We start from the raw sequence: 115,343 nt of genomic DNA on the forward strand, positions 1-115,343 counted from the left end.
CAATACCGTTTACTTACGGTGGTGGTAGGGACTGCGCAGCGAGGACACGGGGTCGGCGGTCGATGCGTGGTGCGCCTCGGTGGTGTGGGTGTTTGACGTGAAATACGGACATCTTCCGTTTGACGACGCGGGGGTTTGCTCGGTGGGTTCGGATGGGCAGTAGTTCGCGGACGACTTCTGCTGTGACGCGGCGGTGGGCGTCGGTGTGGGTGTCAGGGGGAAAAACCCGGGTGGCTCGTCGTGCTGCGGCGAGCGGCCCGTAGGGTCCGGGTGAACGAAATCCTGTCTGGATCTCGTCCGGAATGGTCTGCTATGGAATGCATTACAGATCTGATGGCGTAGTGCACGCAGAGATGTCCGTAAACTTCTTGGAGGACGCCGTCGGAGGTTTTCGATCGTAGGACCACCCTTGGTCCGCGCTGGTGGGTTTTCAGCTCGTCGAATGCGGTCTCGATTTCCCATCGTTGGGCATACAGTTCGGCGACCTCGTCGGCGGGTGCGTCCTGCGGGTCGGTGATCGTAGTCAGCAGGCGGTAGGTGCGTTGCTCGACGTCGTCGATCGCAGTGTCGGTGCTCGTATCGGGATCGGTGGTGCCGAGGGTGTATTCGATGACGCGGACCGCGACACCGTCGCGGTCGTTGCGGCGTGCGGTCGTGCCAGGATAGATGTGTGAGGCGAAAGATCCATCGGCGTAGCGTGTCTCGACGGGCAGTATCGCGTTCGACTTCATTCGCCACACCAGATCGGCTCCGGTCCCGGCGCATCGATTCCACAGGGAGTAGCTGAAGAAGCCGCGGTCGGCCAGTACCAGCATTCCCGCTGTCATCGATGTGGTCACCGATTGGGCGAGGGTCTGCTCGCCCTGTTTGTACGGCCCCAGTGCCACGTCGATGATCGCGTGCGAGCCACACTCGGCCAGTCCCAGGACGCGAACCTGTGGGAATGCCCCACCACGTCCACCGCCACGCGAGGACGGTGGTCGACCGAAATACTCCACATTCACTGCGGTGTCGGGTACATCCAAAGTCAACCCGTCGATACTGGTCAACTGCCATCGACGATAGAAATCGCCTGCGACATTGCGATCAGCCAACGGTTGAGCAACTCTGGCGTACAACATCTTCAGTGCCTCGGACCCCAACCGTCTGCGAGCCTGAAACAGTGCCGCTTTCGTCGGAACCGTCCACTGGTGCGACCAACCAGAGGCCCACTCGAGACCTGCAACCAACTTGCGGATGACCTCCTCGTACGAATCGGAGGAGAACAATCCCAGTGCCAGAACGTAATACACCACCACTCGCGCCGGCAACAATCGCGACCGCTGCTCCACTCGGCCACACTCGACCAACACCTCGTCGACCACATCCGGTGGAAACACCCGCGTCAACACACCCAACGAAATATGGTCCGTCAACCGCTGAGAATCATCTGGTTTCACCCATCCCACACGTGGCATGACTCAAAGAATAACACCCCTGTCATTCTAAGTAAACGGTATTGAGGCTAGCGGCGATCGCTCAGTTGCGTCCTCTCACGTACGGAGTGCTTCCAAGGTCGCTCGGGCGCCGTGCTCGTGGAGCGAGGCGAGTGTCTTGGTGTACTCCGCTACGAATCGCTCGTTGTCGATGAGATCACCGAACACTGCTCGGTTGGAGATGAATGCGGTCGGATCGTCCTTCTGTTTGCGCGCGAGCGGTACGAGCGAATCCTTCAGCTGGTCGACGATCTCGATCGGCTGACCCTGTTCGTCGACGCCCTCGGCGTACCGAGCCCAGCTCGCGACCACTGCGGTAGCCAACGTGATCGGTCCGCCGTTGTCGAGGTTGGTGCGGATGACGGGCAACAGCCACTTGGGGATTCGGTCCGAGGATTCGGCGCACAGGCGTGCAACAGTGTCCCGAATTTCCGGGTTCGAGAAGCGCTCGATCAACGTCTTCTTGTACTCACCCAGATCGATACCGGGAACTGCCTGGAGTGTGGGGGTGGCCTCGTCGTCCATGTACGCCAACAGGAACTCGGCGAACAACGAGTCCTGTGCAACCTCGTGCACCAGTCGGTATCCGCTGAGGTAGCCGAAATAGCACAGCGCCTGATGGCTCGCGTTGAGTAGGCGGAGCTTCATCGACTCGTACGGAGTGACGTCGTCCACGACCTGAACTCCGACGTGTTCGAACGCCGGACGCCCGAGCGTGAACTTGTCTTCGAGTACCCACTGTGTGAACGGCTCACCTGCGACGGGCCACTGGTCGTCGAGTGCGTAACGGTCCGAAAGTTCCTGCACCACTTCGGGAGTGGTGACCGGGGTGATTCGATCGACCATCGAGTTGGGGAAGGCGCCCTCGGCGGTGATCCACTCCGCGAGAGCGGGGTCCTTCAGGCGAGCAAACGTGGTGAACGTCGATTCCGCGATGTGGCCGTTGCCCTCGATGTTGTCGCAGGACATTATAGTGAACGGCTTCAGTCCCCGATCTTTACGGCGCGCAAGGGCTGCCACGACGAGACCGAACGTGGTCGACGGCGTCGCACCCGGCTCGAGATCCGCCGCGATCGCTGGACTGGCGGTGTCGAACTCACCCGTCGTGGCCGAGAAATTGTATCCCCCTTCGGTGATGGTGAGCGAGACGATTCTGGTGCTTTCGGCCGCCATCTTCTCGATGACGGCATCTGCGTCTTCGGGTGCGAAGAGGTATTCGACTATCGAGCCGATCACCCGGGTGTCCCACGCTCCGTCGGAATGCTTGAGCGCAAGCGTGTAGAGGCAGTTCTGAGCCTCCATGACGTCCCGCATCTTTTGGTCCCCGGGCAGTACTCCGACGCCACAGATTCCCCACTCGGACGCTTCCCCCTGCTGGAGGAGCCGGTCCACATACATTGCTTGATGTGCACGGTGAAATCCGCCGACACCGAAGTGCACTATCCCGGCTGTGACTTCGGATCTGTCGTAAGTGGGTACCTCGACGTCCTCGATGAAGTCGGCGAGGGTGTGCGAATTGAGCTTCATGCGTCGGTCTCCTTGTGCGAGGACGGTATTACCACTGCCTTGATGCTTCCCGGCAGTGCGTCGGCGTTGAGCGCATCCTCGACGTGTGCGAGGTCGTAGCGCCCGGTGACCATGGCGTCGAGATCGACGCGGCCGGAGAGTACGAGTTCGCGAGCGATCGGCCAGGTGTTCGCGTAACGAAAGACCCCGGTGAGGACCAGTTCACGATTCTGAATCAACGACATCGGCAACGCGTAATCCGACGCGCCCATCCCTACCAGGACGACCGTGCCTGCGGGACGGACGGCGTGGATGCCGTCGACGACTGCCCGGGGCGCGCCCGACGCATCGATGAACGCGTCGACGTCGAGAGCCCGGACGTCTTCGGTCATCGGGTCGATCACCTGCGTTGCGCCGAATCTCTCCGCATTCTCGCGGCGGTCGGGTGCGATGTCGCTGACGATGATCGTGGTGGCGCCGAACGCGCGAGCCACCTGGGCAGTGACGAGGCCTACTGGACCGGCGCCTGCGATCAGCACACTCGACCCGGCTGTGATGCCTGCCTTCTGCGCCGACGCAATCCCCACCGACAACGGCTCGAACAATGCCGCGGCCTCGTCGGAAATCTCGTCGGGAACCGAGTGCGCGAACGCCGATTGGATGAGAACGTACTCTGCCAGCGCGCCGTCGATGGGTGGCGTGGCGAAGAACTCCATCGACGGGCACAGGTTGTACCGGCCCGCCCGCGACTGTGCGCTCGTCGGGTCGGGGCGCTGCGGTTCGATCGAGACCCGTTGCCCGATGCGCGTATCGGCGACGGCGCATCCGACGGCGACGATTACCCCGGCAGCTTCGTGACCTAGCACCAAAGGCCCGTTGACGACGTGATCGCCGATGCGGCCTTCGCGGTAGTAGTGAGCATCGGAACCGCAGACGCCGACCGCGGTGACCTGCACGAGAACCTCGTCCGCCGCGGGGGAGGGCACTGGGCGGCTTTCCAGACGGATCTCCTGCGGACCGCTGAGGACGCTGACCTGCATGGACTGTGTCACAAAGATCTCCCTGCTTCCGCTTCTTCGATCACGCCGACTCCAATACTGGTAGGTGTTGTGTAGATCACACCTTAATGTTAGCTTAATGAGCAGAAGAACACATTGTGAGCATCTGCTCATTGAGTCTAGGGAGTGTTCGTGACCGCATCGGTCCCCGAGGTAACGGCAGTGCAGCGCTCGTCGAAGTCGAGCGACGACCTCCGCCTCGCCCTCCGTGCGGCATCGATGTACCACCTGGAAGGTGCGACTCAGGCCGAGATCGCGAAGAAACTCGGAATCTCGCGTCCCACCGCCGGCCGACTCGTTGCCAAGGCGCGAGCGCTGGGGTTGGTGACCATCGAGATCAATGTGCCCGACGAACTCCAGGGCACCGTGCACGCGGACATCGAAGCTGATTTGGAGCGAGAATTCGGCCTCACCGAAGTGCTTGTCGTTCCCGATGTCATCGACGGCACCGACACCGGGTACGGATCGTTGGGGCGGGCCGCCGCGGCGATGCTCTCGCGGCGACTGGAGGGTGCCGACGTCCTCGGGTTCACCTGGGGGCCGGAAACTGTCGCCGTCGCCCAGTCGCTCAAGACGCGTGGAGCGCGATGCGACCGCGTGGTTCAACTCGACGGTTCGATGAGTTCGGCCGACTATCAAACCGGCGTCGAATACACCCTGGGGCGGTGTGCGCAGTACCTGCAGGCGAGGCCGGTGCGCCTCAACGCGCCGCTGTACGCCGACCCGGCCACGGTGACTGCACTGCAGCAGGATTCGGTGATATCGCGCGCCCTCCAAGCCGGGACCGAGGCCGATGTGATGATGTACGGCCTCGGTCCCGTTTCCACGTCCACGACCCTGTTCGAGGGCAGCTTCATCGACCTGGACATTCTCGACGAACTGCGCCAGCTCGGCGCCGTCGGCGAGATTGGCGGCAGGTTCTTCGACCTCGACGGCACACCAACCGGTGGATCCTTGCCGGGGCGGACCGTATCGGTTGGACTCGACGCAATCCGTGACTGTGATCGGGCGATCCTGATCTCCGGTGGCAGCAAGAAGCATCAGGCGATTCTCGGAGCGCTTCGCGGAGGCTTCGCAACCGTGCTGGTGACCGATATCGAAAGTGCGCGTTGGCTGATGGCGCACACGAAGGCTGACAGTGGAGCCTGCAGGAACGACCCAGAGGGAAAGGTATCCAAGTGAGAGTTCTACCGAAAGTGGCCGTCGCGGCATCGTGCGCGATGACCTTGGTGCTGTCCGGCTGTGCCGGCGCGGGATCGTTCGGCGGTGATGGTGACGGTACGACGATCACCGTGGCCATCGTCTCGAACTCGCAGATGTCCGACGCTATTTCGCTGGCACCGGAGTTCGAGGCAGAGAACCCAGGGATCAACCTGAAGTTCGTGTCATTGTCGGAGAACGAGGCGCGCGCGAAGATCACTGCTTCCGTCGCGACCGGCGGCGGAGAGTTCGACGTCGTGATGATCAGTAATTTCGAGACCCCGCAGTGGGCCGCGAACGGTTGGCTCACCAATCTTTCGGAGTACGCGAACGAAACTCCCGGTTACGACGAGGCCGACTTCATTCCGACACTGAAGGACTCGCTCTCCTACGAGGGCAGCATGTACTCGGTGCCGTTCTACGGTGAGTCCTCGTTCCTGATGTACCGCAAGGACCTCATGCAGGAGGCGGGTATCACGATGCCCGAGGAGCCCACCTGGCAAGAAGTCGCCGATGCCGCCGCGAAGCTCGACAATGACGATGTCTCCGGAATCTGTCTTCGCGGAAAGCCGGGCTGGGGCGAAGTTCTCGCACCTTTGAATACGGTCATCAACGCATTCGGTGGACGTTGGTACGACGAGAACTGGAACGCACAGCTCGACAGTCCGCAGGTGGAAGAGGCCGTCCAGTTCTACGTCGACCTCGTTCGCACACACGGTCAAGCAGGCGCAGCGACCAGCGGATTCAGTGAGTGCGGTACTCAGCTCTCGCAGGGAAACACCGCTATGTGGTACGACGCCACCTCGGCAGTGTCGGTGCTCGAGGATCCCACGTCGAGCAACGTCGTCGGCAAGATCGGGTATGCGAAGGCACCGAGCGCGGTCAAGGGCGACAACGGCTGGCTGTACTCGTGGGCTCTCGGCATCCCGAAGACGTCGGAGAATCCGGACGAAGCGTGGAAGTTCGTGTCGTGGATGACCAGCAAGGAATACCTGAACAAGGTCGGTAACGAATTGGGTTGGGAGCGTGTGCCCCCGGGTAGCCGCTTGTCGACCTACGAGATTCCCGAGTACAAGGAAGCATCGGCTGCGTACGGCCAGGTGACCCTCGACTCCATCAACGGTGCGGATCCGAACAAGCCGACCGTGGATCCGGTTCCATACACCGGAGTGCAGTTTCTGACCATCCCGGAATTTCAGGATCTCGGAACCCGCGTCAGTCAACAGATCAGCGCTGCAGTGGCAGGACAGATCAGCGTCCAGGACGCGCTCGCTCAGGCGCAGCAATACGCCGAAGTGGTCGGTAAGACGTATCAGGAGGGCCAGGGATGACCACAACCGAAGTGCACTCGCCACAAGCGGATTCGGAAAAGTTCGTACCGAGACCGAGGGTGATCTCGAAAGCGGAGGGTTGGCGCCGTCGCGGGCCGTTGCTTCCGGCCATGGTCTTCGCGATCATCGTCACCCAGGTGCCGTTCCTGTTCACGCTGTATTACTCGACGCAATCATGGAACCTCGTTCGGCCTGGGTCGCAGGAATTCAACGGGCTCAACAACTATGTCGACGTGTTCCGTGACAGTCAGTTCCGTCAGGTCGCTCTCAACACCGTGATCATGATCGTCGGAACCGTCCTCATCTCGGTCATTCTGGGGCTCTTCCTCGCGTTGCTGCTCGATCGGAAGTTCATCGGCCGCAGCTTGATTCGCACACTGCTGATCACACCGTTCCTGATCACCCCGGTTGCCGGTGCGCTGATCTGGAAGACCACGATGTTCGACCCGGTCTTCGGGTTGATCAACTTCGCTCTCAGCCCGTTCGGCGTCGGCCAGATCGACTGGGTCTCGCGCTTTCCGTTGGCCGCGGTGATGACGAACCTGGTGTGGCAGTGGACGCCCTTCATGATGCTGTTGATCCTCGCCGGGCTGCAGTCGATGCCGAAGGACATCGCCGAGGCTGCCCGCGTCGACGGCGCGGGGCCGTTCAAGCTCTTCCGTGAACTCACGCTCCCGCATCTACGACGCTTCATCGAACTCGGTGCCGTTCTCGGGGCGATCTACCTGGTCAACACCTTCGACGCCGTGTACATGATGACTTCCGGCGGACCTGGCGTCGCCAGCGCCAACCTGCCCTTCTACATCTACCAGCGTGCGTTCCTCGGGTTCGACATCGGCCAGGCCGCGGCTATGGGCGTGGTCACCGTGGTCGCCACCATCATCGTCAGCACTCTGGCGCTGAGACTGATCTTCAAGAGCTTCAGTGGAAACGAGGAGGCTGCGTGATGAGTACCGCAACCACGAACAACAAGCGCAAGAAAGCAGTGCCACAGACCTCGGACGGCGTGGCGATCAAGCGTAAGAGCAACTGGGGGCCGGGCACCATCTGGTCTGTCGTTGCGTGGGTCGCCGGGATCGTCTTCTTCTTCCCGGTGCTCTGGATGGTCCTCACCGGCTTCAAGCAAGAGGCCGACGCGTACTCCGACCCACCGAAACTGTTCTTCACCCCGACGCTCGATCAGTACCGCGGGGTACTCGACAGCGGTATCGGCACTGCGCTGCTCAATTCTGCTTTCGCGACGATCGTATCGACGCTTCTCGTTCTGCTGCTGGGGGTTCCGGCTGCGTTTGCGTTGTCGCTTCGGCCGGTGAAGAAGACGAAGGACGTGTTGTTCTTCTTCATCTCTACCAAGATGCTCCCGGTCGTCGCGGCCATCGTGCCGCTGTACGTCATCGTCGGTGATATCGGCATGTTGGACAACATCTGGACGCTGGTGATCCTCTACACCGCGATGAACCTCCCTATCGCGGTGTGGATGATGCGTTCGTTCTTCCTCGAGGTCCCGAGCGAACTGCTCGAGGCCGCGAGCATGGACGGTGCGTCGCTGTGGACCTCGGTCCGTGAGGTGATTCTGCCTCTCGTCTCTCCTGGAATCGCCGCGACGTCGCTGATCTGCGTGATCTTCTCGTGGAACGAGTTCTTCTTCGCAGTCAACCTCACCGCTGTTCAGGCACAGACCATTCCGGTCTATCTCGTCGGATTCATCACCGGCCAGGGTCTGTACTGGGCCCAGCTGTCCGCCGCTGCGACGTTCGCAGCACTCCCCGTCGTCCTTGCTGGGTGGTTTGCGCAGAACAAGCTCGTGCGCGGTCTGTCCTTCGGCGCCATCAAGTAACTCGGCCCTTTCACGAACCAGGAGAACAAGTCATGGCTGCAATCAAGTACAAAGAGGCATCCTGCGTCTACGAAGGTGCCGACTCGCTCGCTGTCGATTCACTCTATCTGGACATCGAGGACGGCGAATTCGTCGTCCTCGTCGGACCTTCCGGTTCCGGAAAGTCCACCGCCCTCCGGATGCTCGCCGGCCTCGAGGAGATCGACGGTGGCGCCATCGAAATCGGTGGGCAGAACATGGTCGGCGTCCCATCCAAGGATCGCGACATCGCGATGGTGTTCCAGAATTACGCCCTCTACCCCAACAAGACCGTCGGGGAGAACATGGGTTTCGCGCTCAAGATGCGCGGTGTTCCGCTCGAGGAACGTAAGAAGAAGGTGGCCGACGCGGCGAAGATTCTCGACCTGACGGATTTCCTCGATCGCAAGCCGGGCAAGCTCTCCGGTGGTCAGCGTCAGCGAGTTGCCATGGGCCGCGCCATCGTTCGTGAACCGCAGGTGTTCTGCATGGACGAGCCGTTGAGTAACCTCGACGCGAAACTGCGTGTGCAGACTCGTACACAGATCGCCGCGTTGCAGCGAAGACTCGGCACCACGACCGTCTACGTCACCCACGACCAGGTGGAGGCGATGACGATGGGCGATCGCGTTGCAGTGTTGCGCGGGGGCAAGCTGCAGCAGTTCGCCAGCCCAACCGATCTCTACGACCACCCTGTCAACGCTTTCGTGGCCGGCTTCATCGGCTCGCCTGCCATGAACTTGATGACGGTTCCCATCGGATCGGGTGGTGTACAGATCGGAAACTTTCTGCTGCCGCTCGAGCGCGAGGAGCTCACCAAGCTTGCGAGCCTCGGTCTCGACAACGTGACGATCGGCCTGCGGCCCGAGCAGCTCGGCATCGTGCATGGCACGGGGGAGGGCTTCGAGAGCAAGGTGGATCTGATCGAAGAGCTCGGCAGCGAGTCCTACGTGTACGCGCATCTGAATGATCCCAAGGTCAAGGGGCTCGACGGCGGACCGGTGTCTCTCGTCGCGCGCTCGGCGGTGCGTGCGCCGGCGAAGATTGGTGAGAGCATCGGTTTGAGCAGGCTCGACGGCGCTGTTCACCTGTTCCATCCGGAAACCGGCGAGCGGATCTAGGGGCTTTCTCGTACGTGCGCGGAAACTCGGTGCCCTCCGAGCTTCCGCCGCGCGCAGGGCCGACGTTATCGATCCGTGATTCAACGTCGGCTGTTCTGTTATCTTCCCTGTTGCTCGCCCGACATCGACGCCATGCAAGATTGGTTCCTCTACGACCCAGAGGTGGCCACTATGTCAGGTCTGTCGGATGCGCGCTCGATGCTCTCGCGCGGTGTGCCACGCCTGGTCATCTTGGATCCATCCCCACCTCTCGGCATACCCACCCTCGATATTTCCGAGAGCAGGCACGGAAAGTGTCTCCGCCTCGTCGTCAGCGGTGAAGTCGACCTCGGGACGGTCTCTGAGTTCCGGGCTGCACTCTTCAGTGCATCGAACTCGGCGATCGGTGCGCTCATCGTCGATATTCGCGGAGTCACATTTTTAGGGGTGTCGGGGCTGTCCTGCCTCGTCGACCTCGTGCGGGGCAACATGCTGACTGCGCTGGCGATCGTCGCCAACACCCATGCCACGCGTAGGTCCATCGAGATCATCGGCCAGGACCCCGACCTGGTGGTGTTCTCTCGACTCGGTGACGCGCTGCACTACGTGGACGTTCGAACCTGACCGGGGGCGGTACCCCTGTTCGGGGGTAGCGCATCGGTAGCTGTGAGCCATAGCGTGAGTCGAGCTAGCGAGAGACGTGCGCCACAGCAGGGAGAAACATGACGAACGTGACGGAACACGACGCCTTCAAGTCGGCAAGAGATCTACTTCTCGATGCCTACGGCGACTACGACGCGGCCGTATCGAACTTTCAGTGGCCCGACCTGGGTGAGCGGTTCAACTGGGCAATCGACTGGTTCGACGCTATCGCCCGGGGCAACGAGAAGACGGCGCTCTGGATCGTCGAAGAAGACGGGTCCGAAGCGAAGTACAGCTTCGAATCGATGTCGCACCGTTCGGACCAGGTGGCTCGGTGGCTCTCCGGGCTAGGTATCGGCCGCGGGGATTCCGTGATTCTCATGCTCGGAAACCAGGTCGAGCTGTGGGATTCGATGCTCGCGGTCATGAAGCTCGGCGCCGTATTGATGCCGACTACCACGGCGATCGGCTCAGCGGATCTCACCGACAGAGTCGAACGCGGCCAGGCGCGAGCCGTCATCGCGAACCCAACGGATACGTCCAAGTTCGAGGACGTGCCTGGGGACTACCTGAAAATCGCGGTCGGAGATGCAGACGGGTGGACCGACTTACGCGCAGCCTACGACATCGAGAGTCCGAAACCGTTCGAGACCGTGACTGCCCCGTCCGACCGTTTGCTTCTGTATTTCACCTCGGGAACGACGAGTAAGCCCAAGCTCGTCGAGCACACGCAGGTGTCCTATCCGGTAGGGCATTTGAGCACGATGTACTTCCTCGGTCTGAAGCCGGGTGATATTCACCTGAACATCAGCTCACCAGGCTGGGCCAAGCATGCGTGGAGTTGCTTCTTCGCGCCGTGGATCGCCGAAGCCACCATCTTCATCTACAACTACAAGCGCTTCGACGCGAGCGCTCTCCTCGACCAGATTCGTCGCGCCGAGGTGACGACCTTCTGTGCTCCACCGACCGTGTGGCGCATGCTCATTCAGGCCGACATCTCCGGTGGAGGTGGCGCGTTGCGCGAAGCGATCGGCGCAGGTGAACCGCTGAACCCCGAGGTCATCTCGAGGGTGCAGAACGAGTGGGGCCTCAACATTCGCGACGGTTTCGGTCAGACGGAAACGACTGCCTTGGTAGCGAACACGCCAGGAGCGAAACTGAAGTTCGGCGCCATGGGCCGTCCGTTGCCGGGTATCCCGGTCGTCATCATCGATCCGGTGACCGGCGAGGAAGCCGACGAAGGCGAAATCTGTCTCGATCTGGCCAAGAAGCCGTTCAACCTGATGACGAGATACCTCGGCAACCCGGCTCGCAACGAGGAAGTCATGTCCGGTGGCTACTACCACACAGGCGATGTGGCCTCCCGCGACGAAGACGGTTACATCACCTACGTCGGTCGCACCGATGACGTCTTCAAGGCCTCGGATTACAAGGTGTCACCGTTCGAGCTCGAAAGCGTGCTGATCGAGCACCCCGCCGTCGCCGAAGCTGCTGTCGTACCGGCACCCGACGAAACACGACTTGCGGTCCCGAAGGCGTACGTGGCCCTGGCAGCAGGCTGGGAACCGAACGAGGAGACTGCATTTCAGATCCTGAAGTACGCACGCGAGCATCTGGCCCCGTACCTGCGGATCCGAAGGATCGAGTTCTTCGAACTGCCGAAGACCATCTCTGGCAAGATTCGACGCGTCGAACTCCGGGCTCGCGAGGACTCCGGCGAGGTGCTCTCGGCCGAGTGGCGTGATGATCAGTTCACCGGGCTGAAGTAGAGCGTGCTGCGCCACTCGCGTTGCTACTTAACGTATTTCATGATATCAAGGGCGAATCCGACATAGTCTTCTGCGACTTGTTCCGCACTGAGAGGGCCGTCGGGGCGCCACCAGTTGGGGAGCGCGGTACACATGGTCACGATCGCTCGGGAGGCTTCGTAGGGGCGGTCGTTGCGGAACAATCCCTCGTCGACAGCGCCCGTGACTTCTTCGTCGACCATCCGTTGCTGCGTTCTTCGTCGGTCTGCGACCCTTAGGCGATTGTCGGTGTCGAGGCTTCGCATCTCACTCGATCCGACGAAGCCGAGTTCGCGCCGGTGCGTGTGGAAGAGCACAAGATGCTCGATGAGCAGACAGAAGCGCTGAACCGGATCTTGCCCCTCGGAACGTGCGGCCTCGCTACGCTGATGCAATTCCGTCATTGCGTGGTCGAGAATGGTAACCAGCATGTGCTGTTTACTCGTGTAGTAGTGATAGATACCGGAAACCGAGAGCCCACATCTCGCGGCAATACTGCGAACGCTCGCGCCGTGATAGCCGATTTCCAGGATTTCCTCGAGGGCCGCCCGTAGAACCGGGTCGAAATCCAACGGGGCATAGGTACGCCAGTTGGGTAGATTCGGCGATGTCGTCCTTGGCTTCTCCGCAAGCGGCATCGCCGGTGCATGCTGCGTTTCCACGTCGACGACGATGTCGAGGATCTGCGGCACGGTGATATGCAGTGCTTCAGCGATTCGATTGAGGCGCACGACGCTGATTCCGGTCTTGCCGGTCTCGATCTGGCTCACAGTCGCCGGACTCACTCCGAGCGCACCGGATAGTGCCCGTAGGCTCAACTTCTGTGCCGTCCTCGCCGAACGCACCTGCGCTCCCAAGACGGCGTCAGCCTCATGGCTGGACTCCCTGTCCTCTCTCACCTGTGATGCGCCTCCCGTAGATTGTTTAGGAATTCTAAACTAGCGGACTCGAACGTTGAAATCAGGTCTAGTGAGAGGGGCTTGGACAGGCTATTGACAAAGCCTAACGTGAGTTAGATCATAATCTAAACACCAACCGAGCGATCGCTCGAATGATCTGGGTCGTTTGTGAACCTGAGGAGATCGAATGTCTGAAGCCGCCCCCGAGATGCACGAACTACTCGGTGACAACGCCCCTAGTAACTGGGGAAAATGGGGCTCCGATGACGAATTGGGCACCTTGAACTACCTCGACACGAGCGAGGTGTTGCGCGGCGTGCAGCACATCAAGTCAGGTGAGACGTTCACACTGCAGATTCAGATGGGACGCACGGAAAGCCCCGGCGATCCTCTCTGGCCGGCGCGAGAGGGCATACAGCGACAGAACGTGCTCGACGAAAGCTCCTGGGATGGAGATGGTGCGCCGGCATTTCCTGGTGGCTTGCACTACGCCGATGACACCGCTCTGATGTTCTTGCAAGGTTCCACGCAGTACGACGCTCTGGGGCACGTCTGGTACGACGGCAAGTTGTGGAACGGTTACGACGCGCGAACAACCGTCGGGAAGATGGAAAAGGCGTCGGTGCTCCCCATAGCGGAAAAGGGTGTCGTTGGCCGAGGTGTCCTCATCGACATGGCGCGGCACCGCGGCAAGGACTCTTTGGACAAGAAAGAAACGTTCGATCACAACGATCTGGAAGCTGCTGCACAGGCTCAAGGCGTAACCATCGAGCCCCATGACATCCTGCTCATTCGGACCGGCTGGATGAACTACTGGTATGAGCTGAACAACCCGAAAGAATTTTATGACGAGTTCTGCGAACCGGGATTGACGTACTCGCGCGAGCTGGTGGAATGGTTCCAGAACCGCGAGATTGCGAACCTCGTCACCGACACCATTGCCAACGAAGTAACAAACGACCCCGAGTCCGGTGTCGCGCTGCCGCTTCATTGCGCGCTGATGCGCAACCTGGGGGTCGTCTTTACCGAAATGGCCTGGCTCGATGATCTGGCCGATGCCTGTTCCGCCGATGGCAGGTGGAGCTTTCTCTACACGGCCGCCCCGCTCAAAGTAGTCAATGGGACCGGCGCCCCGGTCAATCCAATCGTAATTCGTTGAAAGATTCCAGCATGAGCGTGTATGACGACAAGATTTGGTTGAGTCGATACGGGCCAGGGCAGCCCGCCCAGATCGAGGTGGAGTTCGACAACGCGCTGGACATGTTCAAAGCGGCAGTCGAGCGAAATCCGGACGGCGACATCATCCGTTACTTCGACGGCCGGGTCACGCTACGCGAGCTCGATGAGCTGTCCGATGCCTTTGCGCTGGGAATTGCCGAAGCCGGATTCGTACCCGGTGAGAGACTGGCTATCTACGCCCAGAATATCCCGCAGTTCGTCATCGCCCAAATCGGCACGTGGAAGGCCGGCGGAATCGCTGTCTCGATCAATCCGATGAACCGGCAACGAGAGTTGAAACAACTGCTGATCGACTGCGGTGCAACGGTACTCGTCGCGCTGGAGACTCTTTACCGCGATATCGCAGCGGAGGTCCTACCTGAAACCCAGGTGCGGACAGTGATCACGACTTCGGAGCTGGAGTACCAGAGCGGCGGTCACCCTGGATTCCTCGCCGAGGTGGAGCGAATCGAGAGTCCTGACACCGTCGATATGACCGAACTCATACAGAGATTTCATGGAAAAGTCTGTCCCACCGTGGTTTTGGCTCCTGGTGACGTGGCGTTTCTGACCTACACGTCGGGAACCACCGGCCCGCCCAAGGGGGCTATGACCACTCACCGCAACGTGGTGTTCAATGCTCAGACGTACCGAGACTGGATCGGTATCGGCTCCGATGACGTCATTCTCGGCATAGCACCTCTCTTTCACGTCACCGGTTTGATCGGACACATTGCGATCTCGCTGCTCGTCGGGGCACCGCTGGTGCTGATGTACAGACTCGACCCGGTAGAGACGATCAAGACGATCGAAGCCGAAAAACCCACGTTCACCGTGGGGTCGATCACGGTATTCATTGCTTTGATGAACGCTCCCAACGCGGAGAAAGATGCGCTCGCAAGTTTGACGAAGATCTACTCCGGCGGTGCTCCGATTCCACCGAGCACGATTGCCGCATTCCAGAAGTCCTTCGGACACTACATACACAACATCTATGGACTCACCGAGACCACATCGCCGTCGCACGCGGTCCCACTAGGGGCTGTTGCGCCCGCCGATCCCGCGACTGGGGCAACGTCTATCGGGGTACCGGTCTACAACACCGTGGTGCGCATCGTCGACGACCAAGGCAAGGATCTAGCGCCTGGCGAGATCGGCGAGCTCGTCATTGCAGGGCCGCAGGTAGTTGCCGGGTATTGGAACAAGCCCGAGGCGACGGAAGAAGCTCTGCCCGGTGGTGCTCTACATACCGGGGACGTCGGCTATATGGACGAACAAGGCTGGTTCTACATAGTCGATCGGAAGAAGGACCAGATCAATGCCGGTGGCTACAAAGTGTGGCCACGAGAGGTCGAGGACGTGCTCTACGAGCATCACGCGGTCCGCGAAGCTGCCGTGGTCGGTGTTCCCGATGAGTACCGCGGTGAAACCGTGAAGGCTTTCGTAAGCTTGCGCCCCGGACAGACCGCTACACCCGAGGAGCTCATTGCGTTCACAAAAGAACGGATCGCGGCCTACAAGTATCCGCGTTATGTAACCATCGTCGAAGACATTCCCAAGACGGTCACCGGTAAGTTGCTACGCCGAGAGCTACGCGAACTGAACTGACATCGAAGTATCAACTTCGTTCGGGGGAAAGGCAGAACCCCCACGGTAGTTCGAGACGGTGCCGGGCGAGGAGCTCGGTGTCACCGAGAATGTCCGCGATCGGTCCGTCCGCGACGAGTGCGCCGTCGTCGAGAATGACGGCCCGCGTGCACAACTGAGCGGCATACGGCAGATCGTGCGTGACCAGCAGCATCGTGGTGTCGAGATCCATCAACGTCTCGGCGAGTTCGCGACGCGCGACCGGATCGAGATTGGCGGACGGCTCGTCGAGGACGAGGATGTCCGGTTCGCAGGCGAGGACCGTGGCGAGGGCAACGCGTCGACGCTGGCCACCCGAAAGGTGTGTGGAGTTGCGGTCGGCATGATCGGCCATGCCGACGACCTTCAGGGCTGCGGCGACGCGAGCGACGAGCGTGGGTCCGGTGACACCGAAGTTGGCGGGGCCGAATGCGACGTCCTGTGCGACTGTGGGCATGAACAGTTGGTCGTCGGGATCCTGGAAGACGATCCCGACGAGTCTTCTGATTTCACGTACTGTCTTGCTGCTCAGACGGATTCCACTGACGTCCACGGTTCCCTGGTCTGCGGTGAGGACGCCGTTGAGCTGAAGCATCAGCGTCGTCTTTCCTGCTCCGTTGGGACCGAGGATGGCGACGCGTTCGCCGTGTGCGATCTCGAGGTTCAGTGCGGTCAATGCGGCCGTGCCGTCGGGATAGGCGAAGGACACATCGTGAAGTTTCAGGCTCATCGGACCAGCCATGCTGCCAATGAAATTCCGAGGGCAACGACCGCCGGCATAGTGCCCAGGATCCAGTCACGCCGGACTGCGGCGACGGAGACCCCTGCGATCCCGTCCATTGCGGGTATTGCGCCGTCGAACCCGCGGGAGGCCATGGCCAGATGTACGCGCTCACCGCGTTCGTAGGACCGGAGAAACAATCCACCGACGCCACGGGCCGTAGCCGCGATCTGATGGAAGGCCCGCGGGTCATCGCCTCTGGCCGAGCGCGCGATCCGCATCCGATCTGCCTCGGCGGCAAGCAGTTCCACGTAGCGGAGCATCAGTACCACGATGGTCGCGATGAAGGACGGTACGCGAAGCCTCGTGAGACCGACGGGTAGTTCGCGAGGATCGGTGGTGGCGGCCAGTGTCAGGGAGACTGCAACGCCGAGAGTGCCTTTGACGATGATGCCCCATGCAGCCCATAGTCCTGATGTCGACAGTTCCATGCCGAGAACAGCAATTCTGTCCCCGCCCTCCGCGAACGGCAGCAACACCGCGAGTACGACGAAAGGTAACTCGATGAGCATCCGAGGGGCGATCCACGTCAACGGGATGGAAGCTGTGCGCCACAGGCAGAGAAGGCCGATCGCGTACAGAGCGTAGGGCCACAACATTTCTCGCGGAGTCGCGACTACTGCCAGGACGGTGGCGACGGCACAGACGATCTTGACCTCGACGGGCACCTCGTGCAGCGGTGAACGTATCTCGCGATACAGCGCGATGCCCATGCCTGTTCAGTCCGCTCGACTGTGCCGCGACCGTGCGATCAGCCAGAACAGTCCTCCGGCAGCCGCGAATGTGGCTATGACCCCGATGATGCCAGCGACACCGGTGAGCGAATCACGGCCGCCGATGGTGTAGTCCGCCAAGGGTGTACCGGTCATTCCATGGTCGGTCGCAGACTGAGCTATGCACGATCCGGTCAGCGCCTCACCGGCGTCGGTTTCGACCACCTGGCAGCCCTGCAGAGTCGTCGAGTCCAGACCGTCGGGGTGTGAACTGGCGAAGTAGGAGACGATTCCGGCGATCAGCAGAGCCGCCACCGCGAAGCCGACGTAGAACCTGCGCGTCATACCGCTACCTGCTTGCGAGTACGCAGGAGGTGCACCAGGTCTGGTCGCACACGCGCCACCGCGACAACCGTCAGTGCGGTGATGATTCCTTCACCGATGCCGATGAGAGTGTGGGTGCCGAGCATGTACGCCGCGACGGTCCCGACCGAGGTCGAGGAGGCGCCGCCGAGCGAGTATTCGACGATGAACCCGGCCGACGCGGCGACCGTGCCGCACAGGGCAGCCACGAATGCGATGGTGCCGAGCCCGGCCAGGTTCTCCCGCCGAAGGATGACGCGTCGCAGTCCGACGGCAACGCCGTATCCGACGGCAACACCGATCAGTGCCATGTTGGTGATATTTGCTCCCAAGGCGCTCAATCCGCCGTCGGCGAAGAGCAGCGCTTGAACGACGAGCACTATCGACACGCAGAGTGCGCCGGTGAACGGTCCGACCAGGATGGCAGCGAGCGCGCCTCCGAGCAGGTGTCCGCTGACGCCGGGGAGGATCGGGAAGTTGACCATCTGGACGGCGAAGATGAACGCGGCGACCAGCCCGGCCATGGGCACGGTGCGCTCGTCGAGTTCCGAACGTGCCTTCCACGCACACACTCCGACACCCACGAGGGCGATGAGTCCGAACAAGAGCGAGGTCGGGAGATCGATGATGCCGTCGCTCATGTGCATGGCGACGTTCTGGTTCATATCGGTGTTGCTCCCCTCGGGAGCCGGAACGGTCACCAGCGAACACTAACCCCAAATTTCATCATCTGCTCAATTGTTCAGATGACTTTTCGAAGCACCACCAGAGACGGCGTCTTCGTTCGGGCCGATCACGGTTTCTCCACGCGCCGCTGGAAGTCCTCCACGGCTGCTTCGACTGTGGGATAGAAACGCGAGGTGTCGAATCTGCCGCCCACCCCGAAACGGATGAGTCGATCCTTGATCGGGCCCTTCATCTCGGCAAATATCAACCGAATCCCGCGGCTCGCCAAATTCTGATCGAGGTCGACGAGTTCGTCGACGGCGGTGGTATCTAGTCCGGTGATGGGCTCGGCGGCGATGACTACCCACTCGACCGGGGACGGCGCATCCGCCACCACCGAACGTACGTACTGATCGAAGATCTCACCGTTCGCGAAGAAGAGCGGCGCGTCGAAGCGAACCATGGCCAGCCCTGGGATGCGCTGCCCGTCCGGATGCCGCTCGATGTCGTGGAAGCCGGGGCGGTCGGACGTGCGGACGAGCTCGGTGCGGTACGGCTGCCATGCCCGTACGACCACCGCGAGGAACGAAAGACCTATCGCGACGAGGATGCCCTGCAGCACGCCGACTAGGGCGACCCCGAGGAAGGTGGCTGCGGCGAGACCGAATTCGACACGGCTCATATGCCACATGCGGACCATGCCGCGCACGTCGATCAGCGCCCCGGCCGCGATGATCACCACCGCCCCGAGAGTCGCATCGGGCAGATACGCGGTGACGCCGGGTGCAACGAGGACGAAGAGCAGGACGGCCAGCGCTCCCACCACGCCCGCCAGTTGGGTGCGGGCACCGCTCTGTTCGGCCACCGGGGTCCGCGAGCCGCTGGCCGAGATGGGGAAACCGCCGAACAATCCACCGGCGATGTTGGCGACACCGATTGCCTTCATTTCGGTACTACCGTTCACGTCCTCACCATGCCTTGCCGCGAACGTGCGAGAGAGCACACCGGTGTCGGCGAACGCGATCAGCGCGATCGCTGCTGCTGGTCCGATCAGATGTCCTACATCTCGCCAGTCGACGCCGCCGAACGACGGCAGCGGAAGCCCGGCCGGTAATGCGCCGACCATCTCGATGTCTTCGGTGAGTCCGAGTATCGCCGACAGGACGATCGACCCGATCACGGCGACCAGAACCCCGGGGACGCGGTGGACCCATCGTTCGAAGATCGGGATGACGGCAAGCGAGGTGATTCCCACGGCGGCTGCCATGGGATCGATGTCGCCCGCCGCGACCGATTGCGCGGTCTCCTTGGCCTGGCCGAGGACGCCGGACGCATCGACGGAGAACCCGAGCAGCTTGGGTATCTGCCCGATGACGACGATGAGCGCGATCGCGTTGAGGTAGCCGAGCCTGATGGGTTTGGAGAGCAGTTCGGTCACGAACCCGAGCCGAAGGAATCCGCCGAGCACGAGGATCAGGCCGACGAGAACTCCTAGAATCCCGGCCAGCGCGAGCGCGCTCTTCGGGTCGTCGGTCACTGCCAGCGGGATTACCGCTGCCGCGATGAGGGGCGCAAGCGAAGAGTCGGGACCGAGAACGAGAATTTTCGACGGCCCCACGATGGCATAAGCGAGTAGGGGCACGATCGTGGCGTACAGCCCGGCGTAGGCGGGCAACCCGGCCGCCTGTGCGTACCCCATCCCGGCCGGGATCAGTAGGGCGGTGAGGACCAGACCGGCCGTGATGTCGCTGCGCAGCCATGCGCGCTGGTAGGTCCTGGCCGTCGCGATACCCGGCAGCCGGCCGAGACCAGCCGTCCAGGCCATGGTCCCTCCAGTCCGCGACATGGCACGAGTATCGACCCTGCAGTGGACCACCGTGGTGATGGGGTCTAGAGCTCGATCCATCGTGTCGGCGCAAGGCCACGTAGAAACGGCAGATCATGGCTGGCCACGACGAGTGCGCCCTCGTAGGTCGCCAGCGCCTCGGTGAGGTGCGCTCGGCCGGCGATATCGAGGTTGTTGGTCGGCTCGTCGAGCATGAGCAATTTCGGCGGCGGTTCGGCCAGCAGGATTCGTGCCAGCGCGGCACGTAGTCGCTCGCCGCCGGACAGGGTGGAGGTGACGGCATCCGAGTCGTGACCACGAAAGAGGAACCGGGCCAGTTGAGCGCGGATCTGTTCGTTCGACGCGTGTGGCGCGACGTCGGCGACGTTCTCGAACACTGTTCTCGATTCGTCGAAAACGTCGAGCCGTTGCGGCAGGCACTGCCACGGCACCGAGGGGCCTGCGGATTCGAGCTTTCGTAGCAGTGTCGTCTTGCCGCTGCCGTTGGGCCCGATCACCGCGATCCGATCGGGACCGACGATCTCGAGATCCTCGATGACGACTACCTGTTGCCCCGCATGAACGTTCGTCAATGGTAGATCGATTCTTATCTCGCGGTCATCACGCAGGCGGTCCTCGGTCGCGTCGAGCATGGCCTGTGCGTCGGAAACCTTGTCCTCGTGGGCTCCGCGCAGTTTTCCGGCGGAGACCTGCGCCGCGCGCTTGCGAGCACCCATGATGATCTTCGGTTCGCGTTTCTGCTCGAACATCTTCTTGCCGTAACGAACCCGCCTGTCGATCTTCGTCCTGGTCTCGATCAATTCGCGTTTCTGTTTGCGCACATCGTTCTTGGCATCGCTGAATGCCGCTGCCGCTGACTGCTGTTCGGCGTCGATCACCGACCGATAATGCGAGTAGTTGCCGCCGAACATCCGGATCGAGCGCACGCCGTTGCGCTCGGCGCGCACTTCGGCGGTGCTGTCCATGATGTCGAGAAGTTCGAGATCGTGGCTCGACACCACGAGGACCCCCGGAAACTCCAATACGGCAGAGTGCAACCGAGCACATGCGTCGATGTCGAGGTTGTTGGTCGGCTCGTCCAGCAGGAGCACCTCGGGTTCGGCGAGAAGTTCGGCAGTCAGTGCCAGCAGCATCGATTCCCCACCGGACAACGTACCGAGAGTGCGGTCGAGATCGGCTCGCGCGGAGACGATGCGGCCGAGTCCGAGCTTGTCGAGCACGGCCACGGCGCGGTCCTCGGCATCCCATCTGGACCCCACTGTCGAAAAGTCGGCTTCGGTTCCATCTCCGGACTCGATGCGCTGCAGTGCTTCTCGAAGTTCGCGAAGGCCGAGGATCTCGTCTACTCGCCGGCCTGGTATCGATGTCACGTCCTGCGGTAGGTAGCCGAGTTCTCCTTCGGTGCTGATCGACCCGCGCTGAGCCTGCAGCTCACCGGCGACGAGTCGGAGGAGGGTGGATTTTCCCGATCCGTTCGATCCGACGAGACCTGTTCTACCAGAGGGGAATACGACATCGAGGCCGTCGTAGACCTGCTCGCCGTCCGGCCAGGTGAACTCGAGATCGGAAATGCGTAGGGCGGATGAAGTAGGCATAGGTGCTCCAGAGGTGTGCGTGCGAGAGTGCAGGCGTAAGAAACCTCTAGAAGAGCAATGGCCTCTCCGAATCTGTTGGCGACAAAGGCGAAACCCAGATTAGACCGGGGTTGCCGGCCTCGCAACATTGTTTACGACGGGCCCTTCTTGCGTAGGTCGTCCACGGTGGTCATGGCCTCGCGTAGTTCCCCCAGCCACTCCTGAGTGTGTTCGCCGACGAGCTTGACAGCCCACGACAGAGCGTCCGCGCGAGAGCGGGCCACACCGGCGTCGACGAGCGTGTCGAGAACCTTGCGTTCGGGTTGGCGGAGCCTGGTCATCACCGGAACTGCGAGGTGGGTGAAGAGTACGGCCTCACCATCGACGGCGACGCCCCACGCGATCTTGCGGCCGTACCGTGCCTCCGCCTCGTCGGCGATCTTCATCCGGTCCTGCCGCGTCGTCTCGCGGAACCGAGCGATACGGCCCTCGGTGGTCGCTGCCGAAGCGTCGTCGGGTGTGGGGAGTTCACCGATGACGACGATCTCCTCGCGGTCTACCTCGACGGTTGCCGCACCGGCGAACCACTCGTCGGGCAGTCGGCCGGCGAACCACTGCGCGGCATCTCCGGCGTCGGGTGCGTCGGCTTGTTGCCACCCGCCGGGGCGGCCGAACTTATGTCCTTGGTGTCTCATGTCGGACCCTTCGTTGGTTGTGTAAGCCTAATTACATGATTACACCGTAAAACTTATATTCGCCACGTTTGAGGCATGATCGTCCCGTGCTCACTTCGAAGAGAACGGTGTCCGCCCTCGTTGCCGTCACCGCGCTGGTACTTGCCGGTTGCTCGGACGACGGTCCGCCGGAACCGAACACCACAGCCCAGCAGTTCGTCGACGCGGTCAACGGTGGAAATGCCGAGGCAGCCGCCGCGCTGACTACGGACCCGGCCGCCGCGGCCGCAGCACTGACGGGCCTGTACGACGGTCTGAGCGCCGGGGGGACGGTGACGGCGACACCCGATTTCACCGTCGGGGACACCTCCGAGGAGGGCGGGACGGTCACTCTGGATGCCACGTGGCGTTTCTCGACGACGCAGGACGGTACCGAGGAGCCGGACGGTGAACCGAAGCAGTGGCAATATGCGACAACTGCAACGGCCACCGAGACCGATCAGGGTTGGCGGATCGACTGGGACCCCGCCGTCTTGGCCCCGACCCTCGCGGCCGAGCGCACCATCCGGTTCACGCCGACCGATGCGCTCGTGAGCGCCAAGGTGTTCGATCGTGCCGGACGCGAATTGATGTCGCAGCAGGTAGTGACGCTCGTGAACGTCGACGCCACCGCCGATCCTGCGGCCGTCGCAGCGCTCGTGACACCGATCGTTCCGACGATCACTGCGCAGTCGATCACAGCCGACGTCGCGGGTGCGCAGGGTAAGACGGTGACTCTCGTGTCGTTGCGAGCGTCCGACGTCGATCCCATTGCCGCCCAACTCGCCGCAATGCCCGGTGTGACGCTTGCGCCGCAGGCCCGGCTCCTCACCACCGATAGCGCGCTCGCGTCACCAGCGCTGAACGGGGTATCGGAGCTGTGGCAGCAACAACTCGACGCCAACAAGGGCTGGTCCGTTCAGTCGGTCAAGGTCGACGGATCCGTGGAACCGCTGGCGGGAATCGACGCGCAGCCAGCACCGGACATCGCGACCACGCTGGACTCCGCCCTTCAGATCAAAGCCGAGAACGCTCTTGCGTCGTTGCCGCAGCAGGCGGCGATCGTCGCGTTGCAGCCCTCGACCGGCAACGTCCTCGCTGTCGCGCAGAACGCTGCGGCGGACGCCGAAGGCCCGATCGCGCTTACGGGTCTGTATCCGCCCGGTTCGACATTCAAGACAGTGACGACGTCGGCGGCGCTGGAAGCCGGGACAGCGACCCCCGACACGATCCTGCCGTGCCCAGGGACCGAGAACATCGAGGGCCGCCAGATTCCGAACGACGACAACTTCGATCTCGGTGACGTCCCGCTGCACACGGCATTCGCCCGATCGTGCAATACGACGATGGGCCGCCTCGGCGTCGGACTCCCCGCCGACGGATTGCAGCAGACGGCACAGCAGTACGGCCTCGGTGTCGACTATGTGACGCCGGGGCTGACCTCGGTCACCGGCAACGTTCCTCTCGCAGCTACGCCGGCGCAACGCGTCGAATCCGCCATCGGTCAGGGGCAGGTGACGGCGTCACCGTTCGGGATGGCTTTGGTCGCGTCGTCGATCGCGAGTGGTGCGTTGAAGGCTCCGACGCTTCTCGACGGACAGCCCGGTGTAGCGAATGCGACGCCGAAACCCGTGGATCCGCAGGTAGCCGAACAGGTGAAGGCGATGATGCGCGAGACCGTCACCAATGGCACGGCCACGCAGTTGCAGGACATCCCCGGCCTACTGGGTAAAACCGGAACTGCCGAGTTCGGGCCGAACAACGAGATCGCGCACGGTTGGTTCGTCGGGATCGCGGGTGATCTTGCTTTTGCGGTCTTCGTAGCGGGTGGTCAAAGTTCGGGTCCCGCGCTCGAAGCAGCGGGTAAGCTCCTCCGATAGGGCCCAGCAGGCAAATACCTGGTGTGGCCCAATCGTGACCGGAGTGTATGTCTGTCGTGCTTGTTACCCTTGTGGCTACAGTGAATATTGTGACCCATGAGTTCTGGAAGGTCACTGATGCCTCGTCGTATTCGTGTCCGATATGTGGTGGCGCTCGGCGCAATTTTGGTATTGGCCGCATCACTTGCTACGTGGACCCTCGATCGCCCCACCGGCGGGGCCGAATCCACGGTGTCCGATTTCGTCGAGGCACTCAACGACCGCGACGTCGATGCAGCCGCCAACCTGACTTCGTACCCCAACGCGGCGGCGGCATCGATCTCGCAGATGTTCGACGGCCTGTCCGCGGGCGGAAAATCATCCTCGCAGTTCGAACTCTCGCAGTTCATCGACCTCGACCAGGACTCGGGGTTCTTCACCCTCGGTTCGGCGTGGAACTTCGGTGAGGGCAAGGACTGGAAGTACTCGACGCGCGGCAGCACGAAGAGATTGAGCGTCGGCTGGCGGATCACCTGGGAACCGGAGATCCTTGCACCGGGCCTGGCCAGTGCAGTGCACTACACCCGAACGGACGCGCCGCCACCGCTGGTGTTCGACGCTGCCAAGAACGTCCTGATGAGCGAACGCACCATCAACGCCGTCTCCCTCGACCCAGCGCAGATGCCCGACCCGGCAGCGTCCGCGTCGCGACTCGCCGACGTCATCGACGTCGTGGCGCCGTTGATCACTGCAGAATCGCTGACCTCCGAGCTGAATGCCGCACCTGGTTCACCAGTCCTCGCGGTCAACCTGCGCGACGACGACTTCGCGGTTCTCGAGGACGATCTGCGTGCCATTCCTGGAGTCGTGATCTCGCAGACACCCAAACTGATCGCGGGCGATCGACGCATCACCTCCCCGTTGCTCGACTCCATTCGCGACGCCTGGCAACTTGGCCGCGACGCGACGTCCGGTTGGGCAGTGGACGTCGCCGGTGCCGACGGAATTCCGGTGCGTCAGGTCGGCTTCCAGGGTCCTGCCGGTCCGGACCTGCATGCCACGCTCGATCCCCGGATTCAGCTGGCCGCCGAGGATGCCGTGGTCAGCGTCGGGACGTCCGCGTCGATCGTGGCTATCGTGCCGTCGACCGGTGCCATCGTCGCGGCTGCTCAGAACAGTTACGCCAACGAGCAGGGGGAGATTGCGTTCTCGGGGATGTATCCGACGGGATCGGCAACGGCATTGCTCGACGCCCTGCAGTCCGGTGATAACCCAGGCACGCCGTCTGAGCTCGGCCTCGGGGTCAACTACTCGATGCCCGGACTCGACGCCTTCGCCGGTCAGCGTTCCGGACCGGGTGGGTCGATCGATCGGATCCGGTCCGTCGGAAACGAGAGCTCCACGGAGTCGATGACGCCGTTCGGCCTGGCTCAGATGGGTGCGGCGATCTCCCGTGGAGCTGCGCCCCTACCGTCGATCGTCGTCGGTCAGACCGCCGTCGCCGACCAGCCGACCGATTCGATTCCGCCCGAAGCTCTTGCCAAGCTCCGAAAGATGTTGGTGGACTCTGCTCATGCCGAAGGGCTCGACGCGTACGCGGGATTGACAGGGTTCGCGGGTAACAGTGGCGACGACCGGTGGTTCATCGCCAACCGAGGCGACCTTGCGTTTGCCGTCTACATCGAAGACGCGGACGGAACGGACCAGGCCGTGAAGATGAGTACCCGTCTGATCCGAGGCATGGACTCCGGCATCGCCGAGTAACCCCCTGTGCTCCATTTCGGTCTGCTCGTGGTGGCCGGTTACTTCGCCGGCCTCGTCGGCTTCGTGACCGGAATGGCGTCGCTGGTGTCGTATCCAGCCTTACTGGCAGCAGGGTTGCCTCCGGTGAGCGCAAACGTCACCAACACGGTGGCGATGGTCGCCGTCGGTGTCGGCGCTACGACGAATGCTTCGGCCGAGCTCGCCAAAGACGGTAAGCAGCTGGTTCGGTATGCCGTCTATTCGGCAGCCGGTGGGCTGGTCGGCGCCGTCGTTCTGCTCGTTGCGCCCGCGGGATCCTTCGAGGTGGTGGTGCCGTTCCTCGTTGCGTTCGCGGCCCTCGCGCTGCTACTGCAACCGAGGATTCGAAAGCTGTCCGGAAATCGAGAGTTTCCGACGCTGTATCCGTTCGCACTGTTCTTGGTTGCTGTCTACGGCGGGTACTTCGGGGCAGGTGCCGGGGTGATCTTCTTGGCGCTCGCCCTGATCGCCACATCCGAAACGATATGGCGCGCCAGCATTCTGAAGAGTTTCTTTCTGGGCGTCGCGAACCTCGTTGCGGCCGTGATCTTTGCGTTCTCCGGTCAAGTCGACTGGCTCGCTGCGCTGGCGCTGGCGATAGGGGCCTTCTGCGGTGGTTACTGCGGCCCGCCCGTGGTCAAGCTCATTCCCCCGACGTTCCTGCGCATCGCTGTCGGAATTCTCGGGCTCGGGCTCGCAGCATGGTTGATGTGGAAATAGCTGCAGGCGTTGCTATTTCACACCGCTCATCATTTTCTTGATCCACGGCGTCAGAGCAACCAGCGCCACGGCGACCGCGATGGATGCAGCTCCCACGCTGTAGAAGAACGGGTTCGGATTGTCCTGGTCGTAGTAGCCGGCGAGAGTGCCTGCCATGGCCGAGCCGAGAGCGACAGAGAGGAAGAACAACGCGACCATCTGCGTGTGGAAGTTCTCCGGTGCGAGTTTGGTGGACAGTGACAGGCCGACCGGGGAGAGGAACAGCTCCGCGAAGGTGAACATCAGCAAGATGCCGATCAGGGCGAGCAGTGGCATGTTGTCGCCTGCGAGGGCAGGCACGAATGCGAGGAAAGCAACGCCCATGATGCCCACGCCTGCAGCGAACTTCAGGGGCGTCGAGGGCTGACGGTTACCGAGTTTGGTCCACATTGCGGCGAAAATGCCCGCAAAGATGATGATGAACACCGGGTTGATGGACTGCACCCACGACGGCGGGAACTCCCAGCCGAAGAGGTTACGGTCCAGTTCGGTGTCGGCGATGAGCGGCACTGTGGTGAATTGCTGCTGGAACAGCGACCAGAACGCCGCACTGGCGATGAACATCGGAATGAACGAGATGACCCGACGACGTTCGATCGAGGTGATCTTTTTGCTGGACAGGATGATCGCGAAGTATCCGATAGCCGCGACGACCGTGACTCCGACGACGACGTTGGACAGGTTCGATGCTCTGATCGCCCCGAACACCGAGAGCAGGGCGATGACGGCGACTGCTGCCGCAATGATCGCGACCCACTTGGTTCGCTCGGTCGAGGGGAGCGGATTGGGGGCGACAGCGCCGATGCCGTGCAAATGCTTCCGGCCGAGCGTGTACTGGATGAGGCCGAGCCCCATACCGACAGCCGCGAGCGCGAAGCCTGCATGGAATCCGATCTTGTCCCAGGCCAAGCCGGTAAGCAGCGGGCCGATGAACGCGCCGATGTTGATGCCCATGTAGAAGAGTGAGAAGCCGGCGTCCCGTCGAGGATCCTTCTCCTCGTACAGGTCTCCCACCAAAGATGTCGCGTTCGCTTTGAGGCCGCCGCTTCCGAACGCGACGAGGATCAATCCGACACCGACCCCCAGGAACCCGGGTAGCGCTGCTAGTGCGATGTGGCCGAACATGATGAGGATGGCGCTGTAGAACAGGGTGCGTTCGGAACCGAGAAGTCGATCGGCGATCCACGCGCCGAGAATCGTCGACAGGTACACGGTGCCGCCGTATGCGCCGACGATCGAGGTCGCCGAGCTCTCGGGGATACCGAGTCCGCCGTCGGACACCGAGTAGTAGAGGTAGTAGATGAGGATGCCTTGCATCCCGTAGAACGAGAAGCGCTCCCACATCTCGACACCGAACAGGTTCGCCAGTGCGAATGGCTGCCCGAAGAATCCGGTGTCCTGCTTGTCCGTCACATCGGCCATTACAGAACTGTCCCACGTGCGGCGGCCCCGATGGGGCCGATGGGGTCAGTTTTTCCGGGCGGATACAACTCTTGCGAGGGCGCGCCAGCCTAGAAGGAACAGCGCCAGCACGGTCGTGGCGACGACGACGAAGCTGAAGGCAGTGCCCTGCCCGCTGATCGCCCGAAGCACCATGCCGATGGCGACGGTGGACACCCACACGATGATGCCGGTCGGGAGAAGAAGGAACGCGTCGAACTTGTCACGGTAGAGCGCCCAGCTGGCGGCCCAGCCGACGACGGCGCCGATCAGGAACGGCCAGGCGGTCGTCGCCAATCCGGCAAGTGCACCCGTCTCGTCGTGGCTGCGTCGACCGATGGCGCAGAAGATCAGGACCAACACGAGATCTATGACTGCGGGAATGTACAGCGGCGCGAAACGGCCCGGTACGGCGGCGATGATCGGGTTGCGCTTGCTCACCGGTCCCACAATAGAGAACGGGCCCGCGGACTGTATGTCCGCGGGCCCGTTCTGGTGAAAGTGACGATCTAGGAAGCCAGACCTGCTTCGATTTCGAGGGTCAGGGTGATCTTGTCGCCGACGACTGCGCCGCCGCCTTCGAGAGGCATGTCGATGGTGAGACCGAAGTCGCGACGGTTGATGGTGGTGGTGGCTTCGAAGCCGGCGACCGGACCGTTGCCCATGCCGGCGTTGACGCCGTTGAACTCGAGTGCCAGGTCGATCGACTTGGTGACGCCGTGCAGGGTGAAGTCACCTGTCACGACGAAGTCGGAACCCTTGGGCTGTACCGACGTCGAGACGAAGGTGGCGGTCGGGTACTTCTCGACCTCGAAGAAGTCGGCAGTCTTGAGGTGGCCGTCGCGCTGCGCGTTGTCGGTGGTGATGGAGGTGACGTCGATTTCGGCGGCGACGGAAGGCGTGCCGTCGGCGGCGACGGTGATCGTGCCGGTGAAGGCCTGGAAACGGCCGCGGACCTTGCTCACGACGAGGTGGCGCACGGAGAATCCGACGGTGGAGTGCGAAGGGTCGATGTTCCAGGTGCCTGCGGACAATTCTGGCAATGCGATCGCGGTGGTCATGTGAGCTCCTCTAATGGTGGGTTGAAGGTTCAAGTTGCATAGTACACAAGCGGACCGGAGTCCGAATCTATTCCCGCATGCCGAATAGAGATGCCGATCACAATTTTCGAGTGGGAGGGAAGAACTCGTTATCCAGACTCGGGATCGACGTTGTCCGCCCGCGGCTTGTACAGGTCCCTGATTTCCCGCTGCTCGATGATTTCCCGCTGTTCGACGGCTTCCCGCTGTTCGACCGCGATGTCGTATTCGAGGTTCTCGTGGCGGTGGTTGCGAAACAGGACGAGGAACACGATCCAGCCGACGATCGCGACGAGGATGAAGCTGACACCGCGATAGACGAAGGCGGCTGCGACGGCCTGTGACGCGCTGATGCTGGCCGCGCTGGTGAGAAAGGCGATCAGGGTGGCGTCGACGATGACGAGCCCACCCGGTGCGAGCGGCACGGATCCGACGGCCTTGCCTGCGGCGAACGCGATGAGCAGTCCGGAGAGTCGGGGGTCTGCGCCGACGGCGAAGCATGCGAAGCCGAGACAGGCGACGTCGGCGAGTCGGTGAACCGCGGACCACGACAGGGAGAGCACGCCGTCGCGTGTGCCGAGTCGAACCGATTGAACCTGCTCGATGATCTCGTCGATGCGCTCGGCGCCGGTATCGGCCGGCTGGTTGCGGAAGTCGTTGATCTTGCGCAACGTCCATCGGGCTGTGCTGCGTATCGCCTGCGGGTGGGCGGAGATGTACCGCACTCCCAGGACGATCAGGACGACGCCCGCAATGGGGAGTACCAGGGTGAACGTGTTGACCGCTCCGCCCACCAGCAGGGCGCCACCGACGCCGAGGACTGCGAGTCCCGCCGCCGCGATGACTCCGGAGATCGCGAGTTGCCATGAGGCGACTACCGGACTCGCGCCCCACCGTCGGGTCTCACGGTAAGTGAACGCGGTGGAGAAGACCTGTCCGGCGGGCAGCGTCAACGACATGGCAGTGCTGCCGTAGATGACCGAGACCGACTTGGACTGACGGACGCGAACTCCGCCGGCTTCGAGCAGTTGCTTCTGGACCCGGCCGAACGCGCTCAGTGAGAGTGCTTGCGCAAAGACACATGCAGCGAGCCATCCCCAATGGATCTCGGTGAGGGCCTTCCACGACTCGTGCAACCGCGGCCAGAGGTAGATTCCCTCGCCGATGAGCAGTGCGACCAGGGCAATCCCGACGACCCATTTGAACCAGCGGAGACGATTCCGCTTCCGTGGCCCGTCGGGGACGGACTCCGGTCTTGGTTCGGCCACCTTCACAGGGTAACCACACTGCGACGGCTGTCAGGGATGCTCGACCGGCCACGCGAGATGCGTGCGTCTACGCCGGCCGCGTAATTGAACCTGATCACCGAGTTCCCAATGCGCCTGTTCCTCGTCGCTGGCGAAGTAGAGCGCGGACGTCGACGCGAGAACGCGGCCCGGTCTCAGCTTGGCCAGTTCGGTCAATCGAGACGCTTCGTTGACGGGATCACCGATCACGGTGTATTCGAACCGCTCGGCTGCGCCGATGTTCCCAGCGACGGCCAGTCCCGCCGACACACCGATACCGATGTCGAGTCCGGTGATGTCGTTGAGGGCGAACCGCAGGTCACGAGCTGCGGCGAGCGCAGCGGTCGGCGCGTCGGGTCGGTCGAGGGGCGCGCCGAAAATGGCGAGTGCCGCATCACCCATGAACTTGTTGACGAATCCGTTGTGCTGATCGATGACGTCGACGACGACGCGGAAGAATTCGTTGAGGAGGACGACGACCTCACTGGGAGGACGCTCGGAAGCCGTGGCCGTCGACCCGACCATGTCCACGAAGAGCACCGCGACGAAGCGAGTCTCGCCTCCCAATTCGGTACCGAATTGCAATGCACGGCGCGCCACATCTTCGCCGACGTGTGCGCCGAACAGTTCACGCAGGACGCGCCGTTCCGCGGACTCCTCCATCATGCGGTTGAAGCCGACCTGAAGTCGGCCGATCTCGCTGCCGTCGAACACGTCGACCTCGACGTCGTTCTCACCGCGTTGGACCCGCTCGATCGCCCGACGCAGTTGCCGGATCGGGTCGGAAATCTGGCTGGCCGTCAGCATCGACAGGATGAATGCCTGCCCGATAGCGAGGACGCTGAGCAGGATGATCGCTATCGCGAGCGAATTGGGGGAGAACACCAGATCGGTGGTCAGCTGGGTCACGCAGAGCAAGATGATGCCGATGACGGGCATCAGGGTGCCCAGCCCCCAGGTCATCGCCATCCGGGTGCCGATGCCGGGGGTCATGGTGCGGTCGAATCGACCCTCGCTCAGTGCCATCGCAGCGACGGGGCGCAGGATCCGTTCGCCGAGCATGTAGGTGAATCCGAAGGTGACGGTGGCAGCCATGACCACGGTGACGATGACGGCGACGGCGAGCGACGGCATTTCGGCGACCGTCAGGACGACGAACAGGACACCCCCGATGACCCACAGAACGGCATGCACGATTGCTTGACGCAACGGCGCGTGCAGCGCAGTCATCTGTTCCTTACGGGTGGGTGGGCCACCCCGCAGCTGCCAGCGAACCACCGTCCGCAACATGCGGGACGCGTAATAGAGGCTGACCCCGCCTCCGACCAGCAGATAGATGCCGAAGATCCAGACATTGCGTGATCGGTCCGCGATGATCGATTCCGACTCGGCAATGGGCAGCCCATAGCGAACGAAGCCGAATACGAGCACCGCGCCGAAGAGGTTGGACAGGCCCATCGAGACCATATAGAGCGGCCAGCGACTCTTCAGGGTGAGCGAGACCGCTCGGAAAGATGCCAGCACAGGTTAAATTTACCGGGTGGGTACTGGCGAGCTGCGGGCAGAAGCACCAAAGGAGCCTTCCGGTGCCCGATCGCCCGCGAATTCGGTTCATCCCTTGGTGCGTGTCGGAGCGGAATGGACGTGGCGTCTGCTCGTTCTGTTCGCCGGATTCCTCACTGTTTGCTACGTCGTCATCCGGCTCGAAACAGTGTTCATTCCCATCGGACTGGCGCTGCTGGCTTCGGCGATGCTGGTGCCGATCGTCGATTGGATGCAGAGACGCGGAGTTCCCAGGTCCGCAGCAGTCGTCGTAGTCATCATCGCCAGTATCGGTGTCGTCGTCGGAATCATGACGTTCGTCGTCGAGCAATTCATCGAGGGACTACCGCAACTCGGCGATCAATTCACCACGAGCATCAACGACATCCAGTCCTGGTTGTCCACGGGCCCACTCCACATCAGTGAGGACCAGATCCGACAGACGAGCGACGACGCCGTCAAGGCCGTCCAGGACAACCAGGAAGCGGTGACGTCCGGCGCATTGACCACCGCGACGTTCATCGGTGAGCTCTTCACCGGTGCGTTGCTGACACTGTTCACGCTGATCTTCTTCCTCTACGGCGGCGATCAGATCTGGAACTTCGTCACCCGGCTTGCCCCGACGTCGGCGCGGCGCCGTATTCGCCTCGCCGGAAGTCAGGGCTTCGGCTCCCTCATCGGGTACGTTCGCGCGACGGTCGCCGTCGCCGCTGCCGATGCTGTCGGTATCGGGGCCGGGCTGGCCATTCTCGGTGTGCCCTTGGCCTTGCCGCTGGCATCGTTGGTGTTCATCGGCGCCTTCATCCCTATTGTCGGTGCTTTCCTGACCGGATTCGTCGCAGTGTTCATCGCATTGGTGACCAAGGGTCTGATCACCGCGTTGATCACGCTCGGCATCGTCGTCGCAGTCATGCAACTGGAAGGGCACGTACTGCAACCCCTCCTACTGGGACGCGCGGTGCGGCTGCATCCTTTGGCCGTCGTCTTCGCCATCACCCTGGGAATCCTGCTGGCAGGCATCATCGGTGGCCTGCTGGCCGTTCCGGTCGTGGCAGTGCTCAACACGGCAATCCGATCACTGCTGGCAGAGGACCCGGACGAGGTCTACGAGGAACTCGAGGAACACGACCCGTCGGAGCCGCTGTTCCCGGCCACAGAGGACAGCCCACGCCCGCGTAGCCGACAACTCGACCCAGGAACTCTCGAAAAGCCCGATGACTGACGCATTGACTCCGCTCTGGCGCGCGTCGCAGGTGTTTCGATTCGTCACCCTGCTCTACGCAGTCAGCTACCAGGTCGCCTCGATGTCGTCCTACAGCAATCCGCGCCTGAGCTGGTTCTTCGTGGCGTTGATGGCAGTGTGGACCGGGGTCTCGGCAGCGCTTCTCTCGGAGAAGAGAATCCCGCGATGGAAGGTGGTGTTCGCCGACCAACTCGTCGTCATCGGGTTGATGGCGTCGACTCGGTTGGTCGCCGATCCTCAGTGGTACAGCACTCACCAAACTCTCCCGACGACATTGTGGGCCACCAATGCGGTCATCTCGGCGGCAATTCTGTTCGGGCCCAGGGGCGGAATCGCGTCGGCGATCGTGCTCGCGGCCGTGAGCGCACTGGTACGCGATCAGGTGAACTTCGATCTGTGGACGGATGCGACAGCGCCGGTTCTGGTGTCGGTCGGGCTTGCGCTCGGGTTGGCGAGTAACACCGCCAAACGCGCACACTCGGAATTGGCGCGTGCCATCAGGCTCGCGGCGATCACCGAAGAGCGCGAACGACTCGCACGCCAGGTGCATGACGGCGTCCTGCAAGTGTTGGCGCTGGTTCGTCGGCGCGGAAACGAAATTGGCGGTGCTGCAGGTGAACTCGCCGATCTTGCCGGTGAGCAAGAAGTTGCACTGCGGATGCTGATCTCCGAGCAGGGGAACCCGAGCCGCGTCGATACCGGCGATGCAGAGGTCGACCTGGGGAGTCTGCTCCGAGCGCAGGGCAGCACCACGGTGTCGATCTCGGCCCCGACGGATCCCGTACTCGTCCACGAACCCGTCGCCGAGGAGCTGGCTGCCGTTCTCGCGACAGCGTTGTCGAACGTGACCTTGCACGCGGGATCGGCTGCGCGCGCGTATGTTCTGCTCGAAGATGTGGCCGGCGACATCATCGTGAGCATCCGTGACGACGGCGTCGGGATAGCTGCCGGCCGCCTCGCTGAAGCTGAGGCGGAAGGCCGGATGGGCGTCTCCAAGTCGATACTGGGAAGAGTTGAAATGCTCGGCGGCACAGCAGTGCTCGACAGCGATATCGGGACGGGGACCGAGTGGGAGATTCGAGTACCGAGGGAGCGGAAGTGATGGAGAAGCAGATTTCGGTCATGGTCGTCGACGACCACCCCATGTGGCGCGACGGGGTGGCACGCGACCTCGATGCGGCCGGATTCGACGTCGTCGCCACCGCTGACGGAGTCGGGTCCGCGGGGCGTCGCGCTCAGGCCACGCAACCGGCCGTCGTGCTGATGGACATGCACCTGACCGACGGCAACGGTGCCGACGCGACGGTCCAGGTACTGCTCGGTTCACCGAACAGTCGGATTCTGGTGCTGTCTGCCTCCGCTGAACGCGGTGACGTGCTCGACGCAATCAAGTCCGGTGCCAGCGGATACCTGGTCAAGAGTGCATCGGCCGAGGAATTGTTCGACGCTGTCCGGGCCACCGCCGCCGGGCAAGCCGTGTTCACTCCCGGTCTGGCCGGGCTGGTCCTCGGGGAGTATCGCCGTATCGCCACTGCCCCCGCGGACGCGAACGACACCGAATTACTACGTCCGACGCTGACCGACCGCGAAACCGAAGTGCTACGACTGGTAGCAAAGGGATTGAGCGCCAAGCAGATTGCGACCAAACTGACGTTGAGCCATCGCACGGTGGAAAATCACGTGCAGGCCACACTCCGCAAGCTGCAGCTTGCCAATCGGGTGGAGCTGACGCGTTACGCGATCGAACAGGGTTTGTGAGCCGCCCGCTCGGGGCAACCCCACCCCATGAGTGAGATGGACAAGCCAGTGGATACGACGGTGGACCCGACCGAGAAGTCGGCCGGCCTCGATGCGGACGGTGCGCAGAGCGCGGCCGAGCGTGGGGAGGCCGTCCGCGAGTTCGACGACCACCTCGACGGGTCGGGGGACAAGCCGACGTTCCCGACCCCTGATGCCGCGGAGGTCACCGACACCGAGACGGACCCGAAGACCACGACGCGGACCGAGTAGCTCAGCTCTTGACCAACTGGTTGAGGGCGAGCTTGGCGATCGGAACATACGGAAGCACCAGCCCGGGAAAGCCGTCGACCGTCAACCACGTCCGTGAACCGGCCGGATGGGACTCGACGCCGTGGGTCAGCGTCAAGCCCAGCGCGCGGTTCTGCCACCAGGCCTGCCACGTCCAGGTATGAGCCGCCTCGTCGACGGCGAGCACGCGGAAGTCGATCCGAATCCAGAGTGGTCCCTCGACTCTGCCCGAGGTATCGGCAACCAGCCGTTCGCCGTCGTAGTCGACCCCGCTGATCTGTGGCGCCCACGTCGACCACATATCGGGGTTCATGTAGCGCTCCCACACAATCCCTGCGGGAGCCGAACCGGTCGCATCGATCGTGATCTCCATACTGTGGGCTGTACCCGCGAGCCGGCCCAGCGAACCTTGCAGTTCCAGGCAGTCGCTTTGCCTGGGCATTATCCTGGTTTCATGGAGGCCAGGAATCTGCGAGTATCGGATGCCGAAAAGGAACATGTCGGTGAGTTGCTCCAGCGTGCGGTGGGTCTGGGGATGTTGTCCCTCGGGGAGTTCACCGAACGTATGGACACCGCGCTTACCGCGAAGACGCGTGGTGAGCTGAACGCTGTCGTGGCGGATCTGCCCGGGATGCAGATAGCCGAGCAGTATCGGCCGTCGGTCCCCGCGGCCTCGGCGCCGTATCAGCAGAGCGCCCCCGCCTACGACCGGGCGCATACGGTGTCGTGGGATCGAAGTCAGGCTTCGGTCGTCCGCGGCACGATGTCGACGGTGTCGCGCAAAGGTCCTTGGAACGTGCCACCCCGGATGGCGATCGACAGCAAACTTTCGAATGTCACGCTGGACTTCACGCAGGCAATCATGTCGACGCAGGTCGTCGAGATCATGGTGAGCGACTATTGCAGCACTATCTCGCTGATCCTGCCCCCGGCGGCTACCGCTGACCTCAACGGCCTCGAAACAGTCGGGGGGAGTGCCAACAACAAGGTGCGCACCGGCCCGCCGATCGGGCCGCTGCACGTCATCGTGCGCGGGAAGGTCCGGTTCGGGACACTCACCGCCAAGCATCCACTGGGTACGTCACTGCGACGGATGTTCGGCAACTGAGCGTTTCCGTAACGCGGTTAGGCAAACCCCTAGGTAAGGAGGAGTAGAAATACTCAGCCGTTGCCGGGAACCGTCCGACATGATCTGTCCATGACGAATCCGCGTAGTGCCGGTGTCGATCCGCAGTTGGTAGCCAGATTGTCCGGTCAGTTCGCAGCACTGGGAGAGCACCTCCGGCAGGTTTCCGGCGAACTCGGGCAGCTGCATTCACAACTGGCAGCTCAGCAGGCACCGATGTTCCCTGCCCAGCCTCAGGTATTCGCCCAGCCGCGGCCCTTCACTCCGCCCCAGCCCCAGCAGTTTCCTCAGCCCCAGCAGTTTGCCCAGCCCCAGCAGTTCCCTCGACCACCCCAGCCTGCACCGCCCCGGCCTGCCGCGCCGAAAAAAGAGCCATGGTGGCAGCGGGACGGTGTGATCTCTCGGCTGCTCGCGATCGCCGGTGCCGGAGTGACATTGATCGGCATCGTGATGCTGCTGGTTCTGGCAGCGCAGGCAGGATGGTTCGGGCCGGAGCTACGTGTCGGTGCGGGAGCGGCATTCTCGTTGGCGTTGGTGTACATCGGGTCCCGGATTTTCGGTCGATCCGGCGGCAGGGTCGGTGGCATCGCCGTTGCGGCGACCGGAATTGCCGGTCTGTATCTCGACGTCGTGGCCGTCACCGTGATCTACGAGTGGCTCGAGCCGGTTCTCGGTTTGGCCGCTGCTTTCGGTATTGCGTCGGCTGGTATCGCGCTGGCGGTGTCGTGGCGTTCGCAACCGATGGCGGTGTTGATCCTTACCGGCGTCGCCGTGTGTGCACCGGTGGTCAGCGGCGGAATCACGTTGTCGCTCATCGGTTTTTACGCTGCTACGTTCATTGCAACCTTCCCCGCCCAGCTCGGACGTGACTGGCCGCTTTTGAATGCCGCGCGCACACTGCCGATCGTTGCCGCTACGTTGCTGGGAATCTCGGCGGCCTCGCCCTCTGCAATCGACACCGGTGATGCCGTCACCCTGCTGATCGTTGCATCCGTCGTCGCGGCATTCGGGTTGGGAAGCTCGCTCGAACTCCTTCGCCGCAACGCAGCCGACTCGATGGCATCGGCGATGATGGCGCTCGGTGCACTGCCGATCCTCTTGGTGGGCACCCTGTTCGAGCGTTGGACACTCGCGCTGGTCGAACTCCTGGTCGCCGTTGCCTGCGCGGCAACTATCGCCTTGGCACGCTGGTTGCCGGTGCATGCCAGGATTGTGCTTTCGCTCCTCGGCGCGGCGGCGCTGCTGCAGGCCGTCGTCGTTCCGACCGCAGTGGAGCTGCGTCCGCTCACGCTGTTGGTGGTCGCTGCTGCGGCACTCGTTCTCGCGCATAAGCTCTCGTCCAAGATCGCGTACTTCCTCGGCGGTGCATTCGCCGCACTCGGGACCATCGGTTTCGTTGTCATCGCACCCGTCGACGGCCTTGTGGATGCGGACTACGCCACCGGGCATGTCGGCATCGTGGTTGCCGGGCTGCTGTTGGTAGCGGTTGCGGCGGGCCTGGTTCTGGTTGCTGTCCAACTCGGTATTGTCGAGGAGAACGTGCAGTCTTGCTGGGTGTTCGCAGGCATTGTCTCGCTTTACGGTCTGACGTCCGCGACGGTCGCCCTCGGAGTGGGAGCAATCGGCGGCACAACAGGATTCATCGCGGGTCACTGTGCGGCCACTATCGGATGGATGGCGGTGGCCATGGCATTGCTGATCATGGGACTCCGGAGTGAGAAGTACGCGCACACTGCACTATTGGCGGGCTTGTCCCTGACCACTGCTGCGGTGGCCAAGCTGTTCTTGTTCGATCTGGTTGCTCTCGATGGGCTCTTCCGTGTCGGCGCCTTCATCGTCGTCGGACTTCTGTTGCTCTTCGCGGGCACCAGGTATGCAAAGGTGTTCGCAGACCGCGAGTCCGAACAGGTATAGGTAGGTGCGGACGAACCCGCCGGCTCAGTAGGGTGCTGGTCGGCGGCGTTCGCGGGCATTTCCGGCAGCGCGGTGTTCCCGAAAGCGGCGGCGGAGGTCGCGGATTCTCCGCTGAGCTTCGTCGGTGCCGGCCCGGGCGAGTTCGGAACGCGAGGGCGGGTGCGTGTGGGGAGGCATGTGTTTCTCCCACCAGGTCGGACCGTCCGGGCAATCCTCCGGGGGCGCCGGATGCCTTTTGCGAACGCGAAGTGGCGGGGCATCCGGAACCGAGAAGTCGGGCAATGTGATTCGTCTGGAACCGGCATTGCCCGTCCACAGGATCGCGCCACCGGATAGCATCGCGCACGCCCACATGCGGGCAGTCTTCGCTTGATGATGACAAGTACATACCGGGTGCAGATTGGATCCGACCGTCCATCCACCTGCCCGAGGATTGTCCTGATCGAACGGGACGATGTGGTCGAGTTGGCACCGAGACGACGGCGTGTCACAGCCCGGAAATGTGCACGTGCGGTACGCCATTCGGACCATCGAGGCCACAGCTTGCGAAGGCCGATACGTCAACGCTCCGGGTGGTGGACCGTCGAGTCCGCCGTGCCCGTCAGGGAACACTCCTGCAGCCTTCGATGGATCACGCTCGATCTCGCGCAGGACTGAATCGACGTAGCGGCGTAGGGCAGAGTCCTCCCCTGGGGTGTGCAGGTAGATCTGGTGTGGGCCTGGTCGAGGAACCTCCGCTGCCCCGCGAACTCTGCCGCGCCCGAGGATCCTCCGAAGTACCTGTTTGACCCGCGGTAAGGGCGACTCCGGCTCGTCATCGTGGGTGTCGCTCGATCCTGGATCGGATTGTTCGGCAACCGGATTGTCTACCGCGCCCGTGCGTTCAGTGGCGTTCTTCCTAGTGGGCCTGATGGCACTCGTCTCGTCCGTCGCGACAGTCTCAGGTTCGGTACCCGAGCCGGTGCTTCCACCTCGGTTCACCTCGAGCACCTCGACCAACTCGGTCAAGATTGCCTGCCACCGTGCGTCTTGGGCCAACATCCGCACCAGGTCCGGATCGAATGCCGTCCCGTCGGGCAAGGTCGCCGGTGTCGAGGACAATCCCAACAATGTTTCGACGTCGATGAGGATGTTGAGTAGATGACCGCGTCGCGGAGCGATCTCTTCCGCGACACCCGCTGCCGTACACCCCTCGCTGCGCTCGCACCGGCACGCCAAGGCGTGCTCGCCGTACAGCAAAGCCAACAATCCATCCACGCGGCGCTGCTGGCCTGTACGCGGATCCTTTGTGCATACGGTCGCGGCGATCTCGGAAATCAGGGCCTCCGCCTCGGCCCCTTGCAGATCCGACATCTGCGCGCGCAGTACAGACATCCCGGTACCGTCCTCGTGGACGCTGACTCCGGTCGAGGCTGCCTTCGCTTGCGTCTGTGCCGCAGTCGCTTCCGCTCTGTCGAATTGCATCCACAAACTCCACACCCGGTTTCGCAAGCGGCGTGGTGCCATACTTTCGGCTGCCGCGAGAGCTTGGAATTCGATCGCCTTCACGGTGCGTGCGCTGGCTTTGTCGAGCACCGATGCCAGCACCACTACTCGTGCCCAGTCGATGCCCCCGAATATCAACCGCAGCGCCGTCAAGGGCAGGTGGTTCAACGCTTCGGCGGTATCGAGGAGAGTGCGGCCTGTCGACAACGACACCGTCAGTTGCGTCGAGATCTCACAGAGCACTTCACGATGACACTCCGACGGATCTCCGCCGCACTCCTCGGCATCGGCGAGGCGGCGATCGAGGATCTCGCATACTGCCTCGACCAGGCGGCCGCGACGAACATTCTCCGCGGACGCGCATTCGGTGAGGATGTCGAGCATGCCGCCAACAGCCTGGTCAGCAGTCTCGATGAACCTCGATTCGAACATACTGTCGAGTGTAACTTCTCTTACCGACACAAACTCGAAACCCAGAGATCAACGTGCGCTTGCTGATTCGCGCCCAGCCGAAGTCGCGACGCTCTCATCCTCCAAGGCCGGCTCGCCGAGACCGGTTCGACGCTGGATTCGTTTCATCCATTCCGGTGCCCACCAGCAGTTGTCGCCGAGAAGCTTCATTGTTGCCGGGACCAGGAACATGCGGATCACCGTCGCATCGATGATGAGCGCGGCAATCATGCCGAAGGCGATGTACTTCATCATCACCAGGTCCGAGAATGCGAACGAGCCCGTCACCACGATGAGTATCAGTGCTGCCGCGGTGATGATGCGTCCGGAATGCGAAGTGCCGATTCGGATTGCGTCGGTGGTGCTTGCGCCCCTGTCTCGTGCCTCGACCATCCTCGAGAGCAGGAAGACTTCGTAGTCGGTGGACAGTCCGAAGACGATTGCGCCGATGAGCAGCAGAATCATCGCCATGATCGGACCCGGGGTGAAGTTCAGCAACTCCGAACCGTGTCCGTCGATGAAGATCCACGTCAGAATGCCCATCGTCGCACCCAATCCCAGCGCGGTCATGAGCACTGCCTTGATGGGCAGAATCAGCGACCCGAACGTCAGGAACATCAACAGCGTCACGATGAGGACTACCAGGATTGCGGTGAGCGGCAGTCGATCCACCAGTGCCGCAATCGAGTCCTGTTCTATTGCAGGCGTTCCCGTGATCTGCACGCTTGCGCCGTCCGGAACTTCGATGCCGCGCAGGTAATCGAGTGCAGGCTGGGAATCGTTGCGGTCCTCGAGGCCTGCCTTGAAGACGATGACACCGTCTTTGCTTGCACCGGTAGGTGTGAACTTCTCGACGAGTCCGGGAGCTTCGTTGGCTTGCTTGGTGATCTGCCCGAGGGATGCGCCCTGCGCGTTCGATATCACCAGCTTGAGTGGCTCGGTGCGTTGTCCAGGGAACAGTTCGTCGAACTGAGATTGCGCCACCCGCGTCGGGTTGTCGGGCGGAAGATACGTCTCGTTGATTCCGCCGAATTCGATCCTTCCCACCGGAAGGGTCAGCACCAGCAGCGCGAGCACGATCGTGACGGCAACCTTGACGGGACGCCGCATGACCCAGCGGGTCAGCTTGCCCCACATGCCGTTCTCGATTTCCTCGGACGACTTGGTTTTACGCATGAACTTGAAGCCCAGCGCGTCGACGCGTGGACCGAGAACTGCAAGCAGCGCAGGTAGGACGGTCACCGCGACGAGAGCGGCCAGCGCGACGGTAGCGATGGATCCGTATGCGACGGACCGAAGGAAGCCATGCGGGAACAGCAGCAGGCCACCGAGACTGGCAACGATCATCGTCGCAGAGAACGTCACGGTGCGCCCCGCCGTCATCACGGTGCGGCGGACTGCCTTTCGCGTCGAGTATCCGTCGCCGAGTTCCTCACGGAAGCGGGAGACGATGAAGAGTCCGTAGTCGATTGCAAGGCCGAGTCCGACCATCGACACCACCGGCGCCACGAATGTGTTGACTTCGGTGAAGTTGGTGAACAGCTTGACGATTCCGTTGGCGCTGACCACCGTCAAGGCGCCGACGACGAGGGGGAGCGCAGCCGCGACGATTCCACCGAAGATGAAGAACAAAAGGACTGCAACAGCAGGAATGGCGAGGATCTCCATTCGATGAATGTCATCGGCCATCGTCGATTGCAAGGCCCCGGCAACCGCTTGGAGTCCCGCAACCTGGACGTCGACGCCATCGATGTAGAACGCGTCCTTGACGGCTTGGAAGTTGTTCGTCAGGGCCGTCTCGTCTTCGCCCACTATCGCGATGCTGGTGACAGCGTGCTGTTTGTCCGTGGTTGCCAGTGCGGCTGCGCGGGCAGCACCGTCCACGGTGAAGTAGGTGCCGTTGATCTTGGCGATCTGGGCAGGGTGTTCTGCGACAAGCGAGTTCAGGTTGGCAGTGACCGCGGCAGTGAATTCCGGATCGTCCACCGTCTTTCCCTCGGGAGCGGTGTAGAGCACGATGACATCGCCCTCTGTGTCACGTCCGAACGTGTCGTCGGCGAACTGAGCAGCACGCACCGATTCCGAACCGGGGTCGTCGAAGCCGCCCTGGCTCAGTCGATTCTCGAATCCGACCCCGTACGCGGCCAAACCGAGAAGGCCGGCCACCATGACTCCGATGACCGTGAATCGCCAGCGGTGGACAAGATCCCCCCATCGGGCGAACACTCAGGTCACTCCTCGAAGTTCGGCAATGACAGCCATGCTTCCCCCATCTCGACGTAAGACACCACACATCGCCCCAGCGACTCGATCTGTGGTCGTGATCTTGCTTCCCAGGGGACAACGGTCGGAAAGAATGCAGCGTTCCCGAATTTCACACTGTGAGATTCCACAGCGGTGTCTTACCTTCCCGGCACCGAGAGCGATCCAGGATTGTGATTCGACTGCGGTAGGGCTACTTCCGACGCTCTCGTGCGAGGAGTTCGCTGACGCTCAAGGCCTGCTGCCCGCCGCGGTGGCGTCCGCTGTCGATATCGGCTTCCGCGGGATCAGGATTGACGGGATCGTTGATTCGACGTCGACCTTGCGACGGGGTGTCTGCGCCGACGGTCGAGTCCGTGCGCTCGGGGCCGGTAGGCGTCGGCGGATCATCAGGGGTCTCGTTGCGTCGGCCGGGCGCATTTCGAGTCGTGATGTCGTAGCGCGTACGCGGTTCGCTCGGACGGGCACCAGCGCCGCTACCAGCGGAACCGTTGGTGTGGGACCCATTGTCAGCGCCGTTGGTGTGCACGCCGTTGGTCGAGGTGCCGTTGGTGGGGGAGCCGTTGGTGTGAGCGCCGTTGGTGTGAGAGCCGTTGCGAGGAGAGCCGTTGGTCTCGCGACTTTCGCCGGAACCGCCGCCTTGAGTGTAGTCGCGGTTCCCACCGGTTCCGGTGCGCGAGCCGTCGGACTCACGGCCGGTCGAACCATTGCTGTAGGAGCCGTTACGGGCACCGTTGGACACCGACCGCTCGGCAGGCGTCGCTGTGGCCTCCTTCGACGCTTCGGGAGAGTCGGTAGGCGCACGTAGATCCGCCAGCCAGCTCTCGATCGAGCGGGAGTCCGGTGCGGCGGCCCGTACAGGCTCCGGGGTGCGGGGTGGCTGCTGCCTGACCACCGGCTGCTCAGGAACTGCAGGCTGTTCCGGGACCACCGGCTGGTGCCGAACCACCGGCTGCTCGGGAACTACAGGTTGCTGCCGAACTGGTGGCTGCTGCCGAACTACCGGCTTCTGGGGCTCCGGTTGCGCGACGGGGGGAGCGGCCCGAACAATCTCGGCTGCCTGGGTGTCTTCGGATGGTGCCGTGGCAGGCTTGCCCGTCGCCGAACGCCGTTCTGCTTCTTTTGCTGCATAGGTCGATCGAACGGGGCCAGCGCTCGCAGGCGCGATCATCGGGATCGGTTCGGTCAGAGGTTCTGCGGCTCGTGGCGCCGGCCTCATCGGCGGCTTCACTGTGGTGAGCGGGCGTCCGCCGACGAGTGCGAGCTCGGGGACGTCGTCCGGCATCAGCTCGTCCTCGAGGATCGTCTCGCCGAGTCCGAGCCGCTGCTGAATTCGCTTCATCCACTGTGGCGCCCACCAGCAGTCGTCGCCGAGCAGTTTCATGGTGGCAGGGACGAGGAACATGCGGATGAGCGTCGCGTCGATGATGAGTGCGGCGATCATGCCGTAGGCGATGTACTTCATCATCACCAGGTCGGAGAACGCGAATGCGCCTGTCACGACGATGAGGATCAGGGCGGCCGCGGTGATGATTCGGCCGGTGTGCGAGGTTCCGATGCGGATTGCCTCGCTGGTGCTGGCTCCCTTTTCGCGGGCTTCGACCATACGAGAGAGGAGGAAGACTTCATAGTCGGTGGATAGTCCGAAGACGATGGAAATGATCAACACCAACACTGGTGCCATGATCGGCCCTGGCGTGAAGTTCATGAAGCTCGCGCCGTTGCCGTCGATGAAGATCCACGTCAGAATGCCCATCGTCGCGCCCAACCCGAGCGTCGTCATGAGGACAGCCTTGATAGGCAACACCAGCGATCCGAAGGTCAAGAACATCAACAGCGTCACTACGAAGATGACCAGAAGTGCCATCAGCGGCAGGTTGTCGATGAGGGCGGCGATACTGTCCTGCTCGATTGCAGGAGTACCCGTCACCATCACCGTGGCCCCGGCGGGCACGTCGATACTTCGCAGATAGTCGATGGCAGGCTTGGAGTCGTTTCGGTCGACGAGGCCGGCCTTGAAGACGATGACGCCATCTTTGCTCGCGCCGTCGGGAGCGAACTTTTCGATCAGCCCGGGGGCCTCGTTGGCCTGCTTGGTGATCTGTCCGAGGGATGAGCCTTGCGCGTTGGAGATGATCAGCTTGAGCGGTTCGGTACGCAACCCGGGGAACAGTTCGTCGAACTCGCCCTGTGCTTCACGAGTGATGTTGTCGGGCGGCAGGTAGGTCTCGTTGATTCCACCGAACTTGATATTGCCGACGGGGAGCGTCAGCAGTACCAGGCCGAGCACGATGGGGATCGTCACCTTGAGCGGGTTCTGCATGACCCAGCGGGTCAGCTTGCCCCACATGCCGTTCTCGATTTCCTCGGACGACTTGGTCTTGCGCATGAACTTCAAACCCAGCGCGTCGACGCGTGGGCCGAGGATCGCGAGCATTGCAGGCAGAATCGTGATCGCTGTCAGTGCGGCGAGCGCGACGGTGGCGATCGAGCCGTAAGCAACGGATTTGAGGAAGCCCTGCGGAAAGAGCAGTAGGCCGCCCAGGGAGGCGACGATCATCGTCGCCGAGAAGACCACGGTGCGGCCTGCGGTCATGACGGTGCGTCGGACAGCTTGGGTGGTGGAATAGCCGTCGCCGAGCTCTTCTCGGAATCTGGACACGATGAAGAGCCCGTAGTCGATCGCCAAGCCCAACCCGACGAGAGAGACCACCGGTGCGACGAAGCTGTTGACCTCGGTGAAGTTGGTGAAGACCTTGACGATTCCGTTGGCTCCGACGACCGTGAGCCCACCGACGATCAAGGGCAACGCCGCGGCTACGACGCCACCGAAGATGAAGAAGAGTAGGACCGCCACGGCGGGAATGGCGAGCAGTTCCATCCGGTGGATATCGCCGGCCATGGTGGACTGCAAGGCGCCGGCGACTGCCTGCAGACCGGTGACCTGCACGTCGACGCCGTCGACGTAGAAGACGTCCTTGATTTTCTGAAAATTGTTGGTCAGCTCGGTGTCGTTGTCACCGACGATCGCGATACTGGCGATGGCGTGGGTTCTGTCCGGGGTGGCCAGCGCCGGGGCGCTGACGGCGTTGTCGACCTTGAAGTAGGTGCCGTTGATCTTGGAGATCTGGTCGGGATGCTCGCCGACGAGAGAGTTGAGGCTGTCGGTGACCTTCGCGTTGAAGTCCGGGTCATCGATGGTTTTACCTTCGGGCGCGGTGTAGAGAACGATCACGTCGCTGGACTGATCACGCCCGAAGGTCTCGTCGGCGAGGCGAGCGGCCTGGGCCGACTCCGAACCCGGGTCGTCCCAGCCGCTCTGGCTCAGATGGTCGTTGAGATCCAACCCGTACGCTGCGAAGCCCAGAAGCCCGGCCACCATGACTCCGATGACCGTGAACCGCAAGCGGTAGACGAGATCTCCCCATCTGGCGAACACTTAAGAAACTCCTTGACGCCCGACGAGAAGGGCGGACAGTGGTCGGAACGGCTGCAGCCATGCGCCTTCGTCCGGCAGCGAGTCGAGACTCACGCGAGGCAGAGACTCACGGAAGACCCCGGGAATGTCCTCGAGGTCGAGGAACTCCAGAGTCTCCGATGTGACCGCCCAGCTTGCGTGCTCACGGAATCCGAGCACCTGAACGGGCACACCTGTTGCGGCGATGCTCTCCAGTGGCTCACGAAAGGCCTGGCCATCCGCCGAAGCGACCATGACTCCGGCAAGCCCGCCACCGCGATTGCGAAACTCGATGTGGTCGAGCATGTCGTCGTCAACATCACTGTCTTCGTCCACCTTGGGCTTGGCGAACACCGCGAAACCCACGTTACGCAACGCTTCGACCCAGGGTCGAACGACGTCGGCGCTGCCTGGGGCGATATTGGTGAAGACCGTTGCCTCGGCTTCGAGGATCCCCGAACCGTTGGCCGAGAGTTCGGCGGTGCGCTGCAACAGCCATCGGCCCAGCGCATCGAACCGTGGGCGGTACGCCGCAGTCGGCCTGCCGCCGAGAATTGCACCGAGCCCCATGTCGAGGTTGGGGGCATCCCACACCAGAAGCACTCGCTTGTTGTGATGAGAATCACTTGTGTCGAGGGCGGGTATGGGAGCGAAAGCTGTATTCGGTACCTCTTCGCTGACGCTCATGGTGTGATCTTCCCCCATATCAACTCCGTCACCGAGCTACCCACAAGTTGGGCTTTGCCCTCGAACTTGGTGACGGGTCGCTCGTGTGTCATCGGAGACTCCCAATCGAGAACGGTCAGCAACGGTTCTGCGTTCCCGGCCTCGGCGATCCATTCTGCATACTCGGCGTGATCGGTCGCGACATGCAGAACTCCGCCCGGCTTCAACCGGTCGGCGATCATCGCGAAGGTGGGGGCCTGCAGCAGCCGTCGTTTGTGGTGGCGGACCTTGGGCCAGGGATCCGGAAAGAACACCCGGACGCCCGTCAACGATTCAGAGGTCAGCATGTTCTCCAACACGTCCATCGCATCGCCGCGAAGTAGACGAATGTTGTCGATCTCCTCGCGCTCGATCTGCTGCAGCGTCTGAGCGAGACCGGGGCGGTAGACCTCGACCGCCATCAAGTTCACGTGCGGTTCGGCCTGTGCCATCGCGGTCGTGGCGGTACCGGTTCCGGATCCGATCTCGAGGATCGTCGGCCCTTGACGGCCGAACCACCCATCGATGTCGATGAGGTCGTCGGCGACATCGCGACCGATCTTCGGCCATAGCGTGTCCCAGGTGGTCTGCTGCGCGGCGGTCAAAGCGCCGCGCCGGGAGCGAAAGCTCGTCACCCTCGGGTACAGCCTGGACCCTCGATTCTGGCCCTGGTTGTCCCCTGGTTCGAGGTTCGGCGTGGTGCTTTGTGCGTCGTTCACTGGACCATTGTCGCCCATCGGCAGAGTGTGTGGCAGATGGGTCTGGAGTTGAAGTTGAGACTTTCTGTGTAGATGCAGGCCAGCAGGTGTCTGCTGTGGAAAGTTTCTGGCGGGTCTGTGTCAGAATCGGTCGGCACGACGGGTTGGGGCCCTGTCGTGAGCACAAAACCCGGTTACGTGCAGCAATCTCGGTGGGGGGACGTCATGAGCGGAGTGAACCAGGGTCGAATGCGCTCACTTGCGTCGAGTGTGTCCGAGCGCGATCCGGCTTCGGGCCACGAGATCGAGCTCGCTCTCGACCGCTGCTTCGCCCGGATTCGCGTTCAAGTGGGAGGCCGGGTCGGGGTGGGCAAGTCCTCGGTGCGGGCCGTGCTGACGTCGTCGACAGTCCCCGCATTCACTGACGTCGAGATCACCGAGACCGCTGCGATGGACGTGCCGAGCGCACCCGACCCCGATCTCGACGGGGACGTAGTGGTCTATGTGCTTACCAGTGGCGCCCAGAAGGCGGACGTCGACGCTGTGGCATCGGCTTCGCACGTGGTGCCGGTACTGGCAAAGGCAGACACCGTCGACGATCTTGCGGGGGTGCTGGACCGGCTGACGTCCGCGGTCGGCATCGAAGTGCTTCCGTTGATGGGAACGATCGCCCGGACGGTGTCGGAGGGCGAGCCGAAGTCCTTCGACATGCTTCGCCGCGCGGCTCCGCACCTTTCCTCGGACATGATGCTGACACGGGAGAGATTTCTGCGCGCCGATATTTCCCCCGCGTCGGTGTCAGACGAAGTGCCGACTGCGGCCGAGCGTGACGTACTCGTCGAGCACATCGAAATCCTCGGTGTGCGCACCGTCGCAGAGGCCCTGCAGTCCGATCCCACGATGGATGACGTGCGGATTCGGCTCCTGCTGCTCGGCGTCAGTGGCGCGGCGCGGTTCACCGACACAGTCCGGCGGAGTGTCGAGCGGGTGCGCGTCGAAAGGCAGGCCCGCCTACTGCACCGGTTGACCGAACTTGCTGCCGAGCATCCGACGAGCGCCGAGGAACTCGAGACCTTCCTGACCTCCGACGAAGCAGTGCTGGCGATCATGCGGTCGGCGTTGGATGCGCTCGGTGAGACGGTGGAGCCCGGGGACAAGGTCGAAGCGGCCGCACTGTGGCTTGCACGCGCGCAGTCCACCGGAGATCCGAACTACAGCCGGGCAGCACGCGCGATCTCGCGGGGGTATCTACGAATGCGAGTCCACTCGTGATCGACGTACCCGCAGACATGGACAGCGTCGTTCGCCGGTGGTATCCGATAGGGACAGACGACATCGCGAACGCACGGCGCGCAGTTCCCCGTGGCGTCTATCTCTCCGGCGTCGGCGGATCGGGCGTCTCTGCCGTCGAAAGGGAATTGGCCGTCGCAGCCGACGGGGTACTCGAGTGGGCTCATGACGTCACCACGGCAGCGTTGGTGGTCTACGTACTCGACGCGTCCGCACCGCTCGGCCGCGACGCCCTGGCCGAGCTGGCGCCCGCGTTGGAATCGACGACCGTCGCTGTGGTGATCAACAAGATCGATGCCCACCGAGATTGGCGTGAGGTTCGGCGATCGGTGTCGGCAGTGATCAGCGAGCGCGTTCCTCGTGCCGTCGACGTGTCACTGTGGCCCACTTCCGCCAAGCTCGCCGAGTGCAGTCGCACGTCGGCAGATCGCGACGCGCGGGCCTCGCTCGCGGACGAGTCGGGAATCGATGCGCTCGGGGCCTTCGTCTGCTCAGCGATGGTGCAGTCGGACCGCGCGGTGCGCGAGCGGAAGTACAACGCAGCCGTACGTGCTGCCGCCGCGGGAGCGCGTCGCGAGATCGTGAACAAGGCGCGGGCGGTGACGAGCGCGTCGACGACAGCCGGACTGCGCGCAGAGCGGGCTCGGCTCGCCGACTCACGTGATCGCGGCCGGACCGACCGCGCCGCGACGTTGCGTAGCAGGCTTCAGTTGACCCGCGCGGAAACGATGCACGAGATCAACGAGGCGATACGTCAATTCACCTCTGATGCAAGAGAATCCGTCGATACGGCGAGCAGAGCGGAACTTTCGCAACTACCCGCGCATCTGACTCGGCTGCTCGAACGTGCCAGAGACGGGGTGGAATCCTCGTTGGTGGCAAGGCTGCGCTCGATCGATGCCGATCTCGGTTTGGGCGCGGAAGTGCCCGGTGAGGTCCAGGCTCGGACCGAGATCGAGGAACCGACCCAGCGTCGCCGAAGTATGGAAGACCGCATCATGATTTTCGTCGGCGCATCCGCCGGTGTCGGGTTGGGTCGCATTGCGGTGTCGCCGTTGTCGATGGTGCCCGCGCTGGCGATTGCCGTCATTCCCGTCTCGCTGATACTCGGCGCCCTCGCTGCGTGGTGGTTGGTGCGCGCCCGCTCGCTGGTTGCCGATCGGGTACATGTGCGTACGTGGGCGTACGAGAGGGCAGGATCGGCCAAGTCATTGTGGGAGCAGAGTACGCTCGCCCGAATCCTCGCTGCCGAGACCGCGTTCGCGCAGGCGGAGGGTGAGACCTCGCGTGCGATGGCGATCTCGGCCGAGACCGAACTCGGACGAGTCGAGGCCGCACTGAGAGGTGCCGCGCAACATCGGGCGGCGGTTCTCGCAGCGTGCGACAGGGACCTTGCATCGCTGGATCGTGGAATCGAGAAGTTCGACGTGTCCGACCCGGCGAATACTCACCGGAGATCTATCGAGCCGAGGGTGGAACCGACGCGTTCCGCGGCGCGTCTGAACAGGTAGGGGTGCGACAGTACTGTCCGTACGAGACATCGAGGTGGGGACCATGGACTTTACCGATGCGTTCTTCGTAGACGCGAGTACCGCGGCCGACCCCGACGAACCGTCGGAGGCGCCCTCGACACAGATGTTCGACGTCGACGGCGATGGGTTCGAGGAAACTCGGGTGACTCACACCGATGCCGGCGTGACCATTGCACGTGACGCCGACGCCGATGGCGTGATCGAAACCTTCACAAGTTTCGGGCGTGACGGCGGTTACCAATCCTGGGAGATTTTTCGTACCGCCGACGGATCCTCGCGGTGGGAGCGCACCGATTCGGGCGAGATATTCGATTAGTTGTAGTTGATCGTTCTTCCATGTCAGTACCGATAACGTCGTCGGCGCGAATCGACTTTCCATCAGCTGAATCGTTCTTGTGACCAATCGGACAACACCCCGGTTCCGGAACGGCGTCACTCGGCGTTAACCTGAGACCAGGACACCCGGCGCCCGTGTTCTCGATTGACGTGACCGGTAGGATGCGGTATACGCAATTCGGCAATCGGGCAGCGCCCCACAGAAAGGGATGATCAGGTTTGCTTTGTACCGCTGCTCAGCCCGGCAGCGACGAAGTGTATCTGGTTCCGGCTCACCCCAGGAGAGTTAGATGACCTCAGCGACCATTCCCGGTTTGAACGGCACTGATGCCGCACTTCCCACTCAACACAAGGAACTTCTTGCGTGGGTGCGGGAAGTAGCAGAACTCACCGAGCCGGAGCGGGTGGTCTTTGCTGACGGATCCGACGAAGAGTGGGAGCGGCTCACCACACACTTGGTGGACGCAGGCACCTTCACGCGGCTCAACGACGAAAAGAAGCCGAACTCGTTCCTCGGCAATTCCGATCCGTCCGACGTTGCACGCGTCGAGTCGCGGACCTACATCTGTTCCAAGGAAGAGATCGACGCAGGCCCCACCAATAATTGGATGGACCCGTCGGAGATGCGTGAGCTGATGACCGGGCTCTACCGCGGCTGCATGCGCGGACGCACCATGTACGTCGTCCCGTTCTGCATGGGCCCGCTCGCCGCCGAGGACCCCAAGTTGGGTGTGGAGATCACCGACTCGGAGTACGTCGTCGTCTCGATGCGCGTCATGACTCGTATGGGCTCGGTAGTACTGGACAAGCTCGGCAACGACGGCTTCTTCGTCAAGGCGCTGCATTCGCTCGGCTCTCCGCTCGCCGACGGCCAGGACGACGTCCCGTGGCCGTGCAACAGCACCAAATACATCACCCACTTCCCCGAGGACCGCGAGATCTGGAGCTTCGGTTCCGGTTACGGCGGCAACGCTCTGCTGGGCAAGAAGTGCTACTCGCTGCGCATTGCGTCGGCAATGGCTCACGACGAGGGCTGGCTCGCCGAGCACATGCTGATCCTCAAGCTGATTTCCCCGGAGGACAAGGCCTACTACATCGCCGCGGCATTCCCGTCCGCATGTGGCAAGACCAACCTCGCAATGATTCAGCCGACCATTCCGGGCTGGCGCGCCGAGACCATCGGTGACGACATCGCGTGGATGCGCTTCGGCAAGGACGGCCGTCTCTACGCCGTCAACCCCGAATTCGGTTTCTTCGGTGTCGCACCGGGAACCAACTGGGATTCCAACCCCAACGCGATGAAGACCATCGATCAGGGCAACTCGTTGTTCACCAACGTCGCACTGACCGACGACGGCGACGTGTGGTGGGAGGGCCTCGAAGGAGACCCGCAGCATCTGATCGACTGGAAGGGCAACGACTGGACGCCCGAGTCCGATCAGAACGCCGCACACCCCAACTCGCGCTACTGCGTGCCCATGGCTCAGTGCCCGTCGATGGCGGCCGAGTGGGACGACCCGGAGGGTGTGCCGATCTCGGCGATCCTGTTCGGTGGACGCCGCAAGACGACGATTCCGCTGGTCACCGAGGCACGAGACTGGCAGCACGGCGTGTTCATGGGCGCCACCGTCGGATCCGAGCAGACAGCAGCAGCCGAGGGCACGGTCGGAACCATCCGCCGCGACCCGATGGCCATGCTGCCGTTCCTCGGCTACAACGTCGGTGACTACTTCCAGCACTGGATCGACCTCGGCAAGAACGCCGACGAGTCGAAGCTCCCGAAGGTGTTCTACGTCAACTGGTTCCGCCGCGGCGACGACAAGCGCTTCCTCTGGCCAGGATTCGGCGAGAACTCCCGCGTCCTGAAGTGGATCGTGGAGCGCATCGAGCACAAGGCCGAAGGCGTCGAGACGCCCATCGGTGTCGTCCCGACGGCAGCTGCACTCGACATCACGGGACTCGACACCACCGTCGAAGACGTCGCCGAGGCTCTCGCGGTGAACCTCGACGAGTGGAAGGCCGAGATCCCACTGATCGAAGAGTGGTTCGAGTTCGTCGGTGAGAAACTTCCCACCGGAATCAAGGACGAGTTCGAAGCACTGAAGCAGCGTCTGGGCGCATAGTCCGACACAACGAAGCGGGGCTCACCCTTTTGGGTGGGCCCCGCTTCGTTGTGTATGTGGGTATCGCCGAACCCCCGCCGGCGGAAATCAAGCAGTTGGCGCTACGTACCCCGGCGGCATGAGGACCGACTTGAGTTCGCAGTACGCCTCGAGGCCTTCGGGGCCGCTTTCGCGTCCGATGCCGGAGTTCTTGTAGCCACCGAACGGGGCGCTCGGATCGAAGGCGTACCAGTTGATCGCCGATGTGCCCGTGCGGATCTGCGCGGAGACCTCGACGCCGTGTTCGATGTCGGTGGTCCAGACCGATCCGGCGAGGCCGTAGGTGGAGTCGTTGGCGATCTTGATGGCTTCGTCTTCGGAGTCGTATGGAATGACCGCGAGGACCGGGCCGAAGATTTCTTCCTGGGCGATCGTCATCGAGTTGTCGACATCGGCGAAGATGGTCGGTTCGACGTACCAGCCTTTGTCCAACCCCTCCGGACGTCCGCCGCCGAGGACGAGACGTGCACCTTCTTCTTTGCCCTTCGCGATGTATGCCTCGACGCGGTCGCGTTGCTTCTCCGAGATGAGGGGGCCGAGCTGTGTTGCGGGGTCCGTCGGATCGCCCATCTTCATCCAGCCGGCTCCCGCGACCATGGCGTCGACGATCTCGTCGTAGCGCGAGCGCGGGGCGAGGATGCGAGTCTGTGCGACGCAGGCCTGCCCGCTGTTCATGAGTCCGGAGAGCAGCAGCATCGGGATCGCCGACGCGATGTCCACGTCTTCGAGCAGGATTGCTGCGGACTTGCCGCCGAGTTCGAGTGAGCATCGTTTGAGTTGTTGCGCGGCTGTTGCGCCGATGCTGCGGCCGACGTCGGTGCTGCCGGTGAAGGTGACCTTGTCGACGAGTGGGTGCGCGGTGAGGTATTTACCTGTCTCGGCTCCACCGGGAAGGACCGAGAGCACGCCTTCCGGTAGTCCGGCCTCGGTCAGGAGGTCGGCGAGCAGGTTGGCGGACAACGGTGTTTCCGGGGCGGGTTTGAGCAGTACCGAGCAGCCTGCGAGCAATGCGGGCGCCAACTTGTTGATCGCGAGGAACAGTGGGACGTTCCATGCAATGACGGCGGCGACGACGCCGACGGGTTCGCGGGTGATGTTGGACTGGCCGAATGCGCCGTGCCGGGTTTCCTTCCAGGGGAAGGTCTCGGCGAGCGAGACGTAGTAGTTGAGCGCCGCCAATGCAGGTGTCTGTTGGATCATCCCGACCATGGTGTGTGGGGCGCCCATTTCGCCCGAGATCACCTCGGTGAGCTCGGCGCTCTTTTCCTCGATCAACTTGGCGAAGTTGGCGAGCACCTGCGCTCGTTCGGCGGGGGAGGATCGGGCCCACGGGCCGGAGTCGAAGGCGGTGCGCGCGGCCTGTGCCGCCGCGTCGATGTCGGCGGGCGCGGCTACGGGAGTCCTCCCGACGCGCTCCTCGGTAGCGGGTGAGAAGACGTCGAGCGTCTCCTCGGTTGACGGTGCGGTCCAATGCCCGCCGATGAACAGCTTGGCGAAGTCGGTCATGGAACGAGACTAGAACACGTTGCAGTAATTCGGAAGGATTCGACCGATGCGTATGTGCGAGCGCAGCTCGATCAGGTGGCCGAGGCCGCCAGTACCGCAGCCCCGGTCAACGTCCCAACCGCACCCAGTTTCGCCGGCACGATGGTGAGCCCGTCGAGGAACCTCAGCCGCGCATGCAGCGCGGCGGACTCTTGAATCGGATCCCACAGCGGTGGTCCTGCCTGTGCGAACCCTCCGCCGATGACCACGAGCTCTACATCGACCAGAGCAGCGGCCGACGCGATTGCCTGACCCAGCGCTACGCCCGCGCGCTGCAATGTCGTCACCGCTACGACGTTTCCGTTCGCGGCATCCTCGGCCAACTCGGCGCCGGTGGTGCCGGTCCAGCCTTGTTCTTGCGCCCATCCGACCGCGGATGGCCCGCTCGCGACGGTCTCCACGCATCCGAGGCCGCCGCACGAGCAGGAGGCCGTCGAGCCGGGGACGACGATGTGGCCGATGTGGCCGGCATTTCCGCTGCGGCCGTGCACTATCTCGCCGCCGAGCACCAGACCGCCGCCGACGCCGGTGGAGACGACGACGCTGATGAGGTTGTCCACGCCCTGCGCGGCGCCGAACCGATGTTCGCCGAGTGCCGCGCACCCACCGTCGCCGGCCAGACGCGTCGTGGCGTCGGGAAACTTCTCGGCGATTTCCCCGGTGAGGTCGAAACCGCCCTTCCATTCGCCGATGTTGATCGGTGCGACAGTCCCGGCGACCAGGTCGACCGGGCCTGCGCACGCAATACCGATGGCGGCGATGTCCGCTCCCGCTACGACCGCGTCGAGCAATTCGGAACATGCTTGCCACACATCGACTTTCGGGGTGGAAACGACGAGAGCCTCGCCGGGTCTACCGTCGGCGTCGACGATCGCCGCAGTGATCTTGGTGCCCCCGATGTCCAATGCCAACGCTGTCATATGTCCCAAACTACTGTCAGCGTGCGTCGGCGCGCAGGACCACGACGAGGTTGCTGGCAAGAAATTCGCGAAGTACCGGAACGCGGATCATCCACCACGCCCATTTCGGGTGGTAGCGCGGAAATGCGGCCAGCACAGTGCCCCGCGTAGTCTCGCGGGCCCACCGCAGTCCCTCCGATGCTCCGACGTCGAACAGGGATTCACCGAAGCGATTCTTGGGTTCACGGCCATGCTTGCGGAGGTATCTGCGGGCTGCGAACTCGCCGCCGAAGTAGTGCCAGGGACCGGTTTCGTGACCGCCGAACGGTCCCCGCCACAGCGTGTACGACAGGACCATCAGCCCTCCGGGTTTGGTGACACGTAACATTTCCTCGGCCATGACCCACGGTTGACGCACGTGTTCGGCGACGTTCGAGGAAAAGCACACGTCCACGCTGTCATCGCGAAACGGCAACGCCATTCCCGATCCGCGGACGCTGCCGTGCGCGTTCAGACCGGCGGCGTGCATCTCCGTCGCATCCGGTTCGACCGGGATGTACCGGGCTCCGCTGGCGCGGAAGACGTCCGCGAAATAACCGGGCCCGCCGCCGACGTCCATGACCACGCGATCTTCGAGACTGTCACCGGTCAGGCCCTGGTACAGATCACCGATGAGTTCGACGGAATCGCGGGCCAGGGCGCTGTAGAAGATGTCGGGAGCGCTCTGCTCGTGTCCGAAATCCCGAAGCAGGCTCACCGACCGGCGAAGGGTCGCGCGCTGGGCGAAGAAGCGGGTTACGGGTCGCTCGACACGGCGCGAGCTCGCGAATCGACCCTGTGGACGTGGCACGTTGCAAAAGAGTAGGGGAATGCACCCTGTCGCGACGCCGCGGGGCGGGTGAACCGTTAAGGTGTCGGGAGTTCATATTCGATTACGCCGTGATGGGGGAGCCAGCTGTGCGCGAGGTGCTCTTGCTCTGTTGGCGCGATACGGGCCATCCCCAGGGCGGCGGCAGCGAACGCTACCTCGAACAGGTCGGTGCCGGCCTGGCGCGACGCGGAGTGCGGGTGACGCTGCGGACGGCGTCGTATCCGGGTGCTCCAGCGCAGGAGATCGTCGACGGTATCCAGATCAGCCGCGGTGGTGGCCGATTGAGCGTGTATCCGAGGGCTCTTGCTGCGATCGCTGCCGGCCGGCTCGGGTTCGGGCCGTTGCGCGGGATCAACCCGGATGCTGTCCTCGATACGCAGAACGGCATTCCTTTCTTCTCGCGTCTCGTCGCGGGCGCGCCGGTGACGTTGCTGGTTCACCATTGTCATCGGGAGCAGTGGCCGGTGGCGGGCCCGTTGATGGCGAAGATCGGTTGGTGGCTCGAGAGCACGGTCTCACCGCGCGTTCATCGGCGTAATCAGTATTTGACGGTGTCGTTGCCGTCAGCGGATGAGCTCGTTGGGCTCGGAGTCGACCGCGATCGGGTCGCCGTGGTTCGAAACGGCGCGTCCCCGGCGGCGTCGGTCGGTGGGGCGCATACCAGAACCTCGCATCCATCGCTGTCGGTGTTGTCGAGGCTGGTGCCGCACAAGCAGATCGAGGATGCGCTCGCTGCCGTGGCCACCCTGCGACGGCAGCTCCCGGACCTGCATCTCGACGTCGTCGGTGGCGGCTGGTGGGAAGAGAACCTGCGTGAGCGTGTGCGTGAGCTCGGCATCGAAGGCGCTGTCACGTTCCACGGACACGTCGACGAAGAACGTAAACACGAACTGCTCGGCCGCTCCTGGGTTCATGTGATGCCCTCGCGTAAGGAGGGATGGGGCCTTGCCGTCGTCGAAGCAGCTCAGCATGGCGTCCCGACCGTCGGCTACCGCAGTTCGAAGGGCCTGACCGATTCGATCATCGACGGCGTGACCGGGGTGCTGGTCGGTTCCGAAGGGCATGACCGTGACGTGCCCGCACTCACCGAAGCCATCGGGGAACTGCTGCTCGACGCCGATGTCCGCGCCGACCTGGGCGAGAAGGCCCGGGTCCGCGCGCTCGAGTTCTCGTGGGAGCAATGCGCGCAGGGTGTGGAGAGTGTGCTGGCAGCGTCGGTACTGGGCGCCCATGTCTCCGGGCTCGTGTCATCTTCGCAGCAGGCCCCAGCAGAGTCCGCCCACCAGTAACAGGGCCCACACCAGGTGCGCGGCCACGACGATCCAGTACGACACAGGACCGACGTCGGTGGTTCCGATTGCCCCCGGCACTTGGTACAACGCCAGTTCGTCGTCGGCGTATACGCGTTCGAGTTGGTCCAGCGTGTCCGCCGACTCGCCGAGCAGTCCGGGCGTCGTGCGCTCGATGAGGACCCAGCCGACGCCCAATTGTGCCAGTTCGGCTGCGGATCCGCCGTCGAGCAACGTCTTTTCGACGGCGGAAGCGCGGCTGCCCTCGCCGCGTACCGACCCGCCGGCGACGATGAGTTCACCGGTCTGTAGGACGTCGAGCGGGAGCATTCGTGGTGCGGGATCGAGCACGGGCGCATCGCCGCTGTAAGGGAAGATGCGGAAGATTCCTGCAGGCAGCACCGCCACGTCCCCGTCGCGGCCCTGGAGTTCTTCGGCGACAGCGTTCCACGACGGCGGATAGTCGACGGGGGTGAGCTTGCCAGAGACTCCCCACACCAGGTCCGGTAGTGCCAGGAGCAGCGCTGCGATGGCCGCGACGGCAGGGACCCACGGCATTCGAATTCTTGCGCCGAGCCACATGACTCCGGCGGCGGCGGCGAGCACGTAGAACGGCATCGCCAGTGCGAGAAATTTCTGGCTGTCTCGCAGCAGGCCCGCACCTGGGATGTCCTGCGCCGCCCACTCGCCGACGCGTAGGCCGATTCCGGTAGCGCCGAGCGCGGGCATGACGACGGCGAGGACGGCCACGACGGCGAGGGCGGTGATGATCGGGTTTCTGCGTCGACGCCACAGTGGTCGCAACCCGACTGCGACGACGGCAAGCAGCAGAAGTGTGCCGAGGACGGCGAAGTGTGTCGTGCGGGTGGCGGGGACGGCGTCGGCGTTCCAGATGCCTCCCAGGCCCGCCAGGCTCGCAAGTGTGCCGAGGCCGGGTTCGGCCCGGGCAGCGAAGGCGCCGACGCCTGCAGGGTCGGTGCCGAGGGTTCCGCCGCCGGATACGGCGGTGGCCAGCAGCCAGGGCGAGGAAGCGGCCAGCGCAAGCAGTCCCGTCAGTAATACCCGCCGGGGGCGCCGCAGTCCGGAGGGCAGCGCAACGACGACGAGGGCGGTGACGGCCGCGAGGATCGCTCCCGTGGGCGTGAGCCCTGCAGCGGCGAGGCAGACTGCCAGCCCCGGCCCTGCCCGTCCTTGCCACCGTCCCGTCTCGCGCAGCGTCATCGCTGCGGTCACTGTCCACGGAAGCGCGGCGTAGCCGACGAGCAGACTCCAGTGCCCCTGCAGCAATCGCTCGCCCACGTAGGGATTCCAGATGGCCAGGGTCGCGGCGGTGAGCAACGCAGGCGTCGTCGCGGTCGGCAGTAACCGGCGAACCATCACCGCGGCACCCCAACCGGCGAACCACAGCGCCAGCGTAAGAATCGTCTTGACCACGAGTCCGCCGTCGAACACGATGGACAACGCGGCGATGGCGCCGTCTTGCGGGACTGCACGGGCGGCAGCGTCGGTGGTGCCGAGCGCGGAATCGGTGAAGTAGGACCGAGGGGTGCTGACCGCGTCGCGAAGGAGCAGATAGCCGTTCCCCCAGAGCGGGCCCAGGACGATCATCGCCAGAACGAAGCTCCACACGGCCGGTGCCGCGGTTCGACTGCGCTGCGTCCACGACACTCTCGGCACCCTATACCGTGTTCCCATGCCGAACCGCACTGCAAGTACGTCGGCGCTCGCCGGGATGACGCTGGTGACGGTTGGTTCGATGACCGCCAATGCTGCCTCGTACCTTCTGCATCTGCCGGCCAGCCGATTTCTCGGCGTCGAGGGGTACGGCGAGTTCGCGAGTCTGCTTGCCGCTCAACTCGTTCTCGCTGTCCCGGCGCTGGCATTGCAGTCCGTCGTCGCTCGCGAAGTAGCGCGCGGACGTGGTAGTGCCGAACTCAGAAAGCTCGGCTATCGGTGTGCCGGGGTGGTCGCGATCCTCGCGTTGGCGTTGGCCCCGGTGGTGGCCGTCGTCCTCGGTACCGGAGTGCTGGCAACAGTGTCGGCGCTCGTCGTGGCGCCGGTGCTCGTGCTGCTCGCGACGGAACAGGGTCTGCTTCAAGGGTCCGGTCAGTTCGGACGGCTCGGTGCTGTGCTTGCTGCTGCAGGGTTCGGCAAGGTGATCCCCGCCGTCGTTGTGCTCACAGCGGGCGGTGGGCCCGGAATCGTGTTGGCCGCCAGCGCCGTCGGGACGGCAGTGGTCGCTGTTGGGGCGAGGATCGCGAGTGCGACACGAGAGGGCGATGCGGTACGTCTCCCGCTGACCGTCGGCACGGTGCTGCGAGCGTCGCAGGTGCAGTTGGCGCTCATCGGCCTCTCTGCGCTCGATCTGGTGATTGCGGCCGCGCTCTTGAGTGCGGAGCAAGCTGGTTTGTATGCGCTCGGCGCAGTAGCTACCAAAGCTGCGTTCTGGCTGCCGCAGGCCGTGGGAGTGGTTCTCTATCCGCGGATGGCGAATCCAGCGGAATCTGCGAAGGCCGTTCGCTCGGCATTGGCCGTCGTGGCTGCGATAGGGGCCGTGTTGGTTCTCGGCTCTGCGCTGGCGGCACCGCTGCTGCCGTCGATCGTCGGTGAAGGTTATGCGCCTGTGCAGGGGTACCTTTGGATCTTTGCGCTGCAGGGTGCATGCCTGGCGCTGTTGCAGAGCGGACTGTTGTGGGCGATCGCCGGTGAGCGGACACAGCTCGCCGTCGTTGCGTGGATCGGCTTGGCCGTCGAAGTTCTGCTGCTGTTCTTCGTAGCCGCGACGCCGCTGCAGTTCGTCATCGTCGCGGCGTCGGTTGCTGCTGTCTGTGCCGCAGTTGTCAGCGGCTTCGCCCTGGGCACTTCACGTAATTAGCCGCTTCACGCAGCTGAGCTCTTGAAACAAAAGAGCGGAAGCGCAGCCGGGGAGGCCGTGCTTCCGCTCATCTGCGGTGAAAGCTTTTACTCTTTCGCGAGGTTGGTACGCGGGATGACCTCGGTCTGATCCGTTGTCCAGTCACGATTGTGGGGCTCGGTGGGAGCGGTGCCGCCACCGTCGGTGTGCTGCGGTCCGCCGGTGCGTGCAGGCTGACGAGGTCCACCGTTACGGAGTCCGAGAAGGATTCCGGCGATCAGTGCGATGACACCGAGGATGCCGAGAACGATCGGGACGGTGCGTCCGAACAACGACAACCTGTCCATGCCGTCCTTGGCTTGCTGGATCTGGAATTCGACGGTGTTCTCGTCGAACTCGATCGGTGCCTTCAGCACCTCGACCTCGGCGGTACCTGCAGTGCGCGAGTAGTACTGGTGAATATCCTCGCCGCCCTTGACGACGACACCGGTTTCGGGCTCGACCCACAGGGTTCGCGTGTTCTCGTACCAGCGAGTCATCGTGACCGGTGCGTCTCCACCTTCGACGCCCCAGGTGGCGGCAGGCAGGGTGACCTTGTTGGTGGGGAGGTTCACTACCGACGACAAGTCGACGGGCCCGACCTGCTGCTCGAACTTGTAGACCGTGGTGCCGTTGATCTCGGTCTCTTCGACAAAGTCGATGTCCTTCGATTCACGGGCATTGACGTCGAAGTACGGGTAGCTCTTCTGCTCGGTGTTGAACGGGAACTTGTACTGCAGACCGGTGTGCGGCACTTCCTCGGCAGGCTTGCCGGACTGCAACTGGATGGTCCCGACCGGGTTCTCGACGGGCATCGAGCTGACGCGGTCGAGCGTCACGCGGTCGACGCTGGCGGTGAGTAGGCCGCTCTCGCCCTGCTTGTCACCGCGCAGCAGTGTCTGTCCGGCCTGCACCGTGATCTCGTCTGCGCCCGAGGGATCTTCGACGGTGACGAAGCGCTGCGATACCAGTGGAACGTTCTCGTCGACGACGGCGCGACCCGCTGCCAGTGATGCAGAATTGAGTACGCTGCCTGTTCCGGTCGAGATCGTGGTGACCTCTAGATCTAGTGGCGTCTTTTCCAGCCGTGACACCGTGTACGTCGGAATCATTATGGCCGCTACCAACAGGAAAGCGCCCAAACCGATGAGTACAAGGGCAACGATCCGGCTCGGCCCTGAGCGCTCCGCCATGTGAGAATCTCCTTAGTCGTTTTCTCGGCGTGCCATTTTCCACCCCCGACAGATCGAGGTGCGTAAATCCCCCCGACCTGGAGTGTCCGATTGGACCGCCACGTCGGTGGTGAGAGTAACAGTGATGCGACATTGAGGGCGCGGGCACGCCCGATGACGGGCGACTTTCGCGCTCGCGTCAACTGGAATGATTCACTGGTCCGATCATGAGCACAACGACCGACACCCTCTCGCGAGCCGTCGTGCCGCTGCGCGGGTTCATCCCCTCGCTCGAGGGAATGCGCGCGTTTGCGGCCATCGGCATCATCGTCACGCACGTGGCGTTCCAGACCGGTGCTGCGAGTTCACCCGTCATGGGGCGTATCTGGGGCCGGTTCGACCTCACGGTCGCCATATTCTTCGCCCTGTCAGGATTCCTGCTGTGGCGTCCACATGCCGCGCAGGCACGTGGGATCGGTCGTGCACAGTCTGCGGGCCGGTATTTCCACTCTCGTGTCCTTCGTATCGTGCCCGCATACTGGGTAGTGGTGGTGCTCGTGCTGCTCTTTCTCCCCGGTGCAGGCGGTGACTACCGCGTCTGGTTGGCCAACTTGTCGCTGACTCAGGTATTCGTGCCCCTCACGTTGACCGAGGGCATGACGCAGATGTGGAGTCTGTCCGTGGAAGTGGCGTTCTATCTGCTGCTACCGCTTGCTGCCTTCGCGATGGTGAAACTCAGGGGTTCGGCGGCACGTCTTCGCATTCCGGTGCTCGCCGTGGTCTCGGCGATCAGTCTGAGTTGGGCTTTCCTGCCGGTCGTGTCAGCCCCGAACACCCATCACGACAACTGGCTCCCCGGTTACATCCCGTGGTTCGCCGCGGGCATGGTGCTCGCCGAGATTTCCGTCGGACCCATCACCTGGGTACACCGATTGTGCTCGCACCGGCGCATCGTCGGTGCCATTGCTTTGCTCGCCTTCGCATTGTCCGCGACGCCGCTCGCTGGACCCCAGGGGCTCGTACGGCCCGAGCCGTGGCAGTACGAAGTGAAGATCGTGCTGGGCGCGGTACTCGCCTTCGCGCTGTTGGCCCCACTCGTGCTCGCCGACGACCATCGGCATCACCGAGTTCTGGAGCATCCGGTGATGCTGGCGTTGGGCCGATGGTCCTACGGCATCTTCATCTGGCATCTGGCGGTGCTCGCCATGGTGTTCCCGGTCTTCGGTGTCGCACCGTTCCAGGGCCATTTCTGGCTCGTCCTCTGCGTGACGGTGGCATTGTCGATTCCCGTCGCTGCAGCGAGTTATGCGCTGGTGGAGGATCCGATGCGGAGGCGGTTCAGTCGTTCTCGGCCGTGACGGCCACGGCGAGCGCCAGTACCGCAACGAGGGCGGCGAACTGAACGAGGTAGGCGTGCCCGATATAGCCCTCCGGTGATCGCCACGGCCCGCGTGAGAGCAGTGCCATGGCTGTCAAGGTACCGATGCCCGCGGTGGACACCAGTACCCGAGCTGCGACGGTGGTGCCGTACCGCCGTTGGAGCACAACGGTGCCGATCCCGAGGACGACGGCCACGACGGCTCCGGTGATGCCGGCGATGACGATTGCGGCGGCGATGAGTGCGATGGCGCCGACGATCGACCGGTTCCAGGGCCGTGGCGGCACACTCGTGCGGGGTGCACTGGCGCGGAGGGCGAGCAATGCCAACGGGATCAGCAGGAGTAGTCCGCCGAAGATGCCGAGTCGGTACCACGTGTTGCTCGGATAGTCGAGTACGACGGTCCCGTCGACACCTGCCGGGATCACCCATCCTTGCTGCCAACCGTTCACGGTGATCGGTTTCAACGTCGTGCCGTCGGGAGATGTTGCGTGCCAACCGGAATTGTTGCTCTCCGGTACGACGAGAAGTTGATCGGTGTCGCGGCCCGATACCTCGATCTCGCGACGGTCCGACGTCCAGGCGGTCGTGTCGGCGCTGACGGGTGCAGAACTAGTCGCGCTCGTGGCGGGAACGGGCATGGTGCGCAATCGCATTCCGTCGACGAAGAATGCGGCACCCGGATCCACGACGACATCCTGCTCGCCCGCCGGGAGGGCAATCGGGTTGAGGGCATCGGTCTCCACCGGGAATATCCCCTCGCACAGCGTCGCCTTCAGCGGTTCGCCCGATCGGAATGTGTCGACGGTTGCGGTCACCGATGCACGCACGGTCTGTCCGGCGATCGAGATGATCGGGCCACGGTCGCAACCGACAGTGACTACCCGGTTCGCGTCGAGTGCGCCGCCCAGAACCGCGCCGGCGGACAGTACTTTCACCTCGGCCAGACCGGGAGGCGCCGGCAGTACGAAGCCGAGAGAGTTCTTGTCCAGCACATCATCCCAGTCGACGATCGAGATGACGATCCTGTCGGTCACCCGCGGGCTCAGCTCGATCGTGGTGGAGCCGTCGATGTCACGGACCATCGGTCCATCACCCAAATTGACCGCGACCCTCGTCGGGTGCGCAGGTAGGTCCCCCAGGCTGGGGGACAGGGTGAGGCCGTCGACGAATGTGGGTTCGGGAAGATTCACCGTCAGAGTGGGCTGCGTACCCGCTCGCTTCTCGATGCTCTTGGTCGGCGCGGTCCACGAGGTCCTGTCGTCACCGTCGGTGACGGCGAATGCCGAGCCGTGCAGGTCGCCGACGTCCGAGGTGGCGGTGGCCACTGGGCGACCGGGCTGCGAGAGAAGAGATTCGAGTTCGGGGCTCTGCCTCGTTCGTAGCGTCAGCTCGGGCAGTACCGCAGTGCCCATAGGTACGGACAGGGTGCGGGAGAAGCGTCCGAGCTCCTCGGGAGGGAGGGACAATCCGCTGCTGCAGCGGATTCGATCCGTGGTGTCGATGCACCCGGTACGGCCGGGGAACTCCTGGCTCAGTTCCCAGCCCCGCACGTCGGCGTCAGCAGTGACGGGTGGAAGTACCGCGCGGTGCACGATCGATACCTGCTGTGGCGCAGCGCGATTGGAGTAGTCATCGACGGAGAGTTCGCTGATCCCGAACTGGCTTCCGCTGGTACCGTCCACCGTCGACTTGGCCGTGATGCGCACCCACGGCGTCGAACCACCGGGAAGTGACACCGTCAGCGGCTCTCCTGGCTTGTCGATTCGAGCCGCGGTACTGCCGTTGGGGGTGGTGATCTCGAGCCACTTGACCGGATCCCCGATCGTCCCCGGACTGGTGTGCAGATGTAGCAGTCCCTGGTTGACCGGAGTGTCGAAGTCGAGTTGAAGCCATTGTCCCAGTGCGTTTTCGATGCCGTTGGATACCCAGCTCGTCGCCAGATCGCCGTCGACGACTGCCGCGACGCCGCTCCCTGGGGCCGTTCCGCCGATCTGCGTCGAATCCGAAGCCGAACTCGATGCGGTGATACGAGCGCCCTCCCATTCGCCGTCGACCGTAGCGGCGCCGTCCACCGGATAGTCGGGCACGGCATTGAGTGATCTTCGTGGTTCTTCGCTCGAACGCAGCGCGGAGCTGTGATAGTCGACCTGACCGTAGTCGGTCTCCCTGTTCATCGGCGTATCGGTGACGGTGACCTTGTCCACCGGTATCCCGGCCGCCGCGGCGTCGGAGGCCAGGACGATAGGTCCCGCGGGTACCGGGTCCGACACACCGTTTCGGCGCTGCTCGTTCAGGCGCGCCACCGACTCCGGTCCGCCCTGCACGAAAGGGACGCGATCCAAGTCGACCGTGTACGGGCCGGATGCCGGTATGGCGGTTGGGTTTTCGACCTCGTAAATCTCGACGGCAGGGTACGGCGGTCGCAGATCACCGTCGATGGTTATGCCGTCCACGGTGCCCGGGGCGATGTCCTCACCGAACCGGGCGACACGCGTCAGGCCCGGTGAGCCGTCGAGAGCGCTGTGGACCTGCACCGGTCGCGTGGAGCGGGAGTTCTCAGGATCGAGATCGTTACGCACCACCACGTAGCTGATCCCCTGGCCCAGAAGGGTATCGGCAAGCCCGGCGGATGGACGGCCGTCCGCGATGAGACGCTGCACGGAATCGAGTGCGCGGATAGCTCCGGGTGGAGTCAGCGGGACGGCGTCGCGCGCCGCCCATGGCGTCGTGGCGAGGGCTTGGAGTGGTTCGTCGCGAGTCAGGCCCCACGTCTGGAGGGCGAACGGTGCACCGGGGACGACGAGGGCGCGCTGAGCGTCCGAACCGTCGGGGGAGGAGCCTGACGCGTGGTCGGTGAGCCAGTCGGCCGTGTCGTGCCAGTAGTCGGGGATGGCTTCGTAGGCGCCGCGGGGCGCGAGTTTGCCGGTCCAGGCGAGTGAGGTGGAGAAGGTCAGGGCGACCAGAACCAGCCCGGCGACGGCGACCATCTTGTCGCGTTCGGGATGGGCTATTGCCTGGCGCCATCGGGCAGCAGGTACCGAGCCGGGGAGGGGCACCCTGGAGAGGAGATGCGCGAGCCCGAGCACCAACGGTATTCGGATGAGGGGCTCGAGCTTGTGCACGTTGCGCAGTGGGGCGCCCGCGGTGTCGAGGAACAGGCGCACGGTATCGGCGAAGGGGGAACTCAGATCGCCGACGTAGCCGGCTGTGAGCCCTACTATGCCGACCAGCAGTACCACCGTCAGGCGCCCGCGAGCGGGCATCGTGCGCATCGCGAGGCCGGCCACTCCGGCGGCAGCGATGACGCCGGTGGCGATGACGGCTGCCGGTTGGGTTACCAGGATGGCGCCCGCCACGCGCTCGGGGGAGACGAACGGAGTCCAACTGCTGGTACCGCGGAGGATCTCGGCGAGCGAGGCCCACTGCGTCGTGGTTCCGGAGGATTCGATGTAGTCGAGGAAAGGTGGGCTCACGCGCCCGAGAAGGAGTAGCGGAACGATCCACCACAGGGTGGCGAGGACGCCGAAGCCCACCCACCAGGCGGCGAACGCGGCCCACGCCCGGTTCGGCCGGTGGCACAGCAACCAGATCACCGCGACGAGGCAGGCGGCGGCCGTCGCGACGGCGTTGACGGCGCCCATCAATGCGACGGCGCACGCGGATTGTGCCGCAAGGGTTCGGGGCCCGCCCCACCGGCTGCTCGATTGTGTTGCGTCGGAGCCGCTTCCGCTGAAAGCGCGAACCACCGGAATCAATACCCACGGTGCCAACATCATCGGCATCGTCTCGGACGAGATGGATGCGAGAGTGGTGATGACGCGGGGTGACAGAGCGAATGCGAATGCGGCGATGAGCCGTGAGCTACGGGAGCCGATGCCCAGCGCTTCGGCCAACCGAATGATTCCCCAGAATCCGGCGATCAACAGCAGCGCCCACCAGATGCGCTGGGTTATCCACGGCGGAATCGCGAGAATGTCACCGAGCGCAAAAAACGCGCCATGTGGGAAGAAGTATCCGTAGGCCTGGTTTTGCACCTGACCGAGAGGCGCCTGGCTCGTCCACTGGTGTGAGGCGCGCGCAAGAAATCCCAGCGGATTCTGGGAGAGATCATACTTCGTATCCGCGACCGTGTAGCCGGGGATCTGCAGGAACGAAACGAGAAACGCTAGAGCGGAGACCCCGAGCAGCCACTTACGTCCGAGGCGCTCGGACGAGATCGTTCCAGCAGTGTCAGCGGCTGCCGTACTCAACCTGATTGAGCAACGACGAGTCGGCGTTGCCGGTGCGGTCGATCTCGGGACGAGTGTTGTCCGATGCTGCCGCAGTCACCCCGAACACGACGCCGGCGCCCAATACCGCGCCGACTACTGCAGCAACAATTCCCGGGACAGCAAACTTCATCTCGGTCTCCACTTTCGTCGGCAGGCATCAATGACGGCGACTTTCCCCCGTGCGCCGCTAAAGGTATCACCCGGTGGGCACGATGCTGTGACGCACTCGTCCTTACTTGCCGGGTGGAACTATCAGCACCGGCCGATGGCTGTGGCGCAGCACATGATCTGCCACCGAACTCTGGAGCAGCGAACGAAGGCCCGTGATGCCACGGGTTCCGGTGACGATGATGTCCACGTCGAGATCGTCGGCTTTCTCCACGATGGCGCTCCAAATGGCCGTCGTGCATTCGGCGCAGTGCCCCTCCACTTCGAGCCCGGCTTCACCGGCGAGTCGAACACCCTCTTCGTTGATGGCCTTCGCGTCGGTCAGTGCCACGTCCTCGGTTTCGTCGTCGGCTACCCATTCGGGTTGCATGACGCCGGAAAGTCCGGACATGCGTGCTGCTTGGCGAACCATCGGCTCCCACGCGGTGACGACGATGGCACGCTTCGTCGTCAGAAATCGGCCGGCGTACTCGATGGCTCGTTTGGCGTTGTCCGAGCCGTCGTAGGCGATGAGTATCAGATCTGCAGGCATCGGTCTCCTCCTGGTGAGCTTGTGGTCGAAGGCTATCGCGTCGAGGTCGCCGATCGCGGCGCTACGGCCACCTCGGCTACCGTTGAGAACCATGATGAAGTTCCGCTCGCCCGTGCCCATCGCTGTGCTGGTGCTGGGGATCGGTTTCACCGCCGGTTGCGGAACCGCAGCGGAACCGGAGCCCGTAGCTGCACCGGCCGTCACGTCGGCCGCGACGTCGGCGGAGGCCACGACGGAAGCTGCGACGCCGCCGCCTGATCCTTGCGCGGCGTTCGTCGGCTCCTTGACCGAGCGGCAGCGTCTCGCGCAACTACTGACGGTCGGCGTCACCGGTACCGACGACGCGGTGAACATCGTGGCGACGGAACAGGTCGGCGGCATCTTCATCGGTAGCTGGACGGATTCGCAGACGCTGGCGAACCGCGAGGTGCCCCGGATCGCTGCGGCCGCTGCCGTGCCGCCGATGGTGACCATCGACGAAGAGGGCGGTCGAGTGTCACGGGTGGAGGATCTGCTGGGAAGCGATCCTTCCGCACGCGAGACCGCCCGGACGATGTCGGTGGACGAGACCTATGGCATGGCGCACGAACGGGGGCGCGGCTTGAAGGACCTCGGGGTCACTGTCGACTACGCACCGGTGGTCGATGTCAGTAGTCAGCCGGATGACTCGGTGATCGGGGATCGGTCGTATTCTTCCGATCCGAACGAGGTGATCGCGTATGCGGGCGCCTACTCTCAGGGCCTCCGCGATGCTGGAATCATGCCTGTACTCAAGCACTTCCCCGGGCATGGGTCCGGCTCCGGCGATTCGCATACCGGTGAGGTGACGACACCTCCGCTCGATCAGCTTCGGCAGTCCGATCTCGTTCCGTACACCGCCCTCTCGCAGACCGGCGTCGGCATCATGGTCGGACATCTCGATGTACCGGGACTGACCGATCCTGGTGTGCCTGCAAGTATCAGCCCGGCAGCGATGGCACTGCTGCGCGACGGTGTCGGTTACGGCGCGAGCCCGTTCACCGGGCCGATTTTCACCGACGATCTTTCCGGCATGGCTGCGATCACCGACAGGCTCGGCATCGTGGCGGCCGTCGAAGCGGCACTGGTCGCGGGCGCAGACGTCGCGCTGTGGCTGACCACCGACGACGTGCCTCAGGTTCTGGACAATCTGGAGAACGCGGTTGCCACGGGACGATTGCCTGCACCGCAGGTCGACGCATCTGCAGCCACAGTCGCACGGTTCAAGGGCGCCTGCTAGCTTCACGACAGAAGCGACGCAGCCATTCTTACTGTGGAGTAAGATCAGTGGTTCTACCTTTGTTTGTTCGACCCTGCTTCGACCTTGGTTTGGAGGACACATGGCTGGCGGCACCAAGCGATTGCCCCGCGCCGTCCGTGAGCAACAGATGCTCGACGCGGCAGTGGATGTGTTCTCCGACAACGGTTTCCATGAAACTTCGATGGACGCGATTGCGAAGAGGGCGTCGATTTCGAAGCCCATGCTCTACCTCTACTACGGCTCCAAAGATGAGCTGTTCGCCGCGTGTATCCATCGCGAAGGCGTCAAATTCGTCGAGGCGATGACTCCGGCCGCAGATCCGACACTGACCCCTCGTGAGCAACTGCGTCGCGCATTGCTCGGGTTTCTCGGTTTCGTCGGCGATCACCGGAAGTCTTGGATGGTGCTCTACCGGCAGGCGATCGGTCAGACTGCCTTTGCTTCGCAGGTACAGACCAGCCGAGATCGGCTGATCGAGTTGACGGCGGGTCTGCTGGAGATGAGTACGAAGGATCCGGACGAGGGCCAGAACTACACGCTGATGGCCGTGGCGTTGGTGGGCGCGGGTGAGGCAGTGGCCGATCGTGTCGCCGGCGGTGAGATCGAGGTCGACGCGGCTGCCGATCTGCTCGAGAATCTGGCGTGGCGAGGTCTGGCAGGTAAGAAGTCCGCAACCAACGCGTAGGACCTGCGCTGTGTGTATGAAAGCTTGGAGATGAAACAGCCCCTACGTGCGCTCACGTAGGGGCTGTTTCGGTTTACCGCAGCGTTGCGGTGAGGTGCGGGTACCCCTTCTTGGGGTTCGAAAGCGAGAGATCCCAGCCGGTGCCGACGGATTCGGCATACAGGTTCACGGTTGCGGGCAGCACGATCGGCTTGCCGAACCGCACGCTGTAGGTGACCTTCTCGGGAATTCGGCCCTCGATGATCTGCAATGCTGCAGCTGCGCTCCACATTCCATGCGCGATGGTCTTCGGAAATCCGAATGCCTTTGCGCCGAGCGTGGATACGTGAATCGGATTGCGATCACCCGATATCGACGCATACCTGCTGATCGTCTTCTGATCGACTCGAAGGGTGCGCGTCGGGGGTGGTGGTACCTCGTCGGCAGGCGGGGCTTCGCGGAGTTCGCCGGACAGGGAAGTCTTCTGCAGGCTCAGGAAGCTCGAGGTCTGCCTCCAGACGAGTTCGCGACCGACGCTTACTTCGCTGACCAGGTCGACCAGCAGACCCTTGCGGTGCTCGCGCAGGTTCTCCGCGTGCACTCGAACGTCCAGAGGCTCCGAGACGGAGATCGGCCGAAACGCCTCGATGACGTTCTCCGCATGCACCGAACCGATGGCCGCGAACGGAAAGCCTTTGGACACCATCAGTTTCATGACCGTCGGGAAGACGAGCGTGAACGGATACGTGATGGGCAGGATGTCACCGAAGCGTAGTCCGGTGGCCCTGCAGTAACCGGCGAGATTTGCGGAATCGACGCGCAGGCCGCGGAGCTCGAACTCGGTGGACGGCACCGAAGACGACTTCGACCCGAGGAACGGCAACGCGCCACGTGCGGCCGCGGTGTAGATTTCCGAAATCTTGGGCTGCTCCGAGAGCTTGACGACGCTCATGCGCCGAGGAGACTCTGACCGCAGACGCGGACAATCTGTCCGGTGACGGCGTTCGACGAGGGAGAAGCGAAGTACGACACCAGTTCTGCGACGTCGACGGTCTGGCCGCCCTGTAGCAGCGAGCTCATGCGTCGCCCGGCCTCGCGGGTGGCGAAGGGGATGGCGGCGGTCATCGCGGTTTCGATGAATCCGGGTGCGACGGCGTTGATGGTGATCGACTTGGCGGCGAGCACGGGGGCCGACGCCTGTACGAGGCCGATGACGCCCGCCTTGGATGTGCCGTAGTTGGTCTGGCCGCGGTTGCCGGCGATGCCGGCGATGGAGGACACGTCGATAACGCGTCCGCCTTCCTTGAGTGCACCGACCTTCACCAGGTGATCGGTGATGCGCTGTGGTGCAGCCAGATTCACGCCGATGACAGAGTTCCAGCGACTCTCGTCCATGTTGGCGAGCGTCTTGTCGCGGGTGATGCCGGCGTTGTGGACGATGATGTCGGCACCGCCGTGACGCTCGAGGAGGTGCTTGGCGAGCACCTCGGCGGCGTCGGGTGCAGTGACATCGAGCGCCAGCGAGGTGCCGCCGACCTTGTTGGCGGTCTCGGACAGTGCCTCACCGGCGGCGGGGATGTCTGCTGCGATGACGTGTGCGCCGTCGCGCGCCAGCACCTCGGCGATGGTGGCACCGATGCCGCGTGCCGCGCCGGTGACTACTGCGACCTTTCCGGCCAGCGGCTTGTCCCAGGACGCGGGTGCGGTGGAATCGGCGTCGCCGACGACGATGACCTGGCCGTCGACGAAGGCCGACTTGGCGGACAGCAGGAAGCGCAGGGTGGATTCGAGGCCGGAAAGCCCGGTCGATGCGTCGGGGGAGATATAGACCAGCTGAGCCGTCGCGCCGCGTTTGACCTCTTTGCCGACGCTGCGAGTGAAGCCTTCGAGGGCGCGCTGGGCGATGTGCTCGTCGACGTTTGCCGTCTTCTCCGGTGTCGTACCGATGACGACGACGCGTGCGGAGGGCGCGAGGTTGCGGATGACGGGCTGGAAGAACTGGAAGAGCTGCTCGAGGTCGGCGACGTTGCCGATGCCGGTGGCGTCGAAGACCAGTGCGCCGTACTTGGCGTCGTTCGACTGTGCCTGCGGGTAGTCGGAGAGGAGTTGGCGCAGTGGCTCGACGAGTCGGCCGTTGCCGCCGATGAGGACGGGTCCGGCCAGGGGCGGTTCGCCTGCCTTGTACCGACGCAGCTTCTCGGGCTGCGGCAGGCCTGCCTGCTTGGCGATGAATGCTCCAGGCGCGGACGCCAAGAACGTTGAGTAGAGGTCTGGGGCTCCCTTGGTGGCTGCCACTTGTCCTACCTTTCACTTGGCGTCTTCGCAGTCCCGCGTGCACGCTCGATGCCGGGCGCACACACGGGCGCGAAGCGCACGACCGGGTGTCGACAACCAACTTACTCGCCAGTAAGATGAAACTCCACCAAGGCCTTTTTCTTACCGGATGCTGGGAGACCACAAGTGACAAGCAGGCAACTACGACCGGTCGCAATCGTCGGTGGCAACCGCATTCCGTTCGCTCGCTCGGACAAGAAGTATGCGCGCGCGTCCAACCAGGACATGCTCACCGCAACTATCGACGGCCTGGTCAGCAGGTTCAATCTGCAAGGAGAGCGTCTCGGCCTCGTCGCTGCGGGCGCGGTACTCAAGCACAGCCGGGATTTCAATCTCACCCGCGAAACCGTTCTCGGTAGCGCGCTCAGTCCGTATACCCCCGCCTACGACCTGCAGCAGGCATGCGGGACGGGTCTGCAGACCATCGTGGCCGTCGGTGATGCCATCGCGGCCGGGCGCATCGATTCCGGTATCGGCGGCGGCGTCGACACCACCTCCGATGCACCCATCGCAGTCGGCGACGACCTGCGCGAGTTCCTGCTCTCGCTCAACCGCGCGAAGTCGGCCACCGATCGACTCAAGCTGCTCGGCAACGTTCGACCCTCCATGCTGGGGATCGAGATCCCTCGCAACGGCGAACCGCGTACCGGCATGTCCATGGGTGACCATGCGGCGATCACGGCGAAGGAATTCGGTATCCGCCGCGAGGACCAGGACGAACTGGCTGCCGCGAGCCATCAGAACATGGCTGCCGCCTACGACCGTGGCTTCTTCGACGACCTGGTGACGCCGTTCCTGGGCCTGACGCGCGATGACAACCTGCGGCCGGGATCGACCGTGGAGAAGCTCTCGACGCTGAAGCCGGTCTTCGGGACCAAGCTGGGCGACGCGACCATGACGGCCGGCAACTCGACGCCTCTCACCGATGGCGCTTCGGCGGCATTGCTGTCGACGGACGAGTGGGCCGCCGAGCGCAACTTGCCGGTTCTCGCGCACCTGGTGGATTCGGAAACTGCTGCCGTCGATTACATCCACGGCAACGGTTCGTACACGGACGGCCTGCTTATGGCCCCGACGTACGCAATTCCGCGCCTACTGGCCCGTAACGGGCTTACACTTCAAGACTTCGATTACTACGAGATTCACGAGGCGTTCGCATCCGTCGTGCTCGCGACGCTGCAGGCGTTCGAGAGCGAGGAGTATTGCAAGGAGCGTCTCGGCTTGGACGGTGCGCTCGGTTCCATCGACCGCAGCAAGCTCAACGTCAACGGTTCCTCGCTCGCGGCGGGGCACCCGTTCGCTGCTACCGGTGGTCGTATCGTCGCCTCGCTGGCCAAGATGCTCGCGGAGAAGGGTTCGGGCCGTGGCCTGATCTCCATCTGTGCGGCCGGTGGTCAAGGCGTCACCGCAATCATCGAGCGCTGAACAAGCACTCGATCAACTGGGGGAGCACGATCGGCAGATCCGTCACACGAGGGGTTGACGGATCTGCCGATCGTTATAGCAAGGCCTGACAAGTGCTACTCCGGAATTCCACTTTCCGGTGGTGTGGACTCTTCGCCCTCGTACTCGACGACGGGTGAGTCACCGATGTCCGTCTGCATGACCGGCGTCAGATAGTCGGGAACACCGTTCTTTATCTGGTAGATGCTGGCACCCGAGATTCCGAGATGACTGTCCTCGGAGTAGCGGAACGGTGCGAGTTGTGGTCCCTCGAAAGTACGAAACACTCGTCCAGGCGTATCGACGCGAAAGCGCGCGGATGCAGCAGCGCGACATCGCCAATGTGCTCGCAACACTGACTGCCGAGACCCTCGTCGATGGGGAGGTAGGGGTCGCGCTGGCTACCGATCGGCTCCCACGCGTGATCATGGCGGCCGACGACCAGTGCTCGGAGCTGCTCGTGCGTCACGCGCTCGGGTCGTTGTGGACACACCCGGAGCTGCAGCGTGACACGCTGCTCGGCACTCTCGCGCATGTTCTCGCCAGTGACGGGTCACCAACCAACGCCGCGAAGGTGCTCTTCTGTCATCGAAATACCGTGATCTACCGAAGTAGTCAGATCGAGGAGCTGACCGGTCGTGTTCTCTCCGATCCTCAGAACCGGCTGCTGTTGACGTTGGCCCTGGTGAAGACCGGGCATTGGGCGTGGGCAGTGGACCCCGGGCACAGGTGAGAACCCCGCGTTCATTCAAGTGAATGAACCGCAGGGGTTTTCGAAGCTCGGTTGTAACGCTTCACAAAGATTGCCGATACTCGTAGTGGCTCCGTACTGCTGCCCGACCCCCGACCCGGCAGCGGTGCGGAGCCTCCTACGTCTCGATCGAGGTGGCTCGACATCTCTGCGTCGATAGCGGATGCGTAAGCTCGGGCACGACAGTCGATCGAAATCGGTGGGGGTTGTGGGAGGGCTTGAACGTGAGCATCGGTGGAGACGGCACAGAACCGCACGAGCGTCAGGAGCCTCCAGTCGCTGAGGGTCCGGTCCCTGAAGGTCCAGTAGAGGACACGCAGCCCGAAGAGGTACTGCCGTACGACGCGGTCACCGAGGCCATGACCGTTGTACCTCCCGAGAGCGCCGTACCTCCTGAGAGCGCCGTACCTCCCGAGCAGACTGCTACGAATCGGCCTTCGAAGGATGATGAAGAGCCTACGACGGAAGCGTATTCAGCGGTTCCTCCGAGGCCTGTGGGGCCAGTTGTCGCCCCGAGGCCGCCCGAACCGCCTATCACCTCTCCCGCCGCAAGTTCGGCAACGCCCGACCCAGCCGGCGCTGGAACGGGCGGCTCGGATCAAAAGCCTCCGTGGGTGAAGGCTGCAGTCTTGGCGGGCGCTGCGGTGGCGATCTTGGCTGTGTTCTACACCGCGGACTGGTTGTCTTCCAGTGGCGCAGTTCCGCGTGGAGTTACCGTTGCCGGAGTCGACGTCGGAAGCCTCTCGCACGACGACGCCGAGGCGAAGCTACGTTCGGAGCTCGGCGCACGCGTCGAACAGCCCGTTGCTGTCGACGCCGGAGATCTGGACCTCGAGTTCGTACCGGCCGCCGCAGGGCTCGGTGTGGATTGGAACGCGACGCTCGATCGCGCGGGGTCGCAGCCGATCAATCCGTTCACTCGGATCGCTTCGTTCTTCGGTCATCGCGAGATCGGTGTGGAGTCGACGGTCGATGCTGCCGCGCTCGATGCGACCGTGGAGTCGATTCGTGCGCAGACCGACCGCGCTCCGGTGGAAGGCGACATCGTCTTCGAGGGTGCGACTGCGGTAGGCGTGGTGCCCGCTCCTGGGCTGGCACTCGACGTTGCCGGCGCACGCGAGGCAATGCAGAAGCGTTGGGCTTTCGGGGATGTCGCAGTGCCCGTGGAGACCGCTGATGTGACGGTGCACCAGGACGAGGTCGATCGTGTGCTCACCCAGATCGCCGAGCCGGCGGTGTCCGCGCCGGTGGTGTTCACCGGCAAGAATGCTGCAGCCGCAGTGCTGGCCCCGGAGGTCGTCGGCCAGGTCGTGTCTTTCGAGCCGGGGGAGGATGGGTCACTCGCTGCGCGGTACGACAACGATGCAGCGATCCGTATTCTCGCGCCACAGTTGGCCGCTACCGAGACGGTCGCGAAGGACGCGTCGTTCGTTTTGGGCTCCGGCGCGCCGACCATCGTGCCCGGTGTCGTCGGCGACATGGTGCAGTGGCCGGTAACGCTCGAGCAGTTGCCGACCTTGTTGGCCTCCTCGGACGCCCGAACCACCGCGGCCGTGTACGCGCCCGCACCACCGGCACTGACGACCGAAGGCGCGCAGGCGCTCGGCATCAAGGAAGTTGTCGCCGAGTACACCACCGGCGGATTCGAGTACGCGTCCGGAGTCAATATCAGGCTCACCGCCGATATCGTCAACGGTGCGTTGGTGAAGCCGGGAGCTACGTTCTCGCTCAACGGGTACACCGGACCACGCGGAACGGCGCAGGGTTTCGTCGAGTCGGGGATCATCGACAACGGGAGACCGGACCGGGCAGTCGGCGGCGGCATCAGTCAGTTCGCAACGACGTTGTACAACGCGGCGTACTTCGGCGGAATGGAAGACGCCGGGCACACCGAGCACAGCTACTACATCAGTAGATATCCCGAGGCCCGCGAGGCGACGGTGTTCGAGGGTGCCATCGACCTGAAGTTCACCAACCCTGCCAAGACCGGCATCGTCATCGAGTCGTTCGGTACGGGTTCGGATGTGACGGTTCGGCTTTGGGGAACGAAGACGGTGGAGGTCGGGTCCAGTACCGGGCCGCGGACCAACCCGACCTCTCCCAACACGGTCACGCTCCCTGCTGGTGAGCAGTGCGTTCCGTCCAGTGGTGGACCGGGATTCACGGCGAGCAATACCAGGGTGATCACCGATATTGCGTCGGGCAAGGAGATCTCGCGAGATACTCGCACGGTCAAGTACGACCCGATTCCGATCGTGAAATGCCAGTCACGCGAACCTGATCCGAAGCCTGCCGATGCTCCGGCACCGGCACCCGCACCGCCAGCAGCAGAGCCGGCCGCGCCTCCAGCGGTTGGACCTGCCGCCGAACCTGCCCCGGTCCCTCCTGCCGATCCTCCGGCAGCCGAGCCGGGGGATCAGCCGGCCGCTTCGCCGGAGGACAGTGACAGCTAGTCCCTCTCGCCGCTAGTGCTGTTGCAGCTGTTACCGAAGCGTCGTGTGTTTCGGCGCGATGTCGTCGCCGGAGGATGCGCCGCGGAGACGTCGTGACACCCACGGCGCTGCGAAGGACTTCACCCATTCGGCATTCTCACGCCGCTTGTCAGCAGGCGCTATGGGTGCGCGTGGCTCCAGTGGTTCGAGTTCGATCGAATGCGGGACACCGAGGTGATCGAGAACCTCGGATGCCATTCTGACGTGTCCGCGCGTGGACATGTGGAGACGATCCGTGTTCCACATCCGGGTGTCGTCGTAGCCGTCGAGACGCCAGAAGTCGACGAGTTCGACTCCTCGACGGTCGGCTACTTCCCGCAGAAGTTCGTTGTAGATCGCAGTGCGTCCACGCAGTGTGCGGAACAGCGGTGCCCAGCCCGCGTCGTATCCGGTGAAGGCGACGACTCGCGCGCCGGTGGCGACGAGGTCTGCCAGTGCCGAGTCGTATCTGGAGACGATGGCGTCGATGTCCACCTTGGGCCGCATCAGATCGTTGCCGCCGGCGTAGATGGTGATGAGATCGGGTGCGGCGTCGACGGCGATGCCGACTTGGTTTTCGATCACCTGGTCGACCAGTTTTCCGCGGACCGCGAGGTTGGCGTAGCGGAATTCCGGGTTCGTGGCGCCGAGCTGTTCGGCGACGCGGTCGGCCCAGCCCTTGACTCCGTTTGCGCTGGTGGGATCGGCGTCGCCGACGCCCTCGGTGAACGAGTCCCCGAGCGCTACGTAGCTGTCGATTCTCGACACAACATCAACCTCCGTGAGTACTGCTAACTAGTTACTCGACAGTACGACACCGTCGCGGCGAATTTCATTCCCGATGATTCGGTCGCAGGACTCTCGTCTACCGAAACTCGTATCGTGGACTACGAGGTGTGCTGGCAGGATGACCGAACGTAAGGTCAGATGTCACCACCTGATCACGCTGCTCAGACCAGAACGGATATCTCATGCCTCTCGCCACCACCGAACTCGACAACGGTGCTCTTCGCGCCGCTTTCGGTCAGTTCCCCAGCGGTGTCGTCGCGCTGTGCGCCGAAATCGACGGTGCTCCCGTCGGCATGGCCGCGAGCAGTTTCGTCGCAGTGTCGATGGACCCGCCGCTCGTGGCGTTCTGCGTGCAGAACACGTCGACGACGTGGCCGAAGTTCGCTGCCTCGAAGCGCATCGGCATCAGCGTGTTGGGCGAAGCGCACGACGGCGCTGCGCGGACATTGGCTGCCAAGACGGGTAACCGGTTCGAGGGTCTGGAAGTGACGACGACCGAGGACGGCGCCGTCTTCATCGGCGGAGCGAGTATGTGGCTCGACGCCACCGTCACCGAACAAGTACCCGCAGGCGATCATGCGATCGTGCTGATGCGGATCAACGAACTCGAAATCAGAGACGTTGCACCCATCGTGTTCCACAGCAGTAAGTTCCGCCGCCTCGCAGCCGAAGAAGGATAGGCCGAGCGCAAAAACAACGGCCGCACCCCCAGGAAGGGGATGCGGCCGTTTGTGTACGGGGTCGAATCAGAATGCAGCTTCGTCGAGCTCCATGACGTCGAGGTCCGTGTTGGCGAGGATGCCGCGGGTAGCGGTCAGCTGGGGCAGGATGTTCTTGGCGAAGAAGGACGCGACTGCGACCTTGCCCTCGTAGAACGACTTTTCCTTGCCCTCTGCACCGTTGTCGAGTGCCTTGATGGCAATTTCGGACTGACGCAGCAGCAGCCAGCCGATGAGCAGGTCGCCGAAGCCCATGAGGAAGCGGACGGATGCGAGGCCGACCTTGTATAGCTCGGTCGGCCGCTCCTGAGCTCCCATGAGCTGCTGGGTCATCGTGGTGACGATGGCCTGCACGTCTTCGAGTGCGGTGGCGAGAAGCGCGCGCTCGGCCTTGAGTCGACCGTTGCCTGCTTCGCTGTCGATGAACGACTTGATCTGGCCGGCGATGTGAGCCAGCGCGACGCCACGGTCACGGGCGATCTTGCGGAAGAAGAAGTCCTGCGCCTGGATGGCCGTCGTGCCCTCGTACAGCGAGTCGATCTTCGAGTCGCGGATGTACTGCTCGATCGGGTAGTCCTGCAGGAACCCGGATCCGCCGAGCGTCTGGAGGCTCTCCGCCAGCTGGCTGTAGGCGATTTCGGATCCGACGCCCTTGACGATCGGGAGCAGCAGATCGTTGACGCGGTAGGCGATGTCGTCGTCCGCGTCCGATACCTGCTTGGCGGTGACCGGGTCCTGGTGTGCCGCGGTGAAGAGGTACACCGCGCGCAGGCCCTCGGCGTATGCCTTCTGGGTGATCAGGCTGCGACGAACGTCGGGGTGGTGCGTGATGGTGACGCGGGGTGCTGCCTTGTCCGTCATCTGCGTCAGATCGGCGCCCTGGACACGCTCCTTGGCGTAGTCCAGCGCGTTGAGGTAGCCGGTGGACAGGGTGGCGATCGCCTTGGTGCCGACCATCATTCGAGCGTGCTCGATGACGTCGAACATCTGCGCGATGCCCTTGTGGACCTCGCCGACGAGCCAGCCCTTGGCCGGGATGTCGTGGCCACCGAAGGTGAGCTCGCAGGTGGTGGAGACCTTGAGGCCCATCTTGTGCTCGACGCCGGTGACGAAGACGCCGTTGCGCTCGCCGAGTTCACCGGTCTCGAAGTCGAAGTGCGTGTTCGGTACGTAGAACAGGCTCAAGCCCTTGGTGCCGGGTCCGGCACCTTCCGGGCGAGCGAGAACCAGGTGCATGGTGTTCTCGAAGAGATCGTCGGACACGGCCGAGGTGATGAACCGCTTGACGCCTTCGATGTGCCAGGAGCCGTCTTCCTGCTTGATGGCCTTGGTGCGGCCTGCGCCGACGTCGGATCCGGCATCGGGCTCGGTGAGCACCATCGTGGCGCCCCACTTGCGCTCGACGATGACCTTCGCCCATTCCTTCTGCTCATCGGTGCCGTTGTTGTAGAGCACGTTGGCGAATCCTGGTCCCGCGGAATACATGAACGCGGCAGGGTTGGCGCCGAGCAGCAGCTCGTTGAGTGCCCAGCCGAGAGTGCGAGGCGCGGGGATGCCACCGACCTCTTCGTCGAGGCCGACACGCCACCACTCGCCGTCGTACAGCGCCTTGAACGACTTCTTGAAAGCCTCTGGCAGCTTGACGGTGTGAGTGTCGGGGTCGAACACAGGCGGGTTTCGGTCGGATTCGGCGAAGGACTCGGCGACCGGTCCCTCTGCCAGGCGGACTACCTCGCGAAGCATGTCGCGGGCGGCCTCTCCGTCGAGGTCGCCGAAGTTGTCACCTGCGAGAGACTCGTCGAGCCCGAACAGCTCGAAGAGGTTGAACTCGAGGTCCCGCAGGTTGCTCTTGTAATGGCCCATGCTCGTACTCTCCATGCTCGGTGGTGCGGTCTCGTGAGTACCGCCCAAGTTAGCTACTCGTCGGTAACATAACTGGATATTACCCCCGTTCATTCCCGCTGCCAAGAGGGGACCTACTCGCGAGTAGTAAAGCGTCGATCGCGGTGCCGTGATCGGTGTCCCGCAGGCGCTTCTCGGCCCTGATCACCACGCCCAAGTTATCGACATCGGAGATCAAATCCTCAGGTGTATAAAGTATTTCGGGTTCCTGTGGCCCGCCGACGCCGTCGGTGATGTTGAGTGAGTGGTGACCGAGAATCATGAGGATTCCGTCAGGTTTCAGAGCGCCGATCGCGCTGCGAATCGCCCGTCGGCGTTGTTCCGGGGGTAGATGAAGGTAGAGAACGAGGACCAAGTCATAGCCGGGCTCGGCTGAGAGCTTGGTCACATCGGCGTGAACCCAAGTAAGTCGATCTCGTACCGACTTGGGCGATTTCGCGGCGATCCGCCGCCCCTTCTCGAGCCCGACGGCCGAGAAGTCGACGGCGGTGACCTCCCATCCGCGGGTGGCCAGCCACAGGGCGTTCCTGCCCTCACCGGCCGCCAGGTCCAACGCCCGCCCACGCGGAAGCGCGGTGGCGTATTCGACCAGCGCCTGGTTAGGAGGCGATCCGTAGACCAGGTCGGCGGCCGCATATTTGTTGTCCCACGCTGTTGCATCCATTGCGACGACCATATGTCGCCGACGCGTCACAGCGTGGCGCGCAGGAGCAGTACGTTGTAGTTCTGGTGCACCGTGGCGAGGAAGTACAGGTCAGGACCCGAGGACCACGGGTGAATGTAGGGGGCGTACGCACTGCGAAGCTGATTGGTGTCGACGAGCACCTCGGGCGGACTCCACGGGCCGACGGGCGACGGGGAGCGTCGCATGACGATCGAATCGGAAGCGTCCGTGGTCAGCATCAAGTATTGACCGAGGTACTGGTTGTACGCGACGGACAGCTCGCCGACGTCGCCGACTATGGGGGCCGCGAGGGCGGGGTCGCCCTTCTTCCACTCGGCGCCGGTCCAATATTCGTACGCGGCGAGGTTCAGGATGTCTTTTTCGAGTACGCGTGAGACGTAGCCGGAGTTGCCCCGCCCGGGAGGCGTGCCGTACTCGTAGACGAAGCCGCCGTCCTTCAGGAAGGCGTTCTGCTGGAAATTGCGGTTTCCGCCGTCGCTCGGACGTTGAGTCTCCGGGTGGACGGTCCAGTTCTCGCCGTTGTCACCGGATACTGCGATCGAGGAGTAGTTGGTTTCCCAATGTCCGGGCTGACCCCAGTCCCTGACCGACATCAAACTCATGAACTGATTCTGGCCGAGCGCGACACCGGCAGTAGGGATGCGGCTGATCTCGATGAAGGGGATCTTGGGGCTCGGTACCAGTTCTTTGGCCTGGCCGAGTGGGTCCTTGACGATGCTGTCGAAGCTCATGCCATCGGTCAGGTTGCCGTCGTGGCTCCGCACGAGCGCGCTGCTGCGCCAGGACCACAGGCTCCCCTGCAAAAGGTTCGGCAGCCCGAGGCCTGCCGTATCACCGAAGGCGGTCAGGATCTCGCCGTTGCCGTTGTCCCACATGATGCCGAGGTCGGTGCCCAGCATGTTGACGTTCTGAGTCTCGTTCGGACTGGACATTCCGGTGGCCTGCGCGACGGCCACGGTGCGTCCGGTGAGCTGCGGGAGGCCGAAGACACCGTTCAGTCCTGGAATCGGATTGACGATGTTCGGATTGGCCGATGCAGGACCGGCAATCACAAGAGATGTGACCACAACAGCAACAGCGACCGACGTGAAACGTTTCACTAGCCCCCCGGCTTTCATTCGAGTTCTTCAAACAGACCGCGGGAAGCATAACTCGAGGTTTCACCGGTCGAGCGGGCTTTTTTGTTCTTTCGGCAAAGTAAATGGGTTGGTCAGCGTAGGGAAAGCAAGCGCGAAGTCCGTTACTGCCGAGACGAGAATCAGTCGTGCGGAACGGACTCGTCGACGTCTGCGGTGTCCCAGTCCAAAGTGGATCCGAGTTCCTCGGAATCGGCACGACGCGCAACGCGGCCCAGCACGACGGCGACCGCGAGGGCCACCACCAACCAGACGGCTATACCGATGAGTATTCCAAGCACATGGTCTTTCTAGCACCGATATCTGAGAATGCGCGGAGAAACTAAGCTTTTCGATTGTTGCAATGCGATCGAAAGTGGTCACGGATTGGTTACGGACCGGTAGCGGCTACCTCTACAAGTGCCGAACGACCTGCTCGACCGCCCTTCGGAACCGACTGCCGTCCAGGCACTGAGCTGCGACGATATCGAGGTCCGAGGCGTGGTCGACGTCACGCAGAATCGGCAGTGACCCGATGTTCGCGCCGAGTGCTTCGAGAGCCCTGCGAGTATCGGCGCCCGTCGTGGGACTGGACATCGTCACTTCGAGTAGCCCGCGTGCGAGCGCGGGATCTGCGATGCCGAATCCCCACCAACCGCCGTCCTCGGCCATGCCGAGCACCGATCGACCCGGCTCGGTGAGCTGCATCGCGGCCTCGTTCAGCAGGGACACCGTCACTTGGGGAGTGTCCATCCCGATCTGAAAGACAGGATTGCCCGACGCGGCAGCATCCTCGTGCGCGTAACGCAGCCGCTCGGCGAAACCGTCGCCCCGCTGCGGAATCACGATGTACGACGCCAGTGCCGCGGTTATCTCTTCATGTCGGCTCGCCAGGGCGAGGTCCCCGGTCGTGGCGACGATGCGCTCGTCGAAGTCGGCGGCGGATACGGCGTCGAGGGTGTCGAGCAGGGCGGCGGCAGCGATGTCGGCGGCCATGTCGTCGCCGAGGGTTTTCGCGAGTCGGGTTTTCGCGAGTCCGGGTACGGGAGCTTTGGCGACGACGAGGGCGGTTACTTTCACGAGAGCACCTTCCAGAAGTCCCGCACCGCGACGACGGTTCCCTTGACCGAGCCGGACACCTTCGAGGTACCTGCTGTCCGTGGACTGTAGGAGACGTCGTGTTCGACGACCGTCCAGCCGGCTTTCGAGGCGAGGACGAGTAGTTGCAGCGGGTAGCCGGATCGGCGGTCGGTCACGCCGAGGTCGAGAAGTGCTTGGCGTCGTACTGCGCGGATTGCGCCGAGGTCGTGGACGGGCAGTTTGTACTTGGTTCGAAGCCGAAGGGCCAGGACGGCATTGCCGATTCGCGCGTGGATCGGTGAGTTTCCGCGGACGGTCTTGCGTCGACCTACGGCGAGATCCGCCTCTTCGAGGGCGGTGACCAGCAGGGGTAGCTCACGTGGATCCATCGAGCCGTCGCCGTCGAGAACGCACACGACTTCGGTTTCGGCGGCGAGAATTCCGGCATGTACCGCTGATCCGTAACCGGGCACGGACTCCTGCACGACGTCGGCGCCGTGTGATCGAGCAACGTCGGCGGTGTCGTCCACGGAATTGTTGTCGACGACGATGACGCGGTAGCCGGCGGGCATGTCGGCGAGGACGCCGGGGAGCGAGCCTTCCTCGTTCATGCAGGGAATCACCACGGTGACATCGGTCGGCTCAAACACGCGGGGCACCGGTGCCTTCGGCGTCGCGAAGCGGTGCGGTTGCGAACTCGCGCAGACCGTCGAACGGCGAGATCGCGGCGTCGAATCCGATTGCGGTGCGGGCAGATTCGGGGCTGGCCACCACGTGCCGGACGTCCCCGGAGCGGTACTGTCCGGTCACTTCGGGGGTTGGGCCGCCGCAGGCCTGGGACAGTGCGGTTGCCACTTCGCCGATGGTGATCGGATGACCCGAGGACACATTGAGTGCGGTGAATCCGGGCAGATCGGCTGCGATGGACAGTACGTTCGCCGTGGCGACGTCGGAGACGTGCACGAAGTCGCGTGCTTGCAATCCGTCCTCGTACACCTGTGGTGGCCGTCCGGCTTCGAGTGAGGATCGGAACATCGCTGCGACGCCGGAGTACGGAGTGTTGCGTGGCATGTTCGGTCCGTAGACGTTGTGGTACCGAAGTGCGGTCACCGAGCCGCCGGTGGCAAGGGACCAGGCGAGTGCGTAGTTTTCCTGTGCAAGCTTGCTCGCGGCGTAGGTGCTTCGTGGCTGCAATGCCGAATCCTCGTTCACCAGAGCCCAATCCAGGGTGTCGCCGGTATTGGGGTCGATGTTGTCGAAGCGGCCTTCGTCGAGATCTCCGCGCGTGCGCGGACCGGGCACCACCGTCTCGCCCGCAGCATTGGTGTATCGCCCCTCGCCGTAGACGACCATCGAGGACGCCAGCACCAAGCGTGTACAGCCCGCTTCGGCCATTGCCGAGAGCAGTACGGCGGTGCCGAAATCGTTGTGGCTTGCATACGCGGGTGCGTCTGCGGCGTCGACGCCTGCGCCGACGACGGCAGCCTGGTGACACACCGCGTCGACGCCGGTCAGCACGTCCACGAGTGAGTCGTGGTCACGGACGTCGACCCTCTCGATACCCGGGATCGGTCGATCGCTCCCGTGCGCGGAGGGAAGAAATGCGTCGATCGCGACGACGTCGTAGCTGGGTCGGAGTGCGCCGAGGATATGTCCGCCGATGAATCCGGCTGCCCCGGTGAGCAATACGCGAGTCATGGCAGCTCGATCGGGAGTTCGACGCCCTCGTGCACGCGGCACGATTCGCATGGGCCCATCAGTGCGGCGCTGATAGCCGATCGAACCAAAGTTTTCAGTGGCTCGATGTTCTTCTGGAATTCGGCGAACACGTCGACTGCTCGAACTCCTTGCCCTGCCTCGATCCCCGCATCGAGGTCCGTGACGAGAGCGATGGGGGCGTAACACAATTCGAGTTCTCGGGCCAGTACCGCCTCGGGGTGTCCGGTCATGTTCACCAGTGTCCACCCCTGACGGGCATACCACTGGCTCTCGGCGCGGGTGGAGAATCTAGGGCCCTCGACGACCACCATCGTGCCGCCATCGACGGTGCCGGGCTGTAGCGCCGCGGCGCGTAGGTCGGCGCAGTACGGATCGGCGAATTCGACGTGGATTCCGCCGTTGTCGAAGTAGGTCTGCGGGCGCCCGCTCGTGCGATCGACGAGTTGGTCGGGAATCACCACTGTTCCGGGCCCGTATTCGGGGAGCAGGCTCCCGACGGCACACGGGGCGAAGATGCGCTGCACTCCGAGCATGCGCATGGCCCACATGTTGGCGCGGTAGGGGAGAGTGTGCGGGGAGTACTCGTGACGAGCACCGTGCCGCGGAAGAAATGCGACGGTACGGCCGTCGACGTCGCCGATCGTGATGGGCCCGCTCGTCGAACCGTACGGCGTGTCGATCGTGACCGACTGCGCGTCTTCCCCGAAGAACGAGTAGAAACCGCTACCACCGATGACCGCGATGTCGGCTCGGTGCGAAGTTGTTGTCGGCGTTGATGTCATTGATTCATTTCCGTCCTCGGTATGCTGAGCCCATCGATGTTCGAGATTTCCACGTGGATCGCAACGTTAGGTGAACGCTATCCGGTACTGGAGAGAATCTATCGCGGCTGTCCTCGCCGTTGGGCTCGTCGCAGTGGCATTCGTGGTCCCGTATCTGGACAACGAGCTGATCACGCCGATCATCAACCGCACCCCGCAGCAGGTTCGTGATTTCGCCGATGCCGCACCGCTTTTCGGCTTCCGTGAGCTTCACCTCGGCTTGGGCACTCCGTTCGCGATTCTCATCGCGATCGCGGGCGTCCTGTGGGGGCCGGAGATTGCGCGCAGACTGTCGTGGCGGAAGCTGCTTCCGCTCACCTGGGGCGTGTCGCTGGCGTGGACGATGGCGCTGGCCATGGTCGACGGTTGGCGACGCGGATTCTCCACGCGCTTGTCCTCCACCGACGAGTATCTCCACGAAGTTCCCGACATCACCGATATACCGGCGACGCTGCAGGGTTTCTCCGAACGCATCCTCGATTACCAGGCCGACTCGTGGACGACGCATGTGTCCGGCCATCCGCCGGGCGCGCTGCTGACGTTCGTGTGGCTTGATCGACTCGGGCTCAGCGGCGGTGCGTGGGCGGCATGGTTGTGTGTACTCGTCGGCACCAGCGCCACTATGGCGCTCATCGTGACCGTCCGTGCTCTCGGTGACGAGACGATGGCGCGTCGTGCAGCCCCGTTCGTGGCGCTTGCGCCCGCAGCTGTCTGGATCGCAGTGTCTGCCGACGCGTTCTACGCCGGCGTGGTGGCCTGGGGAATCGCGTTGCTCGCTCTCTCGACGCAGAAGAACCGCTGGCCTGTATCGCTTGCTGCTGGTGTGCTTCTGGGCTTCGGCGTCTATCTCAATTACGGCCTCGGGTTGATGGCGCTCCCGGCGGTTGCGGTCCTTGTCGCCGGGCGCGCGCTGCGGCCGGCCGTGTGGTCGCTTCTCGGTGCGCTCGCGGGTGCGCTCGTCGTGGCGGCGATCTTCACTGCCTACGGCTTCTGGTGGTTCGACGGCTACGAGCTCGTGCAGGAGCGTTACTACCAGGGCATCGCGACGGACCGACCGTTCGAGTACTGGGGTTGGGCCAACTTCGCGGCGTTGTTCTGCGCGCTCGGGATTGCCGTTCCTGCTGCGTTTCCGCGCATCTTCACTCGGGTGCAGCCGATCAATCTTCTGGTCATCGCCGGGCTTGCGGCCGTGGTGATGGCAGATCTGAGTCAGCTGAGCAAAGCCGAAACCGAGCGCATCTGGCTGCCGTTCGCCATGTGGATGCTCCTGGCGCCCGCAGTGCTTCCGCAACGCACGCACCGGTTCTGGTTGGGATTGCAGGTTCTCGTGGCACTTGCAATCAACCATCTGCTCTTCACCAACTGGTGATGCGCTGCGCGGGCGGTTAAGCACGCTCCAACCGTGCGAAGAACCGTCCGTGGATCGGTGCGATATCGACTACGGCGAGGCCTGCGGCGTGTGCGATGGCATAGGTTGCGTTGGCGCTGACGCTCGCCCACGCGAACCACTCGCCCACCATCGTGTCGGTCTCCCAGCGGACTGTCTGTGGTTGTACTTCGGCGGCGCCGGGCGCGTGGACCTCGGCGATGACGGCGCCGTCGGGTCGAATGAGCTCCGCGGCTCGGCGAAGCAAGCGGACAGGGTCGCCGCCGATGCCGATGTTTCCGTCGGCCAGCAAGACGCAGGCCCAGTCACCGGCATTGGGTAAGGGCTCGAACAGATCGCGAAGTACCGCCCGTCCACCGCGCCCGACCGTCAGATCGACGGCCTTCTTCGAGGTGTCGACGCCTAGTGCAGAGATGCCGCGTCGCGCCAGGCCCTCGGTGAGTCGACCGGGACCACAGCCGAGGTCGAGGGTGGGGCCGTTGCAGTGGCCGATCATCCGGCCGTCGGCGATTCGGTCTTCGGTGCTCGATGCCGGGCCGCCCATCCAGCGAGCGGTGGGCAGCGGCTCACGGGTTCCGTTCGAGTGCCCCATCCAACAGGGCAAACCACAGGAGGCTCTGCTGAACAGTTCGTCTGCCGTGACTCTCACGTCGCTCTCCTGTTCGAGGTCTGTGCGATACGGATCGCGTACGCCAGTGCGCTGACTCCGAACAGCACCGCTGTCAGTACCAGCCAGCGACCGAGATAAGGCTCCTGCGTCAATCCGGTTGCGGTAGTAAATGTTTCGGATCCTTGCTGAATGATTCCGGGAAAGAACAGGACGAAAGTCAGCGCCGTGCCCATGAGCGGGACACGGATGTAGTTGAGCGGGGATACGCGCCAGGTGAGTGCGGGTGCCCGTCCGCGCATCGCGTCGAGTCCGGCAGTGAGCGAGCGGTCGGCGAGCGAATACAGGGGAAAAAGAAGAAGGTCGTGGACGACGATGGCACCGGCGAACCACACTGCAATCGATTGCCACCAGACGTTCCGATTCCAGAACGTAGCTATGCCTGCCACGTAGACCACGTACCCCACCAGCGCCAATGCGAAACACACTGCAAGTAGGTGCAGGGGACGGGCGCCGTAGATGCGGGTGAACGCTGCCATCACGCGTTCCTGAATTCGATTGCCTTCACCCATTTGGTGTTGTGCACTCCTGGCATGGCCGGGACGATGATCCGCGCGGGGTACCCATGGTCGGGGGAGAGGTCGACGCCGTTGACCTGCAGTGCGAGCAGTGAATCGGCGTCGAGGACCTGGTTGGACTGCAGTGTGGCCTGACGGAAAGGCCCATTCTCCTCGATCGAGGTGACCTGCGCCGACCGAAGATCCTCGACGCCGGCTGCCGACGCGAGGTCACGTAACCGGACGCCGGTCCAGCGCTGAACCGTCGACCATCCTTCGACGCAGGCGATGGGTAGATCGGCGGTGTGCTGCTCCATCCGCAGGAGGGCTTCTCTGGTGAACGTCACCGCGCTCGCACCTCCGGTCAGTTCGAGGGTCCAGCTCGCGCCCGTGGCGTCCTCGGTGATCCGGGCTGCGGAGGCTGTGCGGTTGATCTGGAAATCGTCGGGTCCGTCTCCGTACGACCGGCCGCGGGGAAGAAGTATCGCGGCGTTGCGGAGGAACCCGCCAGTGGTCTGCCCCACGGTGAGGGCTGCGACGAACAGTGCGCCACCGCCGACGAGGGCGAGCGCTCCGCGCCTGCTGATCGTGGGATCGGTGGGGTCCTCGGCGATGAGGTCGGATCCGTCGGGATCGACTTCCTGCTCGGTCTGCTTGTCCTTCAGGACCTGGATGAGCGAGCGAGAGCGAAGAGTGCGAAACATCAACGGAGTCTTGATGATCGCGTGCGAGACGAAACCGGCGATGAAGATCCATGCACCCCAGTAGTGGGCGGTGTAGAAGCTGAAGCCGAAGATGTAGTCGTACTGGATGTTGAGAACTCCGGTGACGATCTCGAAAAGAATCCCGCCGACGAGCGCGAGCAGGGAAAGCCGTTCCAGTGCTTGAGAAACCGAGCGGATCGGAGGCGTCACGAACAGCTTGGGTATGACCGACCACAGTTTCGCCAACACGATCGGAACCAGGATCAATCCGAGGCCGACATGCAGACCTTGGGTGAAGCGGTACAACCACGATGGGTTGGTGGGCCAGTCGAAGTAGGGGAGCCGCAGCCAGCCGACATCTGTCGGAAGGGCTTGGCCGAACTGTGGGCCATACGCTATGTAGGAGGCAAGCCCGGTGAGGATGACGATGGGCAGGCCGGCGAGCAGTACGGCGCCGAAGATCGAAGTGAGCCAGGGGCCTCGAAGCGGACTACGAAACCGTCCGCGCGAGGCCGCCATGTGCGGTGACCTCGCGCGGACGGTTTCGTCGTTCATTTACGCAGTTGCGATGGTGATGGTTGCAACGCCCACGAGCAGGCCGGGGGTGACAGCGTCGGTCTTGAACGTGTCGTTCAGCAGGCCGGCGGCGGTCTCGGAGATCTTGACCTCGGTGCCGGTCAGGATCGCGGTGTCGTTCGGGCCGGTTGCCAACGGCTGCAGTGTGCGGCCGTCGAGGTCGAAGAGGACTGCATCTTCGGCAGCAACGGCACCGTTGACGGTGACGGTTCCGGTGAGAACCGAGGTGCCCGGATCGATGTCGAAGTCGGTGAGCTCGACGACGGTCTCACCGGCGGTCAGTGACAAGCCGCTTCCATCGTGCATGATCTCGCCCTGAACGTAGGGGTCGACTGTGCCCGGCTCCCAGTACTTGACGTCTCCACCGGTGATCGGGAAGACGATGGATCCGTCTGCCAGAGTGGCGGTTCCGACAACTCCGGGGGTGAGGCCGAGTGTCGTCAGGGCGCCGGTGAAGCCTGCGTCGAGTGCGACAGCGGTGCTGACGCCCTTGCTGAGGTCATCGACCTCGGCAGCTGGTGCCGGCATCGACTCGGTGGTCTCGGCGGCAGCGGCCGAGGTGGTGCTGGACTCGGTGCTCGATGAATCGTCACTCGAGCATGCGGCGAGAGGTACGAGGGTCATTGCGCCGATTGCAGTGGCGGCCATAACTTTACGGATCGAGATCATGTGAGGATCTACCTTTCGTTGGCTCAAGTGTTGAGCGTTGTAGGTAATTCGCCGCAGGGTCCGTTCCGGATGGGTCCGATCTTAGTCCGGTACGTAGTTCCGGCATGCCGAACCGTTGAAATCTCGTATTCGGGCTTCCCGACCCGGACGAACAGCACGGCAAATCACCTTGGTAGGCAAATGTTCTCACGTAGAAACACGGAAATATGGGCAGAATGTCCGATCCGAACATTCGTAGTAGGCCCGAGTCGAGTTCGATACGTGACCGTTGCCGGACCGTTACCTAATACTCTCGTAACCGGTGGTCCGGTTTGGTTAGTGCCGTGAATTTTGCTCCACTTTCGCTTCGGCTGGGCGGGTTTCCGTCGATTCGGAGCAAAAGTGGAGCAAAATTCACGCATGCCACAGGAGACTCTTGATGCCACCGACCTGAAGTCTGAACTGCGTAGCCTCGTTCCGCCCGTAGTCCTCGATGTTCGCTGGGCCCTTGGAGATTCGGACGGTCGACGGCACTATCGCGACGCGCATATCCCGGGCGCGGTGTTCGTCGACCTGGAAAACGAACTCGCCGAACCCGCCTCCCCCGAGGGCAGACATCCCCTCCCCTCCATCGAGAGACTGCAGGCCGCCGCGCGACGCTGGGGCGTCACCACCGGTGTGCCCGTCGTCGTTTACGACAACACAGGCAACCTCGCTGCGGCGCGGGCGTGGTGGCTGCTGAAGTGGGCCGGCTTCGACGAGGTAACCCTGCTCGACGGCGGTCTGGCAGCCTGGATCGCCGCAGGTAACGACACCTCCGCGGGCGAGGAGGTCGCGTCGGCACCAGGGGATGTCCAGCTCGGTGCGGGACATTTGCCGACGCTCACGACCGAGGAAGCAGCCGCACTCGCAGAGTCTGGAACGCTGCTCGACGCGCGGGCCGCGGAACGGTACGCGGGCGAGTCCGAGCCGGTGGATCCGCGGGCCGGCCACATACCCGGTGCCATCAGTGCTCCGACCAGCGCCAACCTCGACGCGGACGGGCGATTCCTGTCGGCGGAAGCGCTCCGCGAACGGTTCGGCGGGGCGAAGCCGCAGGTCGGGGTGTACTGCGGTTCCGGCATCACGGCCGCCCATCAGGTGGCCGCGCTGGCCATCGCCGGAATAGATGCCGCCCTCTATCCGGGGTCGTGGTCACAATGGTCAGGCGATCCGGCTCGTCCGGTGGCGACGGGCATGTGACCAGTCACCTCAGCGCAGCACCAGGTCCGCGGCCCTTTCGCCGATCAGTACGCTCGGCGCGTGTGTGTGGCCGCGGATGATCGTCGGCATGATCGACGCGTCCGCGACCCGTAAGTTCTCGACGCCGCGGACCCGGAGATCCGGGGTGACGACGCTCGAGCTGTCGCTTCCCATCCGGCAGGTGCTCACCGGGTGGTAGAGGGTGTGTGCGTTTTGCTCGAGGGCTTCGGTCAGCAGGTCCTCGGTCGAGATGTCTGCTTTCACGCGTGGTCGGACTATGTCGCCGAGCAGCTTTTTGAGGGACGGTTGTGAGGCGATAGTCGTGCATGCCCGCAATCCCTCGATCATTGCGCGCCGATCGGTGCCGTCGGGATCGCTGAGGTAGCGAGGTTCGATGACGGCTTTGGCCAGTGGGTCGGCGGAACGAAGACCGATCTCACCGCGGCTCACCGGGTTGAGCAGCACTGCCCCGATGACGGCGGCGTGCGTGTCCGGCGCGATGAGTCCCTCGTCGAAGAACGGGGCGGGGGCGTAGATGAGCTCGACGTCGGGGAACGGTACTTCGTCTCGACTCTTGATGAATCCGTAGGCTTCGGCGACGTTCGAGGTGAGCATGCCGCGTCGGCGAGCCAGGTAGTTGACGAGCTGGGGGATTTTCTCGGCGTGGAACAGTGAATCGAATTCGGTCTTCCAGCCGATGAGCGCACACAGGTGATCGGTCAGGTTCTTACCGACCTCCGGTGCGTGGTGCTGCACCCTAATGCCGTGTGCGGCCAGTTGCGCTCTGTCGCCGATACCCGAGAGCATCAGCAATTGTGGCGTATTGATTGCGCCCCCGGCGAGAATCACTTCCTTGGCGGCGCGGACGGTGTGGGTGATCCCGTCCTTGGTGTATTCGACGCCGACGGCGGCGGACCCTTCGAAGACGACGCGCGTGGCATGAGCTTCGGTGAGGATGGTCAGGTTGGGCCGCTTGCGAATCGGTGCGAGGTACGCGTCGGCAGTGCTCCAGCGGGCACCGCGTTTCTGGTTGACCATGGTCTGCGAGAAGCCCTTGGGCTCGGCACGGTTGGCCGTCTCGACGGGATATCCGGCTTCCTGGACGGCGTCGAGGAAGGAGGTGGTCGATGCGCGCGGACTGCGTTGGTTCGACACGATCATCGGTCCGCCGGTACCCGCATCGAGTTCCTTTGTCGCTTCGATGCTTTCGATCTTGCGGAAGTACGGTACTACGTTCTCGAACGACCAGGAGGAGTCCGACAGGGAGGCCCACTCGTCGTAGTCGGCGGCGAACCCGCGGACCCACATCATCGCGTTCATCGACGATGATCCACCGAGCATCTTGCCGCGGGGCCAGTAGATGCTGCGGTCCCGCAGTTCGCTCTGAGGTTCGGTGTCGTAGTTCCAATCCACGTCACTGCGGAACAGTTTGGAGAAGGCCGCGGGGATGTGGGCGAATTTGTTCTTGTCCTCCGGGCCCGCTTCGAGCACTACGACGGTGTTGCGCGGGTCGGCGCTGAGCCGATTGGCGAGTACTGCACCGGAGGATCCGGCGCCGACTACGACGTAGTCGGCGATGGCTGGTTGTGACATGAAAGAAGGTACCTTTGTCTCTAGCCGCGCAGAGCGGAGGCGAAGATGGCAGGAAGCTTTGCCCAGGAGGGCTTTCCGGCGAATTCTGTCAACAGTCTGCCGGTGGTTGCGGCCGTTCGGTTGTTGACGAACCATGGCGGCTTGGGGGAGATCGACCATTCGCCGTTGATCAGCGAGCGAGGAGACGGACGGAAAGGTCCGCGCACTACGGTGCGTTCGGCGCCGTCGATCAGCAGTGCGTTGTGGACGATGCCGATTCCGCTCTGGACGTCGTCGATCGTGTGTCCCGGGAACGCGCCCCACGACGCTGCGGCGGTGAGGAATCCGACTCCGGTCCAGGCGTTCACTGCGATCGTGCCGTAGTTCAGTTCGGCCAGCAGTGAGTCGAACTTCGAGCCCAGTCGATCGATCGTCTTGGGGTGGGCGATAATGTTGACCCCCAGGGTGCCGATGAACTTCTCGTTGACGGTCGCCACTGCCTTGGCGGCGAATTCATCTTCGCCGTAGGGGAGTTCGATGACGCCGAGAACCGGGGCGAAGTATTCGGTCTCCAGCAGTGACGCTTCTTTGCCTGGGTCGATGTCTTCGATAAGGACGCGTCCGCCGGAGAGCCGCGAGGCTTTCGGATAGTTCTCCAGGGCGCCGGCTACGCGGGTGTCGCTGCCTGGGTAGTACGCGCGACGGGAGGGTGCCGAGTCGAGTGCCTTGCGGAGTGCGGCGAGGAACTGGTCTCGCTGTTTCCAGTTGGAGGACAGTACGACCACCTGTGATGCGATGCAGTTGTAGCCACTGTTGTGTAGGCGTTGCGTGGCAACGTGTTCGGCCTGAAACTCGATGTCGGCTGTGCTCCACTCGCCGGGGAGAACGATGGTCGGTGAGACGCCGCCGAGTTCGCTCGTCATCGGCTTGGTCAGTATCGGGTCGTTGGCGGCTTTGTGTTCCGCGCCGGTCTGTCCGGGTCCGAAGACGATGGCGTCGTGGGTGATCGAGCTACCGGTCATGTGCACGTGATCGACCAGGTCGTGGTTGACCAGGTAGGTGCCCGCCTCGGCTCCACCGGTGAGCAAGCGGACGACGCCGGCGTCGATCAACGGCCGAAGGACTTTTCTCAGCACCGGCAGCAACGGGTCGGTGATCGGGTTGAGTTTGAGCGCGACGACGCGATTGTGGGCGAAGAGTTCGTACAGTGTGTCCAGCGGCGCGATGGACATGATGTTGCCGGCGCCGAGTACGACGCCGATGCCGTTGGTGTGCGCGGGATCGCGTTGGGCCAGGCCTGCGGTGCGTTTGGCGGTATCGGCGTCGATTCCCGGTTTCAGCCACACGTCGGCGCTGAATCCGTTGAGCAGCAGCGAGTCGAAGATGCTCAGCGGCAGTACCTGGACCGTGGTGCGTCCGCCGGGCGCGGAACCGAAGTGTGCCTTGGCGAGCGGGCTGGTGCCCGATTCGAGGGCGGCCAGAGTGTGCGCGAGGGTGGCTGCGCCGCTGACGAAAGCATAGGGGCCGGAGATCCATTCCTCACCGACGAGTGACGACGACGGGTCGAGGCCCTTGATCGAGCACGCGGCGGTGACCCACTCGGCGCCGTGCGCGACGGTCAGGTCTCGCACTTGCTCGAGCAGCGCCCGACGTGCTGCCAATGTCAGGGTCGCCCACTTCTTCTCCCCTGCGCTCAACTCTTCGAGTGCGGCGTCGACCAGGCGGTGCGTCTCGTCTTCCGGGGTGAGCGCGATGTGCAGGTCGGGTTCGATTCGATCGGTCAAGGGGTGGCTCTTCTCTTTACTCGGGGTGCGCGTAGGTCCACTTCTGCTGTGATTGTCGTCTCATTCGACCGTGAGCGCTATAGGCCCGCGCTCTCCAAGTCGGTCGCTTGGTTGTGCAGTGGCACAACCAAGGGTCGAGGGGCGGCGCTACGCTTCGACCATGGCAACCAGTACTCCGACCACTGTGCTCGCGTCGACCGACCTCGCTGCGCCACTCCTCGACTCGACGGAGATGCTGGCCGAGACGTTGGTCCACCGCATACTCGACGCCGAGCACGGATATCTCGAGGCCTCGCTGTTGACCGAGGACGAGTTGCGCAGTGCCTGCCGGGAGAATCTGCGCGCGATGATCGGTTGCCTGGCCGGTCACGGTGTACCGGATCTGTCTTCGGCACACGCGACGGGTCGGTTGAAGGCCGAGCAGGGTGTGCCGCTTGCCGCGCTGCTGCACGCGTTTCGGCTGGGCGGTCGACTCATTTGGGAAGAGTTGATGAATCGGTCCGACGGAGAACCCTCGCGAGCCCTGCTCGAGATGGCGGCGCAGGTATGAGCGCTCGTCGACGTCTGTTCCGACGCTGCCGCGGAGGCATACCGCTCGACGGTGGACACACTGTCCGAACAGGATGCGGAATCGCGCCGGCGACTGGTGCGGGCACTGTTCGGTGATCGTGTCTCGAACCCGGCCGCCGTGGCCGACGCGGTGCGGACCTTCCGAATTCCCGATCGTGGATCGTTCGTCGTCGTCTCCGCGGACTCACGTGATGTCGAACTGTCGACGCGGGGCATCGGTGCGGTGTGGGACTCCGAAGTCGACGGCACTCTCGGCCTGCTGTTCGCGACTTCGGATGCTCTCCTCGACGAGGTTCTGTGCAGTATCGACAACGGCGGCACCGATGCGGCGATCGGGGTCAGTGCCGGATTCTCGTCACCGGCGGGAATGCCGATGGCCGTCGAGCAGGCCAGGTTGGCGCGGACCTGTGCGCGCGTGGACGGCAGTGCGCTGACGCGCTTCGATGCGGTTCCGGTTCCATTGATGCTGGCTCGGCATCCGGACAGTGCGCAGGCGGCTACCCGGCAGATCCTCGGTCGCCTGCTCGACCTTCCCGACGAGGAGCGGGAGAGCCTGCTGACGACCCTGGATGCGTGGTTCGGCTCCAAAGGGTCGACCAGTGAGGCGGCGTCGCGGTTGCATTATCACCGCAACACCGTGCTGTATCGCTTGCGGAGGATCGGCGAGCTGACCGGTCGGGACTTTCTCGACCCGATTCAGTGCTCGGAACTGTACGTAGGTCTGCGCGCCTATCAGTTGTCGGTCGCGAACCTTAGCGGTGTTCCGTGAGTTGCTGGTTGCTCGCGATGACGACGTCGAGAATTCCGGCACCGAGTGGGACCGGACCGCAGGGTGCGACGATCCCGGCGGTCGGGTCGAGGGCAGCGAGGACGAGCCCGATGGCGGTCGGATCGTAGGTGAAGGTGAAGTGTGCGACGTTGTCCTGCGGGCAGACGTCCTGGATCACGATGTTGGTGGCACCGGGGTCCCGAAGCAGCGCATTGGTATAGGGCTGGATCGTCTCGTCGACTCGGGTGGCGATGTTGGTGTACTCGACGCCGGGGACGGTGTCGCCGCCGGCATTGAGTCGGTTCAGGAAGTCCGAACCCTGCAGTAGTTCGACGAGTGCCGGGCCGAACTCACCGGCGACGAGTGTCGTTCCACCCGGAACTGCTTGCAGTACAGGGGAGGTGCCGTACGCAGTGCCGCCGTAGGTAGGTGAGGCGATGCCGATCCACTTGTCCACCACGGCGTCCCCGCCTAGGCGGTTGGTGTAGTAACGGGTGACCGCGGCGCCCTGGGAGTAGCCGACGAGGTTTACCGACGTGGCACCAGTTTTCGTCAGCACCGATTCGGTGAACTCTTTCAATTGTTCTGCACTCCCGGCGATGTCGCTGAACCCGTAGCTCGTCCCGTCCGGTGACGCACCGTAGTTCAACGCGTACGCGCAGTACCCCGCCGTTTTCAGTACCGGCCCGAGACCGGCCCAGTCGGAGTACACCGTGGCGTCGGTTCCGTGGACCAGGATGACCGGTTCCGAATCCTGCGGTGTCGGAACACATTCGGGATCGTTGACGCCTGGGGGAACAGCGCCGGGGTTCTCCGCGGAGTATCTGATCGCATCAGCATGGTTCGATTGCCCGGGTCCCGGTGTCGTCGGGATCACCGGCGCAGCCGATGCGACTCCCATTCCCACTACGGAGCAGGCAACGCACACAGCGCTGAAGTTCAGCGCGAGAGAGAATTTCATGCCACACCTCGACCTTGGGGTACTTCCCTTCTAGATGCTATGCCCAATTGTGTGCCATGTCCCAGCGAGCGGTGCTGTGCGGTGGGATGGTTCACAAACGTGACCTCGGTCAGGAAATTCGGCTCGCTTTGATCCAGTCGACACTCATCGTCTGCGGGAACGGCGTCGAGGCGGGGACCTTACCTACCCAGTTGTTGCCGACCGCCACGTTGAGAAGCACGTAGTGCGGGAAGGCGCCGGAGAACGGAGTCCAGTTGCCGCCCTTTGCTTCGTACTGGGCCTTGGTCAGCGAATACTTGGCCACCCCGTCGATGAACCAGGTGATCCTGTCGGTCAGCCAGTCGACGCGGTAGGTGTGAAAAGCGTCGGACAGCGGAGCGGTGTCGCCGCCGGCCTTGACGTCCACCGAAGAATTGCTGCGCGATGGACCATGAAGATTGAAAGACGGGCCATTGGTTCCCGGGATTTCTACGATGTCGATTTCACCCTGACGCGGCCAATCGTATTCATGTCCCGGTTCCAATCCCAATAACCAGAATGCCGGAAGTAATCCAGCGGCTCGTGGCATCTTTATGGATGCTTCTATTCGAACTGGCGGGGTTACGGATTGTTTTCCGAAGCTGACGACGCGTGCGCTCGTGATGTTGTCGGGTGCGCGCACCCCGTCGGGTGGATTCTCGCGTCGAGCGGTGATCTGCAGGGCGCCGTTGCTCATCGACGCATTGGACGTCGAGTTGGTGTAGTACTGCTGCTCGCCGGAACTTGCACCCCACCTGCCGGTTTGGAATGTCCACTTGCTGGCGTCGACGGCTCCGGTTCCGTTGAACGCGTCCTCCCACAGCACGCCACCTTGTACCGGTGGTGCGGGCGGGGGAGTGGTTGTGGTCGGAACCGGTGCAGTCGGGGTGGGAGTCGGGGTGGGCGTGGGCACAGGGGGCGCCCCGGGGGTCCACATCAATGCGGACAACAACAATGCAATCCAGTTCATGCTCTATTCCTGTCATGGCAATTGTCGGGGGAAACAACAAGCACGTCAGAAGGTTTAGCACGAAGGACACGATATCAACGAGGTGAATGGGAAAACAGAAGAAATGCGTGATTCAGGGGATATCGTCCGTAGATATTTCGGACGGAGATCATGTTTATCGAGCCGAAATCAGGTTTTATCCTGTTTGGGGTGTTGTCGCAAATGAGCCGGTGACGGGAATCGAACCCGCCTCTCAACCTTGGGAAGGTCGCATTCTACCAATGAACTACACCGGCTTGGCGGCCCTGAGGCCACGCGGACACACTGTATCAGCCGCCGTCGGTAGTCAGAACTGAATGGTCCCGGCGCGAAGGAGTTCGAGCGTCTCGGCCGCGGGAACCGGTCGGGAAATGAGGTACCCCTGCGCCCGTGTGCATCCGAGCGCGAGGAGGACATCGACCGCCGCGGTGGTCTCGACGCCTTCTGCGATGACATCGAGTCCGAAGGCGTCGGCGAGCCCGACGACGGATTCGACGATGGCGAGGTCGTTGGCGTCACCTGCTCCGAGGTCGGTGACGAAGGAGCGGTCGATCTTGAGTGCATCGACGTCGAGCTCCTTCAGATGTGACAGTGCGCTGTAACCGGTGCCGAAGTCGTCGATGGCGATGCGAACGCCGAGTTGGTGCAGCCCGTGGAGCGTCTTTCGAGTGCGGTCCACGTCGTTGACGACGGCGACCTCGGTAATCTCGAGGCACAATTGTGGGCCTTCGACCCCGTAGCGCCGAAGGACTGCCTCGACGGTTCCGGCGAAGTCGGGTTCGACGAGCTGGGCCGGGGAGACATTGACGCGTATGGAGATGTCGAGGGATGGTAACGTCGACCGCCATTCGGACAAGGTGCGGCACGCTGTGTCCAGTACCCACCTCCCCAATGCCGGTGCGAGGTTTGTCGCTTCGGCGACGGGGATGAAAGCGCTCGGCGGCAGGAGTCCGCGCACCGGGTGTTGCCATCGGACGAGAGCTTCCACCGCGGTGATCTTTCCGCTGCCGAGGTCGACTTCGGGTTGGTAGTACAGCACGAGGGCGTCGCCTTCGATCGCGTCACGCAGGTGCACTTCGACGTCGCTTCGCAGCTCGCTCTGTGCTCGCACCGATTCGGTGAAGTGTTCGATGTTGTCGGTACTGCCGATCTTCGCGATGAGCGCAGCCTGGTCCGCGCACCGTAAGGCACGTTCGGCAGTGATACGACCGGGCTGGGCCATCATGATGCCGATCCGGGCGCGCCGACGCAGATCGGCGAGAGGCATGTCGATCCCGTCGATTGCCTTCAGTATCGTTTGGGCCGCCAGGTCGGCGGTGCATTCATCTGTCGGGCCTGCGAGTACGACGACGAATTCGTCGCCCCCCAACCGGGCGATCACATCCTCGGCTCCGAGTTCTTCACGCACGATATCGGCGACGTCGCGGATGTATTCGTCGCCGGTCAAATGGCCGAGGAAGTCGTTCAACGACTTCAGCTGGTCGAGGTCGAGAAACAGCACTGCCACCGGGCCGCACCCCGGCTCCTCCAGGCGCGCGCTCAGGTGGTCCAACAGTGCTCTGCGGTTCGACATCCCGGTGAGATCGTCGTGCGTGGCGGCGAAGCGGGAACGGTTCTCCGCGTCCACTCGCGCTAGCAGCTGCGTCATCAGCGCAGCAACCGATCGCAGCGAGCTCAATTCGCAGTCGGTCCAAGCGCGCCCGGCAGCCTTGGCGAAGCCGAGGACCCCCACGTCGATGCCTCCGGTGACCAGTGGGATCACCACGAGCGGAACCCTCTCGGGCGCAAGACCATCGAGTTGTTCGGCAAGGTCTTCCGTCGAGGACACTACGGTGACGTCTTTCATCGTTGCGGCGAGAGCGAGGATCGGGTCGGGACCGTCCCGGTGCGCGACCGTCGACGGGTCCGGGTAGGTGATTCCGATTCTCGGCGGCCATTCTGCGACGAGAATGCTTGTCCAGGTATCGATATCGGTCAGGCGTAGAAACGCGAAGTCGAGTTCCAGTTCGCAGGCCAGGCTGTGGAGGATCGATGGGTATGTCTCGTGGGCCGATTCGGCATCCACGCGCATGAGGGTAGTCGCGACGTCGGTTACGACGACATCGAGATCTCGACGTCGATTCAGTGCCCTCTCCTGCCTCCGGCCCCCCGGCTAACGAGACCTTAACCCACTGTGCGCAATCGAGCCTGAGGTGGTCAGTGGATGCCTCCCCGTGCCAACATCTCGAGCATCTCCGCTTCGGGTACCGGCCGTGAGAACAGATAGCCCTGCGCCCGATCACAACCCACGGCCATCAATGCCGATTTCGCGGCCTCGGTCTCGACACCCTCGGCGAGCAGTTCGAGCCCGAACGCTGCGGCAAGGGTGGCGATGGCTCCGACGATCGCCTGGTCGTTGGCGTTGGAATCGAGATTTTTTACGAACTCGCCGTCGATTTTGAGGGCATCCAGCGGCAGTACCTTCAGGTGTGCGAGGGAGCTGAATCCGGTACCGAAGTCGTCGATCGCGATACCGACACCCAGCTCGCGAAGCATGGTCAGAATCTTGGCAGTCTGGCCAGTATCTTGCACGACAGCGTTTTCGGTGATCTCCAGGCACAATGTGGTCGGTGGAACGGAACCGTAGTCGAGCGCTTGCGCGACGATGGTGACGAACTCGGGGGCGAGGAGCTGCGCAGGTGAGACGTTCACGCGCATCGCGATGTCGAGCCCGGGGATGCGAGATGCCCAGTCGGAGTGGGCGCGCATGGCGTCGACGAGCACCCAGCGGCCCAGTCCGGTTGCGAGTTCCGAGGACTCCGCGATATCGATGAAGTCGCTCGGGGGAAGGAGGCCTCTGGTGGGGTGCTGCCAACGTACGAGTGCCTCGACGGCGGTGATGTCGCCGGTTCTGAGATCGACCTCGGGTTGGAAGTGCAGCACGAGATCGCCATTGGAAATGGCAGCGTGGAGATGGAGTTCGACGTCGTTACGCAGCGCAGTATGTGCGCGGATGACCGAATCGAACATGACGACACTGTTTCCGCCCCGGTGCTTGGCTACCAGCGCAGCCTGATCGGCATTGGCGATGATGTCGTCGACGCGTTCCACTCCGGGCATTGCGGTGGTGACGCCGATACTGACGGTGCGGGTGATGTCGTCACCGGCCATCGTTACTCGCGTAGTGGCCACTGCATCGAGGACTCGTAGCGCGACGTTGTACGGCGACGTCGATTTGCCGTCGAGCATCGAGGGTTGCATGACGACCACGAACTCATCCCCACCCCATCTGGCGATGGTGGCTTCCGGCGCGAGGACCGCTCGGAGTGTGTCGGCCAGCGCGCGGAGGTATTCGTCGCCCGCCGAGTGTCCGTAGAAATCGTTGAGTGCTTTGAGTCGATCCAGATCGAGGAACAGCACGGCAACAGGTCCGGCGCCGGAGGAAAGGCGACGGAGTAGGTCATCGGTGAACCCTCTCCGGTTCGCCAGTCCGGTCAGTGCGTCGCTTTCGGCGGCGAGACGCAGTGATTCCTCGGCCAGGATGCGGGCGTGAACCTGCGTGAACATCGACGCAATGGCGACGAGTGCGTTGGTTTCGCCTTCGGACCACGCTCGGTCGCCGCTTTTGATGAGGCCGACCCATCCGATCGACTTCTCTTGGACGAGAGGAACTACCGCCATGGAGGTGACGGGATATCCGGAGGCTGCTTCGATCCGTTGGCGATAGTCCTCGTCGCCGACCGTAGGGCGGAACACTTTGGGGTGCACCAGATGCTCGCATGCGGCGAAGACCGGGTCGGCTTCGGCGAAATAAACGACGCCGAGTGGATCGGGTGCTGGCGCATCGGGCCTCGGAGGCCATTCGGCGATCATCACCGTCGATCGATTCCGGTAGTCGGTGTGGCGAAGGTATCCGGCGTGGACATCGAAGAACTCGACGAGTGTGCGTAGCACCCGGGTGTATGCGGTCGATACCGTAGACGCATCGACACCGATGAGGTCCGAGGCGACGTCGGTGACGAGCGCGTCGAGACTTCGTATGTCGCGCATTCCCATTCCCTCCCTGACCTCGAGATCAAGCCTCGAAATTTACCCTGGACAGGCCAGAGTGGACTGTACCGCCTAGTGCGTCACCTGCGCCGATGTTCGTCTTCTACTTCGAACAGCGCGGCCGTCGGTGTGGGACAAGCGCAGTACCAACGCAATCGATTCACCGTCTTCGATGCCGACCACCCGGTGGAATCGCGTTCGCAGTCGCGACAGTGCGTCGGCGTGGCGCGGGGACAGGGTGTCGAACTCCGCATCGGTGTGCGCGTAGATGAAGACCGGTGACGCCGGATGTACTGCCAGTCCGTGTGTCTGCGCCGTGATCCACACGCTCTGGGTGCCGGAGCCGCCACGGACGAAGTCGGCGGGGGCGTGGCCGGACGTCACGGTGACCGCGAGTGCTGAACTGGATTCGATGCGGTCGTGGCTGTCTTCGCCCAGCGCGACGCCGCCGTCCCAATCGCCCAACAGCGCCATGACATCGGATCTTCGAGATACATCGAGCTTCACCAGGTCGGTTGCATCGAGAGCCAGTGCGTCGACGTCGATTCCGGTGTCCGGATCATCCTGGCCCGGCCACCGCAGTTCGGAGATCATCTCGGAGTGGAGTTCAGCGGTGAGATATCGGATTCGATCCGATTCAGCGATGATCCCGGCGATCTCGGTGATGGCTGCACGGTCGGTGATAAGCGCCAAGCGAATTCCTTCTGCGTCGGCAGCGGCCTCGAGAGCGCCGACGGTGGCCGCGTCGATGTCGGCGGGGATTCCCAGATGCCGGTTGGTGGTTCGGGCCAACATGCCGTCGTAGTGCGCGGCCAGCTCGTTTTCGGTTGCGCTCGGGGCCAATTCGAGGGCGACCTCGACGGTGTCTCCAGTCGGTAGAATCGTGCTCTCTCCCAGTACGCCGAAGTGCGCGGCCGCGACGCGTGCGTTGTACAGCGCTGCACCGATGGCGACATGGCTGCCCCGGTAGGCAACATCGAGCCCGCTCGTACGAGTCCGATCGAGTGTCAGCCGAACGGAATCCGACGTGGTGGTGATGGTCCAGGGCTGGACATTTCCGCCGGACGGGGCCCGGGTGGCCGAGTGCGCGATCGCCTCGCTGGGCGTGTGCAACGCGGACGAATGCAGGTCGGGAAGTTCCTCGGACGAGGTGGTGGCACGGAAATGCGCGGCCCCGGTGGGGGTGACGAGCGCGTCGAGATGGTCGTCGATGTGGATTCGCACCCGCCCGGATTCGAGTCGCTGACCCAAGCCGAACCGACGGACCGCCCCGGCGACGGTGGCTCCGCCGAGAGCAACCTCGCTCCCCAACTGCGGCCAGGTGGTCGTCGTGCGGTCGACCTCGATCATCGACGCCGCCATCCGCGCCGACAGGTCGCCGGCGCCGAGAATGGCGAGGACGTACGGCACCTTGTCGTGCGTGGAGAGGTTCTCGAGGGATTTCGAATCGATGTCACCGAGAAGACCGTGGAACAGAGGCCGATCGGGCTCGAGATCGAATCTTTCGACGTCGAGCAGTCCGCGGTCGCTCGTTTCCATGATGACGGGGACTCGATGCTCACGCGCCTTCTCCCGAACGAGAACCTTCACATCGAGTGAATCGCACTCCTCGACAAGCAGGTCCAGTCCGTCGAGGAAGCTGTCGGCCGACTCTGCCGTCACACCGCGATCGTCGATGCTCACCGGGAGATACGGGTCGAGCTCGGCGATGCGTCTGGCTGCGACGACCGGCTTGCCGAGGCCCAGGTCGAGCAGCGTGGCCGGGATTCGGTTGAGGTTGGAGAGTTCGAGCTTGTCGAAATCTGCCAGCCGCAGTGCCCCGCAGACCCCGTCGAGCGCGAGGGAATACGCGATAGCGTGCCCGACGCTCAGACCCACGATGCCGATCGTCAGCGTCGCCAATCGTTCCTGTTCTTCGGCGGTGATCTTGTTGCGGTTGCGGTCCAGTCGAAGTCGGCGGAAACCAGCCGGTCCCAGCGTGGCGACGACGGTTCGGCGCCACGGGTAGTAGATCCACCGCATCGGTTCTTCGACGAGTTCGGTTGTCGGCTTCGGCGTCAACCGTGCGAGCCCGGCGCGCTGTTCGGCGAGTCGATCGAGGATCTCGATGCTCGGATCCGACCGCAGCCGGTCCAAGAGTTCGCGATCCTCGTGTCGAGTCTCGTCGAGAATGACGGCTTGCCAGGATGTGGTCATGATGTTGGTGCCTCCGTTGAGATGTGATGGGTGGGGAGCAGTTGCGCGACTGCACGTGCGATGTGTCGATAGAGGTTCACGGTCGTGTGCCGCGGAATCATGTGTTGGTCCCACCAGAGAACTCGTGTCCGGTAGCGATCGTCCGGGTAGGGCACGGCATCGATGTGGGCCGCCATCACCGCGCCCGAGTCGAGGTAGGGGCCCATTGCATGTTCCGCACTCGTGGCCAAGGTGAAACGGCTCCCGAGCGCGACGGCGGCCAGAGTTGCACCGATCGCCCCGAGGTATCCCGAGGTGCCCTGGCGAGGAGCGTCCTGGGCCGTCCAGACGCTTTTCATCTCGACGACTCCGTGCGGTAGGCGGTCGGCGACCATCCTGCGGAGCGCGGCGCGGCCGGTCGAACAGTCGGCCCACTCTCGTTCGGCGTGCGTGTGAGTGGGCTGGGTGTACGGCCCTTGTACACGGAGTCCGCCGTGAAGACGACCGGAATCGTCGACGGCGGCAAGAAACATGGTGGTCGAGGTGCCGTCGACGATCTCCTCGTACTCGAGTGCCTTCTCGACGCCGAAGTGCGTGTAGCTCGCCAGTGCTCCCTCGGTAAATGCGCGCCACAGCTCTGGCCGTGCTCGCGGCGTCGTTGCCAGCACGGTGCAGTTCAGATGGGTGTCGAAATAGCTCGAGCCGGTAGTCAGGGGTGTGCAGTGTTGCTTCTGCATGCTGATCTCAGGATCGAGAACGAAAATCGATTCCATCCGCATCCTTGTGTCGAAGTCTTGTTTTGAACCCGTCCGAAGTTGATCTTGCTCATTATCGGGGGTAACTACCGTTGCTTAGCAAGATAAAGTTCGCAAAGCGGTGTGTTCGACCGACGGCCACCGCCGAACTCAGGCGGTGGGCGCGATAGCCTGCGGGGTGTGCTGCTCTCCGACCGCGATATCCGTACCGAAGTGTCCACCGGCAACTTGGGGATCGAGCCGTTCGACGACTCGATGGTTCAACCGTCGAGCGTCGATGTACGCCTTGACAAGCTCTTCCGCGTGTTCAACAACACTCGATACACCCATATCGACCCGTCGAAGCAACAGGACGAGCTGACCACTTTGGTCGAACCCGCCGAGGGTGAGCCGTTCGTATTGCATCCCGGAGAATTCGTGCTCGGCTCGACGCTCGAGCTGACGACCTTTCCCGACTACCTGGCGGGACGGCTCGAAGGCAAGAGCTCGCTCGGTCGCCTCGGGTTGCTGACGCACTCGACGGCCGGATTCATCGACCCGGGTTTCAGCGGCCACATCACCCTGGAGCTGTCCAACGTGGCGAACCTCCCGATCACGCTCTGGCCCGGCATGAAAATCGGCCAGCTGTGCTTGTTCCGGTTGTCCAGTCCGGCCGAGCACCCGTACGGCAGTGCGACGACCGGTTCCAAGTACCAGGGGCAACGAGGCCCGACACCGTCGAAGGCGTACCTGAACTTCGTCCAGTCACCGGTCCACTGATCCGGCCTGTCCGGCACACTGACGGACATGGCTTCGATACAGACCGAGCGCGAGGACAAATACGACGCGACCTCGGACTTCGTACTTCCCTCGCTCACCGAACTGATCCCGAAGGGCGGAGCGATCGAGGTATCGGAGGTGGAGCTGATCAGCAGCTACTTCGATACACCCGATCTCGACCTACTCCGGCGCGGCATCACGTTGCGGCGTCGGCGCGGAGACACCGACACGGGCTGGCACGTGAAAGTCCCCGCCGACAAGGCACGCACCGAGATCCGGCTACCGCTCGGTAGTGGTGAAGACGCGCACGTCCCGGAAGAGCTTGCGAACATGCTGGTGGGCGTCGCCCTGGGGAAACCGTTGGTCCCCGTTGCCACCCTGACGTCGAGGCGTCGACGGCATGTATTCACTGCCTCGGACGGAACCGTTCTCGCCGAACTCGCCGACGATTCGGTCGGCGTCCAAGCAGAGGGCGTCCCCGATCACCGATGGCGTGAGTTGGAAGTGGAGTTGGGTGCGTCGGGGTCGGAAGCGACGCTGAAGCGTTTCGGTAAGGCGCTGCTCACCGCTGGGGCTCAGCGCGGCGCGCACCCGTCGAAGCTGCATCGCGCGTTGGCGGTGAATCTGGAGAAGACACAGGTGTCGGAGCTCGCGGTCCTGGTCGACTACCTCGACGAGCAGGCGCAGGCCATCTTCGCCGGCGATGTGTACCTGCGCCGGGGACTCGATCCGATCCATTCCACGCGCGTTGCGATTCGACGCTACCGGAGCACACTGCGTGTGTTCGGTGCCTTGTTCGACGAGGGCGTGGCTTCAGCTCTGGATTCCGAGTTAGCTTGGTATGGAGGACTTCTCGGTGAGGTCAGGGACAGGCAAGTGCTACGTGCACGCTTGTCCGACGCGGTGCACGAGCTGCCGCCGGAGCTGGTCCTGGGCCCGGTTGCCGCGCGCATCGAGAACGATCTGTTGGCCGAACAGGTTCGCCACCGAGGCATCGTCTCGGCGGAGTTGGACGGGGACCGTTACCGGGCCCTGCTGACGAGTCTCGCCAACCTCTCGCGCGCATTCCCGGCAGCGGTCGGGGCCGAGGACGTCGACGCCGACGAACTCGATCGACTTGCGCGCAAGGCCGGACGTAAGGTGCGCAGGCGCGTCGCTGCAGCAGTGGCCGGGGGTGACGACGTGGAACTGCACGGGGCTCGCAAGGCAGGAAAACGTGCCAGGTATGCCGCCGAGTTGATCTTCCCGATCGTCGGGAAGAAGGACGCGACGGCTCGGATCGAGCGATACAAGGCGGTCCAGGAAGTGCTCGGCGAGCATCAGGACGCGGTCGTCGCTGCGCAGAAGCTGCTCGACCTCGGACGGAAGGCGGGGGTGACTCCGGGGGAGAACGGCTTCACCTTCGGTGTGCTCTATGCCCAGGAGGTCGCGGCGGCGGAGGCTGCTCGGGCCGAAGTGTCGAAAATTGATGTGTGAACAGCTAACGAAAAACCGGAAGGCGACTGTATTCTTAGCCTCAAAACCTTTCGAGTAATAGAAATTTTCGGGGTAAACGGGAAGGGGGGAAGTCTGTCGTGCGTATAGCTCTCGGCGTGCATGTCAGTACCTTCGAGGTGACGGCTTCCCTGGTCGACGTGGATCTGCCCGATCTCGGGCCGGTAGCTACCCGCGTCGTGTCGGTGGAAGCGGTGCCCGACGGTATCGGCCAGGCTGTTGTCGCAGCACTGGGATCGACCAGAATTCAAGCCATGCAGAGCGGTCTCACGGTCACCGGTGCTGCCGTCGTCTGCGAGAACGCGATGCAGTGCCAGATAGTCATCGACGCGGTCGCGGCGTCCGAGGTGCAACCGCTGATCGTCGTCGACATCTTCGATTCCCACCTCGTCGACGGGCTACCACCCGAACTCGCTGCAGCACTGCTGGTCGGCGTACTGGATCCGGTGAGTCCGGCCCGACGCACCGTGGCGTCGTCCGGTCCTCGTCGCGGGATCTGGCAGGTCGCTGCGGTCGGAGCCTTGATGTTGGCGGCGCTCGGGGGAGTCAGCGCGTTGGCGATGACGGTGGATCCTGCGGTGGACACCAGAACGGTCATCCCCGCAGACTCGGTCGATACGGCGGACACGCCGTACGCGACGTCGACTCCGACGACAGACGATACGGCTCGTCCGGCAGAGGTAGCGCAGACAGCCCCGGATCCCGTGGAAAACCCTGCTGTCAGGCCCGAATTCGTACCGCCCGTTGGTGTTTCACGACCCCCCGCCGCAGGGGCCGAACGCCCGCGACCGAATCTTCCGCCGGGTGCGACGATCGCGCCAACCCTCGCGCCCACGACCACGTCGGTGGTCACGCCGACATCGCCCGGAGGCGGCGTCGAACCGACGGACGTGGAACAGCCTCCGGCGGAAACGTCGGTCGTGCCCACCCCGGAGCCCACGACCACCACGATCACACCCATATCGACGACGCCGGAGGAGCCCGAAACGCCTCCGGAGTAATAGCGCGGGAGTCTGAAACATACTTCAGGAATCTTCGAAGGTATCGAAGCCTACCCATGGACTGATTTCACGGCTATGGTCTCTACATCTAGTCGGTCATAGTGAAGTCGAGGAAGCCATGAAAACGGTGCTTGGGGTGTCAGTGGGCTCTTCGGCCGCCCGGGCTACAGCTCTCGATACAGCGGACGATTCGGTGCGCTCTGTCAACGTTGCGCGGTTGTTCGAGCCGTCCCAGCACGTCGCCGCTGCTCTCGACCTGTTGGACTCCATGGCGAAGGTGCAGGATGTCGATGCCGCGGATACCGTTCTCGCTGTCCCGGACGATCCAGCGAGCAGGCCCCTGACCTCGGCGTATTCGATGCACAAGGCCGATCGGTTCATGGTCGTCTCCGAACTCGGCGCTCAGCTGAGGTTCCTGCGCGGCAGCGGACAGCTCGAGGGCTTGCGGACGGTCGCACTCTGCGACGTCGGTGCTTCCGGGACCACCGTGTCGATCGCTGATCCCGCCACCGGTGAGGTTTTCAGTTCGGAGCGCACAACTCGATTCGGTGGATCGGTGTGCGATGACGCGGTGCGGAACTATCTACTCGCCACCTACGGCGCCGACGAACTGGTATCCGCCTCGGCACTGGACAGTCTCGCCGTCGCCATTCGGTTCGCGCGTGAGCAGTTGTCGAGCTTGCGCGTGGCGGAGGTGACCGGACCATTCGTCGGCGGCCCGGTTCGACTGTGGCGCAGCTCTTTCGACGACATCGTCGACCGCTCGGTTCGATCGATCGAGGACTGGACTGCCAGTGCCATCGTCGACGCACCGAAGTCGGTCAACGCGCTGGTCATGGTCGGTGGTTGCGCGCATATCCCTTCGCTTCGCCGCGTCTTTCGGCGTGATCTGCGGCTGCCGGTGCTCGTGCCCGATATGCCGGAATCACTGACCGCGCACGGTGCGGCGTTGCTGGCCGCCGATGCATCGCGGGCTCGCTCTCGTCGCCCACTGACGGCAGTGACGCGCATTCCTCCGGTGACGCCGTTCGAACCGGACAGTTACGACGTCGTTCCCCGGCATCGCACTGCCTGACGCCGGCTGTGAACTGCCACAAGGTCGCGGACCTACATGTACTAGCGGCGCTCGGCCCGGTATGTTGCGAGAAATGACTGGAAAAACTTCTGAGAATTTCGATCCAGCGGAGCATGTCCGTGCAATGGTGGGCCTGCACTACCGGGCGAGCGACTTCTACGAGGTGGGGCGCGAAAAGGTACGTGAGTACGCTCGCGCAGTTCAGGATTTCAACCAGGTGCACTGGGACTCCGACGCAGCCAAAGCTCTAGGCTACAGCGGTTTGGCAGCGCCGCTGACCTTCATCTCCCTGGTCGGCACCCTTGCGCAGCGTCGGTTGCTCGAGAAGATCGCGGTCGGATTCGACCTGGGGCAGATGCTGCAAACCGATCAGGTCCTCGAATTCCACCAGCCGATCGTCGCCGGCGATCAGCTGTACTGCGACGTCTCCCTCGACTCCTACAAGGAGGTCATGGGCAAGGACATGATGGTCACCAAGAACATCGTGTCCAATCAGCGCAACGAACTCGTACAGACCACGTACACGACGCTACTGATCGGCCGCGACGGAGATGTCGACTCCGGCATCGTCGAGGCAGCGGAGAATCTGGTGATGCACGGCGCTACGCCGTCGACTGCGCGCGAGAACGCCACCACGCACGAGGAAGAGGAGCAGGTGGAGCATCCACCGCTCGTGCTGGTGGACCATCGCCCGGCGCCTTCGGTGAAGTTCGAGGACGTCACTGTCGGAGATGTGTTGCCGGAGAAGGTATTTAGACTCACTCGTGGCGATCTGGTGAACTATGCCGGTGTCGCGGGGGATGCCAACCCGATCCATTGGAGCGATGGGTTCGCCAAGCTTGTCGACCTGAAAAATGTTCTGGCACACGGGATGTTGACGATGGGTCTCGGCGGCGGTTACATCACTTCATGGTTGGGTGATCCGGGTGCGGTCAAGGACTACACGGTCCGCTTCACCGCACCCATTCCCGTCGATCCGCATCGCGCCGCAGAAATTTTGTTCACGGGCAAGATCAAATCGCTCGACGAGGACAGTCGTACGGCAGTGATTTCGCTGGGCGCGACGTTCGAGGGCAAACGCATCTTCGGGCACCGGGCGACGGCCACCGTTCAACTGGCGTGATCCGAACTTGCGCGGCCGGGCGTCACCTCCCCGGCCGCGCAAGAGTCGTCACCAGCAGAAATGTCGCTCAGTGCTACCTCCCCGTTTGTGAACGGTCGATCCGGGCATTCACCCGCTATGAAGGTCGGGGTAATAGTCAGCGCCATTGCGGCGGTCATCGGCTCGTTCATCGGCTCAGGTGCGTGGATCGGCACTCCCATCGCGGAGGCCGCAGGTGGAGCGCTCAGCGCCACGTCGACGCTCGTCGCGCCTGCTGGGACTGCATTTTCGATCTGGACGGTCATCTACCTAGGATTCTTCGCATACGCGGTGTGGCAGGCGCTGCCCGGGCGAAGTGAGCGCCACCTTCCCCTCCGACTGCCGATTGCGGTGTCCATGCTGCTCAACGCCGCATGGATCCTGACCATTCAGGTGGGATTGCTGTGGCTGAGCGTATTCGTCATCGCTGCGCTGCTCGCGGTCCTCGCCCGAGTATTCGTCCTACTTCGCCAGCAGCCCCCCGAGAACCGGTTGGACGCAGTCATCACGGACGGAACGATGGGCCTCTACCTCGGCTGGGTGTGCGTGGCGACCGTCGCGAACGTAACGGCATGGCTCGTCGACCTCGGCGTCACCGGCGGAGCAACCTTCTGGGCGGTGGCAGTCCTGGTCGTTGCAGCGTTGGTTGCCGTCGGGTTGGCTACGTACTCTTCGGGGGCTCTCGCACCGGCTATCGGGATCGTCTGGGGATTGATGTGGATTGCGCAGGGCAGGCTGGCGGGCGACGTTATCAATGCCAGCGTCGGATGGACTGCAGCGATCGGAGCACTGGCGGTGGGAATCTACACCGCCGTGATCAGGAGCCCTGCGTCGCGCCCCGCCTCATAGGCGCTGGTGTGCAGCAGTAGCTATGAAGCGTGGGCTTTCGACCGCCAGGCCGGGACGATCCCGGTCGCGGTTATCTCGGCCGCGACCTCCCGCAGCTTGCAGTTGGTGTGCGAGGAGGCCACGACCAGCATGTCGAACGCGGCGTCCCGGGTGAGCTTGTACCGGCTCATGACTATCCCGACGGCGATCCCGATTTCGCGGTTGGTGTCCACCGCCATCGACAGTTGATCGTTGCGGTCGTCGGCGCCGGCATTTTTCAATGCCACGGCGGCATGGTCGGCGTAGATGGAGCAGTCGTAGAGGATCTCGTCGGTGAAGAAGTCCTTACGGGCGCTGTAGAAGCCCATGACACCCAACTCGACGCCGCCGAGAATCAGGTAGAAGCTCGCGGTCGACCGGATGGACGTCTGCTCGGTCATCAGCTCTCGATACTGCACCCACCGCGGATCGTTCTCCGCACCGTTGTTGACGATGGTGCCCTTGGTGGCGAGGACGTCTTTGGTGGCGGACTGCCCCGTGAGATCGGCGATCTTGGCGGCCTCGGCAATCGTTCGTTGGTCGCTGGCCGCAATGATCCGTATCCGACCGTTGTCGCGGAGGGTGGTCACCGCAGCGCCGCCGCATCCCAAGGTCGTCACCGCGAGGTCGACGACTCGTTGTGCCGTCGGGCCTGCTCCGGGGTATTGCGCCAGGTCCCAGGACAGCGATGCGAATCGGTATCCGGCGTGCTCCGAATCGATGGTGTTCATGTCCAGCCGCCTCCCTGATACATCAGAACGTCCCTCGCTCTGCCGGATAAACCCCTCGCGAACTTCGCGCAACACATTCTGCCATTGAGTCCAACGGAACTCGACACGAACAGGACTATAGAGACAGTTCCCCCGCTGGTTGGCGCTATGGCTGACTACCGAATATCTGGCGGGTATGGAGTTCTTGGATCGAACCAGCTGCGCACTGCGGATCCCGCGACCGGTCGTAGGAACAGATCGGAAAGTGAGGAGACCATGTTCGAACGTTCACCCAATCCGCCAGGGGAGCAGTCGAAGACGCACGGTACGAGGCGGTGCGTCGCGGGGATCAGCTGCTCCTCGCCCTCCTGCAGGACGAGTCGTTGAGTTGGGTCGTCGGCGTGGACAACGAAACCGCCCGCGCGGCCCCGACCGACTGGACCGTGCGCACTCGCCGCAATCGGGCTCGACGTGGACGAGGTCCCACCTGTTGTCCGGCCCAGGCTCGGCAAGCGCATGTCGATCACTGCGGGCGCCAAAACAGTGATCGCGCAATCTCTTTCGAACGCTGCAGCCGAGAAAGCGCGACGTATTGCCGCGCGGCACCTGCTCCTCGCCCTACTCGACCGCAACGATCCCGACCCGCTGGCCGCCCCCTTCGCGACACTTGCCGTCGACCTGATCGTAGTGAGCGAGCGTCTGTCGACGCGCGATCGGAGCTGACCGTTCCTACAGGTCGTCGAGCCAATCGAACATGAGCTCGTCGGTGAGCTGGCGAGCCATCGGTTGGCAGTGAAAATTGGCGCCGTCCGCTGCGGTGAATCGGCTCGACTCCACCGGACCGCCCGTGCCGTCGGCGAGGATCTTCGACTGCCCGGGCCAGAACTGCCCGTCGTCCGGGTCGGTAACGAACAGTGGTGTCGTGATCCGAGCAGCTTCGGCGGCGTCGAGGGTATAGCGATGCACTTCGGTGATCGTGTCGAAATAGCTGGCCTGGGTGTAGGGGCGGGCACGAAAGTTCCACGTCCGCAACGTCTGTGGCGACAATTTCATGCCGAGGCTCATGTCCCGGTCGAAGGCCTCCTTCTTGCCCGCATGGAAGAGCTTCATCAAGGAGTTCGGGATGCTCGCAGTCCAGGATGCGCTGACATCGACCACACCAGGGTCGAGAATGGCTGCGGCGATGCGATGCTCGAAGGCCAAGGCCCGCGCTCCCCAGAAACCTCCCTGGCTGATCCCGTAGAGGACGATGCGGCGTGGGTCGACGTCGGGACGCTCCAGAAGATAGTTCACGACGGGTGTGACTACGGCTTCCCAGTCGGGCCGGAAGCCGACCCCGCGTTCGAACAGCATCGACTGCTGCCCGGGCCCGTCGAACATCAGCGCGTTGTATCCGCGAGCCAAGGCGGTCGCCGCACCGTGGCTCCACAGTGAGCTGAGAGCACCATCACTGCCGTTGACCATGAGGAACGTCGGTTGCGGCGGCGTGCCCACGGCGTCGGCGGAGAAGGAATACCCGGGTAGCGTTGTCTCCTCGTACGGGATGTCGACGCGTTCGACCCGCGTTTGATCATCGAATTGTGCTGTGTAGCAATAGGGAACCGGTATCACCGACGACGGATCGGTTCACGGGCTTCTTTCCTTTGCGAGGCAGGCCATCAACTTGTCGAAAGATTTTAGTCGACCCTTGCTTCACCTGCAGGGAAACCGGAATAGTGCAGACGGTTGGCACAATGCCTGGACCTGTGTGTCACCGGTCATACGTCCGTATTGGAATGAACCGAATCCCGCCTGTGTTGGTAGTACGTTGATGGACAAAGAGTTTCGCCGACGATCGCATCCGCGCCGGATCTCTCGAACTTTCGACGCTCGGTCTCGAATCGGGAATCTGGCGTATGTTGAAAGGTGGCCGAACTCCGCAGGAGCTAGCGTGTGTGCCACACCCTCTCCGGCGGTGAATCTTTGACCTCGCTTAGGTGAACGATGACAAATGAACTGCAGAGGAGACCATCAGATGACTGACATCACCAACGTGACGGTATTGGGGACAGGCGTTCTAGGTTCGCAGATCGCGTATCAGACTGCATACCATGGATTTTCGGTAGTCGCATACGACATCGACGAGGCGGCGCTGGACAAGGCGAAGGTACAGTTCGACAAGCTGGTCAAGGTGTATACCCAGCAGGTCGAAGGTGCGGCCGACGGCAAGGCAGAGGCCGCGCTCGAGCGGATCACTCTGTCGTCGAACCTGAAGGAAGCTGTACAGGCCGCGGACCTGGTCATCGAGGCCGTTCCCGAGAATCTCGACATCAAGCGCGACACCTACACCAAGATCGGCGGTTTCGCCCCCGAGCACACGATCTTCGCGACGAACTCTTCGACGCTGCTTCCCAGCGACTTCATGGACTCCACCGGTCGTCCGGAGAAGTTCCTCGCGCTGCACTTCGCCAACCAGATCTGGGTCCGCAATACCGCCGAGGTAATGGGCACGTCGAAAACCGACCCGGCTGTGTACCGGACAGTCGTCGACTTCGCATCCGCAATCGGCATGGTCCCGATCGAGCTGAAGAAGGAACAGCCTGGTTACGTGCTCAATTCCCTCCTCGTACCGTTCCTCGACGCGGCCGGACTTCTCCTCGTCGACGGAGTCGCCGATCCGGAGATGATCGACAAGACGTGGCGCATCGCCACCGGCGCGCCGCTCGGCCCATGTCAGATCTACGACATCATCGGACTCACTACGCCGTACAACATCGCCTCTCAGGGCAACGAAGACCAGCGACGGTTGGCTGCTTTCCTGAAGGAGAACTACATCGACAAGGGGAAGCTGGGCATCTCCACCGGGGAAGGCCTGTACAAGTACCCGAAGAGCTGACCTGCTTTGCGCGGCCGTCCCCTGATCGCTTGAATGGCGCCCTCAAGTTATCTGATCGTATGAGTGGACCATTGAAGCGATGGGGGCGGGGGCAGCACACAATACCGAAAGATATTTTGGGTGTTCTCCTGCAGATTCGAGGCGCCTGGCTGGCCAGTAGGCAGGCCAGGCGCGTCGGAATCTAGCTGACGTTTGCTGTTTCGTATGCTTCGACGATGTCGGCGGGAATGCGTCCGCGGTCGTTGATCTCATAGCCGCTGTCCGACGCCCACTGGCGAATTGCGCGGGTTTGAGCGGGGTCGCGCTTGGTCGTAGGCGCCGATGAAGATGCGGCCTTCGGGGCGACGCCGGCCGACGCTACTTTGCGCTTGCGGCCGCCGACGCGGGTTGCGTGTCCGACGTACAGTTCGAGTCGCTTGCGGAATTCGTTGGCGTTCTTGGTTTTCAGGTCGATGACGTAGTCGACGCCGTCGAGGGAGAACTCGATCGATTCGCCTT

At 63.3% G+C, this 115,343-nt stretch carries 100 protein-coding genes and 1 tRNA gene (1 of these 101 running past the window's edge); 43 read left to right on the plus strand and 58 right to left on the minus strand.

Going from position 1 to position 115,343, the window contains the following annotated elements; all coding sequences use genetic code 11:
• Positions 1-212: 212 nt before the first annotated feature.
• The 3 genes from BJD99_RS12935 to BJD99_RS12945 all read right to left on the minus strand — a co-directional run bounded on the left by BJD99_RS12935 (position 213) and on the right by BJD99_RS12945 (position 4,021).
• On the minus strand, positions 213-1,457 hold the full coding sequence (locus BJD99_RS12935; RefSeq protein WP_084347123.1) for an IS4 family transposase: 1,245 nt from the start codon (positions 1,455-1,457) through the stop codon (positions 213-215).
• Positions 1,458-1,532: 75 nt separating this feature from the next.
• Positions 1,533-3,002 carry a mannitol dehydrogenase family protein gene (locus BJD99_RS12940; RefSeq protein WP_084347266.1) on the minus strand — a complete coding sequence of 490 codons (1,470 nt, stop codon included), beginning with the start codon at positions 3,000-3,002 and terminating at the stop codon, positions 1,533-1,535.
• Positions 2,999-4,021, minus strand: a complete 1,023-nt coding sequence (locus BJD99_RS12945) for an NAD(P)-dependent alcohol dehydrogenase (protein WP_084347457.1) — start codon at positions 4,019-4,021, stop codon at positions 2,999-3,001. The genes BJD99_RS12940 and BJD99_RS12945 overlap by 4 nt, the downstream gene beginning before the upstream one ends.
• A 150-nt stretch (positions 4,022-4,171) precedes the next feature.
• Between BJD99_RS12945 and BJD99_RS12950 the strand changes: the two genes are divergently transcribed.
• From BJD99_RS12950 to BJD99_RS12980, 7 genes are all read left to right on the plus strand, one after another.
• Positions 4,172-5,221 carry a sugar-binding transcriptional regulator gene (locus BJD99_RS12950; protein WP_084347459.1) on the plus strand — a complete coding sequence of 350 codons (1,050 nt, stop codon included), beginning with the start codon at positions 4,172-4,174 and terminating at the stop codon, positions 5,219-5,221.
• A gap of 38 nt (positions 5,222-5,259) precedes the next feature.
• Positions 5,260-6,570 carry a sugar ABC transporter substrate-binding protein gene (locus BJD99_RS12955; RefSeq protein WP_373270542.1) on the plus strand — a complete coding sequence of 437 codons (1,311 nt, stop codon included), beginning with the start codon at positions 5,260-5,262 and terminating at the stop codon, positions 6,568-6,570.
• Positions 6,567-7,517: a carbohydrate ABC transporter permease gene (locus BJD99_RS12960; RefSeq protein ID WP_084347268.1), complete on the plus strand. Its 951-nt coding sequence runs from the start codon at positions 6,567-6,569 to the stop codon at positions 7,515-7,517. The genes BJD99_RS12955 and BJD99_RS12960 overlap by 4 nt, the downstream gene beginning before the upstream one ends.
• Entirely contained in the window at positions 7,517-8,407 is an 891-nt protein-coding gene (locus BJD99_RS12965) for a carbohydrate ABC transporter permease (protein WP_084347269.1), read from the plus strand. Before BJD99_RS12960 ends, BJD99_RS12965 begins: the two co-directional genes overlap by 1 nt.
• A 32-nt stretch (positions 8,408-8,439) precedes the next feature.
• The gene (locus BJD99_RS12970) at positions 8,440-9,546 is read left to right on the plus strand and encodes an ABC transporter ATP-binding protein (protein WP_084347270.1); all 1,107 of its coding nucleotides are present in this window, start codon (positions 8,440-8,442) and stop codon (positions 9,544-9,546) included.
• 171 nt (positions 9,547-9,717) lie between these two features.
• A complete protein-coding gene (locus BJD99_RS12975) occupies positions 9,718-10,149 on the plus strand; it encodes an STAS domain-containing protein (RefSeq protein WP_179142324.1) in 432 nt (143 codons plus the stop codon).
• A gap of 98 nt (positions 10,150-10,247) precedes the next feature.
• Positions 10,248-11,936 carry an AMP-binding protein gene (locus BJD99_RS12980; protein ID WP_084347272.1) on the plus strand — a complete coding sequence of 563 codons (1,689 nt, stop codon included), beginning with the start codon at positions 10,248-10,250 and terminating at the stop codon, positions 11,934-11,936.
• Between the two features lie 23 nt (positions 11,937-11,959).
• Here BJD99_RS12980 and BJD99_RS12985 read toward each other — a convergent pair whose 3' ends face one another.
• Positions 11,960-12,853, minus strand: a complete 894-nt coding sequence (locus tag BJD99_RS12985; protein WP_256895659.1) for a TetR family transcriptional regulator — start codon at positions 12,851-12,853, stop codon at positions 11,960-11,962.
• A 187-nt stretch (positions 12,854-13,040) separates the two neighbouring features.
• Between BJD99_RS12985 and BJD99_RS12990 the strand changes: the two genes are divergently transcribed.
• Together BJD99_RS12990 and BJD99_RS12995 are read left to right on the plus strand one after the other, a co-directional pair.
• A complete protein-coding gene (locus BJD99_RS12990; RefSeq protein ID WP_084347274.1) occupies positions 13,041-14,012 on the plus strand; it encodes a cyclase family protein in 972 nt (323 codons plus the stop codon).
• 11 nt (positions 14,013-14,023) lie between these two features.
• The gene (locus BJD99_RS12995) at positions 14,024-15,679 is read left to right on the plus strand and encodes a class I adenylate-forming enzyme family protein (protein WP_084347275.1); all 1,656 of its coding nucleotides are present in this window, start codon (positions 14,024-14,026) and stop codon (positions 15,677-15,679) included.
• A gap of 10 nt (positions 15,680-15,689) precedes the next feature.
• Here BJD99_RS12995 and BJD99_RS13000 read toward each other — a convergent pair whose 3' ends face one another.
• The 7 genes from BJD99_RS13000 to BJD99_RS13030 form a co-directional block, all read right to left on the minus strand.
• On the minus strand, positions 15,690-16,439 hold the full coding sequence (locus BJD99_RS13000; RefSeq protein ID WP_084347276.1) for an energy-coupling factor ABC transporter ATP-binding protein: 750 nt from the start codon (positions 16,437-16,439) through the stop codon (positions 15,690-15,692).
• Positions 16,424-17,191 carry a cobalt ECF transporter T component CbiQ gene (cbiQ, locus tag BJD99_RS13005; protein ID WP_084347277.1) on the minus strand — a complete coding sequence of 256 codons (768 nt, stop codon included), beginning with the start codon at positions 17,189-17,191 and terminating at the stop codon, positions 16,424-16,426. The genes BJD99_RS13000 and cbiQ overlap by 16 nt, the downstream gene beginning before the upstream one ends.
• A gap of 6 nt (positions 17,192-17,197) precedes the next feature.
• Positions 17,198-17,536 carry a PDGLE domain-containing protein gene (locus BJD99_RS13010; protein WP_084347278.1) on the minus strand — a complete coding sequence of 113 codons (339 nt, stop codon included), beginning with the start codon at positions 17,534-17,536 and terminating at the stop codon, positions 17,198-17,200.
• Positions 17,533-18,201 (minus strand): energy-coupling factor ABC transporter permease, encoded by a 669-nt coding sequence (locus BJD99_RS13015; protein ID WP_179142334.1) that lies wholly within the window; start codon positions 18,199-18,201, stop codon positions 17,533-17,535. The genes BJD99_RS13010 and BJD99_RS13015 overlap by 4 nt, the downstream gene beginning before the upstream one ends.
• A 146-nt stretch (positions 18,202-18,347) precedes the next feature.
• Positions 18,348-20,045, minus strand: coding sequence for a SulP family inorganic anion transporter (locus tag BJD99_RS13020; RefSeq protein ID WP_084347279.1), 1,698 nt, complete (start codon positions 20,043-20,045; stop codon positions 18,348-18,350).
• Positions 20,046-20,110: 65 nt separating this feature from the next.
• Positions 20,111-21,661, minus strand: coding sequence for an ABC-F family ATP-binding cassette domain-containing protein (locus BJD99_RS13025; RefSeq protein WP_179142325.1), 1,551 nt, complete (start codon positions 21,659-21,661; stop codon positions 20,111-20,113).
• Between the two features lie 131 nt (positions 21,662-21,792).
• Positions 21,793-22,335 carry a hypothetical protein gene (locus BJD99_RS13030; RefSeq protein ID WP_084347280.1) on the minus strand — a complete coding sequence of 181 codons (543 nt, stop codon included), beginning with the start codon at positions 22,333-22,335 and terminating at the stop codon, positions 21,793-21,795.
• 86 nt (positions 22,336-22,421) lie between these two features.
• On the opposite strand from BJD99_RS13030, the gene BJD99_RS13035 reads away from it, so the two are divergent.
• The 3 genes from BJD99_RS13035 to BJD99_RS13045 all read left to right on the plus strand — a co-directional run bounded on the left by BJD99_RS13035 (position 22,422) and on the right by BJD99_RS13045 (position 26,714).
• Positions 22,422-24,233 (plus strand): penicillin-binding transpeptidase domain-containing protein, encoded by a 1,812-nt coding sequence (locus tag BJD99_RS13035; protein ID WP_084347281.1) that lies wholly within the window; start codon positions 22,422-22,424, stop codon positions 24,231-24,233.
• Positions 24,234-24,329: 96 nt separating this feature from the next.
• Entirely contained in the window at positions 24,330-25,976 is a 1,647-nt protein-coding gene (locus tag BJD99_RS13040; protein WP_143542151.1) for an NTF2-like N-terminal transpeptidase domain-containing protein, read from the plus strand.
• Positions 25,977-25,982: 6 nt separating this feature from the next.
• Positions 25,983-26,714 (plus strand): sulfite exporter TauE/SafE family protein, encoded by a 732-nt coding sequence (locus BJD99_RS13045; RefSeq protein WP_084347282.1) that lies wholly within the window; start codon positions 25,983-25,985, stop codon positions 26,712-26,714.
• 12 nt (positions 26,715-26,726) lie between these two features.
• Here BJD99_RS13045 and BJD99_RS13050 read toward each other — a convergent pair whose 3' ends face one another.
• From BJD99_RS13050 to BJD99_RS13070, 5 genes are all read right to left on the minus strand, one after another.
• On the minus strand, positions 26,727-28,175 hold the full coding sequence (locus tag BJD99_RS13050) for a peptide MFS transporter (RefSeq protein ID WP_084347283.1): 1,449 nt from the start codon (positions 28,173-28,175) through the stop codon (positions 26,727-26,729).
• A 45-nt stretch (positions 28,176-28,220) separates the two neighbouring features.
• Complete coding sequence (locus BJD99_RS13055; protein WP_084347467.1) at positions 28,221-28,583, minus strand: DUF3054 domain-containing protein; 363 nt, start codon at positions 28,581-28,583, stop codon at positions 28,221-28,223.
• Positions 28,584-28,702: 119 nt separating this feature from the next.
• Positions 28,703-29,254 (minus strand): YceI family protein, encoded by a 552-nt coding sequence (locus tag BJD99_RS13060; protein WP_084347284.1) that lies wholly within the window; start codon positions 29,252-29,254, stop codon positions 28,703-28,705.
• Between the two features lie 128 nt (positions 29,255-29,382).
• Positions 29,383-30,540, minus strand: a complete 1,158-nt coding sequence (locus BJD99_RS13065; protein WP_179142326.1) for a YbhN family protein — start codon at positions 30,538-30,540, stop codon at positions 29,383-29,385.
• 30 nt (positions 30,541-30,570) lie between these two features.
• Positions 30,571-32,025, minus strand: coding sequence for an adenylate/guanylate cyclase domain-containing protein (locus tag BJD99_RS13070; protein WP_084347469.1), 1,455 nt, complete (start codon positions 32,023-32,025; stop codon positions 30,571-30,573).
• A gap of 88 nt (positions 32,026-32,113) precedes the next feature.
• Here BJD99_RS13070 and BJD99_RS13075 point away from each other — a divergent pair, with 88 nt between their 5' ends.
• Genes BJD99_RS13075 through BJD99_RS13090 form a run of 4 tightly spaced genes read left to right on the plus strand, consistent with a single transcriptional unit; the run spans position 32,114 to position 35,353 of the window.
• Positions 32,114-33,322 (plus strand): AI-2E family transporter, encoded by a 1,209-nt coding sequence (locus BJD99_RS13075; RefSeq protein ID WP_084347471.1) that lies wholly within the window; start codon positions 32,114-32,116, stop codon positions 33,320-33,322.
• On the plus strand, positions 33,315-34,445 hold the full coding sequence (gene macS, locus BJD99_RS13080; protein ID WP_084347286.1) for a MacS family sensor histidine kinase: 1,131 nt from the start codon (positions 33,315-33,317) through the stop codon (positions 34,443-34,445). The genes BJD99_RS13075 and macS overlap by 8 nt, the downstream gene beginning before the upstream one ends.
• Positions 34,445-35,101 (plus strand): response regulator transcription factor, encoded by a 657-nt coding sequence (locus BJD99_RS13085; protein WP_179142327.1) that lies wholly within the window; start codon positions 34,445-34,447, stop codon positions 35,099-35,101. Before macS ends, BJD99_RS13085 begins: the two co-directional genes overlap by 1 nt.
• A 36-nt stretch (positions 35,102-35,137) precedes the next feature.
• Positions 35,138-35,353, plus strand: a complete 216-nt coding sequence (locus tag BJD99_RS13090) for an autophagy-related protein 2 (RefSeq protein WP_256895664.1) — start codon at positions 35,138-35,140, stop codon at positions 35,351-35,353.
• 1 nt (position 35,354) lies between these two features.
• Here the strand turns inward: BJD99_RS13090 and BJD99_RS13095 are convergent, their stop codons facing one another.
• Positions 35,355-35,744 (minus strand): MarR family transcriptional regulator, encoded by a 390-nt coding sequence (locus BJD99_RS13095; protein ID WP_084347289.1) that lies wholly within the window; start codon positions 35,742-35,744, stop codon positions 35,355-35,357.
• Between the two features lie 81 nt (positions 35,745-35,825).
• Between BJD99_RS13095 and BJD99_RS13100 the strand changes: the two genes are divergently transcribed.
• Positions 35,826-36,479 (plus strand): DUF1707 domain-containing protein, encoded by a 654-nt coding sequence (locus BJD99_RS13100; protein ID WP_084347473.1) that lies wholly within the window; start codon positions 35,826-35,828, stop codon positions 36,477-36,479.
• A 90-nt stretch (positions 36,480-36,569) separates the two neighbouring features.
• Positions 36,570-38,411: a DUF2339 domain-containing protein gene (locus BJD99_RS13105; protein ID WP_179142328.1), complete on the plus strand. Its 1,842-nt coding sequence runs from the start codon at positions 36,570-36,572 to the stop codon at positions 38,409-38,411.
• Positions 38,412-38,435: 24 nt separating this feature from the next.
• Here the strand turns inward: BJD99_RS13105 and BJD99_RS13110 are convergent, their stop codons facing one another.
• From BJD99_RS13110 to trmB, 5 genes are all read right to left on the minus strand, one after another.
• A complete protein-coding gene (locus BJD99_RS13110; protein WP_084347290.1) occupies positions 38,436-40,328 on the minus strand; it encodes an HNH endonuclease signature motif containing protein in 1,893 nt (630 codons plus the stop codon).
• A gap of 48 nt (positions 40,329-40,376) precedes the next feature.
• A complete protein-coding gene (locus tag BJD99_RS13115) occupies positions 40,377-42,572 on the minus strand; it encodes an MMPL family transporter (RefSeq protein WP_084347291.1) in 2,196 nt (731 codons plus the stop codon).
• A 229-nt stretch (positions 42,573-42,801) separates the two neighbouring features.
• A complete protein-coding gene (locus BJD99_RS13120) occupies positions 42,802-46,047 on the minus strand; it encodes an MMPL family transporter (RefSeq protein ID WP_084347292.1) in 3,246 nt (1,081 codons plus the stop codon).
• Complete coding sequence (locus tag BJD99_RS13125; RefSeq protein WP_084347293.1) at positions 46,048-46,752, minus strand: NYN domain-containing protein; 705 nt, start codon at positions 46,750-46,752, stop codon at positions 46,048-46,050. It lies immediately after the preceding gene.
• The gene (trmB, locus tag BJD99_RS13130; RefSeq protein ID WP_179142335.1) at positions 46,749-47,525 is read right to left on the minus strand and encodes a tRNA (guanosine(46)-N7)-methyltransferase TrmB; all 777 of its coding nucleotides are present in this window, start codon (positions 47,523-47,525) and stop codon (positions 46,749-46,751) included. The genes BJD99_RS13125 and trmB overlap by 4 nt, the downstream gene beginning before the upstream one ends.
• A 168-nt stretch (positions 47,526-47,693) precedes the next feature.
• Between trmB and BJD99_RS13135 the strand changes: the two genes are divergently transcribed.
• The 4 genes from BJD99_RS13135 (at position 47,694) to BJD99_RS13150 (ending at position 52,749) form a co-directional block, all read left to right on the plus strand.
• Positions 47,694-48,740 carry a hypothetical protein gene (locus tag BJD99_RS13135; RefSeq protein ID WP_143542152.1) on the plus strand — a complete coding sequence of 349 codons (1,047 nt, stop codon included), beginning with the start codon at positions 47,694-47,696 and terminating at the stop codon, positions 48,738-48,740.
• On the plus strand, positions 48,737-50,269 hold the full coding sequence (locus BJD99_RS13140) for a hypothetical protein (RefSeq protein WP_084347296.1): 1,533 nt from the start codon (positions 48,737-48,739) through the stop codon (positions 50,267-50,269). The genes BJD99_RS13135 and BJD99_RS13140 overlap by 4 nt, the downstream gene beginning before the upstream one ends.
• A 43-nt stretch (positions 50,270-50,312) precedes the next feature.
• Positions 50,313-50,606, plus strand: a complete 294-nt coding sequence (locus tag BJD99_RS13145) for a DUF6802 family protein (protein WP_084347297.1) — start codon at positions 50,313-50,315, stop codon at positions 50,604-50,606.
• Positions 50,607-50,916: 310 nt separating this feature from the next.
• Entirely contained in the window at positions 50,917-52,749 is a 1,833-nt protein-coding gene (locus BJD99_RS13150; protein WP_084347298.1) for a phosphoenolpyruvate carboxykinase (GTP), read from the plus strand.
• Positions 52,750-52,836: 87 nt separating this feature from the next.
• Here the strand turns inward: BJD99_RS13150 and BJD99_RS13155 are convergent, their stop codons facing one another.
• From BJD99_RS13155 to BJD99_RS13165, 3 genes are all read right to left on the minus strand, one after another.
• Entirely contained in the window at positions 52,837-54,294 is a 1,458-nt protein-coding gene (locus tag BJD99_RS13155) for an aldehyde dehydrogenase (RefSeq protein ID WP_084347299.1), read from the minus strand.
• 71 nt (positions 54,295-54,365) lie between these two features.
• Positions 54,366-55,253 (minus strand): ROK family protein, encoded by an 888-nt coding sequence (locus tag BJD99_RS13160; protein ID WP_084347300.1) that lies wholly within the window; start codon positions 55,251-55,253, stop codon positions 54,366-54,368.
• 16 nt (positions 55,254-55,269) lie between these two features.
• Entirely contained in the window at positions 55,270-56,082 is an 813-nt protein-coding gene (locus BJD99_RS13165) for a class I SAM-dependent methyltransferase (RefSeq protein ID WP_084347301.1), read from the minus strand.
• 107 nt (positions 56,083-56,189) lie between these two features.
• Between BJD99_RS13165 and BJD99_RS13170 the strand changes: the two genes are divergently transcribed.
• The gene (locus BJD99_RS13170) at positions 56,190-57,392 is read left to right on the plus strand and encodes a glycosyltransferase family 4 protein (RefSeq protein WP_084347302.1); all 1,203 of its coding nucleotides are present in this window, start codon (positions 56,190-56,192) and stop codon (positions 57,390-57,392) included.
• On the opposite strand, the gene BJD99_RS13175 is transcribed toward BJD99_RS13170, so the two are convergent.
• Positions 57,351-59,087 (minus strand): hypothetical protein, encoded by a 1,737-nt coding sequence (locus BJD99_RS13175; protein ID WP_373270540.1) that lies wholly within the window; start codon positions 59,085-59,087, stop codon positions 57,351-57,353. The two genes, BJD99_RS13170 and BJD99_RS13175, sit on opposite strands and share 42 nt — an antisense overlap.
• Between BJD99_RS13175 and BJD99_RS13180 the strand changes: the two genes are divergently transcribed.
• Positions 59,086-60,267, plus strand: coding sequence for a lipopolysaccharide biosynthesis protein (locus tag BJD99_RS13180; RefSeq protein WP_179142329.1), 1,182 nt, complete (start codon positions 59,086-59,088; stop codon positions 60,265-60,267). The two genes, BJD99_RS13175 and BJD99_RS13180, sit on opposite strands and share 2 nt — an antisense overlap.
• A gap of 86 nt (positions 60,268-60,353) precedes the next feature.
• Here BJD99_RS13180 and BJD99_RS13185 read toward each other — a convergent pair whose 3' ends face one another.
• Entirely contained in the window at positions 60,354-61,478 is a 1,125-nt protein-coding gene (locus tag BJD99_RS13185; protein WP_084347304.1) for a DUF3068 domain-containing protein, read from the minus strand.
• Between the two features lie 206 nt (positions 61,479-61,684).
• Here BJD99_RS13185 and BJD99_RS13190 point away from each other — a divergent pair, with 206 nt between their 5' ends.
• Positions 61,685-62,815, plus strand: a complete 1,131-nt coding sequence (locus BJD99_RS13190; protein ID WP_084347305.1) for an acyltransferase — start codon at positions 61,685-61,687, stop codon at positions 62,813-62,815.
• On the opposite strand, the gene BJD99_RS13195 is transcribed toward BJD99_RS13190, so the two are convergent.
• From BJD99_RS13195 to BJD99_RS13205, 3 genes are all read right to left on the minus strand, one after another.
• A complete protein-coding gene (locus BJD99_RS13195; RefSeq protein ID WP_084347306.1) occupies positions 62,796-67,088 on the minus strand; it encodes an alpha-(1->3)-arabinofuranosyltransferase family protein in 4,293 nt (1,430 codons plus the stop codon). The two genes, BJD99_RS13190 and BJD99_RS13195, sit on opposite strands and share 20 nt — an antisense overlap.
• Positions 67,069-67,239, minus strand: coding sequence for a DUF2613 domain-containing protein (locus tag BJD99_RS13200; RefSeq protein ID WP_084347479.1), 171 nt, complete (start codon positions 67,237-67,239; stop codon positions 67,069-67,071). The genes BJD99_RS13195 and BJD99_RS13200 overlap by 20 nt, the downstream gene beginning before the upstream one ends.
• Before the next feature lie 102 nt (positions 67,240-67,341).
• On the minus strand, positions 67,342-67,809 hold the full coding sequence (locus tag BJD99_RS13205; protein ID WP_084347481.1) for a universal stress protein: 468 nt from the start codon (positions 67,807-67,809) through the stop codon (positions 67,342-67,344).
• A 94-nt stretch (positions 67,810-67,903) separates the two neighbouring features.
• On the opposite strand from BJD99_RS13205, the gene BJD99_RS13210 reads away from it, so the two are divergent.
• Positions 67,904-69,067, plus strand: a complete 1,164-nt coding sequence (locus BJD99_RS13210) for a glycoside hydrolase family 3 N-terminal domain-containing protein (protein WP_179142336.1) — start codon at positions 67,904-67,906, stop codon at positions 69,065-69,067.
• Between the two features lie 100 nt (positions 69,068-69,167).
• On the plus strand, positions 69,168-69,773 hold the full coding sequence (locus BJD99_RS13215; RefSeq protein WP_084347308.1) for a TetR/AcrR family transcriptional regulator: 606 nt from the start codon (positions 69,168-69,170) through the stop codon (positions 69,771-69,773).
• A 73-nt stretch (positions 69,774-69,846) separates the two neighbouring features.
• Here the strand turns inward: BJD99_RS13215 and BJD99_RS13220 are convergent, their stop codons facing one another.
• Together BJD99_RS13220 and BJD99_RS13225 are read right to left on the minus strand one after the other, a co-directional pair.
• Complete coding sequence (locus BJD99_RS13220) at positions 69,847-70,704, minus strand: MaoC/PaaZ C-terminal domain-containing protein (protein WP_084347309.1); 858 nt, start codon at positions 70,702-70,704, stop codon at positions 69,847-69,849.
• Complete coding sequence (locus BJD99_RS13225; protein ID WP_084347310.1) at positions 70,701-72,047, minus strand: 3-oxoacyl-ACP reductase; 1,347 nt, start codon at positions 72,045-72,047, stop codon at positions 70,701-70,703. Before BJD99_RS13225 ends, BJD99_RS13220 begins: the two co-directional genes overlap by 4 nt.
• Before the next feature lie 165 nt (positions 72,048-72,212).
• Here BJD99_RS13225 and BJD99_RS13230 point away from each other — a divergent pair, with 165 nt between their 5' ends.
• The gene (locus tag BJD99_RS13230; RefSeq protein ID WP_084347311.1) at positions 72,213-73,511 is read left to right on the plus strand and encodes an acetyl-CoA C-acetyltransferase; all 1,299 of its coding nucleotides are present in this window, start codon (positions 72,213-72,215) and stop codon (positions 73,509-73,511) included.
• Positions 73,512-73,606: 95 nt separating this feature from the next.
• On the opposite strand, the gene BJD99_RS13235 is transcribed toward BJD99_RS13230, so the two are convergent.
• Positions 73,607-73,816: a hypothetical protein gene (locus BJD99_RS13235; RefSeq protein ID WP_256895667.1), complete on the minus strand. Its 210-nt coding sequence runs from the start codon at positions 73,814-73,816 to the stop codon at positions 73,607-73,609.
• A gap of 32 nt (positions 73,817-73,848) precedes the next feature.
• Between BJD99_RS13235 and BJD99_RS13240 the strand changes: the two genes are divergently transcribed.
• Positions 73,849-74,262 carry a helix-turn-helix domain-containing protein gene (locus BJD99_RS13240; RefSeq protein ID WP_084347312.1) on the plus strand — a complete coding sequence of 138 codons (414 nt, stop codon included), beginning with the start codon at positions 73,849-73,851 and terminating at the stop codon, positions 74,260-74,262.
• 236 nt (positions 74,263-74,498) lie between these two features.
• On the plus strand, positions 74,499-76,733 hold the full coding sequence (locus tag BJD99_RS13245; protein ID WP_373270541.1) for a VanW family protein: 2,235 nt from the start codon (positions 74,499-74,501) through the stop codon (positions 76,731-76,733).
• Positions 76,734-76,763: 30 nt separating this feature from the next.
• Here BJD99_RS13245 and BJD99_RS13250 read toward each other — a convergent pair whose 3' ends face one another.
• Positions 76,764-77,519, minus strand: a complete 756-nt coding sequence (locus tag BJD99_RS13250) for an SGNH/GDSL hydrolase family protein (protein ID WP_084347313.1) — start codon at positions 77,517-77,519, stop codon at positions 76,764-76,766.
• 203 nt (positions 77,520-77,722) lie between these two features.
• Here BJD99_RS13250 and BJD99_RS13255 point away from each other — a divergent pair, with 203 nt between their 5' ends.
• Positions 77,723-78,220 (plus strand): flavin reductase family protein, encoded by a 498-nt coding sequence (locus BJD99_RS13255; protein WP_084347314.1) that lies wholly within the window; start codon positions 77,723-77,725, stop codon positions 78,218-78,220.
• A gap of 66 nt (positions 78,221-78,286) precedes the next feature.
• Here the strand turns inward: BJD99_RS13255 and BJD99_RS13260 are convergent, their stop codons facing one another.
• The 8 genes from BJD99_RS13260 to BJD99_RS13290 all read right to left on the minus strand — a co-directional run bounded on the left by BJD99_RS13260 (position 78,287) and on the right by BJD99_RS13290 (position 85,542).
• On the minus strand, positions 78,287-80,122 hold the full coding sequence (locus BJD99_RS13260) for an acyl-CoA dehydrogenase (RefSeq protein WP_084347315.1): 1,836 nt from the start codon (positions 80,120-80,122) through the stop codon (positions 78,287-78,289).
• Between the two features lie 79 nt (positions 80,123-80,201).
• The gene (locus tag BJD99_RS13265; protein ID WP_084347485.1) at positions 80,202-80,825 is read right to left on the minus strand and encodes a bifunctional 2-polyprenyl-6-hydroxyphenol methylase/3-demethylubiquinol 3-O-methyltransferase UbiG; all 624 of its coding nucleotides are present in this window, start codon (positions 80,823-80,825) and stop codon (positions 80,202-80,204) included.
• Between the two features lie 26 nt (positions 80,826-80,851).
• Complete coding sequence (locus BJD99_RS13270; RefSeq protein WP_084347316.1) at positions 80,852-81,964, minus strand: DUF4185 domain-containing protein; 1,113 nt, start codon at positions 81,962-81,964, stop codon at positions 80,852-80,854.
• Positions 81,965-82,104: 140 nt separating this feature from the next.
• Positions 82,105-82,263, minus strand: a complete 159-nt coding sequence (locus BJD99_RS20980) for a hypothetical protein (protein ID WP_179142330.1) — start codon at positions 82,261-82,263, stop codon at positions 82,105-82,107.
• Positions 82,264-82,375: 112 nt separating this feature from the next.
• On the minus strand, positions 82,376-83,041 hold the full coding sequence (locus BJD99_RS13275; RefSeq protein WP_084347317.1) for a DUF2064 domain-containing protein: 666 nt from the start codon (positions 83,039-83,041) through the stop codon (positions 82,376-82,378).
• Positions 83,038-83,691, minus strand: a complete 654-nt coding sequence (locus BJD99_RS13280) for a glycosyltransferase family 2 protein (RefSeq protein ID WP_084347318.1) — start codon at positions 83,689-83,691, stop codon at positions 83,038-83,040. Before BJD99_RS13280 ends, BJD99_RS13275 begins: the two co-directional genes overlap by 4 nt.
• Positions 83,684-84,739: an NAD(P)-dependent oxidoreductase gene (locus tag BJD99_RS13285; protein WP_084347320.1), complete on the minus strand. Its 1,056-nt coding sequence runs from the start codon at positions 84,737-84,739 to the stop codon at positions 83,684-83,686. The genes BJD99_RS13280 and BJD99_RS13285 overlap by 8 nt, the downstream gene beginning before the upstream one ends.
• On the minus strand, positions 84,736-85,542 hold the full coding sequence (locus tag BJD99_RS13290) for an S-methyl-5'-thioadenosine phosphorylase (protein WP_084347322.1): 807 nt from the start codon (positions 85,540-85,542) through the stop codon (positions 84,736-84,738). The genes BJD99_RS13285 and BJD99_RS13290 overlap by 4 nt, the downstream gene beginning before the upstream one ends.
• A 70-nt stretch (positions 85,543-85,612) precedes the next feature.
• Between BJD99_RS13290 and BJD99_RS13295 the strand changes: the two genes are divergently transcribed.
• The gene (locus BJD99_RS13295) at positions 85,613-86,950 is read left to right on the plus strand and encodes a hypothetical protein (protein WP_084347324.1); all 1,338 of its coding nucleotides are present in this window, start codon (positions 85,613-85,615) and stop codon (positions 86,948-86,950) included.
• Positions 86,951-86,966: 16 nt separating this feature from the next.
• Here BJD99_RS13295 and BJD99_RS13300 read toward each other — a convergent pair whose 3' ends face one another.
• From BJD99_RS13300 to BJD99_RS13315, 4 genes are read right to left on the minus strand one after another with little or no spacing between them, the layout of a single operon-like run.
• Positions 86,967-87,617: a methyltransferase domain-containing protein gene (locus BJD99_RS13300; RefSeq protein WP_084347326.1), complete on the minus strand. Its 651-nt coding sequence runs from the start codon at positions 87,615-87,617 to the stop codon at positions 86,967-86,969.
• A complete protein-coding gene (locus tag BJD99_RS13305; RefSeq protein WP_084347328.1) occupies positions 87,614-88,114 on the minus strand; it encodes a hypothetical protein in 501 nt (166 codons plus the stop codon). The genes BJD99_RS13300 and BJD99_RS13305 overlap by 4 nt, the downstream gene beginning before the upstream one ends.
• Positions 88,114-89,355 (minus strand): molybdopterin-dependent oxidoreductase, encoded by a 1,242-nt coding sequence (locus tag BJD99_RS13310; protein ID WP_084347487.1) that lies wholly within the window; start codon positions 89,353-89,355, stop codon positions 88,114-88,116. The genes BJD99_RS13305 and BJD99_RS13310 overlap by 1 nt, the downstream gene beginning before the upstream one ends.
• Positions 89,356-89,391: 36 nt before the next feature.
• The gene (locus tag BJD99_RS13315) at positions 89,392-90,081 is read right to left on the minus strand and encodes a hypothetical protein (RefSeq protein WP_084347330.1); all 690 of its coding nucleotides are present in this window, start codon (positions 90,079-90,081) and stop codon (positions 89,392-89,394) included.
• 399 nt (positions 90,082-90,480) lie between these two features.
• On the opposite strand from BJD99_RS13315, the gene BJD99_RS13320 reads away from it, so the two are divergent.
• Entirely contained in the window at positions 90,481-91,302 is an 822-nt protein-coding gene (locus tag BJD99_RS13320) for a sulfurtransferase (RefSeq protein ID WP_084347332.1), read from the plus strand.
• A gap of 9 nt (positions 91,303-91,311) precedes the next feature.
• On the opposite strand, the gene BJD99_RS13325 is transcribed toward BJD99_RS13320, so the two are convergent.
• Positions 91,312-92,895, minus strand: coding sequence for a GMC family oxidoreductase (locus BJD99_RS13325; RefSeq protein ID WP_084347334.1), 1,584 nt, complete (start codon positions 92,893-92,895; stop codon positions 91,312-91,314).
• 20 nt (positions 92,896-92,915) lie between these two features.
• Positions 92,916-94,628, minus strand: a complete 1,713-nt coding sequence (locus BJD99_RS13330) for an aldehyde dehydrogenase family protein (RefSeq protein ID WP_084347488.1) — start codon at positions 94,626-94,628, stop codon at positions 92,916-92,918.
• A 190-nt stretch (positions 94,629-94,818) separates the two neighbouring features.
• On the opposite strand from BJD99_RS13330, the gene BJD99_RS21280 reads away from it, so the two are divergent.
• Entirely contained in the window at positions 94,819-95,208 is a 390-nt protein-coding gene (locus BJD99_RS21280) for a hypothetical protein (protein WP_256895670.1), read from the plus strand.
• A 51-nt stretch (positions 95,209-95,259) separates the two neighbouring features.
• A complete protein-coding gene (locus tag BJD99_RS21285) occupies positions 95,260-95,997 on the plus strand; it encodes a CdaR family transcriptional regulator (protein ID WP_256895671.1) in 738 nt (245 codons plus the stop codon).
• Here BJD99_RS21285 and BJD99_RS13340 read toward each other — a convergent pair.
• The 7 genes from BJD99_RS13340 to BJD99_RS13370 form a co-directional block, all read right to left on the minus strand.
• Entirely contained in the window at positions 95,981-96,958 is a 978-nt protein-coding gene (locus BJD99_RS13340; RefSeq protein ID WP_084347336.1) for a triacylglycerol lipase, read from the minus strand. The two genes, BJD99_RS21285 and BJD99_RS13340, sit on opposite strands and share 17 nt — an antisense overlap.
• A 109-nt stretch (positions 96,959-97,067) precedes the next feature.
• Entirely contained in the window at positions 97,068-97,946 is an 879-nt protein-coding gene (locus BJD99_RS13345; protein ID WP_256895672.1) for a glycoside hydrolase family 16 protein, read from the minus strand.
• Between the two features lie 204 nt (positions 97,947-98,150).
• Positions 98,151-98,221: transfer RNA gene (locus BJD99_RS13350), tRNA-Gly, on the minus strand.
• A 50-nt stretch (positions 98,222-98,271) separates the two neighbouring features.
• Positions 98,272-100,035, minus strand: a complete 1,764-nt coding sequence (locus BJD99_RS13355) for a bifunctional diguanylate cyclase/phosphodiesterase (protein WP_084347338.1) — start codon at positions 100,033-100,035, stop codon at positions 98,272-98,274.
• Positions 100,036-100,160: 125 nt separating this feature from the next.
• On the minus strand, positions 100,161-101,993 hold the full coding sequence (locus tag BJD99_RS13360; RefSeq protein ID WP_084347492.1) for a bifunctional diguanylate cyclase/phosphodiesterase: 1,833 nt from the start codon (positions 101,991-101,993) through the stop codon (positions 100,161-100,163).
• Positions 101,994-102,065: 72 nt separating this feature from the next.
• Positions 102,066-104,189 carry an Rv1355c family protein gene (locus BJD99_RS13365; RefSeq protein WP_084347340.1) on the minus strand — a complete coding sequence of 708 codons (2,124 nt, stop codon included), beginning with the start codon at positions 104,187-104,189 and terminating at the stop codon, positions 102,066-102,068.
• A complete protein-coding gene (locus tag BJD99_RS13370; protein ID WP_084347342.1) occupies positions 104,186-104,941 on the minus strand; it encodes a hypothetical protein in 756 nt (251 codons plus the stop codon). The genes BJD99_RS13365 and BJD99_RS13370 overlap by 4 nt, the downstream gene beginning before the upstream one ends.
• A 162-nt stretch (positions 104,942-105,103) precedes the next feature.
• On the opposite strand from BJD99_RS13370, the gene dcd reads away from it, so the two are divergent.
• The 6 genes from dcd to BJD99_RS13400 all read left to right on the plus strand — a co-directional run bounded on the left by dcd (position 105,104) and on the right by BJD99_RS13400 (position 111,242).
• Positions 105,104-105,682, plus strand: coding sequence for a dCTP deaminase (gene dcd / locus BJD99_RS13375; RefSeq protein ID WP_084347344.1), 579 nt, complete (start codon positions 105,104-105,106; stop codon positions 105,680-105,682).
• Between the two features lie 27 nt (positions 105,683-105,709).
• Positions 105,710-107,158, plus strand: a complete 1,449-nt coding sequence (locus BJD99_RS13380; protein ID WP_084347346.1) for a CYTH and CHAD domain-containing protein — start codon at positions 105,710-105,712, stop codon at positions 107,156-107,158.
• 98 nt (positions 107,159-107,256) lie between these two features.
• Entirely contained in the window at positions 107,257-108,177 is a 921-nt protein-coding gene (locus BJD99_RS13385) for a hypothetical protein (RefSeq protein ID WP_084347348.1), read from the plus strand.
• A 118-nt stretch (positions 108,178-108,295) separates the two neighbouring features.
• The gene (locus tag BJD99_RS13390) at positions 108,296-109,252 is read left to right on the plus strand and encodes an Hsp70 family protein (protein WP_143542154.1); all 957 of its coding nucleotides are present in this window, start codon (positions 108,296-108,298) and stop codon (positions 109,250-109,252) included.
• A 73-nt stretch (positions 109,253-109,325) separates the two neighbouring features.
• Positions 109,326-110,375: a fused (3R)-hydroxyacyl-ACP dehydratase subunits HadA/HadB gene (locus BJD99_RS13395; protein WP_084347350.1), complete on the plus strand. Its 1,050-nt coding sequence runs from the start codon at positions 109,326-109,328 to the stop codon at positions 110,373-110,375.
• Between the two features lie 117 nt (positions 110,376-110,492).
• The gene (locus BJD99_RS13400; RefSeq protein WP_084347352.1) at positions 110,493-111,242 is read left to right on the plus strand and encodes a TspO/MBR family protein; all 750 of its coding nucleotides are present in this window, start codon (positions 110,493-110,495) and stop codon (positions 111,240-111,242) included.
• 20 nt (positions 111,243-111,262) lie between these two features.
• Here the strand turns inward: BJD99_RS13400 and BJD99_RS13405 are convergent, their stop codons facing one another.
• Positions 111,263-111,991 carry a GAF and ANTAR domain-containing protein gene (locus BJD99_RS13405; RefSeq protein ID WP_084347354.1) on the minus strand — a complete coding sequence of 243 codons (729 nt, stop codon included), beginning with the start codon at positions 111,989-111,991 and terminating at the stop codon, positions 111,263-111,265.
• A gap of 495 nt (positions 111,992-112,486) precedes the next feature.
• On the opposite strand from BJD99_RS13405, the gene BJD99_RS21115 reads away from it, so the two are divergent.
• Positions 112,487-112,693: a hypothetical protein gene (locus BJD99_RS21115; protein ID WP_218775719.1), complete on the plus strand. Its 207-nt coding sequence runs from the start codon at positions 112,487-112,489 to the stop codon at positions 112,691-112,693.
• A gap of 6 nt (positions 112,694-112,699) precedes the next feature.
• Here BJD99_RS21115 and BJD99_RS13415 read toward each other — a convergent pair whose 3' ends face one another.
• Positions 112,700-113,581, minus strand: a complete 882-nt coding sequence (locus BJD99_RS13415) for a S9 family peptidase (RefSeq protein ID WP_143542155.1) — start codon at positions 113,579-113,581, stop codon at positions 112,700-112,702.
• Between the two features lie 403 nt (positions 113,582-113,984).
• On the opposite strand from BJD99_RS13415, the gene BJD99_RS13420 reads away from it, so the two are divergent.
• Positions 113,985-114,845, plus strand: coding sequence for a 3-hydroxyacyl-CoA dehydrogenase (locus BJD99_RS13420; RefSeq protein WP_084347356.1), 861 nt, complete (start codon positions 113,985-113,987; stop codon positions 114,843-114,845).
• Between the two features lie 181 nt (positions 114,846-115,026).
• On the opposite strand, the gene BJD99_RS13425 is transcribed toward BJD99_RS13420, so the two are convergent.
• Positions 115,027-115,343, minus strand: the 3' portion of a protein-coding gene (locus tag BJD99_RS13425; protein WP_084347358.1) for an Lsr2 family protein. The gene runs 64 nt beyond the window's last position; the window shows 317 of its 381 coding nt (coding positions 65-381); the start codon falls outside the window, past its right edge; it ends in the stop codon at positions 115,027-115,029.

Origin of the sequence: Rhodococcus sp. 1163 (assembly GCF_002091985.1) — a bacterium.
In the GTDB taxonomy this organism is placed as follows: domain Bacteria; phylum Actinomycetota; class Actinomycetes; order Mycobacteriales; family Mycobacteriaceae; genus Rhodococcoides.

Excerpts from the sequence above, each read along its gene's own strand:
- BJD99_RS13190 (WP_084347305.1), top strand. The coding sequence starts at position 61,685 with ATGAGCACAACGACCGACACCCTCTCGCGAGCCGTCGTGCCGCTGCGC.
- BJD99_RS13365 (WP_084347340.1), bottom strand. The coding sequence starts at position 104,189 with ATGACCACATCCTGGCAAGCCGTCATTCTCGACGAGACTCGACACGAG.
- BJD99_RS13150 (WP_084347298.1), top strand. The coding sequence starts at position 50,917 with ATGACCTCAGCGACCATTCCCGGTTTGAACGGCACTGATGCCGCACTT.
- BJD99_RS21115 (WP_218775719.1), top strand. The coding sequence starts at position 112,487 with ATGTCGATCACTGCGGGCGCCAAAACAGTGATCGCGCAATCTCTTTCG.
- BJD99_RS13270 (WP_084347316.1), bottom strand. The coding sequence starts at position 81,964 with ATGAAAGCCGGGGGGCTAGTGAAACGTTTCACGTCGGTCGCTGTTGCT.
- BJD99_RS13325 (WP_084347334.1), bottom strand. The coding sequence starts at position 92,895 with ATGTCACAACCAGCCATCGCCGACTACGTCGTAGTCGGCGCCGGATCC.
- BJD99_RS13070 (WP_084347469.1), bottom strand. The coding sequence starts at position 32,025 with ATGGTCTCGATGGGCCTGTCCAACCTCTTCGGCGCGGTGCTCGTATTC.
- BJD99_RS13180 (WP_179142329.1), top strand. The coding sequence starts at position 59,086 with ATGCCGAACCGCACTGCAAGTACGTCGGCGCTCGCCGGGATGACGCTG.
- cbiQ (WP_084347277.1), bottom strand. The coding sequence starts at position 17,191 with ATGGGCATCGCGCTGTATCGCGAGATACGTTCACCGCTGCACGAGGTG.
- BJD99_RS13020 (WP_084347279.1), bottom strand. The coding sequence starts at position 20,045 with ATGGCCTGGACGGCTGGTCTCGGCCGGCTGCCGGGTATCGCGACGGCC.
- BJD99_RS13085 (WP_179142327.1), top strand. The coding sequence starts at position 34,445 with ATGGAGAAGCAGATTTCGGTCATGGTCGTCGACGACCACCCCATGTGG.
- BJD99_RS13400 (WP_084347352.1), top strand. The coding sequence starts at position 110,493 with ATGAAGGTCGGGGTAATAGTCAGCGCCATTGCGGCGGTCATCGGCTCG.
- BJD99_RS13155 (WP_084347299.1), bottom strand. The coding sequence starts at position 54,294 with ATGACCGACTTCGCCAAGCTGTTCATCGGCGGGCATTGGACCGCACCG.
- BJD99_RS13095 (WP_084347289.1), bottom strand. The coding sequence starts at position 35,744 with ATGGAGATCACGATCGATGCGACCGGTTCGGCTCCCGCAGGGATTGTG.
- BJD99_RS13125 (WP_084347293.1), bottom strand. The coding sequence starts at position 46,752 with ATGAGCGTCAGCGAAGAGGTACCGAATACAGCTTTCGCTCCCATACCC.
- BJD99_RS13255 (WP_084347314.1), top strand. The coding sequence starts at position 77,723 with ATGCCTCTCGCCACCACCGAACTCGACAACGGTGCTCTTCGCGCCGCT.
- BJD99_RS13210 (WP_179142336.1), top strand. The coding sequence starts at position 67,904 with ATGAAGTTCCGCTCGCCCGTGCCCATCGCTGTGCTGGTGCTGGGGATC.
- BJD99_RS13025 (WP_179142325.1), bottom strand. The coding sequence starts at position 21,661 with ATGCCTACTTCATCCGCCCTACGCATTTCCGATCTCGAGTTCACCTGG.
- BJD99_RS12970 (WP_084347270.1), top strand. The coding sequence starts at position 8,440 with ATGGCTGCAATCAAGTACAAAGAGGCATCCTGCGTCTACGAAGGTGCC.
- BJD99_RS13240 (WP_084347312.1), top strand. The coding sequence starts at position 73,849 with ATGCAGCAGCGCGACATCGCCAATGTGCTCGCAACACTGACTGCCGAG.
- BJD99_RS13000 (WP_084347276.1), bottom strand. The coding sequence starts at position 16,439 with ATGGCTGGTCCGATGAGCCTGAAACTTCACGATGTGTCCTTCGCCTAT.
- BJD99_RS13420 (WP_084347356.1), top strand. The coding sequence starts at position 113,985 with ATGACTGACATCACCAACGTGACGGTATTGGGGACAGGCGTTCTAGGT.
- BJD99_RS13405 (WP_084347354.1), bottom strand. The coding sequence starts at position 111,991 with ATGAACACCATCGATTCGGAGCACGCCGGATACCGATTCGCATCGCTG.
- BJD99_RS12975 (WP_179142324.1), top strand. The coding sequence starts at position 9,718 with ATGTCAGGTCTGTCGGATGCGCGCTCGATGCTCTCGCGCGGTGTGCCA.
- BJD99_RS13305 (WP_084347328.1), bottom strand. The coding sequence starts at position 88,114 with ATGGCAGCGTTCACCCGCATCTACGGCGCCCGTCCCCTGCACCTACTT.
- BJD99_RS13185 (WP_084347304.1), bottom strand. The coding sequence starts at position 61,478 with ATGGCGGAGCGCTCAGGGCCGAGCCGGATCGTTGCCCTTGTACTCATC.
- BJD99_RS13320 (WP_084347332.1), top strand. The coding sequence starts at position 90,481 with ATGCCACAGGAGACTCTTGATGCCACCGACCTGAAGTCTGAACTGCGT.
- BJD99_RS21280 (WP_256895670.1), top strand. The coding sequence starts at position 94,819 with ATGGCAACCAGTACTCCGACCACTGTGCTCGCGTCGACCGACCTCGCT.
- BJD99_RS13340 (WP_084347336.1), bottom strand. The coding sequence starts at position 96,958 with ATGAAATTCTCTCTCGCGCTGAACTTCAGCGCTGTGTGCGTTGCCTGC.
- BJD99_RS13040 (WP_143542151.1), top strand. The coding sequence starts at position 24,330 with ATGAGTTCTGGAAGGTCACTGATGCCTCGTCGTATTCGTGTCCGATAT.
- BJD99_RS13345 (WP_256895672.1), bottom strand. The coding sequence starts at position 97,946 with ATGAACTGGATTGCATTGTTGTTGTCCGCATTGATGTGGACCCCCGGG.
- BJD99_RS12935 (WP_084347123.1), bottom strand. The coding sequence starts at position 1,457 with ATGCCACGTGTGGGATGGGTGAAACCAGATGATTCTCAGCGGTTGACG.
- BJD99_RS12990 (WP_084347274.1), top strand. The coding sequence starts at position 13,041 with ATGTCTGAAGCCGCCCCCGAGATGCACGAACTACTCGGTGACAACGCC.
- BJD99_RS13265 (WP_084347485.1), bottom strand. The coding sequence starts at position 80,825 with ATGGATGCAACAGCGTGGGACAACAAATATGCGGCCGCCGACCTGGTC.
- macS (WP_084347286.1), top strand. The coding sequence starts at position 33,315 with ATGACTGACGCATTGACTCCGCTCTGGCGCGCGTCGCAGGTGTTTCGA.
- BJD99_RS12940 (WP_084347266.1), bottom strand. The coding sequence starts at position 3,002 with ATGAAGCTCAATTCGCACACCCTCGCCGACTTCATCGAGGACGTCGAG.
- BJD99_RS13100 (WP_084347473.1), top strand. The coding sequence starts at position 35,826 with ATGGAGGCCAGGAATCTGCGAGTATCGGATGCCGAAAAGGAACATGTC.
- BJD99_RS12960 (WP_084347268.1), top strand. The coding sequence starts at position 6,567 with ATGACCACAACCGAAGTGCACTCGCCACAAGCGGATTCGGAAAAGTTC.
- BJD99_RS13360 (WP_084347492.1), bottom strand. The coding sequence starts at position 101,993 with ATGCGCGACATACGAAGTCTCGACGCGCTCGTCACCGACGTCGCCTCG.
- BJD99_RS13010 (WP_084347278.1), bottom strand. The coding sequence starts at position 17,536 with ATGACGCGCAGGTTCTACGTCGGCTTCGCGGTGGCGGCTCTGCTGATC.
- BJD99_RS13310 (WP_084347487.1), bottom strand. The coding sequence starts at position 89,355 with ATGGCGGCCTCGCGCGGACGGTTTCGTAGTCCGCTTCGAGGCCCCTGG.
- BJD99_RS13390 (WP_143542154.1), top strand. The coding sequence starts at position 108,296 with ATGAAAACGGTGCTTGGGGTGTCAGTGGGCTCTTCGGCCGCCCGGGCT.
- BJD99_RS12980 (WP_084347272.1), top strand. The coding sequence starts at position 10,248 with ATGACGAACGTGACGGAACACGACGCCTTCAAGTCGGCAAGAGATCTA.
- BJD99_RS13290 (WP_084347322.1), bottom strand. The coding sequence starts at position 85,542 with ATGACATCAACGCCGACAACAACTTCGCACCGAGCCGACATCGCGGTC.
- BJD99_RS13370 (WP_084347342.1), bottom strand. The coding sequence starts at position 104,941 with ATGGAATCGATTTTCGTTCTCGATCCTGAGATCAGCATGCAGAAGCAA.
- BJD99_RS12965 (WP_084347269.1), top strand. The coding sequence starts at position 7,517 with ATGAGTACCGCAACCACGAACAACAAGCGCAAGAAAGCAGTGCCACAG.
- BJD99_RS13220 (WP_084347309.1), bottom strand. The coding sequence starts at position 70,704 with ATGAGCGTCGTCAAGCTCTCGGAGCAGCCCAAGATTTCGGAAATCTAC.
- BJD99_RS12955 (WP_373270542.1), top strand. The coding sequence starts at position 5,260 with ATGACCTTGGTGCTGTCCGGCTGTGCCGGCGCGGGATCGTTCGGCGGT.
- BJD99_RS13110 (WP_084347290.1), bottom strand. The coding sequence starts at position 40,328 with ATGTTCGAATCGAGGTTCATCGAGACTGCTGACCAGGCTGTTGGCGGC.
- BJD99_RS13160 (WP_084347300.1), bottom strand. The coding sequence starts at position 55,253 with ATGACAGCGTTGGCATTGGACATCGGGGGCACCAAGATCACTGCGGCG.
- BJD99_RS13215 (WP_084347308.1), top strand. The coding sequence starts at position 69,168 with ATGGCTGGCGGCACCAAGCGATTGCCCCGCGCCGTCCGTGAGCAACAG.
- BJD99_RS13285 (WP_084347320.1), bottom strand. The coding sequence starts at position 84,739 with ATGACTCGCGTATTGCTCACCGGGGCAGCCGGATTCATCGGCGGACAT.
- BJD99_RS13380 (WP_084347346.1), top strand. The coding sequence starts at position 105,710 with ATGGCTTCGATACAGACCGAGCGCGAGGACAAATACGACGCGACCTCG.
- BJD99_RS13315 (WP_084347330.1), bottom strand. The coding sequence starts at position 90,081 with ATGATCTCGATCCGTAAAGTTATGGCCGCCACTGCAATCGGCGCAATG.
- BJD99_RS13175 (WP_373270540.1), bottom strand. The coding sequence starts at position 59,087 with ATGGGAACACGGTATAGGGTGCCGAGAGTGTCGTGGACGCAGCGCAGT.
- BJD99_RS13205 (WP_084347481.1), bottom strand. The coding sequence starts at position 67,809 with ATGCCTGCAGATCTGATACTCATCGCCTACGACGGCTCGGACAACGCC.
- BJD99_RS13015 (WP_179142334.1), bottom strand. The coding sequence starts at position 18,201 with ATGCACATGAGCGACGGCATCATCGATCTCCCGACCTCGCTCTTGTTC.
- BJD99_RS13200 (WP_084347479.1), bottom strand. The coding sequence starts at position 67,239 with ATGAAGTTTGCTGTCCCGGGAATTGTTGCTGCAGTAGTCGGCGCGGTA.
- BJD99_RS13050 (WP_084347283.1), bottom strand. The coding sequence starts at position 28,175 with ATGGCCGATGTGACGGACAAGCAGGACACCGGATTCTTCGGGCAGCCA.
- BJD99_RS13145 (WP_084347297.1), top strand. The coding sequence starts at position 50,313 with ATGGACTTTACCGATGCGTTCTTCGTAGACGCGAGTACCGCGGCCGAC.
- BJD99_RS12995 (WP_084347275.1), top strand. The coding sequence starts at position 14,024 with ATGAGCGTGTATGACGACAAGATTTGGTTGAGTCGATACGGGCCAGGG.
- BJD99_RS13090 (WP_256895664.1), top strand. The coding sequence starts at position 35,138 with ATGGACAAGCCAGTGGATACGACGGTGGACCCGACCGAGAAGTCGGCC.
- BJD99_RS13060 (WP_084347284.1), bottom strand. The coding sequence starts at position 29,254 with ATGACCACCGCGATCGCATTGCCAGAATTGTCCGCAGGCACCTGGAAC.
- BJD99_RS13030 (WP_084347280.1), bottom strand. The coding sequence starts at position 22,335 with ATGAGACACCAAGGACATAAGTTCGGCCGCCCCGGCGGGTGGCAACAA.
- BJD99_RS13135 (WP_143542152.1), top strand. The coding sequence starts at position 47,694 with ATGAGCGGAGTGAACCAGGGTCGAATGCGCTCACTTGCGTCGAGTGTG.
- BJD99_RS13355 (WP_084347338.1), bottom strand. The coding sequence starts at position 100,035 with ATGCGCGTGGATGCCGAATCGGCCCACGAGACATACCCATCGATCCTC.
- BJD99_RS13260 (WP_084347315.1), bottom strand. The coding sequence starts at position 80,122 with ATGGGCCATTACAAGAGCAACCTGCGGGACCTCGAGTTCAACCTCTTC.
- BJD99_RS13105 (WP_179142328.1), top strand. The coding sequence starts at position 36,570 with ATGACGAATCCGCGTAGTGCCGGTGTCGATCCGCAGTTGGTAGCCAGA.
- BJD99_RS13395 (WP_084347350.1), top strand. The coding sequence starts at position 109,326 with ATGACTGGAAAAACTTCTGAGAATTTCGATCCAGCGGAGCATGTCCGT.
- BJD99_RS12945 (WP_084347457.1), bottom strand. The coding sequence starts at position 4,021 with ATGCAGGTCAGCGTCCTCAGCGGTCCGCAGGAGATCCGTCTGGAAAGC.